The following is a 115343-nucleotide window of genomic DNA, read 5'->3' as shown; positions in this document are numbered from 1 at the left end:
TTACCGTTAGACAGACTGCCAAAGCGAGAGTCCGACGCTGTTTCAACAAGGGTTCCGGAGGGTTTTTGCGCTGTATTTTTCATCATGGCAATTCCTTTAAGTACTGTATAAGTATACAGTATTTTTAAATCGCCATATCTTCGGAAAACCCAGGTATCAGAATCAAGACGGCCTCAACACGCGCGCAAATGTATTACACTGGTCGTGCTGTTTTTTTCCCCTTTACTCTCAGGAATGACTTATGAAAATGACCTCTTCCCTGCTTTTTTCACTGTTTATCATCGTCCCTGGCATGGCCGCTGCGCAATCGAATCACCAGCAGGAAGCCCAGGCCATCAGTGAGGCAAAAGTGACGCTTGCACAGGCAGTGCAAACGGCCGAATCAGAAACCGGCGCCAAAGCGGTCGAAGTGGATTTTGATCGTGAGAACAACGTCTGGTCATATGAAGTGACAACCCTCAAGCCCGGCACCAAATATGAACTGATCATTGATGCCAATACAGGCAAAGTCATCTCCCGCAAGGAAGAACAAAAGCAATAACGATCAGACAGGCGCCCGGTATTATCCGGGCGCCGCCAGCCAGGGCGCCTTGCCTGTGTTAACAACGGCAATACCAAGACCGCCATCTGATAATCCAGATATTACACTCAAGATATCACGACTCAAATATCTTGATTCTGATATTACAGGCGCCATTGCACCAATTCCCTTGTCCGACAAACGCTTTTCGCCTCACTTATCATAATGGTACAGACGCCTGGCAGTCCCTAACGGCCAATAATCGCCGCCTGTTCATCGCCTGCTTTCAAATGTAAATCCGAATACGGATCCTCCTGCTCAATATTGATGCGCATGCGGATGGGTTTTATATTGCCGAAAATAGTGGCAAAGGGCGTATCCTTGGCATCGTTGCCGCGTGCAATCACCACAAGATTATCGGGTGGCGCCAGCCTTGTGGGGTCAAATTTGATCCATCGCCCGCCCAGGTACACCTCAAAAATCGCGTGAAAATCCTGAGGGGGTTCTTCAAAATAGACATATCCCACGCAAAAACGGGCAGGTATATTCAATGCGCGGCAAAACGTGATGGCTAAATGGGCAAAATCCCGGCATACGCCCTTGCGTTTTTCAAACACGTCTGCTGCTGACGTGGTGGAGTCCGAGCACCCTACTTCATATTGGATATTTGCCTGTATCCAGTCAATAATTGACTCGACCAGCACAATACCGTCGCCCTGCGCACAAAAAAGAGCCTGCACCTGGGCTGACAGCACATCCGATTCACAATACCGGCTTGGCCGCAAGCAGGGGATGGTTTTCTTTGGTAGACGCCCGATGGGATAAATGGCTGCCTCGGACAGTCGCCTGGCATTATTGGTAACAACGCTGACCGTATAATCGACATTAATCGTTCCTGCTTGGGCAGGAAACGATACGAAGCGTCCGCCCATTGCATCAATATTCTTTTGAAAATAAACAGGCGTCATGCTCCCGTTGCTGTCGATATAATCCACCCCCAGGTGCTCTTCCAGAATCAATTGGCTTTTTTTGGAAACCAGCATGTTCAGAAAAAATTCACTCGCCGAAAATATCTCATATTCCAGCGAGGTTCTAATTCTTGTTACCAGCATCGTTACTCCATTTATATGTAATATGATCCGGCAGATCACCGTTGGTCGGCAAGCCGACTGCTTGACAACATAAAATGCAATCGACGCACGCTAAGCCATGGCCACCGCTGCCACGTCTTCTTCTTTTTTAACGATCCCCCCAACACATAAAACCGGTCTGATACTGCAAGAGAAACAGCCGGCCGCCAATCACGCCTGATACACCAGGAACATGTCGCGCCAGCTCATTGCCGCTGTCTGGCGTACCTCATAAGCCAAAGCAACGACTGCTGATTTTTTATTATCCGACGAACACCGTCTTTTTATTCAATAATAGGGGGAAATGAGGCTTTGCATGTTCAAGAACCAGCTGGGGTCGATTTACGCTTGCTGTTTTTCATCTGTCATAAGGACGCGCCTGGGACAAGAACGCATTGCCAAAAAAAAATTTTAGCAACCATGTCAGAACAGCGCCTGCATTCCCAAAGCCATGATCAGACCAGACATATGCAAAATACAACCCCGACATCGCGTAGGCACTGGACCATCGCTGACACTTATCAGCCTGCCGTCGAGCCAGCGCAATACCGGGGCGAAAATTCTTCCACAGGTACGGGTTCGAACCGTAAACCTCCTCGTGAAGTACTCGGATACTCTACCAGTTGAGCTACCTGTGGATTTTCTATTCTCCGGTAAACCGGTGACCGCATCAACTCAAAACGGAAGTGTAAACATATATAACAGAAATACCCGTTAAATATCTTCGGCGAGAGTTGTCCGCTTCAGCCAGATACTTGCTCATTTGGCTCGTGCCGACAATCCGCAAGGAACATCAGCACTCAAATAGAACCCATTGCCGGGCCGGACAAACATCTCTCTGATAATCAATTTCAAGAGTTGAACAAGTGACAAGACTTTGCCCTGTCGCTTGAATTTTGCCAGGCTGCTGAGCGCATCCGATCCCGGCAGGCCCATACTCCCTGTCCTGCCGGCTACTATGAATCGCTGAACACGTGCTCTTTGCACAACAAGTCGGACACCCAGTGCTGGAATATGCGGATACGTGCTGGTACATTGCGCCGCCGGGCATAAAGCAAAGTCAGCGGCATGGATGGCGCACGAAATTGCGGCAGCACTTCGATCAGTTCAGCAGACTCAAGCAGATCGCGCACATCAAATGCCGGAATCTGGATCAACCCCATTCCGGCAAGGGCGGCAGCCAGATAGCCCTCCACATTATTGACTGAAATCACGCTGTTCATGGCCACCACATTCAGTTTGCCCTGAGCCACGTATTCCCAGGCCGGCATTGCAGTGGGAAATCGCGAGGCATAAGTCACCACCTGATGCGTACCCAGCGCATCAGGTGTTGTAGGGGTGCCATTGCGTGCAAGATAAGCCGGGCTGGCACAGGTGATAATATCGATATCACCGAGTTTTCGGCATATCAAATCGGAGTCGCTCAATTCACCCACCCGTATGACGCAGTCGATGCCCTCTGAAACAATATCCACCATGCGATCGGTCATGCTCACCTCCAGCTCGACTTCCGGGTGCATCTCGATCAATGAAGGGAGCGCGGGAATGATGATGCGCCGGCCGATGCGGCTGGGCATATCGATTCTGAGGCGACCTGTCATTTGCTGTGAGGCCGGCTGAAACATCTGCTCGGACGCTTCGATCGCATCCACGATTTCACGCGCAGTCTTCACGAACTGCGCTCCCTCGAAGGTAGGCGTCATGCGACGCGTTGTACGGCGTAACAGTTGAACGCCCAACCGATCCTCCAGCTCCTGAATCAGGGTGGAAACCGTCGAGCGCGGCAAACGGAGCGCTTCAGCTGCCCGTGTGAAATTGCCGCTTTTCATCACCTGAATGAAGGCCTGCATTTGCCTGATCTTATCCATAAGCGCGCTATTGTTCGTAAATATTGACGTAAGACGTCAACAATAACAGCTTTATTTGAGATTCGCGATCAATTAATCTGTATGACAAACGTGACAATACGTCGCGTCCCAACTCCAGAGGAAAAACATATGTCCCGAAATACAATTGAAGGAAAAGTGGTTCTCATTGCGGGTGGCGCAAAAAACCTGGGCGGACTGCTGGCACGCGAATTTGCGCAGCACGGCGCAAAAGCCGTAGCCATTCACTATCATGGCAGCCAGGCCAGGCCTGCTGCCGAGCAGACGGTTGCTGCCATTGAGCAAGCCGGCGCCAAGGCAGTTGCCTTTCAGGCTGACCTGACCAGCGCGGCGGCAATGGAAAAACTGTTTGCCGACACCATTGCCGCAGTGGGCCGTCCGGACATCGCCATTAACACAGTTGGCATGGTTCTGAAAAAACCGATGGCCGAAGTCACAGAAGAGGAATTTGATCAATCCAGCGCCGTGAACGTCAAATCCGCTTTTTTCTTCCTCAAGGAAGCAGGCAAGGCAGTCAATGATAATGGCAAGATCTGTACCCTGGTCACGTCCCTGCTGGGCGCCTATACGCCTTTTTATTCAGCCTATGAAGGGCTGAAAGCACCCGTGGAACACTTCACCCGTGCGGCGTCAAAAGAGCTTGGCGCGCGAGGCATTTCGGTCACCGCCATCGGCCCCGGCCCCATGGACACACCATTCTTTTATCCAGCCGAAGGCAACGAGGCGGTGCAATATCATAAGACCGCCGCAGCCCTGTCACCCTTTTCCAAAACCGGACTGACGGATATTGAAGATATCGTGCCATGGGTTCGCTTCATGGTATCAGAAGGCTGGTGGATGACCGGCCAGACCATTCTGGTCAATGGTGGCTACACCACAAAATAATATCCTGCGGACTTGAACTGCCCCCGATGTACTGCGCCCCAAAGCCGGAGAGACTGGGCTGGTTTTTGGGGGCTGCTCAATCCTGCGGGACGAGCAAGCCGCATCTGCCCCTTGTTTTGCAGAAAAGTAAACCAAAAAACCTTGCGTGTGCGCCGTCGCTTTAATAGACCGAGGCACATCTGCCGCAATATCGCACAGCGCATGGCCTACGATCACGCCCAGTGTACAACCAGGATCATCAACCCTCATATACAGCACTTATGTCGACTGCGAAGCACGAGCAGAATTATTTCATATGTGATTGCATGTACGCCGGGCGCCGGATAGGTCTGTTGGCCACGCTCAAGCCATAGGCCCATTATCTGTTCAGGATACCGGATTGGTTTAGTCGCTATGCAGAAAACGCAATCGATGATTTAATAAGCATTCATTCTTTTTTGGGGAGAAAACATGATGCGTCAATTGTCGTCAACCAAAACCATTGTAGCCACCAGCCTTGTGCTGGTCAGCCTGCTGAGCGGATGCCAGGCGCTGGACGAAATGGAAGCAGATGGATACCGCAAGCAGTGTGCTACGCTGGGCATTCAACCTGGTTCGCCTCATTTTGACCAATGCATGCTGCAACAGCAGGCGCTTAGTGAGGAAGAAACCGAGAGATCGCTGGATCGGATACAAAGAGACGACGCCGCCAAACACAGAAAATAGTCCGCCGCGAACATAATATGCCAATTGTCATAATAGATAATAATACAAACAATGGCTACCGGTCCCCCGGCGACGTCCGGGGAACAGGCCTCAGACAGCCAAACATCTGCAGCTTTGGCCGCTCGGTAAAAAATGACATCTGTATAAACGCCAGCCGGCGAAGAATAAAAATGCACAGCTATTGGAAGTGCAAAAAAACAGGCTGGCATCAGCGTGACAAGTATTGTTCATGACATGACGCCGACGCTGCCAAATGCAAGCGGCGGGCCAGCTGACTATACAGAATCAGTACATAAAACGTCACCCCACCCGTGAAACACACCGCGAAGCTGATTGATTCGGATAAAGTTAATTGACGGCATTTATTGTTATGTTATAACATTTCAATCAATTACCAACCTACTACAGGATAGTCAATGTCATGAGCATTTCAACCAAGTTAATCCAGATCGCTGTTTTTTCCTGCGCACTGACCGCCAGCGCCGGTGCCCAGACACATCAACATGATCACGCCCACGGTCATTCCCACGATCATGCGCATGGCTCCGAAACAAATAAAAAAACCGCGGCTAAAGGTTTTTTTGCGGATACCGATGTCAAAGATCGCAGCCTGTCAGATTGGGCAGGAGACTGGCAGTCCATTTACCCGCTGTTGCAAAACGGCACGCTCGATAAGGTAATGGCGCATAAGGCAGAGCAGAAAAAAGACAAGACGGCAGAGCAATACAAGCAGTACTACGATGCCGGATACAAGACCGACATTGATCGTCTGGTCATCAAGGATGACACTTTCACTTTTTATCAAAATGGGAAAAATTACAGCGCTCAGTATAAATACGATGGCTACAAGATCCTGACATACAAAGCCGGCAACCGGGGCGTGCGTTACTTGTTCACCAAGCAACAAGGCGAAGCACAGGCACCGGGTTTTATCCAATTTAGTGACCACATTATTGCCCCGAAAAAGGCCGACCACTTTCATATATACTTCGGCAACGATGGCCACCAGAAACTAAGTGAAGAACTGCACAACTGGCCTACCTACTTTCCATCGGCATGGAAACCCAAAACCATTGTTCACGACCTGATGTACCATTAAGACAGCAATCGCCCGCCACATCGCCCTGCGCGGCGATGATGGGCCTGGATCAATATGCTGTTGCTTCTGTTGCCGTTTTGCCTTGGCCATGCGTCTCACAACACTAGGCCGCTTCATTGCAACCAGTGTTGATATTCTCAAAGACAAGTTTTTCTGCCAGACCTTCTGCACCAAGCTCGATGAGTCGCTTCAGAATATCCCAGACAGCCTCATTATCATCCTGTTGCGCCACGGATACGATCTTGGCCAGGCATTAAATTCGGCATGGGTTTCTGCTTTGCGGAGATGACAGTACCATTATTGAAGCGACCAATCCCTGTTGATGGGTAGAGTCTGTAGCATTCGGGCTGCCAAAAACAAAAAAGGCTAGCCGCAAATTTGCGCTAACCTATTGATATCTATGGCGGAGCGGACGGGACTCGAACCCGCGACCCCCGGCGTGACAGGCCGGTATTCTAACCAACTGAACTACCGCTCCGCAGCGGTGAAATTTTTCAAACAATCTGTTTATAAAACAAAATGCCTGGCGTCCCCTAGGGGATTCGAACCCCTGTACCCACCGTGAAAGGGTGGTGTCCTAGGCCTCTAGACGAAGGGGACAGGACTGTACTAACTTTTCTCAAACCTTGTATTTACGTTGGCATGTAAATACTGCCTGAACTTCTAACCAGTCAATTTAAGAATCCGAGATTCTAGCACATCTTCTGGTTTCTTGCCAACAACTTTGTTGAAATTTTTTGGTGGAGATAAGCGGGATCGAACCGCTGACCTCTTGCATGCCATGCAAGCGCTCTCCCAGCTGAGCTATACCCCCACACGTCTCAACTAATGTTGTTTAGCGAAGAAGCGGAATTATGACCTCTTTTGCGTTCCTGTGCAAGCTTTTTTGGCAATGCAATAAAAATACAACAAATGACCCGTCCCTGGAAGCTTGGCACGTGTGCAAAAATCGGGCTCACGAGTCGGCTATCACCATTGCATTACGTACACGACGCGCGGCCAGCAAGACGTCTGTGGCCGTCAGGCCGATGGGGCCGGTGCCCTCTTTGACCAATAGATCAGCTGCGGCGCCATGCAGCCATACAGCGCCGGATATAGCCTGAGCCGCTTCAATGCCCTGCGCCAGGCATGCGCCCAGCATCCCCGCCAGCACATCGCCGGTACCGCCAGAGGCCAGCCCCGGGTTCCCAGTCATGTTCACATGGGTGTCCCCCTGTGGCGAGCAAATCACCGTTCTGTGGCCTTTGAGCACGGTCCATGCCTCATATTTCTTGCTGATTGCCACGGCGGCGCGCGCCCGGCCCTGTTGCACTTCTGTCACGTCGCAATCGAGCAGCCTTGCCGCTTCCTGAGGGTGCGGCGTAAGCACCAGTACGCGATTGCGCGGACCTGCACCAATTTTTCCCTGCGCCAGTAAAGTCAGGCCATCTGCGTCCAGCACCAAAGGAATATCAAGCGTGGCCCGAAACACCTGGTACAGCAGGCCCAGGGATTTTTCGTCCAGCCCCATGCCGACCCCGGCCACACACACCGTTATCTGGCCCGAACGCAGCAACTGGTCGGCACGTCCCAGCATGAGCTCGGGATGCGAAGGGTCTACAACAAACGGCAAATCATCAACAAACCCAATTTTGACTTTGCCTGCGCCCTGCATCAGGGCGGCCCGGGCGGCCAGCAATGCCGCACCCGTCATGCCGGGTGCCCCGCCGACAACGCCAACGGTGCCGAAGCTGCCCTTGTGACTTTCTGCGAGACGGGGGCGACACAGCGCGGGAAAATGTTGTCTTGCGTATTCGACTGTCATAGTGCTCCTTTGTCATTGCAGGGACCAGGCCAAACGCCCTTGCGGCAAAACGACAGGCTATGCGCTGATGCCATTGCGGCTTTGGCTTTTTAGTCTTTCAGCTCAATGACAGCACAGTCGCACCGGTCCGTCAAGGACCGCGACGCGTTCGGCCGGCGCAAGAACCGGCACAGGCGAAGACACCCATAAGAATCCACGCACAACAGCGTGGCGGTATTTTTTATTTGCTTGCCGATCTCATCCGCTGGCGGCTATTGATAATGTGCATGCGCATGGCAGCACGCGCCGCATCGGCATCCTGCGCCGCGATGGCGTTGAATATTGCCTCATGTTCCATGTTCAGGCGCTGCTGGTACATGGCTTTTTCCTGATCGAAAATCGCCAGCCGGCTACGCGGTATCGCATGTTTGCCCAGCTGGCGCAGCAGATCCAGAAAGTGTGAGTTGTGCGTGGACTTGGCGATCTGTTCATGGAATTGAAAATCGACATCCACCGAGATATCGCGGGAAATATCTTCCTTGACCAGGGCACGCAGAATGCGTTCGAGCTCTGCCAACTGTTCGTCGGTACGCCGCTGGGCCGCCAGGCCTGCCGCCTCGGACTCCAGACATGCCCGCACCTCCAGCACAGCAGCCAGCTCTTGGGCCGTACCCGGCGACATGGTGCTGCGATCAAAAATCACATCTTTGACAGAAGGCTCGCGCACGAAAGTGCCGACACCGTGGCGCGTTTCGACCAGACCTCGCGCCTGCAATTGTGAAATGGCTTCGCGAATCACACTTCTGCTCACGCCAAAGGCCTCGACAAATTCCGATTCTGTCGGGAGCTTTTTCCCCACTTCCAGGCTGCCCGACTGGATTTTTTCGGTCAGTTGCTCGACCACTTCATCCGAGAGCGTTCTGCCTCTTCTTTTAATTGGGCCAGCGTTAATCAATAGGCGGGTTGGCATAGGTACTGTGGTCACCGTAAGAATAGTTTAGTTACAGATAGGAAAAGTATGATTTTAAAACGTTTTTTCCAAAAAACGGCCAGAACCCCTCCGGTTCCGGGATTGTCCTGCGACATTTGAAAATGACAGGCCGGGTGGCACCGATTTAAACTCCACCATCAGGTTACCGGCGCCGGGTTAAACAGTACCAGTGAATTGTGCAATTTTAGCTTTTCAGCACAGGATTGCTGTCGACCACTGGCAATCGCGATCATCAAATCAAACAATTGCTGGCCCACCTGTTCAATCGTGGCCTGGCCCGTGGCAATCTGGCCGGCATTCAGATCCATCAGATCAAACCAGCGTCGCGCCAGACTATCGCGGGTCGCAACCTTGATCACAGGTACCGCCGCCAGGCCATAAGGTGTCCCTCTGCCCGTGGTAAAGACGTGCAGATTCATGCCTGCAGCCAGTTGCAGCGTGCCGCAAATGAAATCGCTGGCCGGCGTGGCCAGAAAATTGAGTCCCTTGCTGGCCACTTTTTCACCGGGCGCCACCACGCCGTTAATCGCTGTCGTACCCGATTTGACAATCGAGCCCATCGCTTTTTCCACAATATTGGACAGGCCACCACGTTTGTTACCCGGGCTGGTATTGGCGCTGCGATCCGCCCCACCCTGCTTCAGATAATCGTCGTACCACTGCATTTCACGCAACAGCGCCTGGCCGACTTCCGGGGTGGCCGCGCGAGCAGTCAACTGGGCAATGCCATCGCGAACTTCGGTGACCTCCGAGAACATGACCGTCGCACCGGCCCGCACCAGCAAATCGGTCGCATACCCGACCGCCGGATTGGCGGTAACGCCTGAAAAGGCATCGCTGCCGCCACACTGCACCCCCACCACCAACCCTGACAACGGACAGGGCTCGCGCTTGCGGGCGTTTAACTGGACGAGTCGTCTTTCGGCTTTTGTCATGATTGCGTCGATCATGCTCGCGAAGCCGACATTCTCTTCGTCCTGAAGCGTAATCAGGTATGGATCATCCTGTGCTATCGGAATGCTGCCGGCAGGAAACATTCTTGGCGCCTGCAGTTTCTCGCAACCCAGGCTCACCAGCAGAATCTGGCCGCCGAAATTGGGATTCAGGCTCAGGTTACGCAAGGTGCGAATCGGAATCTCGGCATTGGGCACATCAATCGCCACACCGCAACCATAACCATGCTCCAGGTACACGACATCGTCTACATTTGGATAACGCGGCAATAATTCCTCGCGGATTTTGCGCACGGCAAATTCAACGACGCCTGTCACGCATTGCACGGTAGCGCTAATGGCCAGGATATTGCGGGTGCCAACCGTACCGTCGGCATTACGATAGCCATCAAAAGTCAAGCCGCTCAATGGTGCTGCCTGAGCTGGCTGGCTCGTTGCCATCGGCAGCGCGTCCAGCGATGGTGCCTGCGGCATGCGCAACATGGCCTCATTGACCCAGGCGCCCGCCGCAACGTCGCACAGCGCATAGCCGATGACCACGCCATAACGAATAACCGGCGCATCCCTGGCAATATCCTGCAGGGCAACCTTGTGTCCCTGCGGCACCGCAGTCTGTAATGTCAGGCCACAGGCAAAGACGGTGCCCGCCGGCAAGCCGCCTTCATTGACAACAATCGCGACATTGTCCTGACCACTGATTCGAATATATAAAGGCTTAAGTGTCTCTTCCAACATGATCCTCACCGGTAGACGGGCAAGCCCGGCCTGCTGAGACCTGCCGTGAGCCATCGGCGCTACATGATGATCAGCCAATCCGCAAGGTACTCTGGCGCCAGGGCCAAGGCTCGCACACTTCAAACTATTGGGCGCCAAGCTTATCAATCAGGCAGCCAGCGCCTCACTCTCCTGACGGGTCAGGTTGGTCAGGGGGGCCCGTACACCGCCGGCGTCATGCCCGACAATTTTTGCGCCTTCCTTGACAATGCTGACTGCATAGCCCTTGCAGCGATTGCGGATGACTGAATAGGGAATGAAAAAATCCGTTATCAGCCGGTCAACCGTTGCCTGGTCTCCCGCTACGATAGCACGATAAAAGTCCATGGCTGTTTTCGGAATGAAATTGAATACCGCCGACGAATACACCGGCACCCCCAGCGCCCGATAGGCGGCAGCATAAAACTCGGCAGTAGGCAGCCCGCCCAGATAAGACAGGCGCTCACCCAGACGACGGCGGATCGTGACCATCAATTCAATATCGCCTATGCCGTCCTTGTAACCCACCAGGTTTGGACAACGTTCAGCCAGGCGCTCAAGCTGGTCGGCATTGAGCCGGCAAAGCGAGCGGTTATAAACAATTACGCCCAGACCCACTGCTTTGCATACCTGCTCCACATGCAGCGCAACCCCGTCCTGATCGGCTTCGGTCAGGTAATGCGGCATCAGTAGCAAGCCCTGAGCGCCGGCCTTTTCTGCCGCTTGCGCATAACGAATCGCCAGCCGTGTGCCGCCGCCCGCCCCTGCAATAATCGGCACTTTGCCTGCGCAGGTTTGCACCGCGGTGCCTATCACATTTGAATACTCTTCGGGCTCAAGCGAAAAGAACTCGCCTGTTCCCCCCGCGGCAAACAACGCGCTGGCGCCATAGGGTGCCAGCCATTCGAGCCGGCGCGCATAGCTGTCGGCATTGAAATTGCCCTGCTCATCAAAGTCGGTAACGGGGAAGGACAGCAGTCCTTCACTAACGGTCTGTTTCAATTCCTGTGGATTCATGAATACCCTGTCGTAGAAAAAATGAAAACGCAGCGCAGTGCCGCAAGATAAATGACAATTTTGTTATCATCTTATGTTGTATGACATCTTATTTCATTTGTTCATGTCAGACAAGTAGTTTGCGACGGAATAATTAAAAATGGCCCATCCCCGGCTGCTCGCGGCGCTTTTTCTATCGTATTGTTCCGCCTATCGGCCTCCCGACTCCGTGCGTCGACCCAAGCGTGCAGCGTCAGCGTAGACACTGTTGCGAATATGAAATGATCACGTAAAATTGCACCATTGACTTCTGTTCACAGTAAGATAGGTGTCTGGCCGGCAACGCTGCCCATCGCGACCGGTATCGTTTCTCCTAGTCATGGCCATGCTCAATAACGAATTGTTCCCGCACTCCGCTTTCACCCTGGCCCCAGAGACGCTGGCGCGCCTGCAACACAGTGTCCACGCGCTCTGCGATAAGCCCTCGTCCGGCGCCGCCGGCAAGCCGTTGTATTACAGGTTTTTGGATTCGCCCGTGGGGCCCATGATTGCCATGGCATCGGATAAAGGTGTGGTGCTGCTGGAGTTTCTGGATACGGTAGAGACAATCACCAAGGAAATCAACGATTTGCGAACCCGTTACGGGTTTGCGTTGACTGGGCAGGATCATCCCTGTCTGGATGCAGTACAACAACAGATGGATGCCTACTTCGCCGGCCAGAGGCACACGTTCGAGCTCGCGCTGGATGCACCCGGGACCGCTTTTGACGAAACCGTATGGGCGCATTTACAGCGCATTCCCTACGGCAGAACCTGCAGTTATGGCGACCTGGCCAGCGAGATCGGCAACGGTGCGCACGCCCGCATTGTGGGCACCGCCAACCATCGCAACCGCATCAGCATTGTGATTCCCTGCCACCGGGTTATCGGCGCCGATGGCTCGCTCACCGGTTATGGTGGCGGGCTGCCGCGCAAGCGCTGGCTGCTGGAGTTCGAAAGCGTGCATGCGTGCAACGCCGCTCCCGCAGGATGACTCCCATGACGCGCGACCCGGGCTTGTCAAACCTAACCAGGATGCCGGTCCGACCGTCGGCCATCATCTTCGCTCCTGATGCTCGTTGCTGCCGACAGTACAACGACCCTTCCCCAACACAACATAACGGGCGGGCGGTTCACTAATGGACACGGCGTGGCTGGCCAGCGACTGGTTCTGGAATACGCTCTGGGCCCTGTATATCATCGTAATCGGGCTTTGGGTGGTGCTGCAAAAGCGCCCGCCCGTCTCCACGCTGACATGGATTTTGTTTCTAAGCTTTGTACCGGTCCTGGGCTTTGTCATTTATTATTTTTTCGGCCCGAAAAAAATCACCCGCAACAAGATCAACCGTAGCATCAGCAAGCACCTTATTGAACGCGACGATACCTTATGGAATGTGCGCATCCAGCCTTCGGACCTGACCGAGCAACAACGCCCCATCCATGACCTGGCCCTGCAGATTACTCACTATCCGCTGAGCTACGCCACCAGTTACCAATTACTTTCGGGCGGCGAAAAAACCTATGACCGTATTTTCGACGCGGTACGCAAGGCTGAGCATTACATCTTTCTTGAGTATTATATTTTTGAACAGGATCACACCGGCACCACCCTGCGCGATCTGCTAACCGAAAGGGCCAGGCAAGGCGTCAAGATCTACCTGATTGCAGATGCCATTGGTTCGCTGCGCCTGAACCGGCGTTTCATGCGCCCGCTGATTGACGCCGGTGCCAGGCTGACCTTTTTTCACGATATCAGCCTGAAGCATTTGCTGTCGTTCATGAACCTGCGCAACCACCGCAAAATTGTCATCTGTGATGGCACGGTCGCATTCACCGGCGGCATCAATATCAGCGACCAGCAGGACCGGCGCCGCAATAAACGGGCATTTCACGATGTTCACCTGGAACTGACCGGGCCGGTCGTCTCCTGGCTGGAAACCATTTTTGTCGAAGACTGGCACTATTCTACGCACGACCTGTCGGTCCGTCACATGCTGCGCGAGCATTATCGTGATCGTCTTGAGCGCCTGCAGGAACAGGCAGAAGACGATGCGGACAAGGCACCTGCTGCGCGACGCCTGGCCAATGATGAGCAAAGCGCCGACAGCCAGCCGCCCCAGGAAACGCCGCGCTGGATACGCACCCAGATCATTCCGTCAGGGCCGGATTTTGATTACGCCTCCATTTTGCGCGTTACGGTTGATGCCATACAGCGCGCACGCCATCGCGTCTACCTGACCACCCCGTACTTCGTACCGGACGCAACCTCGGCACAGGCGCTCACCTCTGCGTCGCTGCGCGGCGTTGACGTACGCATTCTGCTGCCCAAGCGAACCGACAATTATGTGGTGACCAAAGCAGCCCAATCCTGGTTCGACGATCTGGTTGCCGCGGGCATCCGCGTCTTCGAATATGGCCCTCGCATGCTGCATACCAAAAGTATGATCGTGGACGACGACATCTCCTTCATCGGCTCGGCTAATTTTGACAATCGCAGCTTTTATTTGAATTTTGAAGTAAGCGTGCTGTGCTACGAACGCGAGGCAAATCAGGCGTTGCTGGAAGAATTCAATGCCTCTATGAAATTTGCGCAGGAAGTGCAACTGACGCATCAGCCGTTTTTTTCCAGACTGAGCAAGGCCGTCGCACGGTTATTTTCGCCTTTGCTCTGAACCACTTGGCGTCAACCGCGAATGGGCCCATCGGACAACCATCGTACCAGTCCCCTCGGGTCAGACAGCATCGCCGCCAAAACCTGTAAGCCAGGCGTCACCGTGGTAACCTATACTCATTCTTTCATCCGTAATCTTCGATTGAGATCGCCCATTATGCCAACTTACTCATCCAGCACTTCAATCTCAGACGATACGCCTGACGCGGCGTTGACCGAGACCCTGCAGGACAGCACCTTTATTTTTGAAGGCAAGATCATCAAGGTAACAGTCGACACCGTGGTCCTGCCCAACGGCAAGACGGCGACCCGCGAGGTGGTGCGACACTGCGGCGCAGTTGCCGTGCTGGCCGTCACACCCGAAGACAAGGTCGTTCTGGTCAGGCAGTTTCGCCACCCTACCGGCGGCCCGCTGCTGGAAATCCCGGCAGGCAAACTCGATGTAGACAACGAGCCGCCCGAACAATGCGCCTATCGTGAACTGGCCGAAGAGACACCCTATACGGCTGGCGGCATGACCCTGATACACACCTTTTATACGGCTCCCGGTTTTTGCGACGAATTGATGTACATTTTCCGCGCCGAAGGCGTGCGACAGGACAGCACCCTGAACACAGATGACGACGAGTTTGTACAGACGGTGTTGATGAGCCGTGACGAGGTTCGCCAGGCCATTGACAAGCAAGAGATTCGCGATGCCAAGACGTTGGTGGCATTGCAATCGTGGTTGCTGGAAAAATAATAACCGCGCCACGGGGCGCATGACGCAGCACCCTTGCATCACGCCTGCCGCAGCACAGGCCTATGTCAGGGCGACAGACCCACGCTGCCGATATCGTCGGGGCTGGACAGGCTAAGCAACTTGGTTTCAGTCTGCGCCAGTCGTACCCCGGCCGTGGCAAATATAAAGCCGCCAACCGGCGCATTCACTGGCGTCACCGTTAGGGCGATCGGGTCCACGATTTCAGCCAGCAACTGATTACGCTCCACCCACTGCCCCGCGGCAACGTGATACACCACAATGCCTGCACAAGGCGTGACGACATAGGCCAGTCCGCCCAGCGGATGCGGCTCGCAGCGCAATGGCGGCATCGGCGCCACCTCTGCAGCGGCAACCGGATATAGCCCTGCTGGTTCAGGTATTGGATCAAGGCAAGCGCGTCATGTTCGGCATACGCATGTGTCAGATCTCGGTCACCACGCAATTCAACGGTTGCCGCAAAACAGGCCAGCGGGATGTTCGCCTCTGGATAGACGCTTTGCAATTTCAGCCAGGGAGTGGACACCATCTCATCAAACGAACATGACAGGGAATCTTCGGCCAGCAACTGGCACTCGCTTTGCAGATAACGGGCCAGCGGTTCACAGCGGTCCCATACCTGCGGCAGGGAATACACATGCATGACCGCACGGTTATCGCAATGCAGATCCAGCACAATATCGGCATCACAGGCCATTTTCAACAACGTGATATGCAGCTCGTCAATCAGCCGGGCAGGTGCCAGCGCATTCAGCACATCCCGCATTTTGCCGCGGATCAGCGCCAGATTGGCCTGAGCATCTGCACCGGGCTTTTCGCGGCTGTTCTGCAACGCAGCTAGCAGATTCTCGTACAGCGGGACACCCGTAAGACGATTGAAATTCTGTCCCGTAGGCAACTGGAAACGACCAATATGCTCATAGAACACGGTCTGCGACAGCCCGATCGGGTTGCAAAACGGCACCAGAATAATTTCACAATTGAGCGCGCCCTGCTTTTCCAGTTCCTGCAGTCGTCGATTCAGGTAGAAGGCCGCCAGCGAGCCGGGCAGTTCGTCCGCATGCAGGCTGGCCTGCATATATACCTTGCGGCCGGTGTTGGTCGGTCCGAAATGAAAGGCATTGATTTCAAATGAAGCACCGGGGGCGCTGAGTGATAAAACGTGTTTTTTGTGCTGCATTATGCTTGTGCCAGATGTCGGGAATTAAGATGAACCAGATAGCGCTGCTCGATTTTGCGAAAGATATAGACCAGCACGAAATTGAGCACCAGGTAAATACACGCGGCCGCCGAATAGGCTATGAAAGGTTGATAGGTATTGGTCACGAACAGGCTGGCCGCGCCGGTAATTTCCATCATGGCCACCGTCGAGGCCAGCGCTGTGGAGTGCATGGTCATGATGACTTCATTGCTATAGGCAGGCAACGCACGACGCAGGCTTGACGGCAGAATGATGCGGCGCATCGCATTGCGACGATTCATGCCAAAGGCGCGGGCCGCCTCAATTTCTCCGCGATCGGTGTTTTTGATGGCGCCGGAAAAAATTACCGTGGAATAGGCGGCTGTGTTCAGCGTCAGGGCAGCCAGCACCCAGATAAAGCCTTCCTTGAGAAAGCCGAAGCCAGGCTGCGACATAAGCTGGCCGATGAAATCAAAACTGGGAATGCCGTAATAAATAATATAGATCTGCACCAGCAGCGGCGTGCCGGTAAAGAAATAGGTAAAGGCATGAACCAGGCGTGCCGCTGGCGTATGCTGGCGCTGGTGGATCACCGACAGGGGAATAGCCATGCACAGGCCGACGGCCACTGACAAGGCCGTGAGTGTAAGCGTGAGCGGCGCTGCCTGCAAACAGGTTACCAGCGCGTCAAAAAACAGGGAAAGCGTTTCAGACATGCGCATCCTCTCTGGCAAAACCACGCTGATAATGCTTGTCCAGATAACGGAAGACATACAGCGACACCGTCGTGAGCAGCAGAAACAGTAGCGCAGAGACGGTGTTGAAGATAAAAGGCAAGTGGGTTGCACTGCCGGCCTGCTGGGCAATGCGCGTCATATCGTCCAGGCCGATAATGGATACCAGCGCCGTGGCTTTGGTCAGAACCAGCCAGTTATTGCGCACGCTGGGAAGCGCAAAGCGCATCATGAGCGGAAAGGTAATGCGGCGCAGCACCTGCATGCCGCGCATACCGTAAGCGTGACCCGCTTCAATTTGTCCGTAGGGGATGGCCATGATGGCGCCACGGAAGGTTTCGGTGAAATATGCGCCAAAAATAAACGACAAGGTCAGCACGCCGGCAGCAAAAGGACTGATTTCGAAATAATCCAGTTCCCACGCTTCGGTGATCGCGTTCAGGCCGATTTGCGCGCTGTAGTACACCATCAGCATCCAGATCAGGTCGGGTACCCCGCGCACGACGCTGGAATACAGCCAGCCAAGACGGGAGAGCAGGCGATTGCGCGACAGCCGCATATTGGCGCCTGCCAACCCAATAATGATAGAAATGACCAGCGAAAGCACGGCAATTTCAAGGGTCAGCACCGCACCCTGCAAAATGCGGGGCAGATACTGACCAATCAGATTTATTTCTTCCATCCTGTTTCCCATTACTTGGCGCTGCGCATACCTTTTGACTATACACAACCCATTCGTTGCAGTGCCTGACGGGCAAAGAACAATACCATTGGCCACTGCCAGAGCGCAATACCTGCGTCCGGCGGATGCCCCGGTTCGGTAAAACCGGTGCACTGGCGCCCAATTTTATCCGTCATCCCGGCGCCCGCGGCCATTATATCGCCCCCTCCACTGAAATAAACCGCCGGTTTTCCCTTAGCCCTCTATGCCGCCTGAGGGAAACTCCCTGTACATTTTCCGGCTGATGCTGTCATAATCTTCAATCCGGACCACCGCCCGCGGTGGTGCTACAACGCTGCAAACGAAAACAGACCGGGCAATGGCCCCCATGCAAAAAAGCATGCATCCGGCGCCGGCCGAGTGGCTGTTTTTCGGCTGCAGCACTGCTTACGTCATTTAGGAATATCCATGAACCTGAAAAACATGTTTTCGGAATCGGTCTGTGCGCAATCGCGCTGGCTGTTTCCGCCTCAGCTGTCGCGGCTGACAAAACCATCCGCTTCGGTACGGACGCAACCTACGCGCCGTTTGAGTCCACCAGTCCATCCGGCGAAATTGTCGGCTTTGATATCGACCTGGCCAAGGCCATGTGCGAAAAAATGCAGGCCAAGTGCACTTTCCAGAATCAGGGTTGGGACGGCATTATTCCGGCATTGCGCGCCAAGAAATTTGACGTCATTTCCTCTTCCATGAGCATTACGCCCGAGCGCGAAAAAGCGGTACTGTTCACACAGAAAATCTGGAGTACACCGAATATGTTTGTCGCCAAAAAAGGCGCAACCTATCAGTCTACCGCCGAAGGCCTCAAGGGCCTGGACCTGGGCGTGCAGCAAGGCACCATCCAGGACAAATATGCGACCAAGTACTTCAAGGACACCAATATCAAGCGCTATAAAACGCTGGAAGATGCCTATAACGATCTGACGACGGGCCGCGTCAATGTTGTGTTTGCCGATGGTGGCGTCACGACCGAGTTTGTTAACAGCCCCGGCGGAAAAGACTTCCAGCTTGTGGGCGACCCGATCCCTTCTTCTGCCGATCCCGAGATCTTCGGCAAGGGCACCGGCTTTGCCGTGCGCAAGAACGATACCGAACTCAGAGATGCGCTGAACAAGGCATTTGATGAAATCCGCAAGGACGGTACTTACCAGAAAATTGCCGATAAATATTTCAAATACGATATTTACGGCGGCTGATCCGGCACGTTAAAACGGCAAGGCAGCCTTGCGGCTGGCGAACCAGCGCCGTTGTATTGCCGGCCGGGCACCGCGCCCGACCGGCAAGTGTATTTTGCAAAGCGTCGGGTTGCCCTCGAAACACCAAACAAGCGCGCAATCACTTAGTTATCAACTATAAATACATCTAAGTTCTCGCAAAACACACCAATACGCCGTTATTTCTCAATTAATTTAAATTGCACCAATTACGTTGCTTGCGTAGCATACGTTTACATCGTCACACTCCTCTGCGCCGCACAACCTGTGCGGGAGGACGCTATCTAAACGACAAGGAACGCAAGCATGGATACCCTTTCAGTGCACAAAACCCAGGAATCAGACACCGCATGGACGGTGCAGACCATACTGGATCTATACCAGCTGCCCTTCATGGATCTGCTTTTCCGCGCCCAGCAGGTGCATCGCGAGCATCACGAACCCAACGCAGTGCAGCTGTCCAGCCTGCTATCCATTAAGACTGGCGGCTGTCCCGAAGATTGTTCTTATTGCCCGCAGTCTTCTCGCTACGACACCGCCGTAGAGCGTGACAAACTCATGCCGCTGGACCAGGTGATACAAGCAGCGCAACAGGCCAAAGCCGCTGGCGCGCAGCGCTTCTGCATGGGCGCCGCCTGGCGTAATCCCAAGCCGCATCAGGTTGATGCGGTCGCCGACATGATCCGGGCCGTCAAAGGACTGGGACTTGAAACCTGTGTCACATTGGGCATGTTGCGCGACGGCCAGGCGGCGCAACTGAAGCAGGCCGGGCTGGACTATTACAACCACAATCTGGATACTTCGCCCGAATTTTACGGACAAATCATTACTACCCGCACCTATCAGGATCGTCTGGATACGCTGGCGCGTGTACGCGATGCCGGCATTCACGTATGTTGCGGCGGCATTGTCGGGCTGGGCGAATCACGTCGCGAGCGGGCCGGACTGATTGCCCAGCTGGCCAATATGAATCCCTATCCGGAATCGGTGCCGATCAATAATCTGGTGAAGGTACAAGGCACACCCCTGGCCGACAATGAAGAGATTGACCCGTTCGAATTCGTTCGCACAATTGCGGTAGCACGCATTACCATGCCCAGCACGTTTGTACGCCTGTCAGCCGGACGCGAAGCCATGCCCGACAGCCTGCAGGCTCTGTGTTTCATGGCCGGGGCCAATTCCATGTTCTATGGCGAAAAGCTGCTCACCACCGGCAACCCGCAGTTGCAGGCCGACCAGGCATTGTTTCAGCGACTCGGTCTCAAGCCGGTAGGCCAGGGCCACAGCGATGACCATGCCGCAACAGCGGACTCGGCTGCCCGGCCATGCGCCTGCACCAGCAGTGAGCTGGCGGCGTCCTGAGCAGCCCAGCCGTTACATCAACCTCACCCGATACACCGATAGCCCCCCTCTTCATTAAAGTTGAAATATGACCTATCTCATTCTAAGCATTCTTTGCAGTGTGGCCGTCTCGGTGCTACTCAAGGTCGCCCGCCGCCAGGGGGTTGATATCCGCCAGGCCATCGCCTTCAATTATGTCGTGGCCTGTGCACTCACCTGGTTCCTGCTGGCGCCTGCGCTGGAACCCAAGGCCGGCCAGCAGTTCCCGTGGGTACTTTTCGCCATATTGGGCGTCATTTTGCCGGTGCTGTTCATGATCATGTCCAGGGGAGTGGAATATGCCGGCATTGTACGCGCCGATGCCGCGCAGCGGCTATCCTTGTTTCTTACCGTACTGGCCTCGTTCGTCCTGTTTGGCGAAGCACTCTCGGTCAATCGCGGCCTGAGCCTGGCACTGGCCTTCGCCGCGTTATTCTGTCTCTTGTGCAAGCCGCAAACACCACACCGGGCATCAACGTGCGCCAGGGGGCACTGTATCTCTTTCTGATCTGGCTTGGCTATGGCGTGGTTGATATGCTGTTCAAACAGATCGCCAAAACCGGTACGGCATTTTCCAGCGGCCTGTTTTTATCATTTGTGCTTGCCGGCATCATCATGTTTGGGTATCTGCTGGTGCGCCGCACGCAATGGAATGCCCGCAGTGCCCTGGGCGGGTCGCTGCTGGGCCTGCTCAACTTTTGCAATATTCTTTTTTATATTCGCGCCCACCAGACCTTCCATGAAAATCCCACCCTAGTGTTTACGGTGATGAATATCGGCGTAATCAGCCTGGGCACGATTGTGGGCGCTGTCCTGTTTCGTGAAAAAATCAGCCGCATCAATCTGCTGGGTATTGCACTTGCCATTATCGCAGTGCTCACGCTGTATTACTGGACGGTAATCAGCGGGTAACGGCAACGGCAAATTGAAAAAAAGGCACCACCAAAGATTGGTCTTGCGGACCAGCCTTGGCAGTGCCGTTCGGCTCACAGCCTTGCTTTATTACTTAGGCAAAACGCGCGGCCAGCCTCGGTAACGACTACAGCACTTTACCCGGGTTCATGATGCCATGCGGGTCAAAGACTTGCTTGATCTGGCGCATCAATTTCAGTTGCAATGGGTCTTTATGATGCAAAAAGGCATGCCGCTTCAGTTGCCCGATACCGTGTTCTGCGCTAATGCTGCCGCCGTACGCCATGACTTCGTCGAACACGGCGTCGGCAATCCGCGTCTCCCATTCGGCTGCCCAGTTCTTGTCTGCTCCCAGCGGACGCGATACGTTGTAGTGCAAATTACCATCGCCGAAATGGCCGAAAATAAACAGCCTGCAATCGGGGCTGACCTTGCGCAACTGTGCCTGCGCGGTATTGACAAACTCTGGAATGCGCTCGATGGGCAATGAAATATCGTGCTTAAGATGCGGGCCATCAGCCCGCTGCGCTTCAGAAATTTCTTCACGCAAGCGCCACAGCGCCTGCAATTGCGCCAGCGAAGCAGACACCGCCGCGTCCACGCACAGCTCCTGTTCCAGCGCCTGGCCGATCACCTCTTCGAGCAATTGGTTCAGCGCCTGCTCATTGGCAGTATCGGCCAGCTCAATAAGCACATAGGCCGGATGGCGATCGCCAAACGGCAATTGCACGCCTTCAACGTGCGTCAGCACCAGGTCCAGGCAGGCGTCGGTGAAGAACTCAAAGGCCTGCAGGCGCGGCCCGCACGCGCCGAATACCAGGCGAAACAATTCCAGCGCCTGCTGCTCGGACTCGACAGCTGCCAGCACCACACTACGAACATGCGTTGGCGCATGCAGCCGAAGTGCAACACCGGTGATCACACCCAGCGTACCCTCGGAACCAATAAGCAACTGCTTCAGGTCATAGCCGGTATTATCCTTGCGCAAAGTCTGTAAGCCATTGAAGATTTCTCCGTCCGGCAGCACGGCCTCGATCCCCAGTACCAGTTCGCGGGCCATTCCGTAACGCACCACATTGACGCCGCCTGCATTGGTGGCGACATTCCCGCCAATGTGCGATGAGTCTTCTGCCGCCAGGCTAAGCGGCAGCAGGCGATCCTGCTGCTGGGCAGCGCGTCGCAAATTGCCCAGAATGCAGCCGGCATCAGCCACCAGCGTATTGGCAATGGTGTCAATGGAACGGATACTATTCATGCGATCCAGCGACAGAATAATGTTATCGGGACTCGTATCGGGCGTCGCGGCCCCGCAAAGCCCGGTATTGCCACCGCGTGTCACAACCGGTACTTTGTATTGACTGCACAGACGCATGCACTGCGCAACCTGCTCCGTAGAAACCGGACGCACCAGCGCCTGGGCGTTGCCTTTATATACACCACGCCAGTCGCTCAGCCATGGTTCAATGATGGCCGCCTCGGTCTGTACCACGTCTGATCCCAGCGCAGCCTGCAATTTTTCAAGAAATTCCTGCATTGTCTTTCCTAATAGTGGTCAAGCCAACTGCGACAGATGCATGTGTTGCAGTCAGTGTGATTACGAAAATAATAAATTCCTGATCCAGCGTACCTTACCTTGCCGTCTTCCGCGTGAACGCACTGGTATCGAGCCCCAGCCGCTCACTGGCCTTGCGCAGATGGGTCTGGGCGCGGCTGCGGGCCAGTTCCGGATCGCGCTGGCGCATGGCCTCCAGCACCTGCTCATGCTCGGCATGCACCTGCCTGGATAAGGGACTATGGCCCGCCTGTCGCTCGCCCAGGTGCGAGGCCTGCTGCGTCTGTAATGCCTGTTCCGTCTTCAGTGTATGGACCCTGGCCGCGTGCACACTCTGGCGCCACTGTCTTCCCAGATAAGCCAGCAAGTCACGGTAATGCGGGTTATGCGTTGCCTCGGCAATCGCCCGGTGAAACCCCACATCCCACTCCAGCGCCTCTTCAGGCTGGTGCAGGCTTTGTTCAAGCGATCGCAGAATATGCTGCATATGCCGCAAGTCTTCGGCGGTCGCCCTGACGGCAGCCAGTGCCGCCGCAGCGCCCTCGATTTCAAAGCGCAACTCATAGATATGGCGCAGGGCATCGCGATCTACCATCTCCGGCACCGGCAATTGAAACCCCTCATTGACATCACGGCTGAGCACCATGCAACCGGCGCCCTGACGGGTACGCACCAGCCCCTTGGTTCGCAAACGCTCTGTGGCCTCGCGGATAACCGCTGCGCTCACGGAAAACTCTGCCGCCAGCAGCTTGCCCGATGGCAGTTTGGTCCCCACAGGGTACACACCATCGGCAATGCGCTGCATAAGCGCCTGGGCAACACGATCGGTTAACGTAGAAGTGGTCATTTGCATGGCATAAATATATCAGGTTATCTGATAACTTTTGCGCTTTTCCTGCCAGTCAGAAAAAATTTCTTGAGGCAGGCTTGCGGCTCGGGGTAAATCATCCATGGTTTGCAAGCTGCGGCTTGGGAAAAGACGACATCTGCAACGATCGCTCGTTACGCCGGTCAGGCACACAGGGCGCGGGGGTGAAGTGATGGACAGCGCTGGTTTTTATCGCATATATGATCGCAGCGACGTCAGAACGATCATGCCAGCCCCGCTCGCAGGACGGGCACGCGGTATGATGCGGTTTTCTGCCGACGCGCCTGACCGGAACTACGTTTTTTTCGCAGGCGGCACTGTCGGACGTGCTTCGTCTGCTGCACCTTCGTCTGCTGCACCTTCGTCCGTTGCACCTTCGTCCGTTGCGCCTTCGCCCTCGGTAGTGTCCTCTACCATTTCTTCTCCGGCCATGGACAGGTCTTCGTCGGCCACGGAGTGATCCGTATCTGCGCGCTGAGGCAGGTTCAGCTCAGTAATCGGGTCGCCGGCCTGGATAATATCCAGTACTTTTTCCATGGCTTGTTCGTCAGATGAAATATCAATCGATTCATCGACACGCGGATCCAGCGCCGTTGCCATCGGAGAAGCCGGCACGTTAACCGACATGGGTACAAAGGCTCGGGATCCACCTTGTAGGTACCCTTGACCTTCTCTTTGCGCACAAAGATAACCAGCGAAAAGGCCGCAAGCGATGTATAGATATAGAACATGGGCGCGCCGCCAATGTCCATCAGCTTACCCACCAGCAGCGGGCCAAGACTGGCGCCAACGCCATAAGTCATCAGCAATACACCGCTTAAGCCAACACGCAGCGACGGGTCGACGTGCTCATTGGCAAAAGCGGTCGCCAGTGGATAAATCGTAAACTGCAGAACGCCGAAGATCGCCACCATCACCAGCATCACCGAATACGGCAGATGCCAGTAGCCATAAAACGGAATGGTCAGCAGCCCCAGCAACAGCGCATTGAAGCGAATCATGTTCAAGCGATAAATGCGATCGGATAACCAGCCCATCGGCCACTGAGACAGCAGGCCGGCCATGACCGAAACTGACAGAAACACCGCAACCTGGTCGGTATTCATGCCCTCTTTACTGGCATACACCGGCCCCAGGCCGTAAAAGGAACCGGTGATGCTACCCGCCACGAAGAGCACGAACATGGACATGGGCACCAGTCGAATGAACACTTTGAGTTTGATCGGCGCATGTAACTGCAAGACCGGGTGACTGCGCCGCGTAATGGCTACCGGAATCAGGCAGAGCGCCATGGACATGGCAACCACATTGAGTGTGGTCAGATCTTCCGGCGAGAAAAACGACACGGTCATCTGGCCGAACACCAGCCCCAGGCCCGACATGACCATATAAAAGGCAAAAACGCTGCCGCGCTGTTTCTGGTCGGCCTGATCATTAAGCCAGCTCTCCAGCACCATATATTGCGTGACCATGGTCGCGCCGGTCAGAAATCGCAAAAACACCCAGATCGGCAACAAGGGGGTAATTGTCTGGGCCAGAACCAGCACCGTCACCATCGCAGCGGAAATCGCGTAGGCGCGGATATGTCCCACGCGCTGCACCAGCTTGTGCCCGAAACGCGCCCCCAGAACCTGGCCGGTATAAAAAGCGGCAATCAGCAAACCGATCCAAACCTGGCTGACCCCCTGATCTGCCAGGTGCAACGCAATGAATGTGTTGTACAGCCCCGTGCCGAGCGACATGAGCAATGTCGCAAGATACAGAGAGAAAAAAGACAGAAAAAGGCTGATCATTCTGACCCGACAAGAAAGACGGACGATAAAAAACAACAACTGCAATAAAAATGACACTGCCTGCAGCCGGCCCGTTCAAGTGCGGCCGGCGGTCTTGCGATAAACACTGCGATAACTGCTGTGTTACTGACGGCCGACGCAACCCGCAGCGCCGGCCCGATTGTGCTTAAAGCTGGGAAAGGATTGTCTGCGTGCCGCTGATCTTGTATTCGCCACCTTCTTCGACATTCAGTTGCTTGACTACGCCATCTTCCAGAATGGCCGAATAACGACGCGAACGCACGCCAAGGCCACGGGCGACCAGATCCAGCTCCAGGCCCATCTCTGTTGTCCAGGTCGCAGAGCCATCGGCCAGCAAACGGATAATGCCGGTCGCGCCGGTGTCACGCCCCCAGGCGCCCATCACGAAAGCGTCGTTGACGGCAACACACCAGATCTCATCTACGCCTTTGGCCTTGATCTGCTCTGCATCACGAATGAAATCAACCACATGCTTGGTCGTGCAGGTCGGCGTGAAGGCGCCGGGCACGGCAAAAAGCACTATCTTTTTGCCTTTGACCAGCTCGGATACCTTGAAGGCCTGCGGACCGCTTTGGCCATTATCTGCGCTTTCGACGAACTCTGTGAGTGTACCTTCGGGTACCCGATCTCCAATGCTGATTGTCATATTGACTCCTGTCTGATTAAGCAAATGCGTGTGCAGTTAGTGTAACACCTGGCTTCGCGGCAATGGGTAAATCCCCCATCGACTCTGCGTCCATACCCTAACATTTTCCTGTGACACAAATACCTACGCCGGTAGGGGCGTTTTTCACAAGGAGCGCAAATACAGGTATAGTTATCGGATACCGCGTTCGCACCAGGAAACTGCCAATTGGACAGTAAGGTTGCACGGTTCCATTTTTATTTTCGCGGTCCCGGACCGCTTATTGCGCATGAAAAAAACATCTGTTGTATCCGATACCCCGGCCAAGGCCGACACCGCCGCATCCGCGCTTAGCCACCTGGACGAAGCTGGCCAGGTGCGCATGGTGGACGTGCTGGGCAAGACTGCCACCGCGCGCACAGCAGTGGCGCGCAGCATTGTACGCATGACACCCCGCTCCTATGCCGCCCTGAATGCAGCGGAAAACAGCAAGGGCGAAGTGCTCAATACCGCCCGCGTTGCCGGTGTACTGGCCGCCAAGCGCTGCGCCGAACTGATTCCCATGTGCCACAGCCTGCCGCTGACGTTCGCCGGAATTGATTTTGCCCTGGATGATCAAGCGCAGTGCGTCACCATCCGCGCGACCTGTCGCAGTGACTATAAAACCGGTGTCGAAATGGAAGCGCTGACCGCCTGTTCGATTGCCGCGCTCACTATTTATGACATGTGCAAGGCAGCGGATAAAGGCATTATTATTGAAGACACCCGACTTGAATATAAATCGGGTGGCAAGAGTGGAGAATGGCGTTGTGATTAATATTCTGTATTTCGCCCGCATTGCCGAACTGACCGGCAAGCGCACCGAACAACGAGCTTTGCCCGCCCCGGTCACTGTCAACGCGTGGCTGGCACAACTGCATGAGACATACCCTGCGCTCAAGGATATCGGCGTACTCAAAGTGGCGGTCAATAAAAAACATGTCCAGGCCGACACCCTCATTCATGATCGCGATGAAGTGGCGATCTTCGAGCCCGTGACCGGAGGTTGAGATGATCGCAGTACAACACGACGATTTCGATGCCGGACAACTGATTCGCGAGCTGCACGAACGCAGTCAGGGTCAGGCCGGCGCCGTGGCCTCCTTCGTAGGCTATGTGCGCGATTACTCGGCATCGCAGCCGACGCAGGAACTCTTTCTGGAACATTACCCGGGCATGTGCGAGCAGGAACTGGCCGATATCGCACAACAGGCCATGCAGCGCTGGGATATTGTCCAGAGCACCATCGTGCACCGGGTAGGCGCCCTGTCACGCCAGCAACAGATTGTTTTCGTGGGTATTGCCAGCGCCCATCGCGGCGACGCCTTTGCCGCCTGCGAGTACATCATGGATGCGCTCAAAACCCGCGCACCTTTCTGGAAGCGGGAAACACTGGCCGACGGTAAGGCATTCTGGGTGCAGGCGCGCAACAGCGACCAACAGCGCCTGGAAAAATGGAGCGCCTCGCAAGACGTTACAGCGCAAGCAGAAACACCAGAGCAGGAAGGGCATAAATGAAGTCGCTTACGGAAAACGACAATAAAGTCGCATTGCATATTGCGATTCTGACCATTCACGATACCCGTACGCCGGAAACCGACAGCTCAGGCCGCTATCTGGCCGAAGCCGTTACCGGCAGCGGCCATCAAGTGGCAGGACAGGCCATTTGCCCGGATAATCGATACGCCATCCGCAAGCATTTATCCGACTGGATTCTGGATGAAAATATTCACGCCATTATTACCAATGGCGGCACCGGCATGCGCGACAGAAACGCCACGCTGGCGGCCGTCACGCCATTGCTCGACACGCAAATAGCCGGCTTTGGCGAATTGTTTCGCGCATACTCGTTTGCCGACATCGGCTCCTCAGGTCTGCAATCAAACGCCTTGGGCGGCAAGGCCAACAATACGCTGATCTTCTGCCTGCCTGGCTCAACCGGCGCCTGCCGTCTGGGTTGGGAAAAAATTCTGCGTGAACAATTGGACAGCCATCACCAGCCGTGCAATTTCGCATCGGCTTATGCCAAGCGTGATTAAGGCGTGATTGGCATCAGGCAGTAATGACAATGACAGGCTCGCCTGCGCTCGCGCAAGCCACCCCGGCACAGCATGCAAGAATGGCAGCGCCACCCTGGGCGGACCGTTTTTTTTCAATGACGGCATAGTGAGGTCATCAACAGTCCGGTTGCGCATAGCGACCGTGATCGGCACAATGTGCACTTGCCATCAGCCTCTGCTCTGCCATCGCTTATCTCGTACATGACCTAAGCCATATATCGAACATGACTATTTGAGAAATGACCACAGGAAACGCCACTATGCTCGATTTTGATACCGCCCAGCAGCGACTGCTGGATCTGCCCATCGCCAATATTCCCGTGGAAACCATTAGCCTGCAGCAGGCGCAGGGACGCGTGCTTGCGCAGGATGTCGTGGCTACGCTGGATATGCCTTCTGCCGACAACAGCTCGATGGATGGCTACGCATTACGCCTGCAGGACTATCTGCCGGGCACGCCCCTGCCGGTGCAACAACGCGTGTTTGCCGGACAGGCGCCGCAGCCGCAGGAGCCCGGAAAAATCTCCCGCATTTTTACAGGCAGCCTGATACCTGAGGGCGCCGATACGGTCGTGATGCAGGAAGTGTGCACTGAAGAGGACGGCCAGGTCACGATTACGCAGGCCCCCGTCAAAAACCAGAATATTCGCCGCCAGGGCGAAGATACCCGCGTCGGCAGTGTGTTGCTCGAACAAGGCACGGTTCTGGCGCCGCCGAAATCGGCCTGATTGCCACTCAGGGCATTGCCACGCTAACCGTGTACCGCCAGCTCAAGGTCGGCCTTCTGACAACCGGCGACGAACTGGTGCCAGTGGGACAATCACGAAAATCTTCACAGATTTTCAACTCCAATGCGCCCATGCTGACTGCGCTGTTTCACACCCTGGCGCCGGGTTGAGCATGTCCTGCATGCCATGGACGATATGGATGCAACACGCGCGGCATTGAACACCCTGTTTGCCGACTGCGACCTGGTCATCAGCGTCGGCGGCGTATCGGTGGGTGAAAAAGATTTGATCAGACCGGCACTGGAAGCACTGGGCGCCAGCCTGGATTTCTGGAAGGTGCGCATGAAGCCGGGCAAACCGGTAGCGCTGTCAAGCGTCAACAATGTCCCGGTGATCTGCCTGCCGGGTAACCCGGTCTCAGCGTATACCGTGCTGGCCGTGCTGGTCTCACCACTGGTGCGCAAGCTGCAGGGACGCCGGCAATGCCTGCCGTCGCGGCTTCAGGCTACGCTGAAAACAGACAAGGTCTTTAACGAAACCCGCGATGAATTTCTGCGCGTTCGCATCATGCAGGATGAACAGACCGGGCTACTGATGGCTGAACCCTATGAACGGCAGGGATCCGGCATGAGCTCTTCCCTGCCCTGGGCTAACGCCTTTGCCCGCGTGCCCGCAGTACAGAAATTTACCGGCGGCGACCGCGTCTGGGTCTACCCCAAGGAAGACTGGACTCGTTAAACACAGGAATGCCATCGCAGCAAGGGATTCATCAGCAAGGCGTACGGCGCATGCCATGCGCCGTTGCACCATTATGCAGACGCTAGTCGATCGCCGTCACGCTGGCCTGGGCAAGAGCCAGCTCCTCTGGTGTATTGACATTCAGAAAGGCCGCGGCATGATCAAACACCACCCGCACCGCGTGCTGTGATTCCAACCAGGGAAGCACAGCGCGGCGACCACCTTGCAGGTAGTCCCGCACTGTGGCCAGCATGCTTGCATGTAGCAGCAGACAGATGGAATGGTCGCGGGCGCGGCGTGCGCAAAGGCAATCTGCCCCCCTGGGCCATCAGCCCAGCATACAGCTGCGCCACATAATCATCCGGCAGCGCCGGCATATCGCAGCCAGCCACAACCAGCCACGGCGTCTTTATATGAGATGCCGCCGCAAGCAAACCGGCCAGTGGACCCTGGCTACCATCGAACCCGGCCGGGTCCTGTACGACCTGCCCGTATTTTCGGTACTGCTCCTGATTCTGGTTGGCGCTGATCAGCACGCTGGCCGCTTGTGGCCGCAGCGCCCGCAACACATATTCGATCAGGGGGCGCGCATGCAGCCGGACCAGTCCCTTGTCCACTCCGCCCAAGCGCCGGCCCTGGCCTCCGGCCAGTATCAATGCCGTCACGTCCTGGGGCGCAAGGGGTCCCGGCTGCGGTATGGCAGTCATGCTCAGCCTCCGATATAACTCATTTCGATTTTTTCACGCGTGCCGCTTAACTGGTCACGCAATTCGGAGTACCGGTCGGCCCTGCCTGTCCAGATTCCGGCCAGCACACTTGTAATATCATGGTCCGTGGCGGCAGAGCGCAATAACGCGCGCAAGTCAAAGCCTGGTCTGCGAACAAACAGGTAAACAATTTTCCTTCCGGCGACATGCGCAGACGGGTGCAGTCGCCACAGAATGCATGCGTCACACTTGTGATAAGACCCACTTCGCCGCCACCATCTTTATAGCGCCAGCGCTTGGCCACCTCGCCCGGATAATTGGCATGCACCGGCTCCAGTTCGAATCTGGCCTGCAGCTGTTGCAGGATTTCCCGGCCGCTAACCACATCTGTCATATCCCAGTGGTTGGTCACGCCCACATCCATAAATTCGATGAATCGCAGAATATGGCCGCTATTACGGAAATACTCTGCCATCGGCACGATCTGGTGCTCATTCACACCTTTTTTCACAACCATATTGACCTTGATCGGCGCAATGCCTGCCTGCCTGGCGGCGTCGATACCGGCCAGCACCTGGTCCACATGAATTTTGGTATCGCTCATCTGCTGGAACAGCTCCGGATCCAGCGCATCCAGGCTGACGGTAATCCGTTCCAGCCCGGCGTCGCGCAACGGCACGGCCAGACGCTGCAGCAGCGTGCCGTTAGTGGTAAGCGCGATATCCAGCGGCTTATCTTCCAGATCCCTGATCTGGGCCAGCATGGCAATCAGGCGTGTCATTTCCTTGCGCAGCAAGGGTTCGCCACCAGTAATGCGCAATTTGTTCACGCCCAGCTGCGCAAAAAGGCGCGCCATACGGGTAATCTCTTCAAACGAAAGGATCTGGCTGTGCGGCAAAAATACGTGGTCGCTGCCAAACTGGTCCCGCGGCATACAGTACGAGCACCGAAAATTACATTTGTCGGTGATCGAGATGCGCAAGTCGCGCAGAGCGCGACCCAGCTGGTCCACAACGGGCCTGCCGGCTATGTACTCCGCCTGCGGCAAGGGCCGCTGCGCCACTTTGCGGATATCGGAAATCGGAATAATGTTAGTCATTAAAGGCTTCTTCTAATGTCTGGATCTTGCCTGCCTCAGTTGCATCATACCCTACCAGCTGCCCAAGAAATTGCAGATAATCCTGACTGCGCATGAAATGAATGAATTTTTCCACATTGATCTGCTGCAGGCTATTGCGGTTCAGGGCGAAAAAATAGCGTTCGCGTACCAGCGGAATAAAGTCCAGGCCGAAACGATGGGCGGCTGTCTGCACGCCAATCCCCACGTCGGCCATGCCACTTGCAATATGAGCTGCGATGGCCATGTGCGTAAACTCGCTGTCTTCAAAGCCACTGACTGACGCGGTCGGGATATTTTCTTCCTGCAACATCAGCCCCACCAGAAAACGCGTACTTGAGCCCGGCTGACGATTCACAAACCGCACATCATCACGCGCCAGGTCCCGAACCGACTGAATATTTTTAGGATTGCCCGGCTTGACGAACAGGCCGGTGTTGCGGATGGCCAGATGAATCAGCAAATGCGTGTCGCCGTTGAGCCAGGGAGAGTAACGTGCCAGGATCGGTTTCTCGAATTTGCCAATAGGCACCTGGAAACCAGCCAGTTCACATTCGTTCTGCTCCAGCGCGGCCAGCGCCTCTATGGCCGTTCGGTAGCGCAGCTCCAGAATGGGCAGCGGTGAATTCATGCGTTGCGTGAGCCCCTCCACGGCAAAGCCATGGCTGGCATGCAGGCGCACATTGGGCGTGTGCTCCGGAATCAGCTTTTCCAGTTCTTCCTGTGATTCGGAGGCCAGGCTTTCCAGGGTCGGCGACAGCCGCGCTGGATGCGCCGGTTGGCCCACACCAGCCGCTTGGCAAATTCGGACAACTCTGTTCCCTTGCGCCGCTTGGTAATGAGTAGCGGCACCCCGAAAATTTCCTCGAACTGACGCAGCACGCCCCAGGCATGACGATAGGAATGTCCGCAGGTCTCACTGGCCGCGACGATATTGCCGCTGATATCGATTTCAGCCAGCAACCCCAGCAGCATGGATAGCGACAAGGTCTTTCCTTCCTGGGTATCGATAGTCCACTCAGGGTTTATCCTGATCGAAAACGGATACATAGTGCGTTCTCCCTTGGCAATGTCATCATCATTATATGTGTTATTAATTTCATATTGAAAATATATCTGAAGTGGCTACTATTGAGGCTATAAGCACATTTGTCAAATGGGAATTTAACATCCCGGCGCTTTGCGGTGCTGCAGCATTTTATTATGATGCCAATTACATATTAAACAGGCTCAAACACGTATCGGAGACAGCCATGTCCAAAACGGGCATTTCCTCGCCTTTCATTCAGTCGGTCGATAACAAGATCAGGAAGATGATTCCACTGACCCCAGAGACGCCCAATTCGCGCGCTGTGTCAGTCAGCCTGGTCAAACTGGGCAATATGCCGGGCGCACTGCTGCCGGTGTTGCATGACATCCAGGACACGCTGGGCTATATCCCCCCCGAGTGCGTCGATCAGATTGGACAGGCCTTGAACTTATCGCGTGCCGAAGTACATGGCGTTATTACCTTCTATCCCCACTTTCACACTACGCCCAAGGGCGCGGTACATATCGAAGTCTGTCGGGCCGAATCCTGTCAGGCCATGGGCTCGGCTCAACTTGAAGCCCATATACGCGAAGCAACCGGCTGTGACATGAACAGCACCCGCGCCGATGGCCAGGTGTCTGTCGATGCGGTCTATTGTCTGGGGTTGTGTGCTCAGTCGCCCAACATCATGATCAACGGCGAACCCTGTGCGCACGTCACCCCGCAAACATTCGATGAACTGTATCGCGAACACACGGAGGCCGTCTCGGTATGACTATTCGAATTTTCATCCCTGCTGACGCCGCGGCCATTGCTGCCGGCGCCGAACGCGTAGCAGCGGCTATCAGCAAAGAGGCGGCACAGCGCAATCAGGACATTAGCGTAGTGCGCAACGGCTCGCGCGGGCTGTTATGGCTGGAGCCCATGATTGAAGTGCAAACCGAGCAAGGCCGCGTGGCCTACGGTCCGGTCAAGGCCGGTGACGTGCCATCCCTGTTCGACGCCGATTTCCTGCACGGCGGCCATCACGCATTGGCCCATGGCCTTACCGAAGAGATCCCGTTCCTGAAAAAACAGGAACGCCTGACCTTTGCGCGCGTGGGTATTACCGATCCACTCTCACTCACCGACTATATGGCGCACGGCGGTTTTGCCGGCCTGAAAAAAGCCCTGACCATGGCGCCGGCCGATATCGTGCAGGAAGTGACCGATTCCGGCCTGCGTGGACGAGGCGGTGCTGCCTTTCCGACCGGCATCAAATGGAAAACCGTCCTGGGCACGCCAGCGCAGCAAAAATATGTCGTTTGCAATGCCGACGAAGGCGACTCAGGCACATTCTCCGATCGCATGCTGATGGAAGGCGACCCGTTGTGCCTGATCGAAGGCATGACCATCGCCGGACTGGCGACCGACGCAACCCAGGGCTACATCTACGTCCGTTCCGAATATCCGCACGCTATTGCGGCCTTGAACCGCGCCATCGGCGTGGCAACCGAAGCCAACTGGCTGGGACAAGACATCCAGGGCAGCGGCAAGTCTTTTTCGCTTGAAGTGCGCAAAGGCGCCGGCGCCTATATTTGCGGGGAAGAAACCTCGCTGCTGGACTCGCTCGAAGGCAAGCGCGGACTGGTCCGTGCCAAGCCGCCGCTGCCGGCCATCAAGGGCCTTTTCGGCAAACCCACGGTCATCAATAATGTGATATCGCTGGCGTCGGTGCCCTACATTCTTGCCGAAGGCGGCCAGGCTTATGCCGATTACGGAATGGGCCGCTCCAAGGGGACACTGCCCTTTCAGCTGGCGGGCAATATCCGCCAGGGCGGGCTGGTGGAAAAAGCCTTTGGCCTGACCTTGCGCGAACTACTTTTTGATTACGGTGGCGGCAGCGCCAGTGGCCGGCCCATCAAGGCTGTACAGGTAGGCGGCCCGCTGGGCGCGTACCTGCCGGAATCGCAATGGGATGTGCCCATGGATTACGAAGCCTATATGAAGGTGTCGGCCATGATCGGCCATGGCGGTATTGTGGCGTTCGACGACACGGCCAAAATGAATGATCTGGCGCGCTACGCCATGGAGTTCTGTGCGGTCGAGTCCTGTGGCAAATGCACCCCCTGTCGTATCGGCTCCACACGCGGCACCGAAGTGATCGACCGGATTACCGCTAACGAAAACCGTGAAGAAAATGTCGAACTGTTACGCGATTTATGCGACACCATGCTGGGCGGCTCGCTGTGCGCCCTGGGTGGTATGACGCCTTATCCGGTCTTGTCCGCCCTGCAGCACTTTCCTGCCGATTTTGGCATTGAAGCGCGTACAGAAACCGAACATTCATGAACCAAGAAAATTGTCCGCTGCCACAACCGGCAAGGAGCTTCCAATGTTAGAAACCGTCGTCAAACGTGATATTGATCTGGGCACCCCCGAAGTCACCTCCGACAAGCTGATTACCGTCACGATAGACGGTTACGACATCTCGGTGCCCGAAGGCACCTCGGTCATGCGCGCGGCTGCGCTCAACGGCGTCAATATTCCCAAACTGTGCGCGACCGACAGCATTGAAGCCTTCGGTTCATGCCGTCTGTGCCTGGTGGAAATCGAAGGCCGACGCGGTTACCCGGCCTCCTGTACCACACCGGTAGAGCAAGGCATGGTCATCCGCACCGAAACCCCCAAGCTGCATCAGTTGCGACGCGGCGTGATGGAATTGTATATTTCCGATCATCCGCTCGATTGCCTGACCTGCCCGTCCAATGGCGACTGTGAGTTGCAGGATATGGCAGGTGTGGTTGGCTTGCGCAACGTACGCTACGGCTATGAGGGCGCCAATCACCTGAAGGACCAGAAGGACGAGTCCAATCCTTATTTCACTTACGATCCCAGCAAATGCATTGTCTGCAACCGCTGCGTGCGCGCCTGCGAAGAAACCCAGGGAACGTTTGCCCTGACCATCTCCGGAAAAGGATTCGCCTCGCGCGTGTCGGCCGGCCAGGACCAGCCGTTCATGGATAGCGAATGCGTGTCCTGCGGCGCCTGCGTACAGGCCTGCCCGACCGCAACGCTGGAAGACAAAAGCATTATCGAACTGGGTCAGGCCGATCATTCGGTCATCACAACCTGCGCCTATTGTGGTGTGGGTTGCGGCTTCAAGGCCGAAATGAAAGGCGAGACCGTGGTGCGCATGACACCATGGAAAGATGGCAAGGCCAACCGCGGTCACTCCTGCGTCAAGGGCGTTTTGCCTGGGGCTATACTACCCACAAGGAACGCATTACCAAACCCATGATCCGCAAAAGCATCTCCGACCCGTGGACCGAAGTGTCCTGGGAAGAAGCCATTGGCTATGCGGCCAGCGAATTCAAACGTCTGCAAGGCAAGTATGGGCGTGACTCCGTGGGCGGCATCACCTCGTCCCGCTGCACCAACGAAGAAACCTGGCTGGTGCAAAAACTGGTGCGCGCCGCCTTTAACACCAATAACGTGGATACCTGCGCCCGCGTCTGTCATTCACCCACCGGCTACGGCCTGAAATCCACGCTGGGCGAATCGGCCGGTACGCAGACCTTTGATTCGGTCATGTTCACCGATGTGGTTATCGTCATGGGCGCCAACCCAAGCGCCGCACACCCTGTCTTTGCGTCGCGACTGAAAAAGCGGCTGCGCCAGGGTGCGCGCCTGATCGTTATTGATCCGCGCCAGACCGAGCTGGTCAGCTCCCCGCACATTCGTGCCGATTATCATCTGCAGGTGCGTCCCGGCACCAACGTTGCGCTGCTGTCGGCCATGTCACACGTGATTGCCACAGAAAACCTGGTCAATCTGGACTTTGTCCGCGAGCGTTGCGAAGACAAGGCATTTAAGGAATGGTTTGATTTTGTCAGCCTGCCGGAAAACTCACCCGAAGCGATGCAAGCCGAAACCGGCGTTCCGGCCGAGCAGATTCGTGGCGCAGCCAGGCTTTTTGCCACCGGCGGCAACGGTTCCATCTATTACGGGTTGGGCGTGACCGAACACAGCCAGGGCTCTACCACCGTGATGGCCATTGCCAACCTGGCCATGGCCACCGGCAATATCGGACGCGAAGGCGTGGGGGTCAATCCGCTGCGCGGTCAGAACAACGTGCAGGGCTCGTGCGACATGGGCTCGTTCCCGCACGAGCTGCCCGGCTATCGCCATATTTCCGATGACGTGACCCGTCACGACTTTGAAAAAGCCTGGAATGTCACCCTGCAATCCGAACCCGGCCTGCGCATTCCGAATATGTTCGACGCTGCGCTCGAAGGCACCTTCAAGGGGCTGTACTGCCAGGGCGAAGACATTGTGCAGTCAGATCCGAATACCCAGCACGTGGCTGCATCGCTGTCGGCCATGGAATGCGTGGTGATCCAGGATATTTTCCTGAACGAAACCGCCAAGTACGCCCATGTATTTCTGCCCGGTTCAACCTTCCTGGAAAAAGACGGTACCTTTACCAATGCGGAACGTCGTATTTCTCGGGTACGCAAGGTCATGGAACCGGCCAGCGGCATGGCAGACTGGGAAATTACCTGCGCGCTGTCCAACGCGCTGGGCTACCCCATGAATTACAACCACCCGTCGGAAATCATGGACGAAATCGCGGCGCTGACGCCAACCTTCACCGGCGTCTCGTTCGACCTGATCACCAAAATGGGCAGCGTGCAGTGGCCCTGCAACGACCAGGCGCCGGAAGGCACGCCAATCATGCATATTGACGAATTCGTCCGCGGCAAAGGCAAGTTCATGATTACCAAGTACATTCCGACGGACGAAAGAAGCACACGCAAATTTCCGCTGCTCTTTACCACCGGCCGGATTCTGTCGCAATACAACGTGGGCGCGCAAACACGCAGAACCCCTAATGTGGCTTGGCATTCGGAAGACGTACTGGAAATCCATCCGGTTGACGCCGAAGACCGTGGTATCAGCCAGGGCGACTGGGTGGGCATTCAGAGCCGTGCCGGCGAAACGGTATTGCGGGCCGATGTTACTACGCGGGTCCAGCCGGGCGTGGTCTACACCACCTTCCACTTCCCCGAATCGGGCGCAAACGTGGTTACCACCGATAATTCTGACTGGGCCACCAATTGCCCTGAGTACAAGGTCACCGCGGTGCAGGTGACACGCGTCACGCAACCGTCGGCCTGGCAGAACAACTGGTCAGAATTCAATCGTGAACAGCGTGCGCTTCTTAAAAATCGTGTCACGATGGACGAAACACCGGTAACCGGATAACGACAGGATTTTTCTTGATGGACAAGGTCGTCACTCCAGCTTCAACGGCCACAATCAAGGGCAGCGATATGACCGATACGGTCACGCTGCCCGCAGCACTGGCGCGCAGTGTACGTTTGCAGGTTAACCGCGTGCGCGACGGCGTCATGCACGCGCAAGCCGAAAGCGATGCCATTGCCGTCGAAACACCAATAGCCGTTCAATTCAATGGCATCAGCCATGCAGTCATGCTTGCCACACCGGATGACCTGGAAGATTTCGCCTGGGGCTTTTGCCTGACCGAAGGCATTGTGCGCTCTCCCGATGACATTCGTGATATCGAGCAGGAACGCACGGACCTGGGCATCGTTCTGCAAGTGCAGATCAGCCCGGCATGCATGCAGTTTCTCAAGGAGCGACGCCGGCAAATGGCCGGGCGCACAGCCTGCGGCCTGTGCGGCGTTGAAACCCTGGAAGCGGTGCGCCGACTGCCGCCCGTGGCGCCACCCAGTCGCGCCGACAGTCCCTCCTGGCCGACCCCTGCCCGCTCCTGGACGCAACCACATGACCTGCACGTCATGCCGGCGGGCCTGACGCTGACGCAACTGCTCCAGGCCATGAACGCGCTGCGCGAACAACAGTCATTGCACCAGGATACCGGCGCAACCCATGCCGCTGCATGGGTTGCGCCCAATGGCCACGCCCCTACCTTCATTCGGGAAGACGTAGGCCGACATAACGCACTGGACAAAACCATCGGCGCCCTGTTGCGGAACAACCAGCCCATCGGCCAGGGCGCGCTACTGGTATCGAGCCGCGCCAGCTTTGAAATGGTACAGAAAGCCGCCATGGCAGGCTGCCCTGTGCTGGCGGCAGTCTCGGCGCCGACCTCGGCGGCAATCACGCTGGCCGAAGAAACCGGCATCACCCTGCTGGGCTTTACGCGCGCCCGGCAGGCTACAATCTACGCCCACTCACAACGCTTTCAATTATCGGACAAAGGCAAGGCATCATGACGACTCCACATGTGTTCAACACGACCGCAATGCTTATCAAAATGGCAAACCAGATTGCCGGTTTTTTCGAAGCACTGCCCGACCGGGAAGAAGGCCTGCGCAGCGTTTACGAGCACATCCGCAAGTTCTGGGAGCCGCGCATGCGCATTGCTCTGCTCGAATTTCTGGAACAGCATCCTGACGGGCAGGATGGGGAAATAGGGCTTTCGGCATTCGCACTGGAAGCCATCAATAACCACAAGGCGGAACTCAAACCCGCTGCACAATCAGCAACACCCGCTACACCATAAGGCCATCAGGCCATGCATAATCCATAATCCAAGGAGACATCTATGAATCAAGCCGTTACCCGTGGCGGATTCTTCAGCAAGGAGCGGATCACAGCCGGTCCGGGTTTTAACAGGTGGATGGTTCCACCTGCTGCATTAGCCATTCACCTATGTATCGGACAGGCGTATGCCTTTTCGGTATTCAATAAACCAATGACCCAGTTGCTGGGCATTTCCGAATCCGCGCCCGATGACTGGACCATTCCGGAACTGGGCTGGATATTCAGTATTGCCATTGTATTTCTCGGCCTGTCGGCGGCCTTTGCCGGCAAGTGGCTGGAAGAGGTTGGCCCGCGCAAGGCCATGTTCGCTGCAGCCTGCTGCTTTGGTGGCGGCTTTCTGGTGGCCGCGCTGGGCCTGCAACTGCATCAGTTGTGGCTGGTGTATTTAGGCTACGGGGTGTTGGGCGGCATTGGCCTGGGCATTGGCTATGTCTCGCCGGTTTCCACGCTGATCAAATGGTTTCCCGACAGGCGCGGTATGGCCACCGGCATGGCCATCATGGGTTTTGGCGGTGGCGCCATGATCGCCTCGCCACTGTCACTCAAACTGATGAATGCATTCAAATCCGAGACATCTATGGGTGTGACCGAGACCTTCGTCGTGCTGGGCATCGTGTACTTCATCTATATGTGCATCGGCGCGCTTTCTGTGCGCATTCCGGCGCCCGACTGGAAGCCTGAAGGCTGGACACCGCCGGTGCAGCAAAACGCCATGATTTCGCGCAACCACGTGCACATAGACCAGGCCATCAAAACGCCGCAATTCTGGCTGCTGTGGTGGGCTCTGTGCCTGAACGTGACTGCCGGTATCGGTGTGCTTGGTCAGGCATCGCTGATGATTCAGGAAAGCTTTCAGGGCATGATAACCGCTGCAGCCGCTGCCGGTTTTGTCGGCTTGCTCTCGCTGGCAAATATGAGCGGGCGCTTTCTGTGGTCAACAGTGTCCGACTATATCGGCCGCAAGATGACCTACAGCACCTTCTTTGTGCTGGGCACTGTGTTGTATTTACTGGTTCCCGGGATGGGCACAGGCGGCCATGTAGCCCTGTTCGTACTGTTTTATCTGGTGATTCTGTCCATGTATGGCGGCGGCTTCTCAACGGTCCCGGCCTATCTGGCCGATCTTTTCGGCACCCGTTACGTGGGTGGCATACATGGACGCCTGCTGACGGCCTGGTCTGCCGCCGGCGTGTTCGGGCCGGTCCTGGTCAATTACATTCGTGATTACCAGCTGCAGATGGGCATTCCACGGTCAGATGTGTATATCTACACCATGTATGTGATGGCAGGATTGCTGGTCATCGGTTTCATCTGCAATATGATGATCCGTCCGGTTGCCGCAGAACATCATATGCAGGCTGACAGCATGGCAGGCGAGCCGGTTGCGGCTGGCGCCAAATAACAGGGAGATAGAAGATGCAAGATACTGCTCAAAGAAAACCCCGTAGGACTGATCGTGGCCTTCTGGCTTCTGGTCGGTGTTCCGCTGATCTGGGGTGTGGCCAATACCATCATCACCGCCGCAGCCTGTTCAAATAACCTGCCTGTGCTTTAACAGGACCTCGGGCGGCGCGCTTCCCGGAGCGCGCCCCGGAAGCCTGCCAATTGGTCGACCACGCCGCAATAAGCACTGCTTGATGCGGCGTTTTTCTATAATGTGAACACATCTGGGACATATCGCGCCCAGAACCTGTTCCAGGAATCACCATGAGCACTCACAAGCGCATCCTTCTGGTCGAAGACGAAATCAGCATTGCGGCCAATGTCTGCAGCTATCTGGAAAAAAAAGGCTATATGGTGGATGTTGCCTATGAAGGCCATGCCGCTGTATCCCTGCTCGACCAGTATGCCTTTGACACGATTGTCCTGGACCTCGGATTGCCCGGTAAAAGCGGATTTGACGTACTGCAATACATCCGGGATCAGGCGATGCTTAGCACCCCGGTAGTCATTCTCACCGCGCGCGATGCCTTGCAGGACAAGCTTACCGGTTTTTCCCTGGGCACCGATGACTACCTGACCAAGCCGTTCTCGTTAAGTGAGCTTGAAGCGCGAATCAACGCACTCATCAAGCGCGCCACCGGCACTGTGGCCAACCCGGTCAGACGCTGGGGCCAGATCGAGATCAACACGCGCTCGCATATCGTCGCCATCCGGGGTGTACCGATACATCTGACGCGCAAGTCCTACGATATCCTGAGCACCTTCCTGCAACATCCCGGTGAAGTCATTACAAAAGAGCGCTTCGAGAGCCTGTTATGGGCAGACGATCCGAAATCTTCGGATGCGCTGCGCAGTCAGATTCATTTGCTGCGCAAAGCCCTGGCCGAGCATGATTGCGATGTCATTGAAACCGTGCATGGCACCGGATGGCGTCTGGGCAAACTTAAAGAGCAATCATGAAAAGCCGCGGCTCGCTATCGCTCTCGCAACGAATGTCGCTGGCGCTGACCGGTGCCGTTACGCTTTTTGTCGTGGTGCTGTGCGTCCTCTCGCTCTGGGCATTCGACAGCATGGAAGATAATCTGGTGGAGTCAACCCTGCTGGCTGAAAAGGACCGGATTGTGGCACTGGACGCCCATCAGGCCACCGCACCCGGCAATGGAATACAGGAAAGTCAAAACCAGCCCATCCGGCGCTGGGATATTGCCAGTGCAGCCGACGAAAGCCTGCTGCCTTCCCAGTTGCGTAACCTGAACGAAGGCGCCTATTTCATGCAGCCGGGCAATGCAACCTGGCATGTACTTATATTTACCCATGGTCAGGGCAAAACCGTACTGCTTTACGACGCAACACGCAATGAGGAGCGCGTGCATGACTTTGCCTTTATTGTGATCATGGCCGGCATGCTGTGCATCGGTTTATCGTATTTGCTGGCACGTGGCGTATCCAGGCGCATTACCGAGCCCGTGCAAAGCCTGACCCAGATCCTCTCAACCTGGGCGCCAGGTGCATCCAACCTGTCTCCCAGTCGCAATGATGAAGTGGGACGCCTGATCGAAGCCTTCAACCGAATGCAGGGCCAGGTCGAAAAATCAATTGCACAGGAAAAGGAATTTTCTGCGAACCTGAATCATGAAATCCGCACCCCGTTGACCACGATCCGCACCGATGCCGAGCTCGCGCTGGAAGATACCCAGTTGCTTGACGAAACCCGCATGAGGCTCAAGCGCACGCTGACCAATGTCGATCTGATCACCGATACACTGGAAAGTACGGTCCATTTGAAAACACAGGCACGGCAAAACGCCGAACCGGTCCACCTGCGCGATTGCCTTGAAAATGCCTGGAGCACCAGCACCGGTGATGATGAAGATATCAAGTTGCAACTGATCAACCAATTGCTGCCGGGCGAGGTGTTGACCGTTAATCGCTACGCGATGCAGATGATCATGCGCAATCTGATTCGCAATACCCTGGAACATGCTGAGGCGACGACTCTGACGGTCTATTTATCGGGCGCGCGCCTGTATTTTGAAGACAACGGCAAGGGCATTGCCCAGACCGATCTGCCCAGGATTTTTGAACGTTATTACAGTGGGCACACGCGTGATGCGCAGATGGCAGAGGATAGCAGTTTCATGGCAGAACCGACCAAGCGGCGCGGGCTGGGCCTTGCCATTGTGCAACATATTTGTGAACTGGAACACTGGACCATTCGGGTCGAATCCTCAACCCAGCCAGGCGCATCCATGACGCGGTTTATATTACAGGTGGCATAGGCTGTCGGCCATACCGCGCAGTTGACCACCCTTCGCAAGCCACCCTGTGTGCTGACCGATTCTCTACCAGAGATATCCTGCAGATCCGCCGCCAGTGTACCTGCCGGCGAATCGCAATACCAAAGATCCGAATTAGCTGCTACTTTGCTCTTTCAAACGATACACCAGCACCGATGTATGGGCCAATGACAGCACTTTGGTCGTCACGCTGCCCAGTAACAGCCGGGACAGCCCGCTGCGACCGTGACTGGCGATGTAAATAAGATCGCAGGCATTTTCCTTGGCGGCTTCAACAATGCCATCGGCAACGCTGTAGTTCGAAATGATGAGCGACGTTGCTTTTACATTTGCAGTCTGGGCGCGATCCAGCACCGGTTTCAGATAGGACTCGGCTTCCTTGCGTGCGGCCTCTTCATAGTCGCCGTCGGAAATGGCGTAGGAAGCCGCCATGCCGTCAAAGCCGATCAAGGTTGAAAAAGGCTGGGTCACGTTGATGGCGATTACCTCGGCGCTGTTCTGCCGTGCAAAGCAAATGCCTGAATTGGCTGCCCGTGCAGAAATGTCCGAACCGTCGATAGGAAGTAGAATTTTATTGAACATGGTGGGACTCCTTAAGACTGCGATGTTTCCTGTTTGGCCGCATTGTAAAGATGCGTGCAACGCGTACCCGAGCGACAGTACGCCAGAACCGGCGCGGGTAAGGTGTCGAGGTATTGACGGAAAGCCTTGACGTCCTCGGGGGTAATGGCGCCACTGACGACGGGCTGGTAAACCACCGTCAGACCGGCCTGTTCGCCCGCCTTGATGACATCGGCCGAAGCCGGCTGCGATTCGCCGCCTTCGTAGTCGGGGCGGTTAATAATGACGCTTTGGTAGCCCGCTGCTTGACAGCCGCCATGTCTTCTGCGCCAATTGGGGGCTACCGCCAGCGAGTCACTTAACGGGGTAATGGGTGTTGACATATGTCCTCACAGGGTGTCGGGGCAGTAACGCAGCCGCATAGACAGCGAACCGGAACCGGCACCGACAGTTTGATGCCTGGGGCACCGTGATTGAAGATCGCCTGAACTGTCGTCTGCCACCTTATCACAGTTGTAATACCGTGGAGCAGCGGAGCAGATTGGACAGCGGCCCAAATTATTTTATGCCAGTTTAACGCAGCATCTGATACAAATTTACCCTAATCTCTATAAAATAGCATCAGTAATTTCACCACGATCTGATTTAAAACAGTAAATGACCGATTTCTGCCGCGTTCGTCCTGCAACCGCTCAGGACATATCAGCAATTGCGCAAATTTATGCCTGGCATGTGCTGCATGGCATCGCCACCTTCGAAGAAACCGTACCCGATCGTGAGCAGATGCTTGAGCGATTTGTCCATATCACCACACAGGGTTATCCCTATATTGTGGCGGAAAAAGACGGCGAAATTATCGGTTATGCCTATGCATCATCGTTTCGCCCGCGCGTGGCCTATCGCTATACTGTAGAAAACGCCATTTATCTGCGCCATGATCTGGGACGCATGGGTGCGGGATCCTTATTGCTGGCCGAGTTGATCCGGCTGTGCGAAGCCGGTCCGTGGCGCCAGATGATCGCCGTGATCGGCAATAGCGCGAATACGGCCTCCATCGGCGTGCATCGCAAGGCCGGTTTTGAAATGATCGGCACCCTTCCCGCGACAGGTTTCAAGCACGGTCAATGGGTCGATACCGTTCTGATGCAGCGCCCCCTGTCCGGCGGCGCTCAAACCCTGCCTGATAATATCAGCACCGCAGCACCTTCACACACCGATTAGCGTTCCATACCGTCACGCCTGTCCATTTGACCAATGACGTGCCTGATCAGTAATCAGTCACGTCTTGCAGCAACCCATCACCGTGACAGGTTACGCTGTCGCGGCACGATCCCGGTTCAGGCCACGCCCCGTATGCGCCACCTCTCCTGGGCTCATGTCGGATAACGAACGAGACGGCAGTAGTGCGTGGCGAGTAAATCCGCAAACGCATCGCTTTTGAGAAATGCAAATTCAGCAGCGCGCTGGGCACCGATGACATCGGTCGGGTCAATGCCATCGGCCGGATGGCACATGATGACAATTCGCTCGCCCGCCGCTGCCAGCCACGCCTGCATATGCCGCTCGAAACGGGCGCTGCCGCCAGTCAGCGCGTACACGCCTGCAAAATCTTCGTTGTAGGGAAAATCAATCCGTTGCAGGCGTCGGCGCAGCGCACTGCTGCCCAGCAGCGCGATCAACCGCGCTTTCCATTGCAGCCCCCGGGCCAGTGAAGCATTGCGCATCGCCGTCGAACGCACCCAGAAATCATCACAATCGTAACGCCGAATCAGCACCTCCATCAGCGCGTCGCGAATCTGCGGAAACTGGTGTACGTGCTGGTGACCGTCAAAGAAATCCGGCGTACGCTTTGCGTGTTGCTCAAAAAGATCGCATTGGTGTTCAATTGAACGCGCCAGGACAGCGGGATCCAGCTGACGCAGCCATGCATTCATAATAAGTCGCGACAGCGGCCGATGAAAATCATTATCCGGCCCGAGCTTTTCAGTAAGGTTAATATGCAAGCCAATATCGATATCCAGGCTGCGCAGTCTTTGTGCGCCGGAAGGCCATGCGCCGGCCTGGGTCAGGCAACTGGTAGCGCTGATCCGGTGTGCTGCGGCAAGCTCACATACCGCAAGATTGATATTCTCATTCAAACCGAAATCATCAGCGCAGAGTGTGATCTGTTTCTTCTTGCGTGCCATTTTGGCTTCCTGTCCCGGCTTGTGGTGTCAGATGATCGATTGCCGATACGCCATCCTAACAGACAATACGAATGTCATAAACCATCGGATACATGTCCGGCTCCGGCAGTTGCTTTGCAGTCTTGCGGCGAACGTCCAGCAAGCGCGGGGAACCCTGGGAGAGCCCCTGTCCCATTTGTTTGCTCACAATGAAAAGCGGCCTGCGTTTGACTTCTTCGTAGATATGCGCCACATACTCGCCCACCATGCCAACCGAAATCAGAATGATGCCCGCAAAGAAACTCTCGGCCACAATCAGCGTGGAATAGCCCCGCACCGGGTTGCCCACCATTACATATTCAAATATGACATACAGACCATACAAGAGCGCCAAACCGGCCAGCAGCATACCGCCGAACATGGCCATGCGCAACGGCCACGTTGTAAATGCAGTCAGCCCCTGCAGGCCATGACCAACAAGACGAAACAGATTGAACCGGGATGTGCCAAAGCGTCGTTCATCTGGCTGGTAATAAACAGCTTGCGTACGAAAACCGACCCAGGCATACAGGCCCTTCATAAAACGCGTGCGCTCGGGCAACTGGCACAAGGCCTGCACCACCTTGCGGTCCATCAGACGGAAATCACAGGCATCGGGCTCAATCCGAATCTTGCCGGTGCCTTTCATCAGGAAATAGAATATCCGCGTGCCGATGCGCTTGAGCAGCCGCTCATCGGCGCGCGCCTCGCGCACCGCATAGACCATATCGGCGCCCTGCTCCCAGTGCACAACCATTCGGGCAATCAGCGCAGGCGGATGCTGCAGGTCTGCATCCAGCGTGACAACAACCTGCCCCACGGCCAGCTCCAGCCCGGCGGACAATGCGGCCTCTTTGCCAAAATTGCGTGACAACTGCAAATAGCGCACCCGATCTTCGCGCTGACAGACCTCGCTCATAAAAGCCGGGGTATCGTCCGTGCTGCCATCGTCAACCACGATAATTTCCCAGCTGGCAAAGGCATCACGCAGCAATACGGTCAGCATGGGCAACAGGATGGCCAGACTGCGTGCCTCATTCAAGGCGGGAATCACACAACTGACCGACGCCTCTGCCGCCCTGCGTGCCTTTGCCATAGCGGTCTGCGCAGCAGGCGTACCGCCGGCCAGCGCCCGCTTATTGCACTCTTGCGGACAATGCCGCCTATCTTGATGTCTGGAATACACGCTCATCCTGATACTAAAAGCGGATAAAACCAGACTATATTGCAGCAGGCGTTAAATTTCCGTGAAATCGGCGAGCGCCGCTAGTGGCTACGATCAGAGACAAAACGCATAGGGCAACGGGCAGGGAGCAAGAGAAGGGATACGAAAGATAAGAGGCAACCGGCAGGTGCCAGACAAGAGCGGAAACGACAGAGAGGAAACGAGCAGCGAGCGGCTTCGCACCCAGGAACTCTGGCCGGTGCTACGCACGATGGCCAAGGCATTGCAAGGGCGCTTACAAAAAGGGAGAGTCAGGCGGCAGGGGCAGGCTCGGTCAGCTTGCGCCACAAACTGAGGCCACCCGCAGCCTGGTCCAGTCCGTCCAGATAGGCCGCGTGCTCGGCCAGTTCAGCCTCCGTCGCCACTTCGATGCGCAGGACCGTCGCATCAAATTGCGCCACCACCGGCTGACCTTCCTGCTGGCGCGGCTGATCGCTGTGCTCCATGACCAGGCCAAACTGGCCCCGGGTCATGGCCAGCCACACTTCGGCCAGCAACTCGGCATCCAGCAAGGCGCCGTGCAAAGTACGGTGCGCGTTCGAAATACCCAGTCGCTCGCACAGCATATCCAGACTGTTGCGCTTGCCCGGGTACTGTTCACGCGCCATGGCCAGCGTATCGTGGATCGCGGCGGCAGTTTTGTCGATAGACGGCATGCCTACCCGTGCAAATTCCGCATTCAGGAACTTGACATCAAATGAGGCATTATGAATATAGATTTCGGTCCCTTTCAGGTACTCGAAAATCCGTGTCGCTTCGTCTTCAAACCGATTGAACTGTGACAGAAATTCGGTGGTCAGCCCGTGCACCTCAAGCGCGCCGGGCGAACTGTCCCGGTCGGGATTGAAATAAATATGCAGATTATTCCCGGTGAACTGACGATCAATCAGTTCCACGCACCCGAGCTCGACGATCCGGTCGCCTTCTGCCGGGTCAAAGCCGGTTGTCTCTGTATCGAGAATAATTTGTCGCATGGTTCAATCCTTAAGACATGCCTGGTACGACGGTGGAGAATCCGGCATCTACATGCACAATTTCACCCGTGATACCCGCAGCCAGGTCCGACAGCAGGAACGCTGCCGTATTGCCCACATCTTCAATGGTGACATTGCGCTTGAGCGGTGCGTGAGCCGAGACAAAATTGAGGATGGAAGAAAAATCCTTGATGCCGCTGGCAGCAAGCGTTTTGATCGGGCCGGCGGAAATGCCGTTGGCGCGCAGGCCTTCGGCGCCCAGGGCGGTGGCCAGATAGCGAACACTGGCTTCCAGAGACGCCTTTGCCAGACCCATGGTGTTGTAATTAGGTATGGCTTTTTCCGCACCCAGATAGGTCAGTGTCAGCACCGATCCCCGGCGCGCTTGAGCAATGGCAATGCAGCCTTGGTCATGGCAGGAAAGCTGTACGCCGAAATATCATGGGCAATACGGAAGCCTTCGCGGGACAGCCCGTCCAGGAAGTTGCCGGCAATCGCTTCGCGAGGCGCAAAGCCGATGGAATGCACCAGCCCGTCAAGCCCATCCCAGTGCTGCGCCAGCTGCTCAAAAGCGGCGTCAATCTGCGCGTCTTCAGCCACATCACAGGGAATCACAATGGCACTGCCGAAATCAGCGGCAAATTCAGTCACGCGGTCCTTGAAACGGTCTCCGACGTAGGTGAAAGCCAGTTCAGCTCCTTGCGCTTTGCAAGCGGTGGCAATGCCATAGGCGATTGAACGGTTCGAAATGACGCCCGTGACCAGTATTCGTTTATTTGCAAGAAAGCCCATTTGCTGTCCTAATTGTTTTTCAATGATGGCCATTATAAAAAAAATGCGCAATGCAAAGGCATTGCGCAGTGATTCGGGAAGATTTAGTCGCGTGGGTTCCCGGCAATTAACCGCGGATTGCCGTTCCTGGCAGTCTCAGACGCAAGCCCGCCTTGAGTCCCTCGGCACCGATATTGTTCAGTGCCTTCAGATCGTCAACCGTTGTACCGTAGCGTTTAGCCAGCGAGTATAGGGTTTCGCCCTGTGTGACAAAGTGCTCGGGTGGTCGTGCTGTCGTTGCTGCACGGGGACGGTAGGCAGCTGCGCGAACTGCCGGTGCAGCCTGCTGGGCCAGCGCTGGCGCGCGCACTGTGGCGGTAGCCGGACGTACTGCACCCTGATATCCTGCTGGCGCAGCCTGGGCAACATAACGTAATGATTCACGATTGACGGAAGGCGTGCCGGCCTCGTTCTGGGCAACCAGCGCGGCCAGCGGATCGTCAGTCGCAGCAGGCGCGTTACGCGGCGCAGGCTGATTGCCGCCCGTGTCCCATACGACCGCGCGCGGTGTCGCCCCGGATGTATTGCGTGTATTGCTTGCTACCTGGCGTACGCCAGCCGAAGCACCGGATGTCTGGCGTAGTGTCGATGTGGGCGCATTGGCTGCATAAGCGCGCGGCTCGACCACAGGAGTGGGCGCGGCCGGTGATACGGGTGGCGACGTATTGTCTGCCAGCATGCTGTCGGAATCGCGTCGGTTGCCATCAGGCGCCGTTGGCGGCAGGCCGCGAGGAACAATGGAGTCGGTGTCAAAATCACGCTGTACCGGCAACATCAGTGTCCTTGAGGATAGTGCAACGCTCTGGCGCGACGAATAGCCGTTGAGCGATTTGAGCTTGCTCAGAGAAATGCCATGCGCCTGGGCGATGGACGCCAGCGATTCACCCGGTGCCGGCTGGTAACCTTTATAGGTAGCCAGCGGACCTGTGTAATTGGCCAGGTTCTTCTTGTAGGTTTTTACTGCCGAAACCGGCAGAAGAATATTGGGGTCATGCTGTGCCAATAGCGTCGGACGATTGAACGATGGGTTCAGTTCCTTGAAATCGGTCACGGAAATACCAGCCAGCCGCGCCATCACTGCCACGTCAATATCCTTGGTGCGCCGCACTTTCTCGAAATACGGTTTGTCCGGAATGGCTGGCAACGTGATGCCATACTTGGCCGGATTGGCCACAATATTGCGGATGGCCATCAGCTTGGGTACGTAATTACGGGTTTCCGAAGGCATCCTCAGGTCCAGATAGCCACCGCCACCGGCCCGGGCTCTGGCGCGCTTGACGGCACCCTCACCCCAGTTGTACGAAGCCAGCGCCAAATGCCAGTCGTTACCCTGGAAGGTATAAAGATAAGACAGATAATCGAGCGCCGCGCGCGTCGATTCCACCGGATCGCGACGATCGTCTTTCCACCAGTCCTGTTTCAGCTTGTAGTGCGTACCAGTACTGGGAATGAACTGCCACAGTCCTGCCGCCCGTGAGCGGGACAATGCCGTGGCATTGTATGCACTCTCTACAAACGGCAACAAGGCCAGTTCGGTGGGCATATTGCGTTTTTCGAGCTCTTTGGTAATGTGATAGATATACTTGCCGGAGCGGGACGCCATGGTCTGGACTGAACCCGGGCGGGCAGCGTAGTAATTGGTCCAGTAAGCGACTTTTTCATCCTGCAGGGTGGGCATATCGAACCCTTTGCGCACGCGGTCCCAGACATCGCGATTGGGGCCGTGGTAGTTGACCGTCTCGCTGTATTTGCCCCCGCCGGAAGAAGCGCAGCCGGTCAGCGCGACGACACAACCCACCAGAAAAAATCGTACTAAGTTCATCTTGGCAGTCTCAGAATTGGTTTTTCCACTCACGTAATACTTCAAGCACATTCTCGGGGTGGTCCAAAGAATGACCAACATGCTGTTCGGCTGCTGTTATGACAACCGGTTCATCCGTTCGCATGAAAGGATTGGTTTTGAGTTCGTGTTCCAGCGATGTTGGAACGGTAGCCTGATTGTTGTTGCGCAATGTTTCTGCTTCGCGCTGCCATTGCTCCAGATCAGGGTTGTGCGGATCGACGGTACGTGCCCAGCGGATGTTGCCCAAGGTGTATTCGTGAGCACAATAGACGGACGTATTGTGAGGCAATTTTCTAAATTTATCAAGGCTTTGTTGCATTTGTCTAGAATTTCCTTCAAATAGCCTGCCACAGCCTGTCGCGAACAGCGTGTCGCCGCAGAACAGCACATTTCGCTCATCGACCTGCCCGAAGTAGGCAATATGATCCAGCGTATGGCCCGGAACTTCCAAAACGGTAAACTGCCCAAATATACCCAGATTGACCTGATCTCCTTCCCTGAGCTGGACATCGCGACAGGGAATATCGGGGCCCGGCGGGCCATAAACCGTGGCGCCGGTACGTTGGACCAGCTCGGCTACGCCGCCGACATGATCGGCATGATGATGGGTAAGGAGAATATTGCTCAGGGTTAACCCTTGATCGCGCAGGTAAGCCAGCACCGGGGCCGCGTCACCAGGATCAACGACAACCGCCTGATCAGCCTGTACAATTGCCCAGATATAATTGTCGCTGAACGCGCTGATCGGCCAGATTTTTATAGTCATCAGATAGTCTCTTTACTTAAGGCGCCGCATTTATACCGAGGAATCAGTGAAACAAATCCATTCGCGAATCATCAATCTGGCAGATTGGTTCAATACAGACCCTGGCCAGCGCGTCATACAATGGGAATCATCAAAATTTGATCAGATTGTGGCCGACTCTTTTGGATTCAACGCGGTCCAGGTCGGTCTGCCTGACTGGAATTTTTTGCATCATAACAGAATGCGCACCAAAATCATTCTGACAGATGACAGCTTTAACAATTGCACCCACTACCCCAATACCCGATTTGTCCAGGCGCAGCTGGACGCCCTTCCGCTGGCCTCCAATTCCATCGATTTGCTGATCCTGCCTCATATTCTGGAATGCGCCGACAACCCGCATCTGGTCCTGCGTGAAGCCGAGCGGGTATTGGTACACGAAGGCCGTCTGATTATCTCCGGATTCAATCCCTGGAGCCTGTGGGGCCTGCGCTCGCGCATGCCGCTGCGCAAGCCGTGGATGCCGGTGGCCGCCTCGCGCCAGGTATCGGTCACGCGTCTGAAAGATTGGATGAAACTGCTGTCATTCGAGGTAGACCGGGGCTACTTTGGCTGTTACACTCCCGCCTGCCATACGGAGCGGTGGCTGAACCGGTGGAATTTCATGAACCAGGCAGGCGATCGATGGTGGCCCGTCGCAGGCGCCGTATACTTGCTGGCCGCAGTCAAGCGTGCCCACGGAATGACGCTGATCGGCCCCTCCTGGAAAGGCAAGAAAAAGAAAAAATTCGCCCGCGGCGAAGCCGCCATATCCCGCCGCGATGTACGTCAGCTTTTTAAAGAACCTCATGGATAAACCACAAGTCAATATCTGGACAGACGGCGCCTGCAAGGGCAACCCCGGCCCCGGCGGCTGGGGCGTACTGCTGCGCCAGGGGCCGCATGAAAAAACCCTTTTCGGCGGCGAGGCGCAAACCACCAACAATCGCATGGAAATGATGGCCGTCGTCGAAGCCTTGCGGGCACTCAAACGCAGTTGCAACGTCACCCTGCATGTGGACTCACAATACGTACAAAAGGGAATCTGCGAATGGATGGCGGGCTGGCAGGCGCGCAACTGGAAGACGGCCGATAAAAAACCGGTAAAAAACGTCGATTTGTGGCTGTTGCTCAATGAACAGGTTGCCAGGCATGATGTCACCTGGAAGTGGGTCAAAGGCCATGCCGGCGACCCGGGCAACGAACGGGCAGATGCCCTGGCCAACCAGGGTGTGGACCTGGTCAGGAAACAGAAACAATCAGTACAGGCTTAATCCTGTTGATCTGACCACACAGCAAGCTCATGGCCATCCGGGTCGGCAAAGTGAAAGCGCCGACCGCCAGGAAATGCGAAGACGGGTTTGATAATCCGCCCCCCTGCACGCTCGATGCGCGCCTGCATATGCGCCAGATTATCTGCATATAGAATGACCAGCGCACCGCCTGGGCTTACCGGCTCGCCCTGAGCAAAGCCCCCGGTAAAGCGCCCGTCGGTAAATTCACAGTAATGCGGCCCATAGTCCTTGAAGGACCAGCCAAAGGCACTCGCATAGAATTTGCAGCTGCGGGCAATGTCACTGACGGTGAACTCGATGTAATCAAGTTTGCCGTTTTTGTCCTGTGGGTTCATCTCTGAGGCTCCGGTTCAGCAGGCTGCGGCTGGCCTCACGCTGTGCTATGCTGTAATGGCTGTGGCCGCCGCCCCATGGTGGACGATGCCGGGTCTGCAATCAGTCGCAGCCCATGCGACGCGCTCTTTCGCGATGCGCATCGGCACGCTGGTCCGCACTGTTGCGGGACAGGAAATTGTCCCCTGCTCCAGCGCCGGCGCCATCATGATGCGTGAATTGATGCGTCCGCATTCTGCATTTTTTGAATGATCAGTGCCGGTTGAACATGCTGCGATCAACCCCAGCGCCATGATACCTATCGCGCGCCCTGCCGTATTTTTAAACATGACTATCCTGTTTTTAGCCGAACGTGCAAAGCTTTCTGACACTTTGCGTTCGTAATTGCTGCAGGCGGAACTCCGCTGCAGAGATGGCGGCCTGCTTCTGGCTCTCGTCCGGTCCGAATACAGCGTCGTTGCCGCGCAATTGATCTACCTGCAGATTCAGTTTATCGGTTTCGCGTCCGATCTGCCGGCAGCTCATCGATTGCAATTGTGATTCGGTCAACGGAGCTACAACCGGCGGAGCGGCGCATGCAGCCAGCAGCGAGCATGAGCCGGCAAGCAACAACAGGGTTTTTCTCATAATGCAATATCCAGACAGATTGCCCGATTGCGCTGCATGACCAACCATTGGCAGAAACGCAGACACCAGGCAGGATTAAGTATCTGGTATTTTATAGGCTACCCGCCGCTGTGTCACATAGCGGGGGCGATTACGGGCAGAAAACCGACCACAGCGCAATCGCACCGTGCCGGTTTCTGATGATATCGCGATGGGCCTTGCCGGGCCGCGCTATTGCATGGAGGCAGCAACGGCAAAGAGGACCATTGCAGCGCGCCATACCGACGCGCCTGGCAAACCTACACGTTAACAACCGGAACAAATCCGCCGAATATCAAACGTTTGCCATCGAAAGGCATAGGATTCACGTCTGGCTGCATCCGCGGATCTTCCATCATTTTCTTCATGCCCTCGTCATGTACCTCTTTGGAAGGCCACGTAATCCAGGCAAACACCACGGTTTCATCCGGCTTGCATTGCACCGCCATGGGAAAAGAGGTGACTTTGCCGTCCGGCACCTCATCGCCCCAGCACTCGACAACACTTAACGCGCCCAGTTCCTTGAAAACCTCTGCAGCCTCTGAGGCATGCTTAATGTACGCTTCGCGGTTGGCAGTCGGCACCGCAGCAACAAAACCATCGACATATTTCATGTGTATTCTCCGTTAGTTCGTGAGCGACAGACACTGTCGTCTACAGCCATAGTATGCGCATAAAGCGCTGGGCCGAAAATAAGGCTGATACGACAACTTCAGGGGAGGAATACGTCATAACGACCGGCATCCTGTGGCACGCGAGTTCACCACGCGGCTCGGATCGGGCACGGACACATCGTCCCCTGGCCCGCCCGAACCCTAAAATTTTGCAAAATGTAAAAAATAAGTATTGTCTTCATGATGTCATTTTAGTGGGTTATTTCTAGTCTAAAAAAACCAGCTCCGCTACTCGCGCGAGAAACCTCACCCGAGAATCAGCTGACCCGCAAATGAACAAGACAGACGAAAAACCGCATATCGAACGTTTACAGTATCGCGCCAGCAGGATGATCTGGCTGGGCATCGCAGCAATCCCGTTTTCCCTGCTAAGCATGTATCCGGTTCTCGTTCATCCGGGGGAATCCGTTTACGCGCCCATCCTGCTCCTGTGCGCGCCGCTTGTACTGGCAGCGCTTTTGTTTGGTCTGGGATTACGCGCATCGCACCGCGCTCTGCAACTGAACAATACGCGCAACACCCGTGTACTGGAAAATAGCGAAATGCGCAGCTTGCTGCTGGTTAGCATACAGGACACGCATCATGTCATTAACAGCAAGCCGGTATTGCGCCTGATCTTGTCCGACCCGCAAGCGCAGCATCGACAATACAAAATCACCGAACCCGTTTCCACACTCCAGTTGCGTGACCTGCAGGAGGGCAAGGCGGTGCCGGTGCTATTTCTGGACGATGGACGCGAATTACGACTGGGACTGGATCCGCAGTCCTCGCAACAGGACTGGGGCTTTTTATCTCGATTCATTCGTGAAGAACAACAACAAGCATGGTGAAATCAAACTGTCATATCGGTGTCGCAATGCTTTGCGACAATAGACGAGATTATCCATTTACCCGAACAGGAATCAATTGATGCTGGTGACCCGTCCCCAACTACCGGCTTACGACCCGATACAGCTCGTGGGCCACGTCCTCAGTATTGATAATGGCATTTGTACCGTGCAGTGCGATGGCGCCAACTGGCACTGCGCCCGGGCGCTCAGTTGTCTGGTCGAACCGCAAATCGGGGATGAAGTCCTGGTCAGCGGCCCGGATCGCGATCGCGTTTTTCTGCTCGCCATCATCGCGCGCCCTGAAAACACGACGGTCACACTCTCGGTAACAGGAGATATGACGATCCGCAGCGAAGCGGGTACCGTGAAAGTGCATTCAGCCATGCTGACACATATCCACAGCGATCAGGCGGTAAAGCTGACTTCCCCAAACCATGAGCAGGAAAACGATTCGGCAATCATGAAGATAGGCCAAATGAACTATCTTGGAAAGAAACTCGACGCTGTCCTCGGTAGCACTAACTTGTTTTCGAATGTGATCGGACTGATGTCGGACAGCTTCAAAAGCGTGGCACGCCTTTGTTTCCGACATGTCAAGGAAGTCGATCACGTAAGGGCGCAGACCATCGACTACGAAGCAGAGAAACTGACCCGAGTACATGGTGGCTATACCACGCTGACCGCGCAGGAAGTCATGAAAATCAACGGCGATCAAATTCACATGAGTTGATCCCCACGTACGTGGTTCGATAAGCAACAATGAAAACAGTCAAACCTCTGCGACTGGGTGTCTTGACCCGCCCGTTCGGGTTACATGAAAAAAGCCATCTAGGTATCGTCGTTTATGCGCTGGTGGATTTCAACGGCGAATCCCCGAAACTCGTGCCCGATGCCGAACTGACCACCCACCTTTTGCAGGATATGGATTGCGAAGGTATTCTGGATCTCGTCCTGCCAAAACCTGTACCGGAATTTCTTGTCAGCGGCAAGGCGTATACCGCGCATCAGCAGGATAAAACGCGCTGCGCGATACGGGTACAGGTAGACAAACTGGAAAAAAGTTTGCTGGTTTCCGGCGAGCGCTACTGGCTGGACGGTACCATGACCTCACCGCAAGCATTCGATGAAATGCCTGTCAGTTGGAGCCATGCATATGGGGGTGCGGATTTTGCCGAAAACCCGGGCGGCAAGGGTCGCGATCGGGAGTGGATCAATGGCAGTTGGGTGCGGCGCTTACCCAACGTAGAGGCGCCCACCAGCACCATGCAGCGACAGGATCAGGTCATACTTCCTGCCTCTTTCGGCCCGGTCCTTTTGACACGCCCACGCCGTTACTCGCAGGTAGGTACGTTCAGCCAGGAATGGATGCAAAACGACATAAATGCATTCTTCCCCGATATGGACCCTCGGCTGTTCAACGCAGCCGAACCCGATCAGCGCTGGCCAGATCGCGATCGCTTGCCTTTAGGCTCATCGTTTCGCATATGGAATATGCATCCCGAACAACATTGCTGGAGCGGCAACCTGCCTGACTGGAAGGCAAGATGCTTCGTATTGCAGAAAATTTCCAGCGCCAGTGAACCGGAACACGAAGCGTTCCTGGAGGTCGACCTGAGGCCGACCACAGTATGGTTCTTGCCGAATATCCGGCACGCTATTCTGATGTATCATGGCGCGTTGCCCGTTGCACAGTCCTACGCGGAAGACGCGTTGGCCATACTGCCGGCCATGGAACTGCCGGACCAGCCAAAAACCAAGTCCTATTACCGCGAGATTTTTGACCAGCGCAATGACATGGAAACGGGCGCTGTATACCTTGCGTGATCGCGACCTGGTTCCCAAGTCCATCATGGGAGACTGGCTGGATACAAAGCCCCAGTTGCAAAGCCCATTCCTGGACAACGCGCATAAATTAGAGCAGCGCAAGAGAGCGCAGATCCGTGCATTTCTGGATAAACATGGCGCGCACTTACCGGACAGTGAACGCAACGAGCTCAATGCGCTGGTCCCTGAGTTTGTAGGCCCGCCATTTCCCGCGGATCCGGAGCATATGCCCGAATTGCACGAACGGATGCAAAAACTCAAGGCCGATGCGATGGCGCAATTGGAAGCGCAAAAACAAAGCGCGCGCCAACAATTGTCGGAACTGAATGCCGTCGACCCGCAACGCTCCGAATCGAAGGACACCGAAGCCGCCGCTCCTGCACTGGAAGCTGCGCAGATTGAGGAAATCGGCAGGCATATTGATTCGCCCGCTCCGGCAGATCGTCAAAAAATGCAGGATGCCTTCGCAGAATTGACGAAACAGCAGGAAAAGCTCGAAGCCGACTGGGAAAAATGGTCGCAGCAGCACGGTGATCCAGATAACACGACGGCAAAACTGAAAGACATGAAGCAGCAGCGTGAGCAGGCACGCAAGCAACTGGGGAAAATCAATCTATATTCGGCGCACCTGATCGGCGGAAAAATCATTGTCGACAGCCACGTTGCCCACAAAAAACGTACCAAAGCCCAACAACGTTATGCTGACGGACAGTCCATTCAGGACATGGATCTTGCTGGCGCAGATCTGTCCAGCCTGGAATTTGTCGATGCGGACATCTCGGGTTCGGACTTATCCGGCGCCAATCTGAACGGTGCTGTCTTTCACCGTTGCAATCTTACAGACGTCATCCTCAGCAGAGCCTCTATCCAGGATGCAAGCTTTACAGATTGCGAATTGAACGGCACTAACCTGGGGGAAACCCAAGTTGAAAGAAGCAGTTTTTCCGGCTCCAGACTGAAAAAAGTCATTCTGCACAAAACGGAATTTTCCCGTTGCGACTTCCGGCAAACCCAGTGGCAGGATGTGTTGAACAACATGCATGCACGATTCTCGACATGTCGCTTTGATGCCTCCAGCGCCGACAAAACCATTTTCGTGCAGTGCCACTTTGAAAATAGCAGCTTTTACCAGGCAAGATTCTCGCAAACCATCTTCCAGCAAACGACCCTGGTCAATGTGAATTTCGAACAATCGCAACAAAAAAGCGCCGGTTTTGTCGCCTGCGATATGGACACCATTAACTTTTCGCAAGCGCGGCTTGATGGCGTTTCGTTCATATACAAGCTGAAAATTCGCCGCTGTGCATTTCAGGAAACCACGCTAAAGGGGTGCAGCTTCAAGGGCACCGTCCTGCACGGCATCCAGGCCCAGAAGGCCAGGCTCCAGTATTGCGACCTGACACTGGCCGATCTGCGCAACGCCGACTTTACTGGCGCCGATATGCATCACTGCGTGCTCAAATCCGCCGATCTACGCGATAGTCTTTTTAATCAGGTCGACTTCACCTCCGCTATTTTGACCAAGGCAGATTTGCGCGGCGCGGATCTGCGTCATGCGAACTTTTGCACTGCCGACATTTCCGAAGTACGCATGGATAACACAACCTTGATCCAAAATATTTACACCGAGCATACCAAGCGCTACCCCTTGTATCGAGATTCATACGCTCAACAGGATGCTGTGCGCCCATGATTTCGCCCTCAACCCGCCAACAGTTCTTTGACTGCCTCGATAGTTACGAGCCGATACAAGAAAAAAATTTTGCCGGTCTCTCCCTTAAAAATACAGAGCTGTCGGGTCGTGTTTTCGACAAGGTAGATTTCAGCGGAACCGACTTTAGCGGATCGCGCCTGGATAACATCGTTTTCACTAACTGCCGCTTTCACAGCTCCGTTTTTGAACACGCAGACTTGCTGCGTTGCCTGTTTTCCGGCTGTGAGCTTAACGCAAGCAGCTTTTCTCATGCGTCGCTCAGGGAATGCTCCATTGTTGAATGCCAACTGGCAAAAGCGCTTTTTCCGCAGGCAACCGTCGATAGCTGCACATTCGGCCAGACGAACCTGAGTGCCGCCATTTTTTCGCAAACGGAATGCAAAAAAACGACCTTTTTCGAAACCAATCTGGCGCAGACCGATTTTGTCGGTAGTCATTTTGAAATCAGCGTATTTTTCCGCAACGACCTGAGGCAGACGCGGTTCGATGATTGCTATTTTGAAAAAACCGTTATGAACGAAACCTTGCTCTGCGGGCAACGTTTCACCGGACTTACGTTTCAGCAATGCCCTTTCGTCAAGAGCGATTTGAAGCAGGCCATTTTCCAGGACTGTTACCTTGCAGGATGCAATTTCCAGGAAAGCCGGCTGAATAATGCCAGCTTCAACGCATGCGATTGCACCAATGCCATATTCATCGAGTCCGACGCACTGTCAGTCCAGTTTTCGGAAACCCTGCTATCGCAAAGCATGTGGATACAGGCCGTGGCCACCAACGCACGCTTCACAGACTGTAATATGACAGAAAGCATCTTGCATGAAGCCGATTTAGAAAACGCCAGATGGAATCGCTCGGATCTGACCCGGGCCGATTTTTCCCGAGCCAATTTGCGCCATACACAGTTTGAATCAGTCATACTGCATGACACGCTGTTTCATCGAGCACTGGTTTCTGACGGCGCATTGCTGCGCCAACCCGGCGCTCTGCCGCACCGAGATTACCTGCATGAGGCCGAGCTATGGACGCAACAGGCAAGATCCCAGTGACAATAACGAGTAGATCGTCTGAGCGCCAGGAAGCGACGCCTCGCAACACGGCTCAGGCAACAGATCCCGGGATGGGCTCTTTGTTCAGGAAAAAACAAAAATCCGGTTAGGCGACGGGATCAAATTGGTGGATAAAAGACCATTGATAATATTGCTCAAACCCATGGAAATCCAGCGACAAACCGGCAAGGCGCCGGAAAAACCCGGAAGCTGACATTGATGAATTTGGTCGCAAAGCATTTGACCACTGGCACCAACACGCCCAATATCCCGGTTTCATTGGCCCAGGTTATCATCGTAGGCATAGGGCAACATTCCAGATCCAACCCGGGCGTAAAGACCCGGGACAGCGGATTGGGGATCATGGTGACTTTAGGACCAAAATTGGGGCGAGGCCCCAGTATCATCACATCGATCAGCGTCACACTGGATCCGATTCGGCCTTGTAAAATTGGCATTTAAAGCTTCTCCGTCAAGCAAATAGTTTCAAACCGGCAAGGGTAACGCCCAGGGCCTGCAATTTGGTTTGCGCGCCGCGGGTCTGCAGATCGATTCCATCGGCTTTCCAACTCGCCCCGCTAACATCGACTTTAACCGCCTGATTGCTGAACTTCAGCGCCGCTGCGGCCAGGTTCAAGCCATCCACCTGCATGGCGACACCCCGGAGCGCGAGCCGAACCGGCTGTATTTGATACGCAAGGGTCGAATACGAAAAATTCACCGCCCCGGTTATCGACATTTTGAGCGGCATCACGTCTATGCCAAGCACCGAAACCACTTTGGTATCGACGCCGGTCACGGTGGTGTCCCTGCCAGCCTTGTAGTTATTGATCGCGTGCGAGGTCACGTTCTTTATCTCGCCGCTGGACGCGGTAATCGAATACTTTTTACACAGGATCTCAAAGTCCTGGTCGGTTGCATCAAAAAGCACCTTTCCTCCATGATTGGAAGTAAATGTGCTTTCATAATTATGCGTGGCTGCGCCCGTTACCGTAACATCCTCGGTCTGCGCGACCGTGCGCGTGAGCTTGTTTTTATAGTGCAGCGTTGCCGCTTCCTTCACATCCTGGTGCAAGGTGCCGTCGATGGTATGCGTCTCATTCGACTTGACATAAACGGTGTTGGTGCCTGCTTCAACCCGGAAAACATTGTTTCCCGTCAGTATCTTTGTGGTTGCACCACCTTTGATATTATCGACCAGGCCGCCACTGGTGATTTCGCGATGAACACCCGCATCGAACGTTTCTTTTTCATGCCCGATAATGTGCGTGGTACGGGTCCCGGTCACATCACGCGTTTCCGTTTCGCCCACTGTCGTCTTCAGGTTTGAACCTATGTTCACCGTCATATTCTGCACGACAGTCAGCAGCATATCCAGTTGCGCCCGCATGTCCACCAGTTCCTGGCCCAGCTTGTCCTCAAAGATCATCTGGTTGCGCATGCTGGGGTCACCGAATACAGACTGGCTGCGAAAGCCACTTTGCGTCGCATTGGCCGGCAGTGACACCGGCGGCATGTTCTGCGCGTTATAAACCCGTCCCAGAATGACCGGTCGATCCGGATTGCCGCCGATAAAATCCACCACCACTTCGTCATTGATGCGCGGCAGTTGCAGCCCGCCAAAACCGCCACCCGCCCACGGACTGGATACGCGAATCCAGCAGGAACTGTTTTCATCTCCGGTCGCCAGGCGATCCCAGTGGAACATGACCTTGATGCGGCCGTACTGATCAGTCCACAACTCTTCGCCGGCCGGGCCTACGACGCGGGCCGTTTGCGGCCCACTGGTTTTGGGCTGTGGCGTGACCCGAGGCGCACGAAATTGAATATTGGATGGCAACGCGCGAAAGATCACTTCAAAATGATCCTCTTGTCCGGTGCCGGAGGAGTAACCGGCCACACTCATATTGTAGGTGGCCGATACGCAAAGGTATTCACGGTTTTCGGCACGGCGCGGATGGTTGCGCAAGGTAAAGAGGCGCCCCGGCTCAACGGCGCGAATATTGCATATGCCAAGCACCTGCTCTCTGGCGCCCTGGATCTCCTGCAGCCGCAGGCGGGCATATTTTTCACCGTGGTCCACTTCCTGATAGCCACCCTGCCACTCGTAGATCTCCAGCTTGTCTGTATTGGCCGCTACAGCATTCTTGCTGGTCGAGTCCAGGCGCGCACCAGGCTTGCGAAAATCGTAGTCTACCGTTGCATAGCCGCCAGGCGTGATCTGCGCCTGTACATGCCAGTCCGAGACGAACTCTTCATGTGCAAGCATGTGCATTTGGCCATCGTAGAAGGTATAGGTATCATAGCCCGGCGCCGGCTCGTGTGTTGACATATCGTCTGTGAGCACCAGCGTATGCTGGCCGTTCTCGTGACGGAACCAGTAATAAATGCCTTCATGCTCCATCAGCCGGCTGACAAAATCAAAATCCGATTCCTGATATTGCACGCAATATTCCCAGTCGCGGTAAGACTCGGTCAGGTTATATTCCACACCAAAGCTGTAAGTGCCCAGCACTTGCCTGATAATGTCCACCGCCGACTTATTCTGGAAAATTCGATTGTCTCTGGACTGAGTCAGATACCATAAGCTGGGGCGTACTGTAGCGCGGTAAACATAATAGTCGGAATTGAGCAATTCACGACCAACCAGTTCGAACCGGATAATCTGTCCGTTGAGATAATGCGGCGCACCAGCGGACGTTTCCACCTGCAATGTAAGCGGCTTGCCCAGCAATGACCGGACGTCCAGCATATAGGTCTTGGCAACCAGTTCGACATTGAACTCAAACAGCTGCGACAGCCCGGCCTGCCCTTTCATGCTTTTGAAGTGCAGCACTTCGGGCATGGGTGTATGCACTATGACGGGCCGGTTCTGTAACTGAGGGATATCCATGTTCATCTCTCGCGTGGGATGCGTTCTGGTCGATCAAAATAGGGGGCAAATTTGCGGGTATGAGCGGTGCTCACTGTTGATCAGGGCTGTCAGTCAAACGGGCCGCTGTCCGAAATGGTCAATATTCAGATATTTCAGTTGCCTATTGATCAACCTGATCGGGATACGGCAAATCATAGGCAGACTTTATGTCAGGATAATTACCTGAATAAGTCGACTCGCTTGCCTTGGGCATATATCAGGCGGCAAACAACCGTATAGCGGACTGATGGCAGGTCGGCTACCTTCGGACGGAACATACTCTTACATATGAAATATTTTTTAATATTGCAAATGAGGCATAAATGCAGCATTCACTCATGGCGCCGCTTGTAGCCAGGCCACCGTTTGCCTCGCTAAACCGCAGCCTGGTTTATTGCGGTGATAGTCGGCGGAAGCGGCCTGCCCCGTTTCAGTGGCTACGATCGTTGGTGAAGCAGCGATGTGTATCGTTATTATTTTTGTCATAAGAGTGAAGTAATATGACTCTATAGCAGTACGTATTTCCTATTCTCTCAAAACTGCTGTCACACGCAGATATTGCTGTGAGCTCATGTTTATGATCAACAAAAAAAGTGCAGCCAGTCTGGGTTGGCGATTATTCGCCCTTTCCTGGATCCCCTTCATCGGTATCTTTTCCTATGTTTTCTATCCGATAGAAGAATGGCTGCCCCCTGTGTCGATCTATTGCCTGGTGATCTCGATGTGCCTGATGATCAGCGGCATTGTGCTGATTGTTGTGTCATTGTCCGCCGGCGCCAACGATAATCGCCGGATCCACCAGACGGGTGAGCCAGGCCAGGCCACGATTGTGTCGGTGGAAGATTCAGGAACCCGGATCAATGACCATTTTGTGCTGAACGTGGGTGTACGCATTGCGCCAGCATTCGGACCTGCCTTTGAAACAGTTTGCAGCCAGGTCATTCCAATCTACCATATGGCGCAGATCCAGAAAAACAATACGGTAAACGTGCGGTATCTAAAAGACACGCAGGAGGCGGTGATTGATTTTGAGTGATGCAATGCACCGGATCATCGGGCAACAGAACGAAGACAAAGCGCGTTAAAAAATCAGAAGGACAGTGAGAAAACCGGGCAAAAAAAGAGACCTTTAATACCGCCGACAGGTCCTGCTTGCTGCGTATGGGATTTGAGCCTGCCACCGAATTAAAGGTCCAGGCAAATAGTAGCGCCCAGGTACCATCCCGACATTGATCTGGATAAATTTTTCTACATTTTTTTATTGAAAAAAGCCGTCCCGAGGGGGCTTACCGCCGGCAGGGCCGCCCGATCATGACGCAGATGACTGCGGCGACGGCGCCTGCCCGTTTTTGATCAGGCGACGCCTTCCCAGGCCTGCCGGATCACCGTGGCACTTGCAGCCAGCGCGTCTTCTTCCTGCGCCGACAGCGCCGGCATATAGGTTTCCAGCACACCTTCCTTGCCAAGCAGCGACGGGAGCGACAGTGTCGTCTCATAGGCTTCGATATGAGACCCGATGGGCACAACCAGTTTTTCGTCGTTCAAAATCGTCCGGGTTATATGCGCTGTGACCATGCCAATACCCAGCTGACTGGCGCCAGTGCCTTCAATAATGCTGATATTGGCAAACCTGACTTCTTCCTCGATCTTCTTGTGGAACGCCTCACAATCCTTTTCATTTACATCCAGCACCCGCGCCAGTGGCACACCGCCGATACGCACACCAGACCAGACAAACACCTGGGAAGTCCCGTGTTCGCCCAACACCAGGCTTCAACAGCCGCAGGGTGTACGCCGGCGTGACGGGCAATATGACAGCGCATGCGCTGGGAATCGAGCAACGTTCCTGAACTGATCACATGCGCACCGTTGCTGTACTGGCGAGCCACCTCGGCCAGCGGGTCCGGTGGATCGGTTACGACCAGGATGATGGCCCCGGGCGCCGCGGCATTGATTTTCGGGATGATGTCCTGATAAATTTTTGCATTATCGTCCAGCAGTCGCAAGCGACCGGCATCATCACTACGATCGGTGGCGCCGCCGGTTTTCTCATTCACACCTACCGTTACAATGACGAGCGTGCATTGGTCAAGGTCTTCATAATGTCCCGCCCGCACATGAACCGCCGGCAACAATGTAGTACCGTACTGAATGTCGGCTACCATGCCCTGAGCCCGTTTATGATTGCGATTGACCAGAACAATCTCACGCGCTCCCCCCGCATAGACCAGGGACATCAGACAGGCACGCCCTACCGCACCTGCACCGATCAGACCAATCTTCATACCGTATCTCCGTTGATTTACGCTAAAAAGCAATCTGCACAGTTTATCGCAGCTGCGCATAACGGGTGCATTCATTCGTGTTAAAACACAAATGAATAATTAATAATAAAATATTATTGAGCATTACCACCGTTTCCTTACGTAGCGGGCTTGCTGTCTGCCCTGGCAGCTGGCAGGCCGGCAAGCCAATTTCCATATTGATCAGCACTGTTGCTGAGCGCCGAGGCCACGCCCATGAAACTCCGTATTTTTATGCTGGTTGTGATTGGCATTGTCGCCCTATCGGTAGTGGCCGGCGCCCTCTGGCTGCTTACCCTTCCCCAGCCAGGCAATCATTCCCCGCAGCCAGGACCTGATTCGCACGAGTATGACACGGCAGTTGCAAGCCTGGCACCGCCAAAACGCCAGCGCCCCCTGGTGGCCATTATCGGTCTGAATGACGCGACCGAAACCACAGACTATCTGTTGCCCTATGGCATTCTCAAACGCGCCGGCATTGCCGACGTCATGGCGCTTTCCATAAAAGACGGACCGGTTCGGTTATATCCGGCACTGACCGTGCGGGCCGATGCCACCGCTGCGCAATTTGATCGCCGCTACCCCACAGGAGCAGACTATGTGATCGTACCGGCAATGAGCCATGACAATGATCCTGCCGTCATTGCGTGGCTGCGCCATCAGAAAGCCAAAGGCGCAATCATTATCGGCGTCTGTGCCGGCGCAAAGGTCGTGGCAGAAGCCGGCCTGCTTGATGGCAGGCGCGCCACAACCCATTGGTATTATCTGAACACGCTGCTGGAGAACCATCCCGCTATCGATTATGTAGCGAACCGTCGATGGGTGGTAGATAATGGCATTGTCACCACGACCGGCATTACGGCCTCCATACCGACAATGCTCACGCTGATCGAGGCCATCGCCGACCGCAAGACGGCACAGCGCGTTGGCAACGATCTGGGCGTGACGCAATGGAGCGCGGCGCATGACAGCCAAGCGTTTCGCTTCACCCGCCCCTTTGCCCTTACCGTTATTGAAAACACGCTGGCGTTCTGGCGCAAGGAACAGTTGGCGCTGTCGTTGCATATGGGCATTGACGAAGTATCGCTGGCGCTGGTGGCCGATGCCTGGTCACGCACCTATCGCTCGCGCGTCACCACCTTCGCACCCGATCACGGTGCGATCATCTCGCGCAACGGGATGCAGATCATGGCTGATCGCACCGCTACAGCGTCGGATAAGGGCACCGCAGTTCCGGCGGTTGAGATGATGCATCCAGCCGTCGCGCTGACCAGCACGCTTGCAGCAATCGATAAGCGCTATGGTGCGCCGACAGCCAGTGTGGTGGCGATGCAGCTGGAATATCCATGGCCGGCAACCAGGCCCGATCAGAACGCCGATCACAACTGAATAAGGCCGTCCTGGCCGGCTCTTGGGCAGCGTAGATACCGCAGCCGCTTACATATAACAAGGAGATTGAATGCGCCGCCAGTTTTACTTCAATCGTCCACGAACCTGATATGGTATAAAAAATAATGGACATTAATTATCTGCAGAGTTTTATCACCGTTGTCGAAGCCGGCTCTTTTGCCGAAGCCGCCCGGCGGCTTGATCTGACCTCGGCGGCAGTGGCCGCCCGCATCAAGGCGCTGGAGGACGACATGGGCGTAGAGCTGGTGCGCCGCTCAGGCCGGTCGGTCAAGCCTACGGCAAGCGGCATGCGGATTATCGAAAGTACACGTTCGGTCGTTCGGCAGATCAGGGACATGCGCGCCATGGCGATGGACAGAAACAATCAGGGCGAACTGCGCCTGGGCTGCTTTGTCTCCGCAATGACCAATATCCTTCCGCCTATCCTGAAGCGGCTTTATGACATTTATCCCGAGGCATCCGTCTTTGTGACCCCGGGCGCCTCAATCGAGCTGTGTCGCAAGGTGGCAGCCGGCGAACTGGATGCAGCCATCGTGGTCGAGCCGCAGTTTGCCGTGGCAAAGCATTGCGTCTGGCAAAAATTCATGGAAGAGCCGCTGCTAGTGATTGCCCCTGCGCATATGCTGGGGCGCAACGCTCACGATGTCCTGACGAGCGAACCCTTTCTTCGTTATGATCGCAGCGTTTACGGCGGACAACTGGCCGATCGCTATCTGCGCGACCACGACCTGCACCCCAGGCAGCGCCTGGAGATCAACAGCCTGTCCTCAATTGCCGTCATGGTGCACGAGGGATTGGGTGTCTCGTTGGTGCCCGACTGGTCTGCCATGTGGCAATCGCTGGACATTATACAGATCCCGTTGCCGGGAAGAACGCTGGTCAGGCGCAACGGATTGGTCTGGAACCAGCATGGGCATCACGCCAGACTGGCTGCCTGTATTCACGAACAGGCCCGGGCTGTATTCGGCACCGGCAACGCAGGCCCCTGACCGTTTCCATATCCCAACGGCCCATGGCCCATGCTGCACTATGCCAGGAACCCGATGGACATGAGCGGCGCCTGGCTGTCAGCCGGGCGCCGCGTTCAGGAACTGGCGCAACGCTGAGCTAGCGCGGCACCGTGCCTTTCGTTTGAGGGGCTCGCAGAAAATCGAAATCCACCCCTTTGTCTGCCTGCGTCACCGTATCCAGAAACAGCTTTTTATAGCCACGCTCGGCGCTGGGCACCACCACCGGCGCACGCTCGCGGCGCAAAGCCAGTTCCTGTTCAGATACCAGCAGGGAGATCTCGCGCTGGCTCACGCTCAGGCGGATCCTGTCGCCATTTTGCACATAGGCCAACGGCCCGCCAATGGCCGACTCTGGTGTAACGTGCAACACGATCGTACCGAAGGCGGTACCGCTCATGCGCCCGTCGGAAATGCGCACAATATCCTTGACCCCCTGGATCGCCAGCTTGCGGGGAATAGGAATATAGCCGGCCTCCGGCATACCTGGCGCCCCTTTGGGACCGATATTTTTGAGAACAAGAATGTCGTCAGCGGTCACATCCAGCTCATCCGAATCAATGCGCAACGCCAGATCTGCGGCATCTTCGAACACCACCGCCCGCCCTTCGTGTTCCATCAAACCGGCATCAGCCGAAGACTGCTTGATAATGGCACCGCCCGGTGCGAGATTGCCTTGCAGAACGGCAATGCCGCCCTGTGGATAGATCGGATCAGCGGCGCTTTTTACCACTGTCTGGGCAAACCCGGGGCCGGCGCGTTCGATCTCTTCACCCAGGGTACGTCCGGTGACGGTCAGCGCATCAAGCTTGAGCAGAGGCTTGAGCTCACGCAGCAGCGTGGCCATGCCGCCCGCCTTGTGAAAATCTTCCATATAGTGCTGGCCCGAGGGCTTCAGATCGAGCAGCACCGGCGTGTCCTTGCCCATACGATCCAGCGCCTGCAGGTCGATATCCAGGCCAACCCGTCCTGCAATGGCGGCAAGATGCACAATGCCGTTGGTGGAGCCCCCGATGGCCAGCAATACCCGCATGGCATTTTCAAAAGCATCGGGCGTCAGAATTTTATCGATCGTCAGCTTGTCGTGCGCCATTTGCACGGCTTGGGCTCCAGTCAGCTCGGCAATGCGCATGCGATCTGCCGTCACGGCCGGCGGACTCGCTCCGCCTGGCAAACTCATGCCCAGCGCCTCGCTCAGACACGCCATGGTGCTGGCAGTGCCCATGACCGAGCAGGTGCCCACGCTGGCCACCAGTTGATTGTTCACATCTGCGATTTCCTGATCATCAATCTCCTGCGCCCGGTATTTACCCCAGTAGCGGCGGCAATCGGTACAGGCGCCCACTCTTTCTGAACGATGCGAGCCGGTGAGCATGGAACCGGTGACCAGTTCAATTGCCGGAATGCCCGCCGAGGCCGCGCCCATCAACTGGCCGGTACGGTCTTATCACATCCGCCGATAAGGACAATCGCGTCCATCGGCTGGGCCCGAATCATCTCTTCGGTGTCCATGGACATGAGATTGCGCAGGTACATGCTGGTCGGATACGAAAAGCTCTCGTGAATGGAGATCGTGGGAAAGTCCAGCGGCAGCCCGCCGGCCAGCATGATGCCCCGTTTAACCGCTTCCAGCAGTTGCGGCATATTGCCATGACACGGGTTGTAGCGCTGCCGGTATTGGCAATGCCTACAACTGGACGGGTAAGCGCCGAATCCGAGTACCCGGCGCCCTTGATAAACGCTTTTCTCAGGAACAGAGAAAAACCATTGTCGCCGTAACTGGTCAGGCCTTTTTTCAGGCCTGTTGCTTCGGGCTTGTCATCCGACTGGTTGCGTCTGGACATGTTGCTTTACCTCAATTGTGATTAGCGGGTGGTGATCTTGCCGTCTTTGATAACTTTGTCCCACAGGGCAATCTCTGCCTTCAGGCGCTCTGCCGAAGCATCGATACTCAGGGGATCGGCATACACCCCCTGCTCGAGCAATTGTTTTTTAACCTCATCCTTGGCCAGCGCCGTGGTCAGTGCGGCGTTCACCTTGTCCAGGACCGCCTTGGGCGTACCGGCCGGCGCCATGACTCCAAACAGGGAGCTGACATTGTAATTGTCATAACCCTGCTCCTTGGCGGTGGGGATATCAGGCAGCATGGAAATGCGCTCGGGCGTTAACACAGCCAGTGGCCGCAACTGTCCCGATTTGATAAAGCTGATGGCTGCCGGTACGGTTTCAGTCATAACCTCGACCTGCCCGCCAACCAGGTCTGTCATGGCCGGACCACTGCCACGATAGGCAACATGCACAATATTGACGCCTGCGATCTGCTTGAACAATTCCATGGCCATGCGTTGCGGCGCACCGGCGCCGGAGGACGCAAAATTGAGCTTACCCGGGTTCTTTTTGGCGTTGTCTGCCAACTCCGGCAAAGTCGTTACCTTCAGGGACGGATTGGCCACCGCAACCAGCGGCACCGAACCCACTACACCAACAGGGGTGAGGTCTTTTTGCAGATCATAGCTCAACTTGCCTTTTTCCAGTATGGACATCACAGAATGCGAGGTGAGCGCCCCCATCAGCAGGGTATAGCCATCCGGTCGGGCTTTGGCAACTTCGCCCGCGCCGATATTGCCGCCGGCGCCGCCTCGGTTTTCAATCACCACCTGACCGCCGATCTGGTCCCCCAGATTTTTGCCCACTATACGACCGATCACGTCGGTTGCGCCGCCTGGTGGATATGGAATGATCAGCCGGATCGGCTGATCGGGATACGTTTCGGCATGAGCGCCGGCAAACGGTGCGAGCGCCAGCGGGCTGCCAAGCAGCAGACAGGTCGCCATACTGGCTGCCCTGCGATTAAATCTGGTCATGAACATATCTTGTCTCCCGATTATTGGTATGTATTGCTTGTGCTTTTTGTGAACTTGCGTGGCCTTGTCATCTGCCCTGCATGGGATGCCGACAAGGTTTCACCATCAAGGCGCCGGGCGCCGCTGTAAAAGGGGCGCTTTGGCCAATTTGCCGGGCCAGCTGCCCCTGGCATAGAGCAATGTGCAGTATGACAAATGAAAAGCCCGCCAAAACCAAAAATTTTTTTGTTTTATCTATAAAAATTACATATCAATCAGCGATGGATAAGTTGCGGGCGACCCCGCTACGAAGTCTCATTTAGCTGCTGGCGGCAACATGGTGTGCCCTTGCATGGCCCGTGCCGTGCAATCGCAGCCGAGCGCATCACCTGAAGTCAAAAACCGGAGCAAGCACTATAATGCGTCAACAAGCTATCGACAGACCCCGGTCAGCCCGGCTAAGCCATCCTGCCAGGCCGCCCTATTTATTGACATAAATTCCGACCGCAGCAATGACAGAGACGCATACAACAATAACTGAAGTGCATACCCACCAGATTCTGACCAGCCAAGGCCGTTTATATGCCCAATCCTGGTCCTTGCCGCCTGCAGGGGCAAACGGCCAGACGCCGATTATCCTGCTGCACGATTCACTGGGCTGCGTGCCTCTTTGGCGCGACTTCCCGGAAAAACTGGCGCTGGCTACCGGTCATCCGGTTATTGCCTATGACCGCCTGGGATTCGGTCGCTCCGATCCCCATCCGGGCACATTAACGGCTGACTTTATCGCCCAGGAAGCCACACAGGTCATGCCGCAAGTGCTTGCTGCATTTGATATCGACCGCTTTATCGCTTGTGGCCACAGTGTCGGCGGCGCCATGGCAGTGCAGGCAGCCGCGCAATTTGCCGATGCCTGCAAGGGCTCATTACGATGGGCGCACAGGTGTTTGTCGAGGAACTCACACTCGACGGAATACGCCAGGCCAAACTGGACTTCGCAAAGCCGGAGAACCTGTCCAGGCTGGACAAATATCACGGCGACAAAAGCCGCTGGGTTGTGGACGCCTGGACCGATACCTGGTTATCACAGGACTTTTCACACTGGCATGTACGCAATGAACTGGCGCAGATCCGGTGTCCAAAACTGGCTGTTCATGGTGACAGCGATCCATACGGCTCTGTCGAGCACGCTCACGTGATCGCAGCAAACCACGGTCGGGCCGAAATTCTGGACGGCATTGGCCACGTACCCTATCGGGAAGATGAAGCGCGAACGCTGGACCTGATCAAAGCGTTTATCGCCGAAATCGATAAATAAGGCATCTCTTCTGCCGCTGGCTCCTTGTGTGCCCGGGGGCGCCACGCGATCCCTGCCGGTTCCCTTCCCAGCACCGCATATTGCATGATCACATTGAGCAATATCACATTTGGAATCGCCGCTGCAGTCCGCATCGCGTTATAGTGTTTTTTTGCCTCTCGCCTAAAAGGACCGTTAGCATGTCTTACCATGCCGTACTCACTGCCATCGGGCTATTCGCCCTCACTTTTCTGAGTCCAGGACCCAATCTCTTTCTGATCGTGCAGACCAGCCTGTCCCAGGGCAAATCGGCCGGCATCGCCGCCGGTGCCGGGGTTGCGACAGGCGATGCAATCTACGCAGCACTTGGTTTGGTGGGCATGGCAACCATTATCGCCACCAGTCACACCGTATTCGCCTGCATTCAGATATTGGGAGGCGCCTACCTGATCTGGTACGGCTTCAATCTGTTCAGACAGGCCCGGGGACGCACCAAGGCGGTCATTGGCAATACAGCTGATAATCGAACGCCAGCACTGCCCGCCAGCGCCAGCGTGAATTTCCGCAGAGGAATGATTACCGATCTGGCCAATGCGCAGACCGCCCTGTTTTTTGTGAGTATTTTTTCAGTCACAATCACCCCATCCACACAATGGCCTACCAAGCTGGCCATCTGGATCGGCATCAGTCTGACCTCCCTGCTGTGGCGCGTGATGGTGTCCCTGGCCTTTTCCCGCCCCTTGGTTCGGCGCGGCTACATGCATGTGCAGGCGTATCTGGAACAATTGGTCGGCGTGGTACTGATGGGATTCGGCGTCAAGCTGATTATCAGCGGATTCAGACCCAACTGATCAATGGCCGGATACATCTCCGGAATTGAACCTATTACGGCGAATCATAAGGTCCGTTTTCCGGGATTGTCCGGCAAGTCCAAATTCCTTGTGGTAGCCGAGCTGTTGACGTGCCACTGAAGCGACAATAGCAGGACGACATAATCAATATTGACTGACATGACGGGCCTATTGCAGCATATTGTGCTGATTGGTCTGGATAACGGCCTGGGTAGCTCAATGTTTGGTGGTGAGCCCTTTGCCTGGCCGGTTGGGTGCATCTTTATGCGTGTCGGTCACACCCTTTTCCGTGATCTGCACCCATTGCAGATCTGTTTTGTGCCACTGCTCATCAAGCATGCTGTCCAGTTGCTGTCTGCCAAATTTTTGATAAGCTGATTCATACACCAGCACCGAACCCGCCTGCAGGTTCTTCATGTAAAACTTGGCCCACTCGGCACGGACTTCACATTCGTCATCTTGATTTGCCAGTGTGTTGCCTTTCTCGTCAGCCCAGTCCCTGAATGTCATGACATGCTCCGGGTAAATACACCACTATACACCCTCCCCGGCGCGCTTACAGGTGATTAACATTTCTGCCGATTTCGCATCAGACCGGTCATCTCGTTGTATTTTTCCGGTCCGGCACGTCTAACCAGCACAGCAACTATCTGGTGATCGTCACGGCCCGATCCTCAAGCGCGTAGAAAGAATCCATTATTCGGCCAGAAACCAGGCCTGATGTCGAGAATGAAGCTGCCCATAAACAAAAATGGTCATGACCTTGACACAAAAACATTCCGTAGGTCTTTGAATCTTTTGAAAAATATATCAATTGTGTTATGATGTCGGCATCTTAAATATCATTATTTATTCATGAGCGCTTTTGCCTTCACGTCGTCTGGTGCGCATCGGGTTTATACCCGAGGCTTGCTGCCGGGCTGCATTTGTGCAAACGTTCCTCCAGCCTTTCGTCTGACTCCCCAATTCCTGAGGTGGTTCGCCGTACTTTTCTTGGCCGTGCGTCAGGAAATCACGGCCAGCACTCTTGTCCCAGATTCCTCTCGCACGGCGTAGCGGCTAACAAGCCGGAAACGTCCCCAAACCAGAACAAACCATGAATGCGCATGACACGCCCAGAAGTACATCTGTCTGGCCAGCCCCTGTAAATACGATTCTCTGCCGTCCGTATCGCAACATCTTGCGGGCGATCGGCCATGGGAGTGGAAATGGAACTGCACAATCACCTTGTTCAACCGGAACAGCGCAATGTCCTGCACATTGCAGGCTATCCGCAATCTTTCGCTGACCCCACAGGCCTGCGGCTTCTGCATGTAACGCAGATCGTCGTTGGCGCCGGCCGCCCAACACATATGCCATTGGCACATCTGCGCACGCAGGGAGCGATGTCATGAGATTCGACGTCAGCATAAGCAATGAACAAATCGAGCAGGAACTGGCCAATCTGCAGACAAAAATGGCACGAGGCCGGCATGCGCTGGGCAATCTGCCGCTTATGGACATGCAATTTCCCGACATCGAGTTTCGCGTGCGCAAGATCGCCCGCGAACAGCGTGTGTACGCCATAGACACCGGCACCGGACTTCTGGTGGGTTATTCCGTTTTCGATATTCTTCCCGAAGGATCGCGTCGGCTGCACGGCACCGTCCGTAGCGTGCATTCGCGTTATGCCGCGCCGTATCAGGGCCGCGGCATCGCCAGCGCGCTATACACCAAAGTGCTGTCCGATGGTTTCGTACTGGTCAGTGGCGCTCGTCAATCGAGAGCGGCCTATGCCTTATGGAAGTCTCTGGGTCGGCGCATGCGTTTCGACGTGGTCAAGATCACCCCGGAAACCATTGAACCGCTGAAGATATCAGAGCGCGACAACCGTTTCCACGACCTGGATGTCCGCCTGCAGTTGTGCGCGCCGTAACCAAAAATACCTTCCGTCACAGGTGACGATATTGAACGCAACCTGCCCTGTAACCGTGTGATGACTATGCCGCAAATCGACTGCGCACACACTGACTCATTGCAGTAATTTATCCATGGGAGTAAAAATGGATCTGAGCAAGAAAACCATACGGTCTAAACACCCGTGCTCCAGCGGCTTTCGCTGGTTTCTGAAACATACCCCGCAGGGCGCCGACTACCAATATCTGATCGATACGCTTCTTGCCGAAGGACGCGTTACCGATGCATGCTGGCTTGTAGATCAGTTCGGCTCGGTCAAAGACAAGCAGGCAATCGACAGCCTGGACAGCGACGCTGTCGTGGCTGCGCGGGATCTGGATATTGCGGGAAACTTGCATAGCGACACGGTATTGCGTGTGGCAGGCGCCTTGCATGTACATGGCAGCGTGCGGGTGGGCGGCGACATTCATATCGAAGGCGATCTGATCATCGAGGGCAACCTGAGCTGCGGCGGCGCAATTGTCGTGGAAGGGTCCGTTCGCGTAGGATGGGGGATTGATGTTGCCGGCAAATTTCGATGCGATGGTGATGCCCGTGCCGGTTGGTCAATAGACTGTGCAAACGCCATTGAAGTAGGCGGCATCATTGTTGCCGGTCAGGATATTATCTGCGCCGACGCGCTCGATTGCAAAAAAAGTGTGCGCGCCGGTGGTGATATTTCAGTTGAAAACAACCTGACGGCAGCAGAAGGCATCATTGCCAAGGGTGAGATAAGCAGCGGCATGCATATCAAGGCCGATTGGGGCATTCAGGCCGGCGCAGACATAACGGCGAAAGGCTCGATTATGGCCGGTGAAAGTATTGTTGCCGCAGGTGACGTTTGTTGTGGTGACGGGTACGGCGTATTTGCAGGAACGCGGGTGATGCGTGAGTTCTGGCCAGACAACGCAATTGTTTGCGCGGCACAGCGACCAGAACAATTGCAAAGCGGCCATTGGACCGAGCCGCAATACGCCTGACGTTTGCTTTGTTCATGCACCGCCGGTATGCAGGGGAAGCGGCAGACCTTCGCGCACCGAGCATATACCAACGACACTCATACACCCGGATTGGGTGCCGGCCAATTTCCTGCATCGTATGGACGTCACTAACCCTGTAGCCTGCAATACGGCAATTGCAGCCCCGGAGCGACAAACCGTATCAGCAGGCCTTTCCTACAGGTTTTGCAGCAGACGAACAATGCCGCCTAAATCGCCACCGGGCACAACGGGCGCCTCGGAATAATAATTATCGCGGTAGCGATCCCCCCGGCATTTTCTTTTCTCTTCGTAGTCGCCATTTTTCTTGTATTCGCGCTCTACCCTGCAGGGGCCGTCCCGGAATTTCTCTTTATATTCCCGCTGGGAATAGCGGTCACGATAATCATCGTCATCGTCGTCATCGGCCAGCGCCATGACCGGAAAAGCCAGCAGACCGGCAAGCAGCAAAGTAAACATGCTTTTCATAGATAGCTCCACATTTGAATTATCTTAAGTGTAATAGCGAGAGTGCAATTGGCGAAGCTGCCAAGGCAGTCATTTTTTTCAATCGCTTGCAAAGCTGCCTTTTCCGCGGAAAAATTGTTTTCAATCGGTTGCAGGCAGCTGGCAACGCAGGCTTTACCCGGCTGATCTGCTTTCTCTTGCTGGTTTGCCTGATTTGAGCAACAAGCAACGGGTCGTTAATCAGGTTGCTGCAAGCGAGCACTCCGGTTGCCCGCCGCGGCACAAAACGATATAATTTTTGCGAGGCCACGACCTCACCCATTTGGGAACCTTATCCGGGACGGCCCGGTTCTTTTTGAAAGGAGGCCCAAATGGCCTGGTTTCTATTAGTTATTGCCGGATTGCTGGAAATTGTCTGGGCGTTTTCCATGAAGCAATCAGAAGGGTTCACCCGACTGGGTGCCACATCGGTAACGCTGGTCACAATGGTGCTTAGTTTCGCGCTGCTATCCTGGTCCATGCGCACCCTTCCCCTGGGTACCGCCTATACGGTCTGGACGGGTATTGGCGCCGTCGGTGCCTTTGTAGTCGGCATTGTTTTTCTGCACGAGCCCATGAGCGCCATGCGCATTCTTGCCGCCACGCTTATTGTTGGCGGACTGGTGCTGATGAAGCTCTCATCGTAATTCTGTAACGACGCCACTCGAGGCTGGCCGGGCTCCCGGCGGCCCGAGCCTGTCGGTTGGCAAGACGCTGCCATCGCAGCATATTCCATCACCGGCATTGCGCGACCAGCCACATCGGAGGGGCACGTTGCGCCGGACGCGCGACAGGCCGCCATCACGATAAGGTCCGAAGGGGCATCCCTCTTCTATTTACGATTAACGATCACTTCCCGCACATCAATCACCGTGATATTGTCAGGTGTGCAGCCTTGCGCTTTAACCAGCTTTTTAATGGCTTCGCTCCCGGTATTGGCGCGGATTTGAAATGTAGCGCCATTGCGGATCTTCAGCGTAAATTCGTTGAATTTGACTACGCCCATGCTGACTGCTCCGTTTGAATATATAAAATCCTGCCAAATATACCGCAGAAACCAGCGGCGACAGACTTGCCCCGCTCTGAATCCGCATAATGTTTACCGCCGCCCGCAGACTTGCGGGTTCACTGCGTTTTCGGCGCAAGCATCAAGACAGGCATAGGCATCAGGATGTCTGGCCGGCGCGCCCGAGTCCTTACTGCCGGCAGTGCGCAAGGAGCGGGATGGTCCTGCCCGGCTCAAGATCCTCCGTGCCCTGCTTTCGAGCTTGCCTCTTGCAACCCGTCGTCGTTCAGAATCAGTCCACTTTGCCGGGGAGCAAGCAACGGTGCGGTGGGACGCGGATGCGCATGCGAATATTGCAAATCGGCACCCGCATAGATATCGTCGGCCGCCACTTCCGTTTCAAAGCGCTCATTGTCACGCTCGCGAATTTCACGGCTGATTTGCCGGATCTGATCCTCATCCACCCCCAGTTGCTGCAAGATAGCGCCACCAAATACCATCGCCGATTCGAACGTTTCCCGCATCATATAATCCACATTCTTTTTGACCAAATGTAGCGAATGCTCGCGATCATAGGTGCGCACCAGCAATTTGGCCAACGGAAACGCACTGGCCACCAGCTCGACAATCCTGTTAGTCGTCTCTTTATTGTCCACGCAAACGACAATGGCCTGTGCCTGTGCCGCTCCCGAGGCATGCAGTATATCCAGGCGAGAGCCATCGCCATAATAAATTTTGAAGCCAAATTTCTCAGCATTCTGAATCATGTCGATATCGGTATCAATAATCGTGACATCGACACCCCGGGCCAGCAGCAATTGACTGGTGACCTGACCGAAGCGACCGAAACCAATCATCAGTACATTGCCGGTGAGGCCGTCTGCCAGGCTCACATCATCCAGAGATTCAAGTTTGCCCGATTTAACGTACCGGTTAAATACAATCCCCAGAATCGGCGTAAGCACCATGGACAAGACCACAATGGCCGTCAGGCTGGACTTGATCGAGCTGTCTATCACTTGCGCACCGGCGGCGGCAGCAAACAGCACGAAAGCAAACTCGCCACCCTGGGCCATCAGCAATGCACGATCCAGCGCTTCGCGGTGCGGACTGCGCGTGATACGCGCCACAATATAAATCATCAGGGCTTTAGCGAACATCAGCGCCAGCACACCGCCCAGCACCAATGGCCAGTTTTGCACGACGACAGACAGATCAAGCGACATCCCCACGCCCAGGAAAAAAAGACCCAGCAAAATACCCCTGAATGGTTCGATATCTGCCTCAATCTGATGGCGAAAAGTGGACTCGGACAAGAGCACACCGGCCAGAAATGCCCCCATCGCCATGGACAAACCGCTCACCTGCATCAACAGCGCGGCGCCCAGAACCACCAGCAAAGCCGCCGCTGTCATCACCTCCCTGGCGCGGGCGGCGGCCAGCACCCTGAACAGCGGATTAAGCAGCCAATGCCCAGCACCAATTAACGCTGCGATCGCAAACAGCCCGATCCCGATATTCTGCAGCCGGGCAGAAGTGCTTTCGACGATATGGTTGGGTGCCATAAACGCCACAATCGCGAGGAGCGGTACAATTAACAAATCCTCGAAGAGCAATATCGCAACGATTTTCTGCCCCTTGGGCTGGGCAATATCGCCCCGATCGCCCAGCAACTGCATGACAATGGCCGTGGAAGTCAGCACGAATCCAGCCGCCGAGATAAAGGCGATCTGCCAACTGAAACCAAAAAGCAGACCTACGCCGGTCAGACCCAGCGCGCAGGCGACAATCTGCAAGGTCCCCAGTCCGAATATTTCACGACGCAACCCCCATAGGTGAGACGGTCGCATCTCCAGTCCGATAACAAACAAGTACATGACGATACCCAGCTCGGCAATCTGCAGGATCGACGCCGAATCGGTAAAAAAAGCCAGGCCAAACGGTCCGATAGCCAGGCCCGCAATCAGATAGCCCAATACCGACCCCAGGCCGATGCGCTTGAATATGGGAACGGCAATCACCGCGGCAGCCAGCAACACAACCGGCGACAACAAACTGACTGAATGGGCTTCGGCACTCATACTATTCTCATCTTTTTCAATATATTAAGAAACGGACAGGCACCGTGCACTTGGCGGTCCAATGACCGCAACCACACTTGCCCTGTTGTGAGGATCAACGGGTTTGTCTGCGCCGCAAGCAGGATCGATAGGCTTGCCGATTCATGCTGATCGGGACGCTAGCGACAAAGGGTCTGGCACAAATAACGGACGATAAAAATCAATTGATCAGACGCAACGGCCTGTCTGGGACAGAGAACCGGCGATTGCAACCCCCAACGACAGAATGCATCCTCCGCACGCCACCGCGCTAGTGTAATTCGTATCACGAACAATGCGCCATCTGCAACGTCGTTTTTTTGCTATCGACAAAAAAAGCGCAAGTAATGTCGCCGTTGGTACACGTTCTGCCACGCCGGCAATCCCAGCTGCGATCAGCGCCATCTCAACAACAAAAAGAACCAGCGCTTTGATTTAAATGGATTATCTGAGTGCTGCCTGTGGCCGACAGCGGCGGTAAAACAAGGTCGCCGCCCCGTTTTTGCGGATAACAAGATTGTAATTAAGCATGAACGCCCAGACATGCGCATCAGCAACTCCAGCCAAATGCAACCAGACATAGCCCAATCTCACGCTATGGCAGCCAACGTGCCGTCATCTGTACCAAACTCCCAGATATGTCACATACATACCCTTATTAAGGGGATGTAACGAAGCATGTTTTGCACCTCTTTTTGTTGATACGATAAATTGTGTTTATTCAAATCGCATTGCAACCGAAGGGAGAAACAATATGCTTCATTACGCAATTGTCTTTTTTATTATCGCCATTATTGCAGCCGTGTTCGGGTTTGGCGGCATTGCTGCCGGGGCCTCTTCAATCGCGCAAATTCTTTTCGTCGTGTTCCTGGTCCTTGCCATCGGCTCATTTTTCTTCGGACGTGGCAAATAACACAGATCCATTAACAGAACTGAGAACAAGGAGTACAGCATGGCACAAACCATAAACAAAAAACAGCTGAATGAGTTGGTACTACAGATGATAGAGACGGAACTGGGTGGCGAGCAGGTATATCGAACGGCATTGACCTGTGCCCTGAATGATGACCTGAAAAAGGAATGGGAGGGTTATTTGGAAGAAACCCTCAAGCACCAGGAATTGGCGACATCTGTCGCCAAGCATCTGGACCTGGATCCGGCTACGATGAGTCCTGGTCGCGAGGTCGTCAAACACCTGGGCGAATCATTCGTCAAGGCGATGAAAATGGCCCAGAAAAATGGTTCCCCCGAAGCGGCACAACTGGTGGCATGTGAATGCGTAGTGTTGGCTGAAACAAAAGATCACACCAACTGGGAACTGTTTGGCAAAGCGCTTGAAAAACTAAACGCGACAGACAAACGCTTCTTTAAGGAGGTGTTCGACCAGGTGGAGCAGCAGGAAGACCACCATCTGTTTCATACAAGAGGCTGGTGCCGGGAGTTGTGGATCGACAGCCTTGGCATGCCTGCTGTGCTGCCGCCACCAGAAGAAGTCAAGCAGGTTGAAACGGAAATCGGCGCTTCTCGGGCCAAGCAACAACGCGACAGCTATCTGTAACTGGATATGGGGCAGAAAACCTGCCCCATTTTACTGAAAATACAAAACCGGAGCACCAGACCCGATGCCGGGGACTGGTGTTGCACCAATTGAGCGCTTTTGGATGCTCATTTGAACCTGGTTCGCTGGCCGCAAGGGATAAACGAGCGCCCATGCGCCGTCAATGGCGCAGTTGATGTCACGCCACCGGTTTATAACCGACCCAGCCCCTGAAAGTGAACCCGGCATAGAATACGTCCACATCTACAAACCCGGCTTCACGCAACAATGCCGTGTCCTGAGCCGCCGAAAGAATCGGCAAGTCGCTACTGGGGTTTTGCCTGACGCCGCCGGTGGCATTGCCAGGCCTGATGCCTTTGCAAATGCCACATTGCGATCCAGCCAGCGGTCTTTATCGGACGCAGAGCCTGGCAGACTGTGATGCGCAACAACCAACGGCGCCCCGGGCTTGAGCCTGCAAAAAAGCGCCTGCAGAGTTTTGAGTCGCTCCGCCTGCGCCAGGAAATGAAGCGTCAAAAAGCACGTTGCTGCATCAAAGCCTGCTTTTTCTACACTATCGATATAGCCTTGGTGAAAAGTAACATGAGAAGCCAGTGGACCAAGGGTCTGCTTAGCCAGGCCAAGCATTTGTTCCGACGGATCCACACCCGTAAAACGCCAGCTCGTGTGCGCTTGCGCCAATGACTTTATCTCCATCCCCCCGCCGGCGCCCAACACAAGAATATGCGCATCAACCGGCACACGCTCTGCCAGCAAGATTGCCGCCATCGTGTGAAGGTCGCGCAAACCGGGCACCATTTTTTCTGTTCTGGCGGCATAATTGGCTACGAGGTCGGGCTTTGAAAATGCGTCCATCGATTGTCACCTGTTGTTCAATACAATTGAGTATGTGATCCCAAGGGGGCGGCGTGTTGATGTTCAACGCAGGCGAGCGCCAGGGTATGGCGCCTGCTGCGTCACCCGCCGCTCTTCAATACGTAGCGGCAAATGCCTGCTGCACTTTGTCCGCTGCGGTCACCCCGTTGGCGATCAGAAGCTGGGTCAGTACCCGGGCCTTCTGCGGGTTCAGATCATAGGCCACGACAAAACCACTTTTGTCATCGTCCACTTCCACATTGCGATTGACAAACCCGGAAGGCACGCGGGTTGCCCGGATCACCACAATGCCCTTTTGCACTGCCCGCAACATAGCCTGCATGGCCGGTTTGGACACATTACCATCGCCCACGCCGGCAATCACAATCCCCCTGGCGTTATTTTCAATCGCGTGATCAATCTGCGAAGCATCCATATTGCTATGCGCGTAAATGATTGGCACACGTGGCAACTGATCGTCTTTTGGCAATGCAAACGGCGCCTGGACCACCTGGCCGGCGGGCGCAAGAAAGCGCACCGAGGCCGGATCCACATACCCCGCGGGACTTGCGTTCAAAGATTGAAATGACTGGACCGACGTGACGTTCGTTTTGGTAACCCAGCGGGGCGTGTGAATCGTATCATTCATTACGACCATCACGCCGCGTGCCTTGGCCTGTGGGCTAGCTGCAAGCTGAATCGCTTCATACAGATTACGCGGGCCATCGGCGCTGAGCGCACCGCCCGGACGCATGGAACCGACCAGCACCACCGGTTTTGCCGAATCCAGTACATTGTGCAGGAAGAAAGCGGTTTCCTCCATCGTATCGGTGCCGTGGGTAATGACTACGCCGTCGGCTTCATTGCCCTCAAAAATCTGCGTGATACGCCTGGCCAGCGAGAACCACACTTTATCGTTCATGTCCTGAGAGCCGATATTGGAAATCTGCTCAGACTTGACCGTTGCCAGCTTTTCTATGCCAGGCACACCCTGGACCAATTGTTGTCCCGATACCTCGCCCGAATTATATCCAATGGCTGACCGTGCGTCGGCGGCGCCGGAAATGGTGCCTCCAGTCGCCAGAATAATAATGCGTGGCTTGGCAGTTGCAGACTCGGGCGAGGCTGCGCTGGTGCTGCCTGCGGGCTCGGCGGCGGTGACCGGCAGCGGCGCGAGCAACGTCGTCAGCAATATCGCTGTGGTTGCCAATGCCGCTTTGCACGCCAAAAGGGGCGATGGTCGAAAGTTGCGGGTCTGCGTATTCATAGGTGTCTCCTTGCCTGTAATTTCTGTATGAACTGCTGTATGAAATATCGACAACATCAAAAGTAATGACCATTGCATCGCTTTGCGGCAACGCCAACAAGAAATCCGAAAATATCCGGACGTCATGACAGACGGCCTCGACCAATGCAATATGCGCAGTCGCGAAGATTATCAAAGCGTTTTTGTAACGATCCCCGGCTTGCGCCTGTTATGATCCGGCGCTTGTCGTTGTCCTCTGCGTATGCCCTGCTCCTGAGAGTTGTGCGTTCGGCTTCAAATATAAACCGAAACCTTCATCGCTGTTTCTTTATTAGATGCCATACCGGCAAAATATCCTATTGTTTTTGCGTACCAGTCGTTTGATTTGTCTGGATGAGCCCTAGCGCAAGAACTCACGCACCCACGCTACAAATTCCACTGGCCGTTCAATATTGGACAGATGCACCACCGGCAACACCTTGAGCCGGGCCTGCGGCAACAATGCGGCCAGGGCTTCGCTGTGCGACAAGGCTGTGACCGTATCGTATTGCCCGGCGATAATCAATACCGGCAAATCGATCAGCGTCGCTGTGCGGCGCAGGTCGGTGTCACGCACCGCAGCAAAACTGCCCGCCAGCCCTTGCGGTGGCGTGGTTAACAACATGGCACGAAAGATTTCAATTGTGTCCGGCCGTCGCCGCATGAAATCGGCGGAGAACCAGTTGCCCAAGAAGTTTTCCGCCACCGCTGCCATATCCGGTGAGGTTTGCAATTGTCGGATGCGCTCATTCCATTGCGGCGATGGCCCCAGATAAGCAGACGTATTTGCCAGAATCAATTTGTCCAGACGCTGCGGCGCGTATATTCCCAGCCATTGCCCGACAAAACCACCAAGCGAGATCCCCAGAAAATGCACACGATCCAGATGCAACGCATCCAGCAATTCGACCACATCATGGCCCAAACGATCCAGGGAATAGGCGCCCGCCGGCGCATCAGAGGCGCCATGGCCACGCGCGTCATAACGAAGAATATAAAAATTTTCTGACAGACTGGCGATTTGCGGATCCCACATTGCCATCGTGGTGCCGATAGAATTGGACAGCATCAATACTGGCTTGTCCGCCTGGCCGTCAAAACGGTACGCAAGGCGGGTGCCATCACCCACAGTAATAAAAGATGGTGCATTCATGATCATTCCTTATTAGTAAGAGAAGTAAACGTTGCGGATTACGCAAGACATCGGAATCGTATAAGATTATCGATTCGGGCTGGGCGTCATCCATTCCCCGCTGTGTAGCCTGAAAGGAAACCATCCTGACCATGAACGATCGTTTGAACGGCATCACTACCTTTGTTCGCGCCGTCGAAGCCGGCAGCTTCTCCCTGGCCGCCGAACGCATGAATCTCACTCGCTCGGCGGTAGGCAAAACCATTGCCAGACTGGAACAGCGTCTGGGCGTCTTGCTGTTTCAACGCACCAGCCGCAAGCAAAAGCTCACGACAGAAGGTCAAATCTATTACGAACGCTGCCTGCGCGCGTTAGCGGAGCTGGACGCGGCGGATGCCGAACTCAATAGCGGACGGATACAGCCGCAAGGCGTGTTGCGTATCAGCGCACCGAAACTGATTGGCCGCCACTGCATTACGCCGGTACTCACACCGCTGATTGAGCGTTACCCGCAACTGCAACTTAATCTGATCTACAGTGATCAGGTTGCCGATCTGATTGAAGAGGGATTGGATCTTGCGGTGCGCATTGATCCGCTGCTCGACAGCAGCAGCTGGTAGCACGCCCGCTTGGACGACAACACCAGGCACTATGCGCCTCGCCCGCTTACCTGGCCCGCCATGGTTTGCCCGACAGCGTTGATGCACTCACTGGGCATCGTGCCATTGCCTATCATCGCGCCGGACAGGACCTGGTATGGCAAACCCTTTCTGCCAACACTCAAGGCCTCGCGGTTGATATTCGCCTAAGGCTGGACGATTTACATTCCCTGACCGATGCCGCCATCGCCGGCATGGGTCTGGCCTGGCTGCCCGACTGGCAACTGGCGCAGTTCATACGCAGCGGCCAATTGATCGCCGTGTTGCCCGAACTGCAATTATTGCCAACTGACATACATATCGTGTGGCCGCAGACCCGGTTTCTGCCTGCCAAAACACGTGTTGCCATCGATACGCTGTTAGCCGATGCACCTGCCATGCTGCGTGGTCAAACCAGCCCACGTTAAACCGATAGCCAGACTCTCGGTAAACAACAAATGCCAGGCCAGTTTCCGTGCAAGAAACGGATAGCGGGTTATTCCATTGGCATGAGATAGTTCGGGCTCCAAACCAACACAGGAGCAGGACATCATGGAACTGAAAAACAAATCAATCATCATCACCGGAGCAAGCAGCGGAATCGGCGCAGCCGCAGCGACCCTGTTCGCATCCGAAGGCGCCAATGTGGTGCTGGGCGCACGCCGGTCAGCAGAACTGGAGGCGCTGACCAGGACAATTGCAGGCGCAGGCAGAGCCGTTTATCTGGCGGGCGACGTCAGGGATGAAGGCTATGCCGATGCGCTGACAGCGCTGGCCCTCAAGGAATTTGGCCGGCTCGATGGCGCATTCAACAATGCCGGCATCGTCGGTGACATGGAGCCGGTGCCAGCGATGACAATGCACAACTGGAACGATGTCATCTCGGTCAACCTGACTGCTGCCTTCCTGGCGGCCAAGTCGCAGATACCTGCTATCAAAAAAAATGGTGGTGGTTCAATCGTCTTCACGTCGTCATTTGTCGGCTTCAGCAATGGCGGCATGCCCGGAATGGGCGCCTATGCGGCGTCCAAGGCTGGGCTGATCGGTCTGATGCAGTCGCTGGCGTCAGACCACGCCGCAGAGGGCGTGCGCGTCAATGCGCTGTTGCCTGGCGGCACGATCACCCCTGCCGCCGGGGAAGACAATCCCGATACCCTGGCATTTATCGCAGGCCTGCATCCCATGAAACGAATGGCAAGCGCTAAGGAAATCGCGCAGGCTGCGCAGTTTCTGCTTTCGGACAGATCAAGCTTTATGACCGGCAGTCCGATGATTGTCGACGGCGGCATGTCAGTCCGGCTCGTTTGAGCAGTTCAGACTGCTGCCATGTCCGAATTGGACATCATGCAGCACAACACGCAAAGACAGGTTCGGCGCGACATGGCGCAATGTGGTGTGACGCGAAGCACGCGTGGCCCGCACTCGAAGTCTACAGCGAACAAAAAACCAGCCATGACGGCTGGTTAGATGTACATACCCAAACTGTGTGCAAGCCTAGCGGTTTGCCCGGACTGCGTTGTTGTATCCGTCTATCATGAATTTAAAATCAGATTGGCTCTTGCTTTCCTTGAAGCTTCTGTAATACTTGATGCAACTATTCAAACTGATGAGGGTTGAATCTGCTGACACTTGTGGATTCTTGTCTTTGATTTTCTGATATTCAGCATTGAATTCGGACAGCTCCTGTCCAAGCTGATCGGCTATCTTATCGGCTTGCTTCAGCTTATCCGCATTGGTCAGATCCTCCTGGCTATCAAAGACATTAACCAACTGTTCAGCCAGATGCATTGAGTAGGCTTTGCGGTATTGATAGTTATTGCCGGACTGCTTAAGCACCTCGAGTTCCTTTAGTTTAGCTTGCTGGTAAACCACATCCAGTTCCTTGGCAAACACGGAATAGCTGGCCAGCGCAGCTTCAAAGTGCTGTTTGATTTGAGCGTCTGCTTCTTTACCCTTTTTCAGGGCGTCTGTTTTATACGAAGCTGATTCATAGTACTGCTCGAACACGGCCGTATCATTTTTTACTGCTTCCAGTTTTTTCATCAGATCATCGGCGGCCTGATCAAGCGCGGGGCGGCTGCGTTTGCCTTTAATGGCTTCTGCGTATTGCGAAAAAGTGTAGGTAAACTCTGCTCCCGGATATCCAAGGCTCTGCGACGGCTTGGCCTTTGGAATATTCAATCTGACATACTCCTCGTAATACGCTTGCAAGCCAGCAATCCCCATCAGGTCATTGTTCATCGCAATGTAGTTATTAAGACTATTGTCAGCTTGAACACTGGATTCTTGTGTCGAACCTGTCTTCGAACCAGCCTGTTCATTACAGCCGGCCAACACCAGACATGAGATAAAAGCAACCGCCAAAGCACCTTTTTGAATTTTCATTTTGTTCCCGAGATTTTAAAAAAAAGCCGCAGGATTATAACCGACCGATACAGGCAAGGAACCCTGAGGACTGAATCAACCGTCAACTCTGCGATGAGTCAACGCGGGCGACAGCGGCTTGAAAGATATTAAATTGGTCGGTAACGGCGGACAGCATCGGCCGAAATAAATCCCTTTCTTGTACCTGGCTGAAACCTGGCTTACAAGCCGCAACAGACGATGGCACTCGCCACCTATTATCATGTAGTCAAAGTAAACCCAGGAGGGAATCACAAATGAAAAAACTACTTGTCGTTGTCGGAATGCTGATGATCTTTCTGACAGGCTGCGTGGTCCATGATCGGCACTCGGGGTATCGTGATGGTTACCGATACAAGGGGCCGAAATACGAACGTAAGTACACTTATCCGAAAAAGTACAAAAGCCATCGTTCATATCATCGCAGCCGCTCCTGTTCGCCAGGGCAAGCTAAAAACGGCCGCTGCTAAGCGAGTACCGTGACGCAAATAAAAGTCGGGAACCGTGATGGGAATAGACCGGCGTCAGGAGCCGGCTACAGGAAGCGTGGTTGTGGTGTTCCGGGCGTATTTTGCCCCAGGCAGGCATTCTTGAATCACCCGTAATTGCACTGAAGGGCTTGTCGCCACTGCGCTATCATGCGACAGCGGCGATCATCTGAGCGACAAACCTGCGCCTGCTGACTTACAAGCCGACCGAACCGTGAAAATCAATGCGCGGGCGGAAATATTCACGGGATTCGTAATCGCGATAATAACCACGCCCACGGTAGTGATCATCGTGGTCATGTTTATCGTATTTACGTTGCTCCCAATAGCGGCGTTTGCCGTGTCCGCTTTCGTCTTTCCATGGATCAGCTGACGCGGCAAACGGTACAGCGACCAGGGCAGCAAGCATAAAGGCAACTATTTTTTTCATCACTCTCTCCTGGAGCAGTTAGATACCGATAGTGTACCGATATACAGGCCTTTTCGGCCATCACGCAGTATCGAAACGCTTTCAATTGCTTGCAGTGTTGTACGATGAATGCAGTCGCTTCCGGCTGACCACCACTGCCTGCACTCCGAAACACCCGCTTTTTCTGGCTTGCCAAGGCGGCAGACATCCGAAGGTCCATTCACACCCGAAAAGAAACGCAACGTAACAAAGGTCAGCAATTGTTTTTTAAGTGGCGTGCTGTTGCGTGGGCAGCAGCCCCTTGCATCGGCCACGCTCGCAATCGACAGCTTCCATAGCATACGGTTGCTGCTCCGATAAGCGCGTATCAAACCCGTTTTTGATCTGAAACCGGGCAACGCCCGGCTCCAAATAATTACCCTGAAAAAAGGCGGAATCTGGCGCTTGAGCAGCCGGACCCTGGCCAGCACTACTTCATGCTCAGAAAATCAACGGCCAGATTCGACATGGCGCGCACGCCGGTAATCATGGCTGACTCATCTACATAGAAATGCGGCGAGTGGTTCGGGGCAGCCTTGCTCAGCTCCTTGCCTTTAGGCGTGACGCCAAGATAGAAGAACATGCCTGGCGCTTTTTGCTGATAAAACGAAAAATCTTCCGATGCGCTCGATTTTGGCTGCAAGTCATAATTGCCCTGGCCAGCAACCCGCCGCAGGGTGGGTGCCATTCTTTCGGTAAAGTCGGGGGGATTGACTACGGCGTTATACAGTTCCACAACCTTGACCTTGGCACTCGCGTTGGCGCTGGTGGCAATAGATTCGGCAGTATGTTTAATACGCTGATGAATGTCCTTTTTCATTCCCTCATCATACGTGCGCACTGTCCCCGTCATGGCAGCGTCCTCCGGAACAATATTCATCCGATTGCCGGCATGAAACGTTCCCACCGTAATGACCGCCGGCTCCAGCGCAATGTTGGACTGACGACTGATGATAGTTTGCAACCCCATAACGATTTGCGAACCCACGACAATCGGATCCACGCCCTGCCAGGGTCGTGCTCCATGTGTCTGCCTGCCTTTGACATCAACCCAGAACTGATCGGCGGCTGCCATTGCCGGGCCACTGCGCCAGTATAGTTTGCCTGCCTCATAGGAACTGGACACATGCAAACCAAAGACAGCATCCACTTTGGGATTGTCCATCACCCCTTCGGCAATCATCTGTTTGGCGCCCCAGGTATTGGTGCCATCGGGTTCAAAATCTGCAGGCGTTTCTTCAGCCGGCTGAAAAATAAATTTGACCGTGCCCGGCAGCTCGTCCTTCATGCTGGCCAATACTTCTGCCGTGGCCATCAGCATGGCCGTATGCGTATCATGGCCGCAGGCATGCATGACGTCTACCGGTTTGCCCAGGAAAGTGCCGGTGGCCTTGGAGGCAAAGGGCACGTCAACCTGTTCCTTCACAGGCAAGGCATCCATATCAGCGCGCAAGGCAACCACCGGTCCAGGTTTGCCCCCTTTGAGCACACCCACCACACCCGTGACGGCCACGCCTGTTTTGACATCCATGCCCAGGCTGCGCAGATGATCAGCAACCAGCTTGGCCGTGCGTTTTTCCTGGTTACCCAGTTCCGGATGTTCATGAATATCACGACGCCACGCAATCAGCTTGCTTTCAATTTCCCTGGCCTTGCTGTCTATCTTCGCGCTCAGCGCCGAAGGCGGCGCCACTTTCTGGGCATCCGAGCCAGCGGTCACAGCCGCAGTTGCCGCAGCCGGCAATAGCGGCGTGCCAAGGCACAATGCGGCAACCACGCTCAGCGAATCTGCCTGCACTTTTTCGTTGACGATATATTCATGAGTTCTCCTCTTTCTGTTTGCGACTAAAAACTTTTTTGTTCATTGTGTTAGTGCAAATATTATCACCAAGAGCGAAAAAAGCGGGAGCTATTATTACAATTGTGTTTTTTCGCGGCCCCCGCTGATCGTTAACGACACTGCGAAATTTCATGTGCGATAAAGGATATCCTGAATCATCCAGATCGCTAACCATGAACGCTTATCTCGGTCGATATAGCCCGCTTCACGTTGCAATGTGGCGTTGTTCTCAAATAACAAATTTCACTTAATCGACTCCGATATCGATCCTGCAAAGTGAATTTTCTTCATAAATAATTTGCGCTGCGCCCTTGCTCATCGCCCGTTTTTTGCCTTAATATGCGATGATTCACGGCTGAAACACACTCAACCGTATTCTTGCCGAATACTTTGATATCGCAAAATAATGTACGTAGTGCGCAAGCATCTCCCCTGCAAAGGCTTTTCGGTCTGGCAACTCTTGTTGTGCCTGGCCGCGATGGCGTTCGTGTGCAGATCGGTGATCCCCAGCGGCTATATGCCCGTATTGTCAGGCGACAATGGTCGGACGGTTGTGCTGACGCTTTGCAATGCAGATGGCGGCAATGAAACCCTGTTGCTAAGTATTCCCAAGCAATCGCAAGAATCCCCTTCCCAGGACCATGCCGGCCAGGAATGCCCGTTTGGTCTGGTCGTATCCCAGGCCATATTGCCCATTCTGGGCTCACCGGCACTGCCGGTAACCGTATGGCAACAGCGCCTGGCGCCGTTTGTCGAACACAACCAGGCTTTGCCTGCGCTGCCTGCGCTGGGTCCACCGCTAGGATCACGCGCGCCCCCTTTCCTCCTCGGCTGATATTTCACTGGTGATCGCTATACCTGCGCTCACCCTCCCGTGACTCTCATCTCCCGAGGTTTTTTTATGCCTGTTTTTCCCGCTTGCACGCGGGCTGCCCCTGTTGCAGCTATCCGCGCGCCGGTAGCATCCCCTTCGTCACATCTATTTCCACGAAGGAGGTCCCGTGCTGCCATTCAATAAAATTCTTCGCATTATCACGATTCTGATCGGCTGCCTCATCCTGTACGGCTGCTCTCGCCCCGCTGAATTGACCAACATTCATGGGCGCGATCTTACCAGCGCCGAATTTGGCCGGGACTTTTCACTGAACGGCACCGATGGTTCTCGTCATACGCTGTCGGATTTCCGGGACAAGATCGTACTGGTATTTTTCGGATTTACCCAGTGCCCGGATATTTGCCCCACTGCGCTTTTGCGCGCAGCGAACGTCAGGAAAATGCTTGGCAAGGATGGAGAGCGCCTGCAGGTATTGTTTATTACCGTAGATCCGGAAAGGGACGAACCGCAGTTGCTGGGCAATTATGTAAGCGCATTTGACCCCTCGTTCCTGGGACTGTATGGGTCATTGGAAGAGACCAAGCAAACCGCCCGGGAATTCAAGGTCTACTACAAAAAAATTCCCACCGGCTCGTCTTACACCATGGATCACAGTGCCCTTAGCTACCTGTACGACACCGCCGGTCGCCTTCGAATCGCCCTGTCACATACCCAGACCGATGAGGAATATGTGCAGGATATCCGCCAACTGCTGGCCATAGATTGATTTTCCCGGAGAACGTTATGTCAATATTTAGCCATTCAATTGCTGCCCTGCTCTCTACATTAATGATCGCATCGGCATCTTATGCGCAAGTCAATCATGCACAAGTCCAGGTAGACGATCCCTGGGTGCGTGCCACTGTCCCTCAGCAGACCAGCACTGGCGCGTTCATGCTCCTGACCGCGCAAGTGGACCGCAAACTGGTGAGCGCCGCCTCGCCTGTCGCCGAACATGTCGAACTGCACAAGATGACAATGGAGAATGACATCATGAAAATGCGCCAGATTCCGGAGCTGATTCTGGTTGCCGGTAAACCGGTAGCCCTCAAGCCCGGTGGCTATCACATCATGCTGATCGGTCTGAAAAAGCAGATCAAGGCAATAGACATTGTCCCTATGACGCTCACTTTCGAAGATAACGACGGCCATCGCACGCACATGCAAATCCAGGCCACGGCCCGATCCTTGCAAGGCGGTCACAGCCACAATCACCAATAAGAGTACCTCTTTATGTCACACTCAACACACATACCCGCCAGGACGGCGGCAATGCACCTTCTGCGCAGGATTCATTTTTATGTTGGTCTGTTTATTGCACCCTTCATATTCGTGGCGGCATTAACCGGGACGCTGTACGTATTGACGCCGCAACTTGAAAATGCCATTTATGCCGACGCTCTTTATGTCAAGCCCCAAGGAACCGCCAGACCACTGTCGGCACAAATTGAAGCCGCGCAAAACCATATGGGCCCGCAAGCGAGAATCTATGCGGTCAGGCCCGCACCCGAGGCAAGCAGTACGACACGCGTGCAATTTGCCGACGCCAGTTACGGGGCGTCCGAGTCCAGGGCCATTTTTGTCGATCCCTATACCCTTCAGATAAAAGGCGACATGATGGTCTATGGCACCAGCGGCGTGCTGCCCATTCGCTTATGGCTGGACAAGGCCCATCGGTCCCTGTTGCTGGGCGATCTGGGCCGGAACTATAGCGAACTGGCTGCATCCTGGTTGTGGGTTGCGGCACTTGGCGGGCTACTGCTTTGGTTCAGCACCCGGACAGCACGCAAGAGCGCAAGAAAAGAAAGTACGTTCCTGAAAAATCGCCATTGGCACGCCACGCTGGGCCTGGTGCTGTTTGCGGGGCTGATCTTTGTGTCGGTGACGGGCCTGACCTGGTCACGCTGGGCCGGCGACAACATCAACCAATTGCGCACCAATATGGGATGGCTTACGCCGCAGGTTAACACCACACTGGCCCAGGACACGCAGGCCATGCATGCAGACCCGCATGCGGAACACCATGCCACCATGGCGGGCACAACACAGTCAGCGCAAGACTGGCCACGGGTCGTTGCCGCAGCCAGAGAGGCCGGCATCCGTGCCGGTATGATAGAGATTCGCGCGCCCAAAGAGGCCGGCAAAACCTGGACGGTTACGGAAGTTGATCGCCGCTGGCCCACACAGGTTGATGCCGTTGCCGTCAATCCGCGAGATTTCAGTATCGTTGATCGGACAGAATTCAATACCTTTCCTTTGGTCGCAAAACTGACACGATGGGGTGTGGATGCACATATGGGCATACTTTTCGGCCTGCCCAACCAACTGTTGCTGATCGCTTTCGGAGTCGGACTTTGCGTGATGATCGGGCTGGGGTATCGCATGTGGTGGCTGCGCAGACCGGCGGCCTTCGGCCCCCATCCGGCAAGAACGCTTGTTGCTGCGTGGACGAGTTTGCCGGCATCGCTCAAAGCAATTTCAGTTGTAATAGCTGCCCTGCTGGGCTATGCCTTGCCCTTGATGGGCATTAGCTTGCTGGCGTTCATTATGATCGATATTGTTCGCTGGAAACGCGGAACAAGCCGGTCTGCGGTTATGTTGCGCAACGGCGCCTGACCAAGCGCACGAGGGCAGATAAAACATCACACAGATGCTGCCCCGAGTGCTTTAGTAGAGAGACGAAGCTGGCCGCATAAGTTGGCCAGCTTCGATATGACATTGGCCTCGCGGCTGAAAAAATCAATTCCCTGTTGTTACTTGCCCGCGTGCCACACTGAAAAACACTGATATTATTAAACTGCCAGAGTGCTCTTCAGTAGCTCGGCCTGCCCGATTAGCTCGTCCCAGGAAGCCTGCGGCGCATTAACAAAGCGAAGATCCTTTTGCTCAATATATGCCGTTGAAGTGATGTCCGCATGGCCGATTAAAGGCACCAGATGCGCATGTACATGGGCAATATCGCTGCCGGTGAAAACAAAACCGACACGCTCTACTTTGTGAACAGCCTTCATGGCCCTGGCAAGCCGCTGTCCAAGCTGCATCATGCGGGCAGCGAGGTCCGAAGAGAGATCGTCGAAATAGGCATGATGCGTGCATGGGATAAGTTGCACATGCCCTGGTCGTATGGGATTGATATCCAGGAAAGCCAGAAAGTCATGATCTTCGTACACGATATGCGCAGGAGCCTTCCTGTTTGCAATTGCGCAAAACAGGCATGCGCTGGTGGAGGTTTCTTCTTCGAAATTTGAGTAAGGTGGCATAAGCTTCGGTTAAAAAAAATTGAGAAGTAATTCATTTTTCGAGATGCATCGTTCATGAGAGTGTCTTAGCCATGCTTTGACACAACCTCATGAAGTCTTAAGCTCAAGGTAGTGATCTCGCTCATAGCAAATGATTTTGTTTGGCGCTACGTGTAACCCTTACCGGAACTGATTTGTAAGACGGTGTCCCGCTATCCTGATCAAAATAATCCAGTGGTACGAGCACATTGGCTTCGGGATAGTAGGCGCCGACCGAGCCGGGCGCAATGTCGTAGGCAATCACGGTAATGCCTGTCATGCTGAGCTTTCTTGCAGAAACGACGGTTTCAATATCGACAAGATCACCATGTTCCAGGCCTTGCTGTTCCAGATCAATGTCATTCATGAACAACACATCTCTGCGCCCGAATACCCCTCTGTAGCGGTCATCCAGCGCATATACGGTGGTGTTGTATTGGTCATGGCTACGCAGCGTGATAAGACGCAATACATCATGACCCTCTACTTTGGCGTCCTCGCTGACGCCTCTGAATACAGAAAACATCGCCTTGCCTGTTTCTGTTGGCCACTTGCGCTCCGTGGGCGGCAATGGCATGCGAAATCCGCCGGGAATTCTGATTCGCTTATTGTAGTTATCAAAACCGGGAATGGTTTTCTCGATCAAATCACGAATGGCATCGTAGTTGCTTACCAGATCCTGCCACAGCACCTTGCTTTGCGGCAACGTGGCCATGGCCATACCGGCGATAATGGCCGGCTCAGATTTAAGAAACTCGGAGGCCGGTTTTAACTTGCCCGATGAGGCATGCACCATGGACATGGAATCCTCTACGGTTACGGACTGTCGCTCGCCTGCCTGAATATCAAGTTCAGTACGACCCAGGCATGGAAGTATCAGGTTTCTTTGGCCACAAGCAGATGCGAACGATTCAGTTTTGTACCGATGTGTACGCTCAAGTCCAGTTGCTTCATTGCCTGAAACGACTGTTCGGAATCCGGCAATGCAACGGCGAAGTTTCCACCCAGACAAATCAGTGCTTTTGATTTTCCCTCAATCATCGCCTGCATTGCTCTTACCGAATCATGCCCATGCTCTTGAGGAGGCGCAAATCCGAATACCTCTTCAATATTCTGCAGAAACTGGCTTGACGGCTTTTCGGTGATGCCGACAGTGCGATTGCCCTGCACATTGGAATGTCCACGCAATGGGCAAATGCCTGCCCCCGGTTTACCAAAATTGCCGCGCATCAGAAGCAAATCGGCAATCAAACGAACATTCGCCGTACCTTTATTGTGCTGTGTAATGCCCATGCCATAGGAGACGATTGTCGCCCGGGATTTGGCATAGGCGACTGCCACTTGCTCCAGGTCGGTACGCGGCAAACCGCTCTCTTTCTCTATCCTTTCCCAGGACGTGTCACGCAGATCGTCAGAGAACTGAGCAAATCCATGTGTGTGCTCTGCTATAAAGTCGTGGTCAATGACATCCGGATCTGTCTCATCCAATGCCAAAAGCGCTTTCATGATGCCTTTGAGCGCCGCCGTGTCTCCACCTGATTTCACCTGATAATACGATGACGCAATTCTGGTCGAACTGTATGTTGCCATCTCGACCACGTTCTGGGGATCGGTAAAGCGCTCCAGCGCTCTTTCTTTCAATGGATTCAGAACGACAATGGGTACGCCCCGCCGTGAAGCCTCATGTAGCGTGCCCATCATCCTCGGGTGATTAGTGCCGGGATTATGACCAATTGAGATAATCAGTTCGGTGTCGTCAAAATCGTCCAGCGATACTGTTCCTTTGCCTATTCCGATCGAGCGTGGCAATCCCACGCTGGTCGCTTCATGGCACATATTGGAGCAGTCTGGAAAGTTGTTCGTACCAAACTCACGGGCAAAAAGCTGAAAAAGATAGGCTGCTTCGTTGGACGCCCGGCCAGAGGTATAGAACTCTACCTGGTTGGGCGATAACCCGCGCAGAACCGTACCGATACGCTCAAACGCAGCCTCCCAGCTTACTGGGCGCAATATGTCCGTTTCACGGTCATAGGATAACGGTTGCGTCAGGCGACCATAATTTTCCAATTCATAATCGGTTTTTTTTAGCAGCGAGGTCACTGTATTCTGCGCCAGAAAATCTGCAGTAACGCGTTTTTTCGTTGCCTCCCAGGTCACCGCTTTTGCACCATTCTCACAAAATTGGAACGTGGAGCGATGCTCTTTGTCCGGCCATGCACAGCCGGGGCAATCAAAGCCCATTGGCTGGTTAGTCCGCATCAGCGTGACGGGCGCTTCCATCATATCCATTTGCGTTCGGACAGCAACAGCGGTTGCCTTGAGTGCCCCCCAGCCGCCAGCCGGCGCATCGTAGGGGCGTATGCCCGGTACCTCACGTCTTTTAGTAGTCATAGGACCTCCTGCACAACGGTGAGCAACGCAAATGAAAACTGATTAAACAGGTGAAGCCTGCACGCTTTCTGTTTCGACCGGCTTGCATGAAGCGAGCGACTCAAGCAGCGTGACGGATGGGACAAAAAACAAAGTACCGGTGACAGCGCGGCTAAAATCGAGTAACCGATCGTAGTTGCCGGCAGGACGTCCGACAAACATATTTTCCAGCATGGTTTCGATGATACTCGGCGTACGCGCATAGCCAACAAAGTAAGTGCCAAACTCACCCATTCCCGGTCTGCCAAAAGGCATGTTGTCTCTGATGATCTTCAATTCGCGTCCGTTTTCTTCTACGGTCGTCAGTGCGCTGTGGGAATTGGTCGGTTTGACGTCTTCGTCAAGCTCAATATTGGCAAATTTGCTGCGGCCGATGACCTTTTCCTGCTGCTCAACAGTAAGCGCATTCCAGGCGTTCATATCGTGCAGGTATTTTTGCACCAATACGTAACTGCCACCAGCAAACGTTTGATCCTCGTCCCCGATAACGGTGTAGTCTTCGGCCTCTCGGCCTGTGGGGTTTTCAGTGCCATCGACAAAGCCGATGATGGCACGCTGATCGAAATAACGGAATCCGTGTACTTCGTCGATCACCGTCACGGCATCGCCAAGTTTTGAGATCAATTGAGTAGCAAGCTCGAAACACATATCCATTTCGTCGGCGCGAATATGCAGTAGCAGATCTCCAGGCGTGGACACGGCTATCCGCTCTCCCGATCCGATGGCCTTGAAAGGATGCAATTGCATTGGCCGCGGCTGGCCAAACAGCCGATCCCATGCATCGGAGCCAAATCCGCAAACACAGCTTAACCCGCTTGCCGGAAATCGTGTACCCACTGAACGCACCAGGCCTTCCACATCTTCGCACCAGGCGCGCACCGTCTCAAGATGCTCGCTGTCTTGAGCTATGGTTGCAACGATGAATATTGCGTTACGGGTTACGGGATTGGATACCGCCTGGGGTTCATTGATAGAAGTATTCATATGTTCCTGGTGTACGGGCAAAGGATGGATTGATAACATTACAGCCGTCAGCCTGAATGAACTGCGAATGAAGAAGGCGCTCATCTCAAAAGCACGATAACTTCAGTCTGGAGAACCAGATGCTCTTGGTTATTACGTCACAGCGTTGCCTTGATTTTACGTTTTATCGTGATAATAAGTCGCGTGCAAATTCATCCCGTCGCAATTTCATAGACAGGGCCGATCCGATGTAGGTAGCCAACCCGATAGATGAGGCGAGCACCGGACGACAACAGCAAAGGCCTATAGGCAAGGGATGCGGCATGTTGATTTGATTGCAGTATGTGAAGCAGTTTCTCACCAACGACACAATAGTGACAAAACACGGCACAAACAGGCCTGTTTCAGAATCAATCCAGATTTATTCATTATTTATTATTTATTATTTATTATTTATTATTTATTCTTCAGATATACGCCAAAGCACTGGCGGTTTGGGGGTACCCATCATATTGCCTGTAATCACGCCACAAACATTTATTCGCGAGCTGCCAGATGGGAAACCCCAATTGGCGGGTGCTCCAGCTTAATGATCAAGAAAAAGTGCCATGCCGATCTTGTTGGATGGGCATGGCAGACAAGTCAAGATCCGATTCAGGTATCCTAACACATCGGATTGACGACAAATAATAACGCGGTTTAGCCTTTGACCTGGCAATCCTTGACAAGCACATTGCCTACGGTGGAAGCCTGACCCATTCCGCCCTGTCGCGCGTCCTGGGTAAGCATTTTCCCGTCAACTGAACCTACGTTTTCACGTGTGAATTTGTCGGTGGTCCACGTATATCCATTTCCACGGAATGTATTGCCTACCATGTCGGCATTGCTGGTGGTGGCACGTGTGAGCTCCATCGCCTGGTTGGCATAAACCACTTTAGCAGCCAGTGGCTCTTCGCCCTGGAAAGTGTACTGGACGCTTACCGGCTGGGTGTTGCCCTGACCGCAGCTGTATTCGACCGTTTGTTGCGACAAGTCCTTGCTGTTTTCATTTGACGTTGAACATGCTGCCAATCCAGCACATAGAAGCAAGCCCGCGAATGTTTTGAGTTTATGAGTCATAAATGGTCCTTTTTTTTAAAATCCAGGCATCAAACCTGCTCTTAAATTTTTATACCATCGCGACTTTGCAACACCTGTAAACGTTCGTGCCCAATTGAAAATATTCATGGCAAAACAGGAACCAGGAATTATTTCAATACGAATAAATGATTTTTTGCATTTGCCATTAAAAAGTCCTCTCACGGTGCACCATCTTTACCATGCTGCAATGTAGCGGCTCCACCCTGCCCGCATAGACCCGCAAATTTGCCAAGCATGGCCCGGCTTCTTCAGAAACCTCCATCGCTAAGCTGACAAAAGCGCTTGGAAAAAACTTAGGATATTGAGCAAAGAATCATGAAATGCTCAGTAATGGGCTGAAGTACCTGGCAACTATCCATTTCCCCACATCCCATTGCGTAGGCGCAACACTTTATCGTTGCGCGGTCTATATTTCATTTATGATATGATGTTCGTATAAAGATATGACTCACAGATATAAAGAACAGAGCCAACCTACCAGGGAGATAATATGGAAAAACTGACTAACTCAGGCCGACGCCAGATGCTGATTTCAACAGGCAGCATCGCCGCAATGGCGGGACTGGCCGGCGTAGCCCGCGCCGACCTTGGCAAGCCGGACCCCGGCGCTGGCGGCACAGCACCCAAGTCTTTACCAAGCTATGCCAGTTGGAAAGATGCCGACAGCATGATCGTCCACAGTGCGAACACAATAGAAACCAAGCGAACGGCCTTTGGAAGCAGCGTCATTACGCCAACCAATCGCCTGTTCGTGCGCAATAACGTGGCGCCGCCAACCGACGCCAGTATGATGAAAGAGCCCGACAGCTGGACGCTTGAAGTCAGCGGCGTTGCCAAGCCTCGCAGCTTTACCGTGGCCGAGCTCAAAACGCTGGGCCTGGCGGCCGTGCCGATGGTCCTGCAGTGTTCCGGCAACGGCCGAGCCTGGTTTCCCCATAAACCCAGCGGTACGCAATGGACCGTGGGCGCCGCCGGCTGCGTCGTTTTTACCGGCGTGCCGGTCAAAGCGCTGCTGGAGGCCGTGGGCGGCATGAGCGAAGGCATGGTTTACATGACCAGCACGGGTGGCGAACCGATTCCGCAAGGCCTGGATCCCAATACCATCCGGGTCGAGCGCTCGGTACCGATTTCGGCCATTGAAGACGCCATCCTGGCATGGGAAATCAATGGCGAGGCTCTGCCATTGGCGCACGGCGGCCCCTTACGCATCATCGTGCCCGGCTATACCGGCGTGAACTCCATCAAATACATCAAGCAACTGGCATTTACCAAAGAGCAGTCCCCCGCCAAAATACAACAGACCAGCTATCGCTGGACGGCGGTAGGCGAAAAACCCAGTCCCAAGGACGAATCCATTTGGGAACTACCGGTCAAATCCTGGATCAACTTTCCGTCCGATCCGGAGCAAACCGTTGCTGCCGGACGTGTGCAGATCAGCGGCATTGCCATGGGCGGAATGACCGCGGCCAAATCCATCGAAGTCTCCGTCAATGGCGGCAAAGATTGGCAGAAAGCCGAGTTTGTCGGACCTGACCTGGGTAAGTACGCCTGGCGTGAATTTGTGTTCAGCGCCGACCTGGCTGCTGGTACGCACGAGCTGGCCTGCCGGGCCACCAACGAGGCGGGCGACACCCAGCCCGAAGCACGTCGCGAAAATAATCGCGGTTATATCAACAATAGCTGGCGCGACCACATGGTCTCTATCAAAGTCGCCTAAGGAAAGAAATGAAGCACGTTGTATTGTCGGCCGCGACGGCCGTTTTATGGATGGGCGTCGCAGGCGCCAGTTTTGCCGCTGACGCTGATCTGGAGAAGGGCAAAGCCCTGTTCTTGTCGAATGCAGCGCCTGCCTGTGCCGTATGCCATACCCTGCAGGACGCGGGCTCAGCCGGAACCATCGGCCCCGATCTTGATGAGCTGAAACCCGATGCAGCACGCATTAAAAAGGTCTTGCAAGAAGGCATGGGCGTGATGCCGTCCTATGCCGACTCCCTGGACGACGCATCCAGGGATGCCATCGCGGCCTATGTCGTTCATGCGACGGGTGGCGGGAAATAGATAGGTCATGACTTGCTCAATGGAGCATTGATGTAAGTGAGCTCTCTTCTGATATACCTGTAGTCCAGAAAGAGCAAACAGGCAATAAAAAACCCCGTAATTCATTGAATTTAAGGGGTTTTTTATTGCCTATACGGATAAACTAGCGTATATAAATTTTGGCGGTTGGGGGCATCCATATTGTTGCCCGCAGGCCGTATAAATAAAAGCTTTTGGCTGTTCTAAATTTCGAAATACCCCAAAATATACCCCCAATTTGATTTTTAACCCCCTCCGCCCCATCCACTCTACCGAGGCGCAAACTCTATTGGAGGGGCGGTGTTTTACCGTATCGTCACAACGGTTCAACCACAGACGTTGCAAACGGCGATCCGTAAAACGTGGGTAAAACCTTTTTTGCCTCGATGCACTGTGATGCTGTCTCAAAAGCGGTTTATGTAGACATTCTTTTAGGGACTTCGAAAACTATATACATAGAATACCGCCCAAATTTGAGCAGAACCGCCATGTGCCCTTTAACCGACTGTCGATGTCGTTTTATCCCGACTGGTAACGCTAAGGTTTACACCCAAAGAATGTATAAGTTTGATAATCGTGTCGTATCGTGGCTTGGCGTTGGGTGCAAGCGCCTTGTAAAGACTCTCCCTACCTAAACCTGCATCCTTGGCAATCTGCGTCATCCCCCGGGCTTTTGCCACATCTCCGATTGCCATCAGAAAAGTATTCGGATCGTCATCATTGAGTGCCTCGTTCAGATAGGCAGCTATCATTTCTTCACTATCCAAATACTCAGCAATATCAAATTTTGTAATTGTAGTCATCTCAGACCTTCGTTAATTTTGGTCCATACAGCTTTGGCGCTGGCTATATCCTCTGCCTGGGTAGATTTATCGCCGCCATTTAACAACAAATAAACAATGTCGCCTTGCCTTGCATAATAAATGCGATAGCCCTAGCCCTCAGTAATGCGCATTTCAAACACGCCATCACCTACTGATTTACAGTCGCCCCAGTTCCCGTTCTCCGCTCGTCTTAACCGCATCGCTATTTTGGCTTTTGCACGCAGATCTTTGAGCGCCTTAAACCATTTCTGAAATTGGGACGTTTGGTTAATTATCAGCATATCCATATTGTATCCGAACGGATACCATTAAGCAATGCTTAGATATTTATAGGGAGGTTTATTGCTGTCAAATACCTGTCCCGGAATGATAAGCAACGGTACTTTCCAACAAAGTGCTGGCAGTCAGTTTTGAGTTGTTTTTGATTCGAATTCGTAGGGTGTAGGTAAAGGATTTTTGGGTGAATTCCCGATATTTGAAGTCCCAATCGGTATAGGCTGGTATAAGGTTTCCAAAGGGGCTCACGTTATGCTACCCCCAGTGGGGTTACCTATACGGCGAGGGCCCTGCGCAGTGACACTGAATGCGGGTGGGCAAACTCGCGAAATTACGCTAGATATCAACTTTCCCCTTGGTTTCGTTTCGCGACCAGTACGCGCGCGCGAGGCTTGATTATCCATTGAAGCCCGCAGATAACCCGTTTTTCGAAATAATCCCATGCAAGGGGGCAAATCAAGCCTACCGCTGGCAATAAATCTAATTATCCTCTGGATCGTACAACTGGGGACATTCGCTAATACCCCCAAATGTACCCCCTATTTGTGGCATCTTCAAGCATACCTATACACCCCAACACAACCCAATCAGGCAATAAAAAACCCCGCAATCCATTGAATTTACGGGGTTAAATATGTTTATACATCACTAAATACACATGAAGCTGGCGGGTTGGGGGGGATTCGAACCCCCGATACGTTACCGTATACACGCTTTCCAAGCGTGCGCCTTCAGCCACTCGGCCACCGACCCTATTTTTTTAGAACTCTACTGCAACCGGGCCTAATGAACCACTCGGCCACCGACCCTATTTTTTTAGAACTCTACCGCAGACCGGGCCTAATAAACCACTCGGCCACCGACCCTGTCATCAAGAACTCACTGCGGCCATTGCGTTTATTCAACAACCCGTTCTCAATTTAGCCTGCTATTTTAGCATCCTTTCCACATAACGCGCAATCATATCGATTTCCAGGTTCACTTTTGTCCCTTTTTGCAGGTGTTTAAGTGTTGTTACCTGTAGCGTATGCGGGATGATGTTGATGCTGATCTCGCAGCCATCGGCGTTGTCGGTAACGGAGTTGACCGTCAGGCTCACGCCATTGACCGTAACCGAGCCTTTGTAAGCCAGGTATTTTGACAGGCTGCCGGCACCTGAATGCATAACTCGTGCGACTCGCCCACTTGTTCAAAGCGCGTGACCTGCCCCATGCCATCTACGTGCCCGGACACCAAATGGCCGTCCAGGGAATCACCCAGTTTGAGTGAGCGTTCCAGGTTCACTTCGCCGACTTTGTCCAGCCCGGTGGTTTTATCCAGGCTTTCGCGCGAGACGTCGATCTGGAAGGCGCCGTCGTCCAATGACACGACGGTCATGCAGGCGCCCTGCACGGCAATCGAGTCGCCCAGGCCGATACCGGACAGATCGAAATTGTTTGCCTCGATAGTGACATGCACACCGTCATCGGCGCTGTTGCCTGCCGGTTTGACCTGGCTGATACGGCCAACGCCGCTGATAATTCCTGTGAACATTGTTTACTCCATGTTGGGCTTTGTGCCGCCCGATTGCAATTGTAATTGATTCCAGCGCGTAGGCAATCTGGCCCGCAGGCGCATGTCCTTGCCGCAGGCTGCAGTATCGAAGAACTCGAAACGGTAGGCGTCGGCCAGCACGTTAAACGGTGTATGCGCAACTGCCGAGCGGGCATCACCAAGAATTGTCGGTGCCACATAGACCAGCAACTCGTCCACGCACCCGGACTGCAGCAGCGCGCCATTCAGACCCGGACCGGCTTCCACATGCACTTCATTGATGTCCTGCTGCCCCAGCCAGGCCATCACGGCCTTCAGGTCCACATGCTTGTTTTTTTCGTTGATGGTAATAACGCGCACATTGCGCGCGGCCAGGCGTTCGGCCTTGGCAACGTTGTATTCGGTCACGAAAATCCATACCGGGTCGCCGTCGAACAGGCGGGCCTCTTCATCAATGGCAAACTGGCTGTCAATAACGGCCCGAATGGGTTTGCGGGGAGTGTGCACATCACGCACGGTCAGCTGCGGGTCATCATCGCGCACGGTCCCCGAACCGGTCAGGATAACGCAGGCACGAGCGCGCCAATGGTGTCCATCGGCGCGCGCCTGGCCACCGGTAATCCATTGCGAGCGGCCATTGTTCAGGGCCACCTTGCCATCGAGCGAGCTGGCAATTTTCACGCGAACCCAGGGGCGCTGTATGCTCATGCGCGATACGAAACCGGGGTTGATTTCCAGTGCCTGCTCAAGTCCCAGGCCAATTTCAACTGTGATTCCAGCGTCCTGCAATTTTTCAATACCTGCCCCGCTGACCAGCGGATTCGGATCTGTGGCGGCAACTACAACGCGTGCAGGTTTTACCGCAAGCAGCGCATCCACGCACGGTGGCGTGCGGCCATAGTGACTGCAGGGCTCCAGCGTGACATAAAAGGTTGATCCCGCCAGTGCATGCCCCTTGGCCTGTGCATCGCGGATGGCGCATACCTCGGCGTGCGGCCCGCCAGGCGGCTGGGTGGCGCCTTCGCCCAGGATGCGGTCCTGGTTGACGATCACGCAGCCTACGCGCGGATTGGGACTGGTGCTGAACATGACGCTGCGCGCCAGGGCCAGTGCCCGATCCATATAGTCCTGATCATTCATAAACCAATGTTCCGATGATAGAGAGTCAGCGTGCTCGCCAACACATGCCGGCGCGCGCTGCGCCACACCACAACAACCCCTCAGGCATTATCGACAGCATCCGGGCGGCCGCCATTATGCGGCTTGACCGGCTTTTGCATTTCCTTGATGGCGTTGACAAACTCTTCGATATCCTGAAAGCTTTTGTAGACCGAGGCAAACCGTACATAGGCAACCTGATCCAGTTGCTTGAGTTCGCTCATGACCAGCTCGCCGATATAGTCGGTCGAGACTTCTTTTTCGGGATAATTGAGCAGCGATTCCTGGATGCGAGCAACCGCCCGCTCCAGCAATTCGGTACTAACCGGACGTTTGCGCAATGCCAGACGCAAGCTGGCCTGCAACTTGGCCGGATCAAACTCCGCCCGGGTGCCATTGCGCTTGACCACGGCAGGCATGGTCAGCTCGATACGCTCGTATGTCGTGAAGCGCCGGTCACAGGAAAGGCAGCGGCGACGGCGACGAATGGTGTCGCCCTCTTCGGATACCCGCGAGTCCATAACCTGTGTATCGTGGTGTGAACAAAACGGGCATTTCATCTTGCTAAAGTCCTGTGCCGGGCAATAAGGTTATTGCTTTGTGATAACGCGTGGTTTATTTGTAAACCGGAAAGCGCGCTGTAAGTTCATTTACTTTAGCACGAACAGCAGCGATGTTTGCCTCATCATCCGGGTTATCCAGGACATCGGCAATCAGGTTCGCAGTCAGTTCAGCCTCGGCTTCTGTAAAACCACGGGTGGTCATGGCGGGCGTTCCCAGGCGAATACCGCTGGTCACGAACGGTTTTTCCGGATCGTTCGGAATCGCGTTCTTGTTGACGGTGATATGCGCATCTCCCAGGCGGGCCTCGGCAACCTTGCCGGTAATGCCTTGGCGCGCAGGTCCACTAGCATGACGTGGCTTTCGGTCTTGCCTGAAACGATACGCAAGCCGCGCTTGACCAGCGTATCGGCCAGCACCTTGGCATTGGCCACGACCTGTTTTGCATAGTCGGCAAATTCGGGGCTGAGCGCCTCTTTGAACGCCACGGCCTTGCCGGCAATGACATGCATAAGCGGACCGCCCTGGATGCCAGGGAAGATGGCGGAGTTGATGATTTTTTCGTGCTCTGCTTTCATCATGATCACGCCACCGCGCGGGCCGCGCAGGGATTTGTGTGTGGTTGAAGTGACAAAGTCGGCATGAGGAACCGGATTCGGATACTGACCACCGGCAACCAGGCCTGCGTAGTGCGCGATGTCGACCATCAGGTATGCACCATTGTCATGAGCAATTTTGGCCATGCGCTCGAAGTCGATTGTCAGGGAGTACGCAGAGGCGCCGGCCACAATCATTTTGGGCTTGTGCTCTTTGGCCAGTTGCTCAACCTGTTCGTAGTTGAGCACTTCATTTTCGTCCAGCCCATAAGGGATGAAGTTGTACAGCTTGCCCGATGCGTTGACCGATGCGCCATGCGTCAGGTGACCGCCCTCTGCCAGGCTCATGCCCAGCACAGTGTCACCGGGCTTGAGCACCGCCATGTACACGCCCTGATTGGCCTGTGAGCCGGAATTCGGCTGCACGTTGGCCGCTTCGGCGCCAAACAGTTCTTTCAGGCGTTTGATAGCCAGCTCTTCAGCGATATCGACGAATTCGCAGCCACCGTAGTAGCGCTTGCCAGGATAACCTTCTGCGTACTTGTTGGTCAGCTGCGTGCCCTGCGCCTGCATGACTGCCGGGCTGGTGTAGTTTTCAGAAGCAATCAGTTCGATGTGCTGCTCCTGACGGGTATTTTCTTGTTGGATGGCACTCCAGAGTTCAGGATCTACCTTGTCAAGAGTTAGCGAGCGGTCAAACATAACGTGTCCTATATAAAGCGGATAATTGGATAAAATTCAAAAGGAAACTTTGGGATTCAGCGAATACAGCCCCATGATCGTGGCCTGGTCCAGCACATGGGGCGCGATGGCCTCGGCCACGTCGGCGCAGGTAAAGCTGCCGGTCAATGGCAATGTATCGATATCCAGCGCATAGACCGTAAAATAATAGCGGTGCACCAGCGCATCGTTAAAAGGCGGGCATGGGCCGTCATAACCGAAATAATCGCCTTTCATATCGTGATCGCCGGCAAACCAGTTGGTAAAGTCATTAATACCCTGGCGCATGTCCTTGGCGGCCAGCGGGCCGCTTTTTCCCTTGGGCGTCACGCCGTTGGAAAATTCGCCTTCGGCGATCTCGGTGATGTTAGCTGGAATATCGACCAGCGCCCAATGATAGAAATCAACGCGGGGCAGGCTGGCCGGCACCTCGCGATCGTCCTGATTGACGTCATCGGGCTTGCTTGGTACGTCTTTGTCTACACACAGAATAACGAATGAGCGCGTGCCTTCCGGTGCATCGGTCCAGGCCAGATGTGGGTTTTTGTTGTCCGACAGAATCATGTGCGCCTGCGCATCCGGTTTGGCGAAGGCATTGACCGGCCCGATTGCTTTTTCGTGTTCAAATGACTGGCTGCTGATTTTCATGACATCCCCTTCAATACAATAAAAACAGATCAAAATGCGCTTGTGGCGCGGATGAACGCCAGGCAAGATAACGATGTTGCCTGCTGTTCCTTTATCGCCTGCAAAACCGCAATATGCCCGGCTCAAAAGGCGGGCATACACGGCTTGGCGTCAGGCGCTGACGGTGACCCGGGCGAACTTGCGCTTGCCTACCTGGACCACATAGGTGCCGGCCTCCAGCTGCAGATTCTTGTCTTCCACACGCTGGGAGTCAACCCGCACCCCACCCTGCTGCACATTGCGCCCGGCCTCTGTACCGGAGCTGGCCAGACCGGCTTCTTTCAGGATTCGCAGAATGCCAAGCGGGCCTGGCCCGAGATTGATTTCCGGCATGTCGTCTGGAATGACGCCATCGCGAAAGCGCGCCTCGAAATTGGCCAGCGCGTTGCCGGCGTCTGCAGATGAGTGAAAGCGCGTAATGATTTCCTGCGCCAGCTCCACCTTCACATCGCGCGGATTTCTGCCCTCTTTGACCTGTTGCGCAAGTGTAGCAATGTCCTGCAGCGACTTGAATGAAAGTAATTCATAATAACGCCACATTAATGTATCGGAGATGGACATGAGCTTGCCAAACATGGAATCGGGCGTTTCCGTAATACCGATGTAATTGTGCTTGGACTTGGACATTTTTTCGACGCCGTCCAGGCCTTCGAGCAAGGGCATCGTCAGAATGCATTGGGCCGGCTGGCCATATTCCTTTTGCAACTCGCGCCCCACCAGCAGATTGAATTTCTGGTCTGTTCCGCCCAGTTCCAGATCGGACTTGAGTGCAACCGAGTCATAGCCCTGCATAAGCGGATACAGAAATTCATGGACAGAAATGGGAATGCCCCCCTTGAAGCGCTTGGTAAAGTCATCGCGTTCCATCATCCGGGCCACCGTATAGCGGGAAGCCAGCTGGATCATGCCGCGGGCGCCCAGCGGATCGCACCACTCGGAGTTATAGCGCACTTCGGTACGCGACGGGTCCAGCACTTTGCTGGCCTGCTCATAATAGGTTTTGGCATTGACTTCGATCTGCTCGCGCGTGAGCGGCGGACGGGTCGCATTGCGCCCGCTTGGATCGCCGATCATGGAGGTGAAGTCGCCGATCAGAAAGATAACGTTATGCCCCATATCCTGAAGCTGGCGCATTTTATTGAGCACCACGGTGTGCCCCAGGTGAATATCGGGAGCGGTGGGATCCAGGCCGAGCTTGATGCGCAACGGCGTGCCTGTGTTGCGGCTGTTTTGCAACTTGACCGCAAATTCAGATTGAACCAGCAGCTCGTCGCAGCCGCGCAGAACAGTTTGCAGGTCGTTTTCCACTTCCGGACTAAGGGGTGTTTCGGGTGTTGACATAGATTTTCTGATTCCTGGGCGCGGGCAGATGGGTAAAAGAAGGACATTGGCAACAAAACCAAGCCGATAAACGCCCTTTTGCGCAAATTTCAATGTTAAATTATACCCTTTTCGGCCAGGCAGATGCTCATGACTCAGGCACAGGAACCCCGCTATTTGATCGGCTTGATGTCCGGCACCAGCACCGATGGCGCCGACGGCGTGCTGGCCGCCTTTTCCGATACCGGCCCCCCGCAAATCGTCGCATCGGCCTCGCGATCCATGCCAACTGCCCTCAGAGCGCAATTGCTGGATTTGAATCGTGCCGGCAACAACGAACTGGAACGTGCCGGCCTTGCCAGTTGCCAGTTGGCAGACTTGTATGCCCTGGTGGTGGCTGATTTGCTGGCGCAGGCCCAAATGCCCGCCAGCCGGGTCGCTGCCATCGGTGCCCACGGACAAACCGTCAGGCATCGCCCTGAACTGGGCTTTACCATTCAGCTCAATGCCCCGGCCCGTCTGGCAGAAAATACCGGCATTGCGGTCGTGGCCGATTTTCGCAGCCGCGATGTGGCCGCCGGCGGTCAGGCGCGCGCCCTGGTGCCGGCCTTTCACGAGGCGATTTTTGCCAGCGACCGGACAGTGACCGTCCTGAACCTGGGCGGTATTGCAAACATCAGCATCCTGCGTCCGGGACAGGACGTGACCGGCTTTGATACCGGACCGGCCAATGTGTTGCTGGATATGTGGTGCCTGGCCCATACCGGTGAATCTTACGATAAGGACGGTGCATGGTCGGCTGGCGGCACCGTGCACCAGCCCCTTCTTGACACGCTAATTGAAAGCGAACCCTGGCTGGCCTTGCCACCACCCAAATCCACCGGACGGGATCTGTTCAATCACGCCTGGCTGCAAACTCGGCTTGCAGGATTTGAGGCCGTGGCGCCGCAAGATGTCCAGGCGACATTGCGGGCCTTTACGGCGCAAACCGTGGCCCAGGCTATCGGCCGCCATGCTGCCGATAGCCAGACGCTGATTGTATGCGGGGGAGGAACCGGTAACCGGGCTCTGCTGGAAGATCTGCAGTCCCGCCTGCCAGGCGTGCACTTGAGTACCAGCGATGCGCATGGTATTGCATCCCAGTCGATGGAGGCACTGGCCTTTGCCTGGCTGGCTCATGCCTTTCTGTCCGGCCACCCCGCCGGCACGCCATCGGTAACCGGCGCCCGCAAAAAAACCATATTGGGCTGCCTGTACCCTGCCTAGACGCAGGTAGATTACGGGTAACAGGCCAATAAAAAAATCCGGCATTCCAAAAAGGAAAGCCGGACTCTTCTGCCGGGTACCGCGCAAGGGCGTTTTGAAAATGTTAAAGGAATGTCTTCAAGGAAAACCTTTACGGATAAACCGCTAGGGAAAAAATCTTTAAGCCATGCCTTCAGCAAATATGTTCAAGCCAATACTTCTACGCATTCGCTCTTGCGGCCAATACCAAGCGACCGTTTATTCGCGCTTAAACCGAGAACGAAGAACCGCAGCCGCAGGTTGTGGTCGCGTTCGGGTTACGAATCACAAATTGTGAGCCCTCGATATCTTCCTTGTAGTCGATCTCGGCGCCAACCAGATATTGAAAGCTCATGGGATCAACCAGCAGTTGCACGCCGTTTTTATCGATCGTGGTATCGTCTTCGTTGATCACTTCGTCAAACGTAAAGCCATACTGGAAACCGGAACAGCCGCCGCCCTGCACGAAAACGCGCAGTTTGAGCTCGGGATTGCCTTCTTCGATAAGCAGATCCTTTACCTTTGTAGCCGCCGCTTCAGTAAAAAGCAACGGGGTGGGTGGGGCTTGCAGATCAACAGATTCGAGAACAGTACTCATTTTTAGACTCCTGGTGGGATACAGCCACCGTTAGCAGAAATTCATTTTACCATATGGCGCAATCAGGGAGACAATTCGGCCGTGCGCGACGCACGCACTGTTTTGCCTTCGAGCACACGCATGGTGATTTTTTTGGGAACAAATCCCTCTGGGAACATCAATAGACCCTGGATTCGCTGAATGGTTTCAAAATCCAGCTTTAATATTGGGGCCGGGGCTTGTTTTTTCAAGTCGGTAACCGCTGGAATACTGTCCGAACCCGTACTGGCGTGCTCGACCGTATCGGGAATCAAATCCACAGTGGCCGCTTCACCCTTTAAGGTGCCGCTTGCCGTAAATTTGAGCTCGCCCTTGAACACCGTACCGGCCTGGGCCTGCCGGGAGACCAGCACCTTGAAGCGGACACGCCGCCCCTCTACGACCGCATCGAAGCCGCGCACACTGATCGCGCCCTGGGGGCCGGCCGGCACCAGCTCATCATAAAAGGACAGCTGTTCGGATGTGCGTGCCAGATCGTCCTGGAGCTTTTTGACCTGGCTCTCATACTCCGCAATCGTCGCCCGATCCATGGTCATCTGCGTGTCGGAGATATCCAGGCGGCTTTGCAGCTCGGTCATCTTTATTTTTTCCTGCATCAGCGCATGAGACAATTGCTCGGCCAGCTCTGTCTTCTGACTGAACATTTCACGCTGCATCATATTATGCGTGTAATAATACGCAGCGCTGCCTCCCAAAGTGACGCCGACAAGAAACAGAAAACCGCGCGCGATCATGGACATATCAATCAGATCAGGGAAGAATGGCCACGCCACCCAGACCTGCCTGCTCAGGCAAACCGAAAAGCAGATTCATATTCTGCACTGCCTGGCCGGCGGCGCCCTTGACCAGATTATCCTGAACTACGATGATAATAAGCTGATTGCCATTATCCGGGCGGCTTACGGCAATGCGCAGGGTGTTTGAGGCCCGCACCGATCTGGTTTCGGGCTGACTGCCTGCCGGCATCACATCCACGAACTGTTCGTTAGCGTAACGGCTTTCGTACAGGGCCTGGAAATCCGTATCCAGGGCATCATCCTTGATTGTGACGTAAATGGTGGACAACATGCCGCGAATCATGGGCACCAGATGGGGAACGAAAGTAAGCTTGACCGCTTCGCCCGCCAGTGCCGTAAGTTGCTCGGTGATTTCCGGGTGATGTCTGTGCCCGGCCACTCCGTATGCCTTGAAGTTGTCGCCCGCTTCAGAATACAGGTGCTCACTTCGGCCTTGCGTCCGGCACCCGAAACACCTGATTTGCAATCGGCAATGATATTGCCGGTATGCACCAGTTTTTTCTCCAACAACGGCGCCAGCCCCAGGATGACCGTGGTGGGATAGCACCCCGGATTGCCAATCACCTTCGCGCCGGCAATATTCTCCCGATTCAATTCAACCAGCCCATAGGCGCTTTCCCGCAGGATATCCGGGCAGCTATGGGGCATTTTGTACCATTTTTCAAATACAGCCGTATCCTGCAGACGAAAATCTGCAGCCAGGTCGATAACTTTGACGCCGGCGTCGATAAGCTCGCGCGCCTGCGCCATGGCCACACCATGGGGGGTTGCAAAAAACACCACATCACATTCGGTCAGGGCAGCGTTTTCAGGCGTTGAAAAAGCCAGATCAACATGGCCGCGCAGATTGGGGAACATGGTGGAAACCTGCATGCCCTCCTCTTTGCGCGAGGTGATGGCGTGCAATCGAACATTCGGATGCGCGGACAGCAGGCGCAACAGCTCTACCCCGGTGTAACCTGTACCACCAACAATACCAACCTTGACAGATGAAGAGGAAGAAGCCATTGTGTTTGTTTCCATTCAATTATTGAGCGCAGAAAACTATTATAAAGAATCCAAAAGAAAAAGGCCGCAAAAGCGGCCTTTTCGACATGTCGCGAAACAAATTAGCGTTTGCTGAACTGCTTCCGACGACGCGCCTTGTGGAAACCCACTTTCTTACGTTCAACTTCACGGGCGTCACGTGTTACAAAGCCGGCTTTTGACAGCGCGGGTTTGAGTGTGGCGTCGTAGTCGATGAGCGCACGGGTAATACCGTGACGCACCGCACCCGCCTGGCCGCTTTCGCCGCCGCCGTGTACATTGATATGAAAATCAAAAGATTCGACTGTCTCTGTGAGCACCAGGGGCTGGCGAACAACCATGCGACCTGTTTCACGAGCGAAATACTGGTCAACAGGCTTACCGTTGACAACAATATTGCCTGTACCTTTTTTCAGAAACACACGGGCAACTGACGTTTTACGACGGCCCGTTCCATAATTCCAATTACCGATCATGATTTATCCTTAAAATTCCAGCGTTTTAGGCTGCTGGGCAGTATGAGGATGCTCGGCACCCGCGTACACCTTGAGCTTCTTGATCATGGCGTAACCCAGGGGACCTTTTGGCAGCATGCCCTTAACGGCTTTTTCAATCGCACGACCGGGGAAACGCTCTTGCATTTTCCGGAAGTTTGTTTCGTAGATGCCGCCAGGATAGCCAGAGTGACGGAAGTATTTTTTATCTTCCGATTTGGCGCCTGTTACAACGATATCAGCTGCGTTAATAATGACGATGTAATCGCCGGTGTCAACGTGAGGGGTAAATTCCGGTTTATGTTTACCGCGCAAACGGCGTGCAACTTCGCTGGCTACACGACCAAGGACTTTGCCTTTTGCATCAATAACATACCAGTCACGTTTGACTTCATGGGGCTTGGCCACAAAGGTCTTCATGATGTATTCCTAAAATTTGAGTTTGAAGCGGATCACTCACGGGGGCACACGATTCAATACCCGCAATACGGGTAAAAATGGCGCCGGCGATCGCAATCCGACGGTTTACCTGATTCGCCTGAACGTTATAAACAAGGGAAATACAGTCGCGCACCAAAGGTACAATGACTATAGACTACCCTGCGACAGTGCAAAAATACAGATAAGCCCGTGATATTAACACGCAAAAAACTTTTTTTCAAATAAAACAATGAAATAGAGACAATCACGGCCGGCCATGACGGTTTTTTCCAGCAATTGTCTCTTGGCTGCGACAGTTACCGGGAGACACCGGTTCTGCCTTTAGCCGTTTTGCGCCAATCTGCTTCTAACACCTCAGAAGCAAGCGATGCCGGGCAACGCCCTGCTAGATGTCCCTGCTAGATGTCCGTGGAAGTCACGGGCACGAGCCGCGCCACGAGAGCGCCCATCATCGATATTATAAATAAAGCCATGCCCTCTTACTGAGAGAACATGGCTCGATTTGCTGCTTACCCTGCGCAACCAGCAGGGTCAAGCCCTTCAGCTTACTTGCGCGCTTGTGAGATGGCATGCGCCACGTAGCGAGTATAGGAGCCTTCCACGACGTTGAACCAGGGAATCAAGTCGTCGCGATACGCCATATAGTCGGTCAGGATGGTCTTGAAAGTCTCGTCCTTATCCGAATATTTCTTGTAAATTTCAGCAGTGGCCTTGAAGGAAGCATCCATCATCTCTTTCGGGAACTCCTTGAGCACGGCCCCATTGGCAATCAGGCGACGTAATGCGCCCGGATTCATGGAGTCGTACATCGCCATCATTTCAGTATGGGCCCGAATTGAGGCAGCCTCAATGATCGCCTGATAGTGTTTGGGAAGTTTTTCAAAGGCGTCTTTGTTGAAATAGGCAGACACCTGTGCACCGCCCTCCCAGAATCCCGGGTAGTAGTAATATTTGGCCACTTTGTTGAAGCCGAGTTTTTCATCGTCCAGCGGACCGACAAATTCAACAGCATCCAGCGTGCCTTTTTCCAGCGACGGATAGATGTCGCCACCGGCAATCTGCTGGGGAACGACACCCAGTTTGGCCAGCACTTCACCGGCCAGGCCGGCGGTACGCATTTTCAGGCCCTTGAGATCCTCCAGCGTCTTGATTTCCTTGCGGAACCAGCCGCCCATTTGCGTACCGGTGTTACCCAGGGGGTAATTGACGATATTGACCTTGCCAAACAGATCCCGCATCAGCTTTTTGCCGTTACCCTCGAGCATCCAGGCGTTCAACTGACGGGCATTCAGACCAAAGGGGACAGCCGTATCGAAGCAAAACGAGGGATTTTTGCCTAAATAGTAGTAACCACAAGTATGTCCTGCCTGCACAGTACCATTGGACACGGCGTCCAACACTTGCAAGGCCGGCACGATTTCACCCGCAGGAAACAGGTCAATCTGCAAATTGCCACCCGTGGCTTCATTGACGTACTTGGTAAAACGGTCCGCGGAACCGAACAATGCGACCAGGCTGCGAGGAAAACTGGACGCCATGCGCCATTTAACCGCGGGATTTTCCTGGGCAATGACCGGGGCGGCAATAACACCCGTGCTGGCCACAGCGCCCAGGCCTGCTTTTTTGAGGAAGGAACGACGTTGCATAATGGCTACTCCGAAGTATTTCGTTGTTCTTGGAAAAAATTTAACCCGCTAAATATACACGCACTATGCCCATTTACATAGCGCGCCACAGCCGATTAAGTACTTTCCCTGTGCTCGGGCTACTGCCCGGCGATCGCCATTGAATCAATCAGGATCGAACCTGTGGTTTTCGAACCTCGCGTGATCACATCGCTGCCGACTCCGACTATATTCAGGAACATATCCGCCAGATTGCCTGCAATGGTAAATTCGGTGATCGCATGCTGAATTTCACCATTCTCCACCCAGTAGCCGAAGGCGCCACGGGAATAGTCGCCGGTGACATAGTTCACTCCCTGGCCGATCAGCTCGGTGACCAGAATGCCAGTACCCATTTTTTTGAGCATGGCAGGCAAATCATCGGTGCGACGGGTTAGCGAAGAACTAAGCAGCAGATTGTGCGAGCCCCCAGCGTTACCCGTGGTGCGCATGCCCAGTTTACGTGCTGTATAAGTTGACAGCAGGTAGCCATTAAGAATGCCATCGGTCAGCAGCTGACGCGCACGGGTCTGGACGCCCTCATCATCAAAGGCAGAACTGCCCAGCGCACCCTTAATGAACGGATTCTCGCTGATCTGCAGATGGTCAGCCATTACCTGCTTGCCCAGCGAATCAAGTAAAAATGTGGATTTGCGATACAGCGCCCCGCCACTGATGGCCTGCGTCAATGCGCCAAGCAGCCCCAGCGCAAGCGGCGCTTCGAACAGGACTGGATATTTGCCGGTACCGATACGCCGTGCCGACAGTCGCGACAGGGCCCGCTGTGCCGCATACATACCACATCGGTACCTTTGGCCAGCCTCTCGGGGTAGCGGTCAGACGTGTACCAATAATCACGATGCATATTGTTGCCCTTACCAGCAATGGCCGTCACCGACATGCCATGGCGGGAGTATGGATACCCCCCCATGAACCCGCGCGAGTTGGCCAGCACGAACCGACCCTGATAGGTGTCGACTCCGGCGCCTTCCGAATTGGTAATCTGTTTGCTGTAGTCCAGGGCTGCTGCTTCAGCCTCGATAGCCATTTCGGCCGCCTCTTCCGATGAAATATTCCAGGGG

The 115343-nt window shown here is 54.7% G+C and carries 110 protein-coding genes, 5 tRNA genes and 14 pseudogenes (2 of these 129 running past the window's edge); 55 read left to right on the top strand and 74 right to left on the bottom strand.

The annotated features are described in order from the left end of the window. Positions 1-86: the 5' portion of a translesion DNA synthesis-associated protein ImuA gene (gene imuA, locus TKWG_RS05725; RefSeq protein ID WP_238534318.1), read on the bottom strand. 1015 nt of this gene lie to the left of the window's left edge; the window shows 86 of its 1101 coding nt (coding positions 1-86); the start codon lies at positions 84-86; the stop codon falls past the left edge of the window. A gap of 155 nt (positions 87-241) precedes the next feature. Between imuA and TKWG_RS05720 the strand changes: the two genes are divergently transcribed. After that, on the top strand, positions 242-541 hold the full coding sequence (locus TKWG_RS05720) for a PepSY domain-containing protein (protein ID WP_014749927.1): 300 nt from the start codon (positions 242-244) through the stop codon (positions 539-541). A gap of 227 nt (positions 542-768) precedes the next feature. On the opposite strand, the gene TKWG_RS05715 is transcribed toward TKWG_RS05720, so the two are convergent. From TKWG_RS05715 to TKWG_RS05705, 3 genes are all read right to left on the bottom strand, one after another. After that, positions 769-1632: a transglutaminase-like domain-containing protein gene (locus TKWG_RS05715; protein WP_014749926.1), complete on the bottom strand. Its 864-nt coding sequence runs from the start codon at positions 1630-1632 to the stop codon at positions 769-771. Between the two features lie 582 nt (positions 1633-2214). After that, positions 2215-2288, bottom strand: a tRNA-OTHER gene (locus TKWG_RS05710). Between the two features lie 318 nt (positions 2289-2606). Next, the gene (locus tag TKWG_RS05705; protein WP_014749925.1) at positions 2607-3500 is read right to left on the bottom strand and encodes a LysR family transcriptional regulator; all 894 of its coding nucleotides are present in this window, start codon (positions 3498-3500) and stop codon (positions 2607-2609) included. A 147-nt stretch (positions 3501-3647) separates the two neighbouring features. Here TKWG_RS05705 and TKWG_RS05700 point away from each other — a divergent pair, with 147 nt between their 5' ends. From TKWG_RS05700 to TKWG_RS05690, 3 genes are all read left to right on the top strand, one after another. Further along, the gene (locus TKWG_RS05700) at positions 3648-4421 is read left to right on the top strand and encodes an SDR family oxidoreductase (protein ID WP_014749924.1); all 774 of its coding nucleotides are present in this window, start codon (positions 3648-3650) and stop codon (positions 4419-4421) included. Positions 4422-4871: 450 nt separating this feature from the next. Then, positions 4872-5126, top strand: coding sequence for a hypothetical protein (locus TKWG_RS05695; RefSeq protein WP_014749923.1), 255 nt, complete (start codon positions 4872-4874; stop codon positions 5124-5126). Positions 5127-5547: 421 nt separating this feature from the next. After that, a complete protein-coding gene (locus tag TKWG_RS05690; protein WP_014749922.1) occupies positions 5548-6225 on the top strand; it encodes a ZinT family metal-binding protein in 678 nt (225 codons plus the stop codon). Between the two features lie 103 nt (positions 6226-6328). Here TKWG_RS05690 and TKWG_RS25830 read toward each other — a convergent pair whose 3' ends face one another. The 8 genes and pseudogenes from TKWG_RS25830 to kdgD form a co-directional block, all read right to left on the bottom strand. Then, entirely contained in the window at positions 6329-6457 is a 129-nt protein-coding gene (locus TKWG_RS25830; RefSeq protein WP_264300277.1) for a hypothetical protein, read from the bottom strand. Between the two features lie 169 nt (positions 6458-6626). After that, positions 6627-6703: transfer RNA gene (locus tag TKWG_RS05685), tRNA-Asp, on the bottom strand. Positions 6704-6749: 46 nt separating this feature from the next. Beyond that, a tRNA-Glu gene (locus TKWG_RS05680) sits at positions 6750-6825 on the bottom strand. Positions 6826-6963: 138 nt separating this feature from the next. Next, positions 6964-7039: transfer RNA gene (locus tag TKWG_RS05675), tRNA-Ala, on the bottom strand. A gap of 141 nt (positions 7040-7180) precedes the next feature. Further along, complete coding sequence (locus TKWG_RS05670; protein WP_014749921.1) at positions 7181-8029, bottom strand: NAD(P)H-hydrate dehydratase; 849 nt, start codon at positions 8027-8029, stop codon at positions 7181-7183. A gap of 220 nt (positions 8030-8249) precedes the next feature. After that, positions 8250-8978: a FadR/GntR family transcriptional regulator gene (locus TKWG_RS05665; protein ID WP_050981536.1), complete on the bottom strand. Its 729-nt coding sequence runs from the start codon at positions 8976-8978 to the stop codon at positions 8250-8252. A gap of 158 nt (positions 8979-9136) precedes the next feature. After that, positions 9137-10687 (bottom strand): galactarate dehydratase, encoded by a 1551-nt coding sequence (garD, locus tag TKWG_RS05660; RefSeq protein WP_014749919.1) that lies wholly within the window; start codon positions 10685-10687, stop codon positions 9137-9139. 124 nt (positions 10688-10811) lie between these two features. Beyond that, a pseudogene (gene kdgD, locus TKWG_RS05655) lies at positions 10812-11722 on the bottom strand (5-dehydro-4-deoxyglucarate dehydratase). A 307-nt stretch (positions 11723-12029) separates the two neighbouring features. Between kdgD and TKWG_RS05650 the strand changes: the two are divergent. The 3 genes from TKWG_RS05650 (at position 12030) to TKWG_RS05640 (ending at position 15153) form a co-directional block, all read left to right on the top strand. Beyond that, positions 12030-12734, top strand: coding sequence for a methylated-DNA--[protein]-cysteine S-methyltransferase (locus tag TKWG_RS05650; RefSeq protein ID WP_148274485.1), 705 nt, complete (start codon positions 12030-12032; stop codon positions 12732-12734). Between the two features lie 145 nt (positions 12735-12879). Further along, positions 12880-14412, top strand: coding sequence for a phospholipase D-like domain-containing protein (locus TKWG_RS05645; protein WP_014749916.1), 1533 nt, complete (start codon positions 12880-12882; stop codon positions 14410-14412). 156 nt (positions 14413-14568) lie between these two features. Continuing rightward, positions 14569-15153, top strand: a complete 585-nt coding sequence (locus tag TKWG_RS05640) for an NUDIX hydrolase (RefSeq protein WP_014749915.1) — start codon at positions 14569-14571, stop codon at positions 15151-15153. 65 nt (positions 15154-15218) lie between these two features. Here the strand turns inward: TKWG_RS05640 and TKWG_RS23555 are convergent, their stop codons facing one another. Genes TKWG_RS23555 through TKWG_RS23550 form a run of 5 tightly spaced genes read right to left on the bottom strand, consistent with a single transcriptional unit; the run spans position 15219 to position 17943 of the window. Beyond that, complete coding sequence (locus tag TKWG_RS23555; protein WP_171815127.1) at positions 15219-15371, bottom strand: hypothetical protein; 153 nt, start codon at positions 15369-15371, stop codon at positions 15219-15221. Beyond that, positions 15353-16351, bottom strand: coding sequence for a succinylglutamate desuccinylase/aspartoacylase family protein (locus tag TKWG_RS05635; RefSeq protein ID WP_014749914.1), 999 nt, complete (start codon positions 16349-16351; stop codon positions 15353-15355). Before TKWG_RS05635 ends, TKWG_RS23555 begins: the two co-directional genes overlap by 19 nt. Continuing rightward, positions 16351-17067, bottom strand: a complete 717-nt coding sequence (locus TKWG_RS05630) for an ABC transporter permease (RefSeq protein ID WP_014749913.1) — start codon at positions 17065-17067, stop codon at positions 16351-16353. Before TKWG_RS05630 ends, TKWG_RS05635 begins: the two co-directional genes overlap by 1 nt. Next, complete coding sequence (locus tag TKWG_RS05625; RefSeq protein ID WP_014749912.1) at positions 17060-17767, bottom strand: ABC transporter permease; 708 nt, start codon at positions 17765-17767, stop codon at positions 17060-17062. Before TKWG_RS05625 ends, TKWG_RS05630 begins: the two co-directional genes overlap by 8 nt. Before the next feature lie 38 nt (positions 17768-17805). Next, positions 17806-17943: a hypothetical protein gene (locus TKWG_RS23550; protein ID WP_171815126.1), complete on the bottom strand. Its 138-nt coding sequence runs from the start codon at positions 17941-17943 to the stop codon at positions 17806-17808. Positions 17944-18240: 297 nt separating this feature from the next. Between TKWG_RS23550 and TKWG_RS05620 the strand changes: the two genes are divergently transcribed. From TKWG_RS05620 to TKWG_RS24595, 4 genes are all read left to right on the top strand, one after another. After that, positions 18241-19002 carry a lysine/arginine/ornithine ABC transporter substrate-binding protein gene (locus tag TKWG_RS05620; RefSeq protein ID WP_041709899.1) on the top strand — a complete coding sequence of 254 codons (762 nt, stop codon included), beginning with the start codon at positions 18241-18243 and terminating at the stop codon, positions 19000-19002. Between the two features lie 324 nt (positions 19003-19326). Then, on the top strand, positions 19327-20382 hold the full coding sequence (bioB, locus tag TKWG_RS05615) for a biotin synthase BioB (RefSeq protein ID WP_014749910.1): 1056 nt from the start codon (positions 19327-19329) through the stop codon (positions 20380-20382). A gap of 67 nt (positions 20383-20449) precedes the next feature. After that, positions 20450-20908, top strand: a complete 459-nt coding sequence (locus tag TKWG_RS24600; RefSeq protein ID WP_238534317.1) for an EamA family transporter — start codon at positions 20450-20452, stop codon at positions 20906-20908. After that, positions 20845-21312 (top strand): multidrug transporter, encoded by a 468-nt coding sequence (locus tag TKWG_RS24595; RefSeq protein WP_238534316.1) that lies wholly within the window; start codon positions 20845-20847, stop codon positions 21310-21312. Before TKWG_RS24600 ends, TKWG_RS24595 begins: the two co-directional genes overlap by 64 nt. A 127-nt stretch (positions 21313-21439) precedes the next feature. Here the strand turns inward: TKWG_RS24595 and TKWG_RS05605 are convergent, their stop codons facing one another. The 5 genes from TKWG_RS05605 to TKWG_RS05590 form a co-directional block, all read right to left on the bottom strand. Further along, positions 21440-22846 (bottom strand): FAD-binding oxidoreductase, encoded by a 1407-nt coding sequence (locus TKWG_RS05605; protein ID WP_014749907.1) that lies wholly within the window; start codon positions 22844-22846, stop codon positions 21440-21442. A gap of 94 nt (positions 22847-22940) precedes the next feature. Beyond that, positions 22941-23711: a FadR/GntR family transcriptional regulator gene (locus TKWG_RS05600; protein ID WP_050981535.1), complete on the bottom strand. Its 771-nt coding sequence runs from the start codon at positions 23709-23711 to the stop codon at positions 22941-22943. 315 nt (positions 23712-24026) lie between these two features. Further along, positions 24027-24269, bottom strand: coding sequence for a hypothetical protein (locus TKWG_RS23545; RefSeq protein WP_014749905.1), 243 nt, complete (start codon positions 24267-24269; stop codon positions 24027-24029). Further along, complete coding sequence (locus TKWG_RS05595; protein ID WP_148274483.1) at positions 24218-25525, bottom strand: MFS transporter; 1308 nt, start codon at positions 25523-25525, stop codon at positions 24218-24220. The genes TKWG_RS23545 and TKWG_RS05595 overlap by 52 nt, the downstream gene beginning before the upstream one ends. A 166-nt stretch (positions 25526-25691) precedes the next feature. Further along, positions 25692-26192, bottom strand: coding sequence for a peroxiredoxin (locus tag TKWG_RS05590; RefSeq protein ID WP_014749903.1), 501 nt, complete (start codon positions 26190-26192; stop codon positions 25692-25694). A gap of 268 nt (positions 26193-26460) precedes the next feature. On the opposite strand from TKWG_RS05590, the gene moaC reads away from it, so the two are divergent. From moaC to TKWG_RS26910, 5 genes and pseudogenes are all read left to right on the top strand, one after another. Then, complete coding sequence (moaC, locus tag TKWG_RS05585) at positions 26461-26988, top strand: cyclic pyranopterin monophosphate synthase MoaC (RefSeq protein ID WP_050981705.1); 528 nt, start codon at positions 26461-26463, stop codon at positions 26986-26988. Continuing rightward, positions 26981-27220 (top strand): molybdopterin converting factor subunit 1, encoded by a 240-nt coding sequence (gene moaD, locus TKWG_RS05580; protein WP_014749901.1) that lies wholly within the window; start codon positions 26981-26983, stop codon positions 27218-27220. The genes moaC and moaD overlap by 8 nt, the downstream gene beginning before the upstream one ends. Before the next feature lies 1 nt (position 27221). Continuing rightward, a complete protein-coding gene (locus tag TKWG_RS05575; RefSeq protein ID WP_014749900.1) occupies positions 27222-27728 on the top strand; it encodes a molybdenum cofactor biosynthesis protein MoaE in 507 nt (168 codons plus the stop codon). Beyond that, complete coding sequence (locus TKWG_RS05570) at positions 27725-28249, top strand: molybdenum cofactor synthesis domain-containing protein (protein WP_014749899.1); 525 nt, start codon at positions 27725-27727, stop codon at positions 28247-28249. Before TKWG_RS05575 ends, TKWG_RS05570 begins: the two co-directional genes overlap by 4 nt. A gap of 281 nt (positions 28250-28530) precedes the next feature. Next, positions 28531-29736, top strand: a pseudogene (locus TKWG_RS26910) (molybdopterin molybdotransferase MoeA). A 161-nt stretch (positions 29737-29897) separates the two neighbouring features. Here the strand turns inward: TKWG_RS26910 and TKWG_RS05560 are convergent. The 3 genes and pseudogenes from TKWG_RS05560 to TKWG_RS05550 all read right to left on the bottom strand — a co-directional run bounded on the left by TKWG_RS05560 (position 29898) and on the right by TKWG_RS05550 (position 32610). After that, on the bottom strand, positions 29898-30443 hold the full coding sequence (locus tag TKWG_RS05560; protein ID WP_014749895.1) for an NTP transferase domain-containing protein: 546 nt from the start codon (positions 30441-30443) through the stop codon (positions 29898-29900). A gap of 2 nt (positions 30444-30445) precedes the next feature. Further along, positions 30446-31542 (bottom strand): annotated as a pseudogene (gene moaA / locus TKWG_RS05555) (GTP 3',8-cyclase MoaA). Next, a pseudogene (locus TKWG_RS05550) lies at positions 31535-32610 on the bottom strand (substrate-binding domain-containing protein). Before TKWG_RS05550 ends, moaA begins: the two co-directional pseudogenes overlap by 8 nt. 203 nt (positions 32611-32813) lie before the next feature. Here TKWG_RS05550 and TKWG_RS05545 point away from each other — a divergent pair. From TKWG_RS05545 to TKWG_RS05510, 9 genes and pseudogenes are all read left to right on the top strand, one after another. Continuing rightward, positions 32814-33365, top strand: a complete 552-nt coding sequence (locus TKWG_RS05545) for a formate dehydrogenase subunit gamma (RefSeq protein ID WP_085946386.1) — start codon at positions 32814-32816, stop codon at positions 33363-33365. Next, complete coding sequence (locus tag TKWG_RS05540) at positions 33362-34921, top strand: formate dehydrogenase beta subunit (RefSeq protein ID WP_014749892.1); 1560 nt, start codon at positions 33362-33364, stop codon at positions 34919-34921. Before TKWG_RS05545 ends, TKWG_RS05540 begins: the two co-directional genes overlap by 4 nt. A 43-nt stretch (positions 34922-34964) precedes the next feature. Further along, positions 34965-37837 (top strand): annotated as a pseudogene (fdhF, locus tag TKWG_RS05535) (formate dehydrogenase subunit alpha). Between the two features lie 68 nt (positions 37838-37905). Further along, positions 37906-38832 carry a formate dehydrogenase accessory sulfurtransferase FdhD gene (locus TKWG_RS05530; RefSeq protein ID WP_041709892.1) on the top strand — a complete coding sequence of 309 codons (927 nt, stop codon included), beginning with the start codon at positions 37906-37908 and terminating at the stop codon, positions 38830-38832. Next, a complete protein-coding gene (locus TKWG_RS05525) occupies positions 38829-39122 on the top strand; it encodes a formate dehydrogenase subunit delta (protein WP_014749890.1) in 294 nt (97 codons plus the stop codon). The genes TKWG_RS05530 and TKWG_RS05525 overlap by 4 nt, the downstream gene beginning before the upstream one ends. A 42-nt stretch (positions 39123-39164) precedes the next feature. Beyond that, positions 39165-40565 (top strand): L-lactate MFS transporter, encoded by a 1401-nt coding sequence (locus TKWG_RS05520; protein WP_014749889.1) that lies wholly within the window; start codon positions 39165-39167, stop codon positions 40563-40565. 54 nt (positions 40566-40619) lie between these two features. Next, positions 40620-40718, top strand: coding sequence for an MFS transporter small subunit (locus tag TKWG_RS27480; RefSeq protein ID WP_456047812.1), 99 nt, complete (start codon positions 40620-40622; stop codon positions 40716-40718). Between the two features lie 152 nt (positions 40719-40870). Then, positions 40871-41566 carry a response regulator transcription factor gene (locus TKWG_RS05515; protein WP_014749888.1) on the top strand — a complete coding sequence of 232 codons (696 nt, stop codon included), beginning with the start codon at positions 40871-40873 and terminating at the stop codon, positions 41564-41566. Further along, positions 41563-42885: a sensor histidine kinase gene (locus TKWG_RS05510; protein WP_014749887.1), complete on the top strand. Its 1323-nt coding sequence runs from the start codon at positions 41563-41565 to the stop codon at positions 42883-42885. The genes TKWG_RS05515 and TKWG_RS05510 overlap by 4 nt, the downstream gene beginning before the upstream one ends. A gap of 132 nt (positions 42886-43017) precedes the next feature. Here TKWG_RS05510 and TKWG_RS05505 read toward each other — a convergent pair whose 3' ends face one another. Together TKWG_RS05505 and TKWG_RS05500 are read right to left on the bottom strand one after the other, a co-directional pair. After that, positions 43018-43485 (bottom strand): universal stress protein, encoded by a 468-nt coding sequence (locus TKWG_RS05505; RefSeq protein WP_014749886.1) that lies wholly within the window; start codon positions 43483-43485, stop codon positions 43018-43020. A gap of 11 nt (positions 43486-43496) precedes the next feature. Beyond that, positions 43497-43847 (bottom strand): TIGR01244 family sulfur transferase, encoded by a 351-nt coding sequence (locus tag TKWG_RS05500; protein ID WP_014749885.1) that lies wholly within the window; start codon positions 43845-43847, stop codon positions 43497-43499. A 274-nt stretch (positions 43848-44121) separates the two neighbouring features. On the opposite strand from TKWG_RS05500, the gene TKWG_RS05495 reads away from it, so the two are divergent. Then, positions 44122-44685, top strand: coding sequence for a GNAT family N-acetyltransferase (locus tag TKWG_RS05495; RefSeq protein ID WP_014749884.1), 564 nt, complete (start codon positions 44122-44124; stop codon positions 44683-44685). Between the two features lie 152 nt (positions 44686-44837). Here TKWG_RS05495 and TKWG_RS05490 read toward each other — a convergent pair whose 3' ends face one another. From TKWG_RS05490 to gloB, 6 genes and pseudogenes are all read right to left on the bottom strand, one after another. Continuing rightward, a complete protein-coding gene (locus tag TKWG_RS05490; RefSeq protein ID WP_014749883.1) occupies positions 44838-45650 on the bottom strand; it encodes a ChbG/HpnK family deacetylase in 813 nt (270 codons plus the stop codon). A 55-nt stretch (positions 45651-45705) separates the two neighbouring features. Next, positions 45706-46860, bottom strand: a complete 1155-nt coding sequence (locus tag TKWG_RS05485; RefSeq protein ID WP_407636894.1) for a glycosyltransferase family 2 protein — start codon at positions 46858-46860, stop codon at positions 45706-45708. Between the two features lie 284 nt (positions 46861-47144). After that, a complete protein-coding gene (gene dnaQ, locus TKWG_RS05480) occupies positions 47145-47867 on the bottom strand; it encodes a DNA polymerase III subunit epsilon (RefSeq protein ID WP_014749881.1) in 723 nt (240 codons plus the stop codon). Positions 47868-47877: 10 nt separating this feature from the next. Beyond that, positions 47878-48659 (bottom strand): annotated as a pseudogene (fabI, locus tag TKWG_RS05475) (enoyl-ACP reductase FabI). Between the two features lie 106 nt (positions 48660-48765). After that, positions 48766-50520 carry a lytic transglycosylase gene (locus TKWG_RS05470; RefSeq protein ID WP_041709889.1) on the bottom strand — a complete coding sequence of 585 codons (1755 nt, stop codon included), beginning with the start codon at positions 50518-50520 and terminating at the stop codon, positions 48766-48768. A 10-nt stretch (positions 50521-50530) separates the two neighbouring features. Beyond that, a complete protein-coding gene (gloB, locus tag TKWG_RS05465) occupies positions 50531-51307 on the bottom strand; it encodes a hydroxyacylglutathione hydrolase (protein ID WP_014749879.1) in 777 nt (258 codons plus the stop codon). A 46-nt stretch (positions 51308-51353) separates the two neighbouring features. On the opposite strand from gloB, the gene TKWG_RS05460 reads away from it, so the two are divergent. Together TKWG_RS05460 and rnhA are read left to right on the top strand one after the other, a co-directional pair. Further along, complete coding sequence (locus tag TKWG_RS05460) at positions 51354-52142, top strand: class I SAM-dependent methyltransferase (RefSeq protein ID WP_014749878.1); 789 nt, start codon at positions 51354-51356, stop codon at positions 52140-52142. Continuing rightward, positions 52135-52599 (top strand): ribonuclease HI, encoded by a 465-nt coding sequence (gene rnhA, locus TKWG_RS05455; protein WP_014749877.1) that lies wholly within the window; start codon positions 52135-52137, stop codon positions 52597-52599. Before TKWG_RS05460 ends, rnhA begins: the two co-directional genes overlap by 8 nt. On the opposite strand, the gene TKWG_RS05450 is transcribed toward rnhA, so the two are convergent. The 4 genes from TKWG_RS05450 to TKWG_RS05435 form a co-directional block, all read right to left on the bottom strand. Further along, entirely contained in the window at positions 52596-52955 is a 360-nt protein-coding gene (locus TKWG_RS05450) for a VOC family protein (RefSeq protein WP_014749876.1), read from the bottom strand. The genes rnhA and TKWG_RS05450 overlap by 4 nt on opposite strands. Positions 52956-53000: 45 nt before the next feature. Then, complete coding sequence (locus TKWG_RS05445; RefSeq protein WP_041709068.1) at positions 53001-53282, bottom strand: hypothetical protein; 282 nt, start codon at positions 53280-53282, stop codon at positions 53001-53003. A 13-nt stretch (positions 53283-53295) separates the two neighbouring features. Beyond that, positions 53296-53580, bottom strand: coding sequence for a hypothetical protein (locus TKWG_RS05440; RefSeq protein ID WP_041709065.1), 285 nt, complete (start codon positions 53578-53580; stop codon positions 53296-53298). A gap of 278 nt (positions 53581-53858) precedes the next feature. Beyond that, positions 53859-54212: a DUF1428 domain-containing protein gene (locus TKWG_RS05435; protein WP_014749873.1), complete on the bottom strand. Its 354-nt coding sequence runs from the start codon at positions 54210-54212 to the stop codon at positions 53859-53861. Positions 54213-54544: 332 nt separating this feature from the next. Here TKWG_RS05435 and TKWG_RS05430 point away from each other — a divergent pair, with 332 nt between their 5' ends. From TKWG_RS05430 to TKWG_RS24585, 6 genes and pseudogenes are all read left to right on the top strand, one after another. After that, complete coding sequence (locus TKWG_RS05430) at positions 54545-55102, top strand: hypothetical protein (RefSeq protein WP_014749872.1); 558 nt, start codon at positions 54545-54547, stop codon at positions 55100-55102. A 79-nt stretch (positions 55103-55181) separates the two neighbouring features. Next, positions 55182-55832 carry a DUF3540 domain-containing protein gene (locus tag TKWG_RS05425; RefSeq protein ID WP_014749871.1) on the top strand — a complete coding sequence of 217 codons (651 nt, stop codon included), beginning with the start codon at positions 55182-55184 and terminating at the stop codon, positions 55830-55832. Between the two features lie 29 nt (positions 55833-55861). Next, on the top strand, positions 55862-56926 hold the full coding sequence (locus TKWG_RS05420) for a DUF2169 family type VI secretion system accessory protein (RefSeq protein WP_014749870.1): 1065 nt from the start codon (positions 55862-55864) through the stop codon (positions 56924-56926). Next, a complete protein-coding gene (locus TKWG_RS05415) occupies positions 56892-58619 on the top strand; it encodes a pentapeptide repeat-containing protein (protein ID WP_171815124.1) in 1728 nt (575 codons plus the stop codon). The genes TKWG_RS05420 and TKWG_RS05415 overlap by 35 nt, the downstream gene beginning before the upstream one ends. Continuing rightward, positions 58616-59182: pseudogene (locus TKWG_RS26905) on the top strand (pentapeptide repeat-containing protein); the annotation flags it as partial. The gene TKWG_RS05415 and the pseudogene TKWG_RS26905, both read left to right, overlap by 4 nt. Before the next feature lie 45 nt (positions 59183-59227). Then, on the top strand, positions 59228-59686 hold the full coding sequence (locus TKWG_RS24585; protein ID WP_407636913.1) for a pentapeptide repeat-containing protein: 459 nt from the start codon (positions 59228-59230) through the stop codon (positions 59684-59686). 155 nt (positions 59687-59841) lie between these two features. Here TKWG_RS24585 and TKWG_RS05405 read toward each other — a convergent pair whose 3' ends face one another. Both TKWG_RS05405 and TKWG_RS05400 read right to left on the bottom strand, forming a co-directional pair. Then, complete coding sequence (locus TKWG_RS05405; protein WP_014749867.1) at positions 59842-60144, bottom strand: hypothetical protein; 303 nt, start codon at positions 60142-60144, stop codon at positions 59842-59844. A gap of 14 nt (positions 60145-60158) precedes the next feature. Then, entirely contained in the window at positions 60159-62579 is a 2421-nt protein-coding gene (locus TKWG_RS05400) for a type VI secretion system Vgr family protein (protein ID WP_148274480.1), read from the bottom strand. 598 nt (positions 62580-63177) lie between these two features. On the opposite strand from TKWG_RS05400, the gene TKWG_RS05395 reads away from it, so the two are divergent. Next, positions 63178-63636, top strand: coding sequence for a hypothetical protein (locus TKWG_RS05395; RefSeq protein WP_148274479.1), 459 nt, complete (start codon positions 63178-63180; stop codon positions 63634-63636). 317 nt (positions 63637-63953) lie between these two features. Here TKWG_RS05395 and TKWG_RS23945 read toward each other — a convergent pair whose 3' ends face one another. Then, positions 63954-64340 (bottom strand): Rossmann-fold NAD(P)-binding domain-containing protein, encoded by a 387-nt coding sequence (locus TKWG_RS23945; RefSeq protein WP_202947770.1) that lies wholly within the window; start codon positions 64338-64340, stop codon positions 63954-63956. Next, positions 64280-64885 carry a lactate/malate family dehydrogenase gene (locus tag TKWG_RS05390; RefSeq protein WP_014749863.1) on the bottom strand — a complete coding sequence of 202 codons (606 nt, stop codon included), beginning with the start codon at positions 64883-64885 and terminating at the stop codon, positions 64280-64282. Before TKWG_RS05390 ends, TKWG_RS23945 begins: the two co-directional genes overlap by 61 nt. Positions 64886-65119: 234 nt before the next feature. Here TKWG_RS05390 and TKWG_RS05385 point away from each other — a divergent pair, with 234 nt between their 5' ends. Both TKWG_RS05385 and TKWG_RS05380 read left to right on the top strand, forming a co-directional pair. After that, positions 65120-66292, top strand: coding sequence for a DJ-1/PfpI family protein (locus tag TKWG_RS05385; RefSeq protein ID WP_041709887.1), 1173 nt, complete (start codon positions 65120-65122; stop codon positions 66290-66292). 125 nt (positions 66293-66417) lie between these two features. Further along, positions 66418-67302 (top strand): LysR family transcriptional regulator, encoded by an 885-nt coding sequence (locus tag TKWG_RS05380; RefSeq protein WP_014749861.1) that lies wholly within the window; start codon positions 66418-66420, stop codon positions 67300-67302. Between the two features lie 118 nt (positions 67303-67420). Here TKWG_RS05380 and TKWG_RS05375 read toward each other — a convergent pair. Both TKWG_RS05375 and TKWG_RS05370 read right to left on the bottom strand, forming a co-directional pair. Next, positions 67421-69164: pseudogene (locus TKWG_RS05375) on the bottom strand (IlvD/Edd family dehydratase). Between the two features lie 21 nt (positions 69165-69185). Next, positions 69186-70190, bottom strand: a complete 1005-nt coding sequence (locus tag TKWG_RS05370) for a Bug family tripartite tricarboxylate transporter substrate binding protein (RefSeq protein WP_014749858.1) — start codon at positions 70188-70190, stop codon at positions 69186-69188. A gap of 485 nt (positions 70191-70675) precedes the next feature. On the opposite strand from TKWG_RS05370, the gene TKWG_RS26900 reads away from it, so the two are divergent. From TKWG_RS26900 to TKWG_RS05360, 3 genes are all read left to right on the top strand, one after another. Beyond that, positions 70676-71362, top strand: a complete 687-nt coding sequence (locus tag TKWG_RS26900; protein ID WP_407636892.1) for an alpha/beta fold hydrolase — start codon at positions 70676-70678, stop codon at positions 71360-71362. Continuing rightward, entirely contained in the window at positions 71359-71481 is a 123-nt protein-coding gene (locus tag TKWG_RS26895; RefSeq protein WP_407636891.1) for a hypothetical protein, read from the top strand. Before TKWG_RS26900 ends, TKWG_RS26895 begins: the two co-directional genes overlap by 4 nt. A 179-nt stretch (positions 71482-71660) precedes the next feature. Continuing rightward, positions 71661-72311: a homoserine/threonine efflux transporter gene (locus TKWG_RS05360; protein WP_014749856.1), complete on the top strand. Its 651-nt coding sequence runs from the start codon at positions 71661-71663 to the stop codon at positions 72309-72311. Positions 72312-72527: 216 nt separating this feature from the next. Here the strand turns inward: TKWG_RS05360 and TKWG_RS05355 are convergent, their stop codons facing one another. Next, complete coding sequence (locus TKWG_RS05355) at positions 72528-72821, bottom strand: hypothetical protein (RefSeq protein ID WP_014749855.1); 294 nt, start codon at positions 72819-72821, stop codon at positions 72528-72530. A gap of 880 nt (positions 72822-73701) precedes the next feature. On the opposite strand from TKWG_RS05355, the gene TKWG_RS05345 reads away from it, so the two are divergent. After that, positions 73702-74226, top strand: coding sequence for a hypothetical protein (locus tag TKWG_RS05345; RefSeq protein WP_014749853.1), 525 nt, complete (start codon positions 73702-73704; stop codon positions 74224-74226). 127 nt (positions 74227-74353) lie between these two features. Continuing rightward, on the top strand, positions 74354-75226 hold the full coding sequence (locus TKWG_RS05340) for a hypothetical protein (protein ID WP_014749852.1): 873 nt from the start codon (positions 74354-74356) through the stop codon (positions 75224-75226). A 195-nt stretch (positions 75227-75421) separates the two neighbouring features. Here TKWG_RS05340 and TKWG_RS05335 read toward each other — a convergent pair whose 3' ends face one another. Both TKWG_RS05335 and TKWG_RS23190 read right to left on the bottom strand, forming a co-directional pair. Beyond that, the gene (locus tag TKWG_RS05335; protein ID WP_014749851.1) at positions 75422-75712 is read right to left on the bottom strand and encodes a hypothetical protein; all 291 of its coding nucleotides are present in this window, start codon (positions 75710-75712) and stop codon (positions 75422-75424) included. A 19-nt stretch (positions 75713-75731) separates the two neighbouring features. Further along, the gene (locus TKWG_RS23190; protein ID WP_148274478.1) at positions 75732-76013 is read right to left on the bottom strand and encodes a hypothetical protein; all 282 of its coding nucleotides are present in this window, start codon (positions 76011-76013) and stop codon (positions 75732-75734) included. A 49-nt stretch (positions 76014-76062) separates the two neighbouring features. On the opposite strand from TKWG_RS23190, the gene TKWG_RS05325 reads away from it, so the two are divergent. Further along, the gene (locus TKWG_RS05325; RefSeq protein ID WP_014749849.1) at positions 76063-76377 is read left to right on the top strand and encodes a DMT family transporter; all 315 of its coding nucleotides are present in this window, start codon (positions 76063-76065) and stop codon (positions 76375-76377) included. A 185-nt stretch (positions 76378-76562) separates the two neighbouring features. Here the strand turns inward: TKWG_RS05325 and TKWG_RS23540 are convergent, their stop codons facing one another. Next, a complete protein-coding gene (locus TKWG_RS23540; RefSeq protein ID WP_171815123.1) occupies positions 76563-76736 on the bottom strand; it encodes a hypothetical protein in 174 nt (57 codons plus the stop codon). Positions 76737-76969: 233 nt separating this feature from the next. Then, positions 76970-78817, bottom strand: a complete 1848-nt coding sequence (locus TKWG_RS05320; RefSeq protein ID WP_014749848.1) for a monovalent cation:proton antiporter-2 (CPA2) family protein — start codon at positions 78815-78817, stop codon at positions 76970-76972. A 772-nt stretch (positions 78818-79589) separates the two neighbouring features. Here TKWG_RS05320 and TKWG_RS22330 point away from each other — a divergent pair. Then, a complete protein-coding gene (locus TKWG_RS22330; RefSeq protein WP_014749847.1) occupies positions 79590-79748 on the top strand; it encodes a DUF1328 domain-containing protein in 159 nt (52 codons plus the stop codon). Between the two features lie 39 nt (positions 79749-79787). Further along, a complete protein-coding gene (locus TKWG_RS05310; protein WP_014749846.1) occupies positions 79788-80393 on the top strand; it encodes a hypothetical protein in 606 nt (201 codons plus the stop codon). A 243-nt stretch (positions 80394-80636) separates the two neighbouring features. On the opposite strand, the gene TKWG_RS05305 is transcribed toward TKWG_RS05310, so the two are convergent. The 3 genes from TKWG_RS05305 to pcaD all read right to left on the bottom strand — a co-directional run bounded on the left by TKWG_RS05305 (position 80637) and on the right by pcaD (position 83686). After that, a complete protein-coding gene (locus TKWG_RS05305) occupies positions 80637-81248 on the bottom strand; it encodes a class I SAM-dependent methyltransferase (RefSeq protein WP_014749845.1) in 612 nt (203 codons plus the stop codon). A 115-nt stretch (positions 81249-81363) separates the two neighbouring features. Continuing rightward, positions 81364-82515, bottom strand: coding sequence for an asparaginase (locus TKWG_RS05300; RefSeq protein WP_014749844.1), 1152 nt, complete (start codon positions 82513-82515; stop codon positions 81364-81366). Positions 82516-82894: 379 nt separating this feature from the next. Continuing rightward, positions 82895-83686 carry a 3-oxoadipate enol-lactonase gene (gene pcaD / locus TKWG_RS05295; protein ID WP_014749843.1) on the bottom strand — a complete coding sequence of 264 codons (792 nt, stop codon included), beginning with the start codon at positions 83684-83686 and terminating at the stop codon, positions 82895-82897. 131 nt (positions 83687-83817) lie between these two features. On the opposite strand from pcaD, the pseudogene TKWG_RS05290 reads away from it, so the two are divergent. Both TKWG_RS05290 and TKWG_RS05285 read left to right on the top strand, forming a co-directional pair. Further along, positions 83818-84731 (top strand): annotated as a pseudogene (locus tag TKWG_RS05290) (LysR family transcriptional regulator). Between the two features lie 124 nt (positions 84732-84855). Next, complete coding sequence (locus TKWG_RS05285) at positions 84856-85611, top strand: SDR family oxidoreductase (RefSeq protein WP_014749842.1); 756 nt, start codon at positions 84856-84858, stop codon at positions 85609-85611. A gap of 186 nt (positions 85612-85797) precedes the next feature. On the opposite strand, the gene TKWG_RS05280 is transcribed toward TKWG_RS05285, so the two are convergent. Then, positions 85798-86688, bottom strand: coding sequence for a DUF3829 domain-containing protein (locus TKWG_RS05280; protein ID WP_014749841.1), 891 nt, complete (start codon positions 86686-86688; stop codon positions 85798-85800). A 275-nt stretch (positions 86689-86963) separates the two neighbouring features. On the opposite strand from TKWG_RS05280, the gene TKWG_RS23185 reads away from it, so the two are divergent. Continuing rightward, complete coding sequence (locus TKWG_RS23185; protein WP_148274477.1) at positions 86964-87176, top strand: hypothetical protein; 213 nt, start codon at positions 86964-86966, stop codon at positions 87174-87176. Between the two features lie 214 nt (positions 87177-87390). Here the strand turns inward: TKWG_RS23185 and TKWG_RS05275 are convergent, their stop codons facing one another. Together TKWG_RS05275 and TKWG_RS05265 are read right to left on the bottom strand one after the other, a co-directional pair. Next, positions 87391-87624 carry a hypothetical protein gene (locus tag TKWG_RS05275; RefSeq protein WP_014749840.1) on the bottom strand — a complete coding sequence of 78 codons (234 nt, stop codon included), beginning with the start codon at positions 87622-87624 and terminating at the stop codon, positions 87391-87393. A gap of 448 nt (positions 87625-88072) precedes the next feature. Further along, positions 88073-89440 carry an amidohydrolase gene (locus TKWG_RS05265; protein ID WP_014749838.1) on the bottom strand — a complete coding sequence of 456 codons (1368 nt, stop codon included), beginning with the start codon at positions 89438-89440 and terminating at the stop codon, positions 88073-88075. Between the two features lie 457 nt (positions 89441-89897). Between TKWG_RS05265 and TKWG_RS21150 the strand changes: the two genes are divergently transcribed. The 4 genes from TKWG_RS21150 (at position 89898) to TKWG_RS05245 (ending at position 92972) form a co-directional block, all read left to right on the top strand. Next, positions 89898-90317, top strand: a complete 420-nt coding sequence (locus TKWG_RS21150; protein WP_148274476.1) for a DUF2946 family protein — start codon at positions 89898-89900, stop codon at positions 90315-90317. Between the two features lie 166 nt (positions 90318-90483). After that, positions 90484-91083: an SCO family protein gene (locus TKWG_RS05255; RefSeq protein ID WP_014749836.1), complete on the top strand. Its 600-nt coding sequence runs from the start codon at positions 90484-90486 to the stop codon at positions 91081-91083. A gap of 17 nt (positions 91084-91100) precedes the next feature. Continuing rightward, a complete protein-coding gene (locus TKWG_RS05250) occupies positions 91101-91577 on the top strand; it encodes a copper chaperone PCu(A)C (RefSeq protein ID WP_014749835.1) in 477 nt (158 codons plus the stop codon). Positions 91578-91628: 51 nt separating this feature from the next. Further along, the gene (locus TKWG_RS05245) at positions 91629-92972 is read left to right on the top strand and encodes a PepSY-associated TM helix domain-containing protein (RefSeq protein WP_014749834.1); all 1344 of its coding nucleotides are present in this window, start codon (positions 91629-91631) and stop codon (positions 92970-92972) included. A gap of 176 nt (positions 92973-93148) precedes the next feature. On the opposite strand, the gene TKWG_RS05240 is transcribed toward TKWG_RS05245, so the two are convergent. From TKWG_RS05240 to TKWG_RS05220, 4 genes and pseudogenes are all read right to left on the bottom strand, one after another. After that, positions 93149-93616 carry an HIT family protein gene (locus TKWG_RS05240; RefSeq protein WP_014749833.1) on the bottom strand — a complete coding sequence of 156 codons (468 nt, stop codon included), beginning with the start codon at positions 93614-93616 and terminating at the stop codon, positions 93149-93151. 121 nt (positions 93617-93737) lie between these two features. Further along, a pseudogene (locus tag TKWG_RS05235) lies at positions 93738-96025 on the bottom strand (FdhF/YdeP family oxidoreductase). A gap of 42 nt (positions 96026-96067) precedes the next feature. Beyond that, complete coding sequence (locus TKWG_RS05230) at positions 96068-97048, bottom strand: Dyp-type peroxidase (protein ID WP_014749832.1); 981 nt, start codon at positions 97046-97048, stop codon at positions 96068-96070. Between the two features lie 678 nt (positions 97049-97726). Further along, positions 97727-98146, bottom strand: coding sequence for an ACP-like domain-containing protein (locus TKWG_RS05220; protein ID WP_014749830.1), 420 nt, complete (start codon positions 98144-98146; stop codon positions 97727-97729). Between the two features lie 511 nt (positions 98147-98657). Between TKWG_RS05220 and sorA the strand changes: the two genes are divergently transcribed. After that, a complete protein-coding gene (gene sorA / locus TKWG_RS05215; protein WP_014749829.1) occupies positions 98658-99884 on the top strand; it encodes a sulfite:acceptor oxidoreductase SorA in 1227 nt (408 codons plus the stop codon). Between the two features lie 8 nt (positions 99885-99892). Then, positions 99893-100225 (top strand): sulfite:acceptor oxidoreductase SorB, encoded by a 333-nt coding sequence (sorB, locus tag TKWG_RS05210; RefSeq protein WP_014749828.1) that lies wholly within the window; start codon positions 99893-99895, stop codon positions 100223-100225. Positions 100226-100740: 515 nt separating this feature from the next. Here the strand turns inward: sorB and TKWG_RS05205 are convergent. The 9 genes and pseudogenes from TKWG_RS05205 to tyrS all read right to left on the bottom strand — a co-directional run bounded on the left by TKWG_RS05205 (position 100741) and on the right by tyrS (position 107939). Continuing rightward, complete coding sequence (locus TKWG_RS05205; RefSeq protein ID WP_014749827.1) at positions 100741-101046, bottom strand: addiction module antidote protein; 306 nt, start codon at positions 101044-101046, stop codon at positions 100741-100743. A 131-nt stretch (positions 101047-101177) separates the two neighbouring features. After that, a complete protein-coding gene (locus TKWG_RS25825) occupies positions 101178-101348 on the bottom strand; it encodes a type II toxin-antitoxin system RelE/ParE family toxin (RefSeq protein WP_264300295.1) in 171 nt (56 codons plus the stop codon). A gap of 660 nt (positions 101349-102008) precedes the next feature. Next, a tRNA-Ser gene (locus TKWG_RS05195) sits at positions 102009-102096 on the bottom strand. Between the two features lie 175 nt (positions 102097-102271). After that, positions 102272-102876, bottom strand: a pseudogene (locus TKWG_RS05190) (riboflavin synthase). Positions 102877-102879: 3 nt separating this feature from the next. After that, on the bottom strand, positions 102880-104016 hold the full coding sequence (ribD, locus tag TKWG_RS05185) for a bifunctional diaminohydroxyphosphoribosylaminopyrimidine deaminase/5-amino-6-(5-phosphoribosylamino)uracil reductase RibD (protein WP_014749823.1): 1137 nt from the start codon (positions 104014-104016) through the stop codon (positions 102880-102882). A gap of 80 nt (positions 104017-104096) precedes the next feature. Beyond that, complete coding sequence (gene nrdR / locus TKWG_RS05180; RefSeq protein WP_014749822.1) at positions 104097-104594, bottom strand: transcriptional regulator NrdR; 498 nt, start codon at positions 104592-104594, stop codon at positions 104097-104099. A gap of 55 nt (positions 104595-104649) precedes the next feature. Then, positions 104650-105893: pseudogene (gene glyA / locus TKWG_RS05175) on the bottom strand (serine hydroxymethyltransferase). A 36-nt stretch (positions 105894-105929) separates the two neighbouring features. Beyond that, the gene (locus TKWG_RS05170) at positions 105930-106559 is read right to left on the bottom strand and encodes a YbhB/YbcL family Raf kinase inhibitor-like protein (RefSeq protein WP_041709880.1); all 630 of its coding nucleotides are present in this window, start codon (positions 106557-106559) and stop codon (positions 105930-105932) included. Between the two features lie 150 nt (positions 106560-106709). Next, positions 106710-107939, bottom strand: a complete 1230-nt coding sequence (tyrS, locus tag TKWG_RS05165) for a tyrosine--tRNA ligase (protein WP_014749820.1) — start codon at positions 107937-107939, stop codon at positions 106710-106712. 129 nt (positions 107940-108068) lie between these two features. On the opposite strand from tyrS, the gene TKWG_RS05160 reads away from it, so the two are divergent. After that, positions 108069-109184 (top strand): anhydro-N-acetylmuramic acid kinase, encoded by a 1116-nt coding sequence (locus TKWG_RS05160; RefSeq protein WP_014749819.1) that lies wholly within the window; start codon positions 108069-108071, stop codon positions 109182-109184. Positions 109185-109431: 247 nt separating this feature from the next. Here TKWG_RS05160 and erpA read toward each other — a convergent pair whose 3' ends face one another. The 7 genes and pseudogenes from erpA to pmbA all read right to left on the bottom strand — a co-directional run. Beyond that, on the bottom strand, positions 109432-109800 hold the full coding sequence (gene erpA / locus TKWG_RS05155; RefSeq protein WP_014749818.1) for an iron-sulfur cluster insertion protein ErpA: 369 nt from the start codon (positions 109798-109800) through the stop codon (positions 109432-109434). 62 nt (positions 109801-109862) lie between these two features. Next, positions 109863-110612 carry a DUF6776 family protein gene (locus TKWG_RS05150; protein ID WP_014749817.1) on the bottom strand — a complete coding sequence of 250 codons (750 nt, stop codon included), beginning with the start codon at positions 110610-110612 and terminating at the stop codon, positions 109863-109865. Next, positions 110590-111644 (bottom strand): annotated as a pseudogene (gene argC, locus TKWG_RS05145) (N-acetyl-gamma-glutamyl-phosphate reductase). Before argC ends, TKWG_RS05150 begins: the two are co-directional and overlap by 23 nt. Before the next feature lie 101 nt (positions 111645-111745). Further along, the gene (rpsI, locus tag TKWG_RS05140) at positions 111746-112138 is read right to left on the bottom strand and encodes a 30S ribosomal protein S9 (protein WP_014749816.1); all 393 of its coding nucleotides are present in this window, start codon (positions 112136-112138) and stop codon (positions 111746-111748) included. A 9-nt stretch (positions 112139-112147) separates the two neighbouring features. Then, entirely contained in the window at positions 112148-112576 is a 429-nt protein-coding gene (gene rplM, locus TKWG_RS05135; RefSeq protein ID WP_014749815.1) for a 50S ribosomal protein L13, read from the bottom strand. 566 nt (positions 112577-113142) lie between these two features. Next, the gene (locus TKWG_RS05130) at positions 113143-114243 is read right to left on the bottom strand and encodes a TRAP transporter substrate-binding protein (RefSeq protein WP_014749814.1); all 1101 of its coding nucleotides are present in this window, start codon (positions 114241-114243) and stop codon (positions 113143-113145) included. 119 nt (positions 114244-114362) lie between these two features. Next, positions 114363-115343: pseudogene (pmbA, locus tag TKWG_RS05125) on the bottom strand (metalloprotease PmbA) (it continues 356 nt past the right edge of the window).

It is taken from the genome of Advenella kashmirensis WT001 (assembly GCF_000219915.2).
In the GTDB taxonomy this organism is placed as follows: domain Bacteria; phylum Pseudomonadota; class Gammaproteobacteria; order Burkholderiales; family Burkholderiaceae_B; genus Advenella; species Advenella kashmirensis.
Note: the sequence above shows the minus strand (reverse complement) of the source record. Positions and strands in the feature narration are given on the sequence as shown.

Coding starts and splice junctions, on each gene's coding strand:
- TKWG_RS05445 (WP_041709068.1), bottom strand. CDS start 53,282: ATGTTTAAAAATACGGCAGGGCGCGCGATAGGTATCATGGCGCTGGGG.
- TKWG_RS05505 (WP_014749886.1), bottom strand. CDS start 43,485: ATGTTCAATAAAATTCTACTTCCTATCGACGGTTCGGACATTTCTGCA.
- TKWG_RS23190 (WP_148274478.1), bottom strand. CDS start 76,013: ATGGGTGAGGTCGTGGCCTCGCAAAAATTATATCGTTTTGTGCCGCGG.
- TKWG_RS05355 (WP_014749855.1), bottom strand. CDS start 72,821: ATGACATTCAGGGACTGGGCTGACGAGAAAGGCAACACACTGGCAAAT.
- dnaQ (WP_014749881.1), bottom strand. CDS start 47,867: ATGCGACAAATTATTCTCGATACAGAGACAACCGGCTTTGACCCGGCA.
- TKWG_RS05520 (WP_014749889.1), top strand. CDS start 39,165: ATGAATCAAGCCGTTACCCGTGGCGGATTCTTCAGCAAGGAGCGGATC.
- TKWG_RS05390 (WP_014749863.1), bottom strand. CDS start 64,885: ATGAAGATTGGTCTGATCGGTGCAGGTGCGGTAGGGCGTGCCTGTCTG.
- TKWG_RS05440 (WP_041709065.1), bottom strand. CDS start 53,580: ATGAGAAAAACCCTGTTGTTGCTTGCCGGCTCATGCTCGCTGCTGGCT.
- TKWG_RS05300 (WP_014749844.1), bottom strand. CDS start 82,515: ATGAATACGCAGACCCGCAACTTTCGACCATCGCCCCTTTTGGCGTGC.
- TKWG_RS05325 (WP_014749849.1), top strand. CDS start 76,063: ATGGCCTGGTTTCTATTAGTTATTGCCGGATTGCTGGAAATTGTCTGG.
- TKWG_RS05345 (WP_014749853.1), top strand. CDS start 73,702: ATGAGATTCGACGTCAGCATAAGCAATGAACAAATCGAGCAGGAACTG.
- TKWG_RS05495 (WP_014749884.1), top strand. CDS start 44,122: ATGACCGATTTCTGCCGCGTTCGTCCTGCAACCGCTCAGGACATATCA.
- rplM (WP_014749815.1), bottom strand. CDS start 112,576: ATGAAGACCTTTGTGGCCAAGCCCCATGAAGTCAAACGTGACTGGTAT.
- TKWG_RS05305 (WP_014749845.1), bottom strand. CDS start 81,248: ATGGACGCATTTTCAAAGCCCGACCTCGTAGCCAATTATGCCGCCAGA.
- TKWG_RS24600 (WP_238534317.1), top strand. CDS start 20,450: ATGACCTATCTCATTCTAAGCATTCTTTGCAGTGTGGCCGTCTCGGTG.
- TKWG_RS05415 (WP_171815124.1), top strand. CDS start 56,892: ATGACATGGAAACGGGCGCTGTATACCTTGCGTGATCGCGACCTGGTT.
- TKWG_RS05485 (WP_407636894.1), bottom strand. CDS start 46,860: ATGAGCGTGTATTCCAGACATCAAGATAGGCGGCATTGTCCGCAAGAG.
- TKWG_RS05635 (WP_014749914.1), bottom strand. CDS start 16,351: ATGCAGCACAAAAAACACGTTTTATCACTCAGCGCCCCCGGTGCTTCA.
- sorA (WP_014749829.1), top strand. CDS start 98,658: ATGGAAAAACTGACTAACTCAGGCCGACGCCAGATGCTGATTTCAACA.
- TKWG_RS05515 (WP_014749888.1), top strand. CDS start 40,871: ATGAGCACTCACAAGCGCATCCTTCTGGTCGAAGACGAAATCAGCATT.
- TKWG_RS23550 (WP_171815126.1), bottom strand. CDS start 17,943: ATGACGGATAAAATTGGGCGCCAGTGCACCGGTTTTACCGAACCGGGG.
- TKWG_RS05720 (WP_014749927.1), top strand. CDS start 242: ATGAAAATGACCTCTTCCCTGCTTTTTTCACTGTTTATCATCGTCCCT.
- TKWG_RS05430 (WP_014749872.1), top strand. CDS start 54,545: ATGAACAAGACAGACGAAAAACCGCATATCGAACGTTTACAGTATCGC.
- bioB (WP_014749910.1), top strand. CDS start 19,327: ATGGATACCCTTTCAGTGCACAAAACCCAGGAATCAGACACCGCATGG.
- sorB (WP_014749828.1), top strand. CDS start 99,893: ATGAAGCACGTTGTATTGTCGGCCGCGACGGCCGTTTTATGGATGGGC.
- TKWG_RS05470 (WP_041709889.1), bottom strand. CDS start 50,520: ATGAACTTAGTACGATTTTTTCTGGTGGGTTGTGTCGTCGCGCTGACC.
- TKWG_RS05170 (WP_041709880.1), bottom strand. CDS start 106,559: ATGAAAATCAGCAGCCAGTCATTTGAACACGAAAAAGCAATCGGGCCG.
- TKWG_RS05280 (WP_014749841.1), bottom strand. CDS start 86,688: ATGAAAATTCAAAAAGGTGCTTTGGCGGTTGCTTTTATCTCATGTCTG.
- TKWG_RS05230 (WP_014749832.1), bottom strand. CDS start 97,048: ATGAATACTTCTATCAATGAACCCCAGGCGGTATCCAATCCCGTAACC.
- TKWG_RS05700 (WP_014749924.1), top strand. CDS start 3,648: ATGTCCCGAAATACAATTGAAGGAAAAGTGGTTCTCATTGCGGGTGGC.
- TKWG_RS05335 (WP_014749851.1), bottom strand. CDS start 75,712: ATGAAAAGCATGTTTACTTTGCTGCTTGCCGGTCTGCTGGCTTTTCCG.
- TKWG_RS05575 (WP_014749900.1), top strand. CDS start 27,222: ATGATCGCAGTACAACACGACGATTTCGATGCCGGACAACTGATTCGC.
- TKWG_RS05690 (WP_014749922.1), top strand. CDS start 5,548: ATGAGCATTTCAACCAAGTTAATCCAGATCGCTGTTTTTTCCTGCGCA.
- TKWG_RS05160 (WP_014749819.1), top strand. CDS start 108,069: ATGACTCAGGCACAGGAACCCCGCTATTTGATCGGCTTGATGTCCGGC.
- nrdR (WP_014749822.1), bottom strand. CDS start 104,594: ATGAAATGCCCGTTTTGTTCACACCACGATACACAGGTTATGGACTCG.
- TKWG_RS05220 (WP_014749830.1), bottom strand. CDS start 98,146: ATGACTCATAAACTCAAAACATTCGCGGGCTTGCTTCTATGTGCTGGA.
- TKWG_RS23185 (WP_148274477.1), top strand. CDS start 86,964: ATGAAAAAACTACTTGTCGTTGTCGGAATGCTGATGATCTTTCTGACA.
- erpA (WP_014749818.1), bottom strand. CDS start 109,800: ATGAGTACTGTTCTCGAATCTGTTGATCTGCAAGCCCCACCCACCCCG.
- TKWG_RS05245 (WP_014749834.1), top strand. CDS start 91,629: ATGCACCTTCTGCGCAGGATTCATTTTTATGTTGGTCTGTTTATTGCA.
- TKWG_RS05525 (WP_014749890.1), top strand. CDS start 38,829: ATGACGACTCCACATGTGTTCAACACGACCGCAATGCTTATCAAAATG.
- TKWG_RS05380 (WP_014749861.1), top strand. CDS start 66,418: ATGGACATTAATTATCTGCAGAGTTTTATCACCGTTGTCGAAGCCGGC.
- TKWG_RS05130 (WP_014749814.1), bottom strand. CDS start 114,243: ATGCAACGTCGTTCCTTCCTCAAAAAAGCAGGCCTGGGCGCTGTGGCC.
- rnhA (WP_014749877.1), top strand. CDS start 52,135: ATGGATAAACCACAAGTCAATATCTGGACAGACGGCGCCTGCAAGGGC.
- TKWG_RS05435 (WP_014749873.1), bottom strand. CDS start 54,212: ATGAAATATGTCGATGGTTTTGTTGCTGCGGTGCCGACTGCCAACCGC.
- TKWG_RS05640 (WP_014749915.1), top strand. CDS start 14,569: ATGCCAACTTACTCATCCAGCACTTCAATCTCAGACGATACGCCTGAC.
- TKWG_RS22330 (WP_014749847.1), top strand. CDS start 79,590: ATGCTTCATTACGCAATTGTCTTTTTTATTATCGCCATTATTGCAGCC.
- TKWG_RS26900 (WP_407636892.1), top strand. CDS start 70,676: ATGACAGAGACGCATACAACAATAACTGAAGTGCATACCCACCAGATT.
- TKWG_RS05545 (WP_085946386.1), top strand. CDS start 32,814: ATGTCCAAAACGGGCATTTCCTCGCCTTTCATTCAGTCGGTCGATAAC.
- TKWG_RS05250 (WP_014749835.1), top strand. CDS start 91,101: ATGTCAATATTTAGCCATTCAATTGCTGCCCTGCTCTCTACATTAATG.
- pcaD (WP_014749843.1), bottom strand. CDS start 83,686: ATGAATGCACCATCTTTTATTACTGTGGGTGATGGCACCCGCCTTGCG.
- TKWG_RS05605 (WP_014749907.1), bottom strand. CDS start 22,846: ATGCAGGAATTTCTTGAAAAATTGCAGGCTGCGCTGGGATCAGACGTG.
- ribD (WP_014749823.1), bottom strand. CDS start 104,016: ATGAATGATCAGGACTATATGGATCGGGCACTGGCCCTGGCGCGCAGC.
- TKWG_RS05320 (WP_014749848.1), bottom strand. CDS start 78,817: ATGAGTGCCGAAGCCCATTCAGTCAGTTTGTTGTCGCCGGTTGTGTTG.
- TKWG_RS05645 (WP_014749916.1), top strand. CDS start 12,880: ATGGACACGGCGTGGCTGGCCAGCGACTGGTTCTGGAATACGCTCTGG.
- TKWG_RS05665 (WP_050981536.1), bottom strand. CDS start 8,978: ATGCCAACCCGCCTATTGATTAACGCTGGCCCAATTAAAAGAAGAGGC.
- TKWG_RS05590 (WP_014749903.1), bottom strand. CDS start 26,192: ATGACAATCAGCATTGGAGATCGGGTACCCGAAGGTACACTCACAGAG.
- TKWG_RS05670 (WP_014749921.1), bottom strand. CDS start 8,029: ATGACAGTCGAATACGCAAGACAACATTTTCCCGCGCTGTGTCGCCCC.
- TKWG_RS05205 (WP_014749827.1), bottom strand. CDS start 101,046: ATGACTACAATTACAAAATTTGATATTGCTGAGTATTTGGATAGTGAA.
- TKWG_RS05540 (WP_014749892.1), top strand. CDS start 33,362: ATGACTATTCGAATTTTCATCCCTGCTGACGCCGCGGCCATTGCTGCC.
- TKWG_RS05625 (WP_014749912.1), bottom strand. CDS start 17,767: ATGGAAGAAATAAATCTGATTGGTCAGTATCTGCCCCGCATTTTGCAG.
- TKWG_RS05385 (WP_041709887.1), top strand. CDS start 65,120: ATGAAACTCCGTATTTTTATGCTGGTTGTGATTGGCATTGTCGCCCTA.
- TKWG_RS05420 (WP_014749870.1), top strand. CDS start 55,862: ATGAAAACAGTCAAACCTCTGCGACTGGGTGTCTTGACCCGCCCGTTC.
- TKWG_RS05695 (WP_014749923.1), top strand. CDS start 4,872: ATGATGCGTCAATTGTCGTCAACCAAAACCATTGTAGCCACCAGCCTT.
- TKWG_RS23545 (WP_014749905.1), bottom strand. CDS start 24,269: ATGGAAAAAGTACTGGATATTATCCAGGCCGGCGACCCGATTACTGAG.
- moaC (WP_050981705.1), top strand. CDS start 26,461: ATGAAAAAAACATCTGTTGTATCCGATACCCCGGCCAAGGCCGACACC.
- TKWG_RS05500 (WP_014749885.1), bottom strand. CDS start 43,847: ATGTCAACACCCATTACCCCGTTAAGTGACTCGCTGGCGGTAGCCCCC.
- TKWG_RS05510 (WP_014749887.1), top strand. CDS start 41,563: ATGAAAAGCCGCGGCTCGCTATCGCTCTCGCAACGAATGTCGCTGGCG.
- TKWG_RS05275 (WP_014749840.1), bottom strand. CDS start 87,624: ATGAAAAAAATAGTTGCCTTTATGCTTGCTGCCCTGGTCGCTGTACCG.
- TKWG_RS05395 (WP_148274479.1), top strand. CDS start 63,178: ATGATCAACAAAAAAAGTGCAGCCAGTCTGGGTTGGCGATTATTCGCC.
- TKWG_RS05570 (WP_014749899.1), top strand. CDS start 27,725: ATGAAGTCGCTTACGGAAAACGACAATAAAGTCGCATTGCATATTGCG.
- rpsI (WP_014749816.1), bottom strand. CDS start 112,138: ATGATCGGTAATTGGAATTATGGAACGGGCCGTCGTAAAACGTCAGTT.
- gloB (WP_014749879.1), bottom strand. CDS start 51,307: ATGACTATAAAAATCTGGCCGATCAGCGCGTTCAGCGACAATTATATC.
- TKWG_RS05450 (WP_014749876.1), bottom strand. CDS start 52,955: ATGAACCCACAGGACAAAAACGGCAAACTTGATTACATCGAGTTCACC.
- TKWG_RS05360 (WP_014749856.1), top strand. CDS start 71,661: ATGTCTTACCATGCCGTACTCACTGCCATCGGGCTATTCGCCCTCACT.
- TKWG_RS05340 (WP_014749852.1), top strand. CDS start 74,354: ATGGATCTGAGCAAGAAAACCATACGGTCTAAACACCCGTGCTCCAGC.
- TKWG_RS05370 (WP_014749858.1), bottom strand. CDS start 70,190: ATGTTCATGACCAGATTTAATCGCAGGGCAGCCAGTATGGCGACCTGT.
- TKWG_RS05425 (WP_014749871.1), top strand. CDS start 55,182: ATGCTGGTGACCCGTCCCCAACTACCGGCTTACGACCCGATACAGCTC.
- TKWG_RS05530 (WP_041709892.1), top strand. CDS start 37,906: ATGACCGATACGGTCACGCTGCCCGCAGCACTGGCGCGCAGTGTACGT.
- TKWG_RS25825 (WP_264300295.1), bottom strand. CDS start 101,348: ATGCTGATAATTAACCAAACGTCCCAATTTCAGAAATGGTTTAAGGCG.
- TKWG_RS05705 (WP_014749925.1), bottom strand. CDS start 3,500: ATGCAGGCCTTCATTCAGGTGATGAAAAGCGGCAATTTCACACGGGCA.
- TKWG_RS05405 (WP_014749867.1), bottom strand. CDS start 60,144: ATGCCAATTTTACAAGGCCGAATCGGATCCAGTGTGACGCTGATCGAT.
- TKWG_RS05715 (WP_014749926.1), bottom strand. CDS start 1,632: ATGCTGGTAACAAGAATTAGAACCTCGCTGGAATATGAGATATTTTCG.
- TKWG_RS23540 (WP_171815123.1), bottom strand. CDS start 76,736: ATGGGCGTAGTCAAATTCAACGAATTTACGCTGAAGATCCGCAATGGC.
- TKWG_RS05595 (WP_148274483.1), bottom strand. CDS start 25,525: ATGATCAGCCTTTTTCTGTCTTTTTTCTCTCTGTATCTTGCGACATTG.
- garD (WP_014749919.1), bottom strand. CDS start 10,687: ATGTTGGAAGAGACACTTAAGCCTTTATATATTCGAATCAGTGGTCAG.
- TKWG_RS05310 (WP_014749846.1), top strand. CDS start 79,788: ATGGCACAAACCATAAACAAAAAACAGCTGAATGAGTTGGTACTACAG.
- tyrS (WP_014749820.1), bottom strand. CDS start 107,939: ATGTCAACACCCGAAACACCCCTTAGTCCGGAAGTGGAAAACGACCTG.
- TKWG_RS05240 (WP_014749833.1), bottom strand. CDS start 93,616: ATGCCACCTTACTCAAATTTCGAAGAAGAAACCTCCACCAGCGCATGC.
- TKWG_RS05560 (WP_014749895.1), bottom strand. CDS start 30,443: ATGACTGCCATACCGCAGCCGGGACCCCTTGCGCCCCAGGACGTGACG.
- TKWG_RS05400 (WP_148274480.1), bottom strand. CDS start 62,579: ATGGATATCCCTCAGTTACAGAACCGGCCCGTCATAGTGCATACACCC.
- TKWG_RS05630 (WP_014749913.1), bottom strand. CDS start 17,067: ATGTCTGAAACGCTTTCCCTGTTTTTTGACGCGCTGGTAACCTGTTTG.
- TKWG_RS05490 (WP_014749883.1), bottom strand. CDS start 45,650: ATGGCACGCAAGAAGAAACAGATCACACTCTGCGCTGATGATTTCGGT.
- TKWG_RS05600 (WP_050981535.1), bottom strand. CDS start 23,711: ATGACCACTTCTACGTTAACCGATCGTGTTGCCCAGGCGCTTATGCAG.
- TKWG_RS05285 (WP_014749842.1), top strand. CDS start 84,856: ATGGAACTGAAAAACAAATCAATCATCATCACCGGAGCAAGCAGCGGA.